This window comes from Flavobacterium sp. DG1-102-2 (assembly GCF_033042555.1).
Lineage (GTDB): Bacteria > Bacteroidota > Bacteroidia > Flavobacteriales > Flavobacteriaceae > Flavobacterium.
The window spans coordinates 1-114,648 of sequence record NZ_JAWLIK010000010.1; the positions used below are offsets into that span (position 1 = coordinate 1).

The window sequence follows — 114,648 nt, forward strand, 5'->3', positions numbered from 1 at the left end:
TAATTACTTTTACCCTAACATCATGTTTTTCCATATCGTTGACATTTATTAGTCAACTTTTTTCAGGACGAGACAGACTTATAAAAAATCCCGCCACACGGCGGGATCCTTTCCTCAAAAAATTAAATCTTAAAAAAGCCTCAGCTCTTTCAAGAGCATGCATCGGCCAATATATTCAGCAAGCTGAATATTATACAGCCTTTGCGCCGGTAACAATTTTAGTAGTTTATGTACAGTTTAATTTAAGTTGGGAAATAGATATATTTCCTGAATGTTACAGCATACAGGAATCTAATGATAAATCCGGGATGCATAACATCCCGGATTTTTGTTATCGTTTGATTATTTTGTAGTTGGCACTTCCTGTATTAGTAGTAACCTTTACAAAGTAAATGCCGCCTGTTAATGCATCTGTGTCTATAACATTTGCATTTGCCGAAAGGCACAACCTGCCGTTAACGTCGTTTATGGTAACCGATTTTAATTCGCCATTTACAACATCAATCATAAGCTGGTCTTTAACCGGGTTAGGGTACAGCCTTGCTACAGCAATTTTATTATCATTAAGTCCGGCAAGGGCAATAACCTTAGTCGTTGCAGTATTAGTTACAATGGCCGGATTAAAGTCAAAATAAATTTCGGCAGTATTAGATATAATATCGTTCAACCCGAAACCTGCTTTAGGTTTTATTTTATACGTAATGTATCCATGGCTTGCAGGCTCGTTTGAGGTACTGTCCGGCAAATGAATTTTATCGTATTCAAATTCAAGAAAATCATCAGTCCTTTTTACTGTATAGTTATGGCTTGACACCAATGGTTTAAACGTTTCCCAGTCTAAAAGAGCATCCAGTGTATTTTCAAGTTTTATATCTATGGCTTCTGCAGTACCTGTGTTTTGGAAACGAATAGTATAAGTCAGATAATCATCAGCCTGGTCTTCAAAAATTTCTGCACCTTCATGAACAGTGATATCGTTAGGGTCATACGAATTTACAATAGTCTGGTTTAGCACAGATGTATTATTCTCTGGAGTAACATCATCTGTAACTTCAGTAAGTACTGCATCAAAATGCAATACCTCACCGCCTATGTTAACAGGAGGCATCATGACATTAAATGTAATATCGCCGTTCTTTACAGAGAAAGGCTGGATAGTACCAAGGTTTATAGCCAGGGTTGCTTCGGCTGCTACGGTATTAGCATATTCTGAAGCTGCATACGTTATCCTTGTATCATCAAAAGAAAGGTTAAGCATTACATTATCCTGAACGGTACTTCCGGCATTGTGTGCAATAATGCGATATATGGCAGGCAGTCCCGGCCTTGCAGAACCAACAGGCACAATAAGTACTGAAAGATCGCTAGCTGCAGATGGCTGCGTTAAGCAATGGGTAATAGTTACAGCATCTATATCTACACTAAAGGTTACATCCTGCACTAAAGGGGCTGCAGGTGTAAAATACTGTGGGGCAACTACCTGAAGGCTTAGATTAGTAACTCCATCTTCAATGTTAAATAATTTGTATTCGCCCTCGTCATTAGTATAAACCGAATACGGAGTACCTCCATTTGCCGTTACCTGAACTTCCACATACGGAATTCCGGCCGCACCTTCATCGCACACCCCGTCGCCATTTGTATCATATGTAACCTTACCTGTTAAGATATTATTATCTATCGGAGCAGGTATTTCAGGATAAGAAGCAGACCATGGACTTATACCCCCATCGACACAATGAGACCTTACATAAAAATAGTAGTCAACGCCCGGCTGGAGGTTTACCAAGGTTGCCGTATTTGATGCCGTATTACCTGTTGGTATATTACCTGGCGGAAGGGTAGAAGTGGTTAAAAGATAATCATAAGAGACTGCTTCCATATCATCCCAAGTGTAGGTAACACTGTTTAAGCCCGACTCAGAAATTGTAATACCTGTAGGTACAGGACAAGTGCTGTTGCTAAAGTAGAGAGGACCCACCCATGGACTTTGCCCGCCATCCTGGCATATTGCCCTCACATAGTATTTATAAGATGTGTTAGGGGCAAAAGGGCTGCCGTTTGTTGTAGTAGTTACAGTTACCGGCAAAGTGCCGTTATGTATAAATCCTATGCCCGTAGGCACAGAAGTTTCAGATACAATATCAATTTCCCAGCTGGTGGCATCGCCAGTTTCGGTCCAGTTCAGGGTAGCCGATGTAGCAGTTATATTTGTTGCTGTAAGATTAGCTGGTGCCTGACAGGCGTTTATCATAGAAACATCATCTATAAGCCACCTGTCGGCATCGTCGCCCTCCATTACAAATGCAATGTGTACGCTTGTACCGGCATAAGTAGCAGGAATACCTACCAATTTCTCGGTATATTCTGTTTGTACCGGGTTAATTTCTAATTCGGTAGCAGAATATAACTCTGTAAAGCTGCTAAGATTTGCCGAATCAGATCCAATCATGACCTTGTAAATACCGCCCTGGTCTCCTGCTATGGTAAGCCTTGAGTAAAACCTTACTGAAAAATTTTGTGCATTAACCGGCACATTTACAGCGGGCGAAATAAGCCAGTCTTTTGGTGTGGCATTGCCCGAAGGAACATTTTCTTTGTTCATGAAAGCAGCATGATTGCCCCCATACGGTGGAGAACCGGGATCTGTACTCTGAACCCACGTATATGCAGGGCCGTGTTCGTTGACAACAACCCATCCCGGAGGAGCGGCAGGCGTACCTGTCCAGGGAGATTCAAATCCTTCTACTGGAATCTGTGCGTAACCGCACAACGATACCATTGCCATCGCGGCAAGTAAAGTTTTTTTCATAGTTTATAAATGTTTAAGTTTAAGTGATTTAAAGTTAACTAATTTTTGCATCCGTTAACAAAATAAGTAATCACTTACAGTAATTTTTGCCAATTTTTCGACTAAACGCCAAATTTGTCATACGAATTACCTTCCAGTGCACTATCAATTTTAAAAATTTCGTAAACTTGTAGTATGAGCAGAACATTAGTTATAGGCGATATACATGGCAGTTACAAAGCTGTACTACAAATTATAGAACGTGCAAAGGTTACAGTAAACGATACACTCATTTTTTTAGGCGATTATGTGGATGGCTGGGGTCAGTCGCCGGAAGTAATAGAGCTTCTTATTGCATTAAAAAAAACACACAAATGCATTTTTATAAGGGGCAACCACGATGACTTGTTGCTGGACTGGCTTAAAACAGGTGAATATACCGAAGAGTGGTTTATTCATGGCGGAAGGATTACCGCTGATACTTATAACGCACTTACCGCCGAAAAAAAGCAGGAACATATAGATTTCTTTGACAGCCTAAGGGAATACTATCTTGACGACAAGAACCGGCTGTTTGTTCACGCAGGATTTTCGAGCCTTAATGGCGTAAAACACGAATATTTTACCAGAATGTTCTTTTGGGACCGTACACTTTGGGAAACCGCTATGGCTATGGATAAGACCCTGAAGGAAACTGACAAATATTTCCCTAAGCGCTTAACACTGTACAAAGAGATTTTTATTGGGCATACACCTGTAACACGCATAGGACATACAACCCCGGTTAATATGGCCAACGTTTGGAATGTGGATACCGGGGCTGCCTTTAAGGGGCCGCTTACCATAATGGACATTATAAGTAAAGAATACTGGCAAAGCGATCCTGTTTATACCTTATATCCTGAGGAAAACGGCAGAAATTAAGATAGCAACGCATTGACAACAAAACATAAAAAAAGCTGTACGGTTAGTACAGCTTTTTTTATGTTTTACAGTTCTTTGTGGGGGCAAATTACTGTTTGTGTTTGTCTCGCTGTGGGGGGCAGCAGCAGACGTATAAGCCAATCAATCAATCTTAAATCTGTAGCAAATATACGGCGGGTTTCAATGCCGGGAAAATTTTTGAGGTTAGTACAGTAATTGTGTCGGTAAAGCCCTAATTCCGATACGTTACTGCATAAAAAAAGCTGTACAGTTAGTACAGCTTTTTTTATGTTTTACAGCTCTTTGTGGGGGCAAATTACTGTTTGTGTTTGTCTCGCTGTGGGGGCAGCAGCAGACGTATAAACCAATCAACCAATCTTAAATCTGAAGCAAACATACGGCGGGTTTTAATGGCGTAAAAATTTTTGAGGTTAGTGCTGTAATTGTGTCGGTAAACGGTGTTTGAATAGAAGTATATGAACACAGGGGGTATGAATTAAAAAACCGGGGCAAGTAAGGGCCCCGGTCTTAAAGTAGTAGTAGTGTAATCTTTTGGCATTACGACCATTTTGCCTGATGAACAGGACTTAAAACAAACCAACCAACCAATCTATTTATCAATCAAAATCTTAATTCCTGAGACAAATATATAACGGTAAATACCGCTAAAATAATTTTTGAGGTTAATGCTGACAATGTGTAGGTTAACCCTGCTTTTATCGATGAACTGCACAGCCTTTGCAATAACGCGGAATAACTTTTTAAATTCAGGCAGCCGGGGTAAGGGATCACGGACTGCCATGAATTGTTTAGTATAAGCACCGGTGCTGCCGTTTTCCTCACAACAGGAAGCATCGTGTTGTATAATAGCAAACGCAAAACTTTTGCCGGTATTTAAAAATTGAGGTAAACGGGCATGATGTGCAGGTAAACCGTAACACATCTGCCTTTAAGCATAAAATTATACTATGGTATTGATAGCACAACAAATTTAAAATACCTAAATTTGCACCACTTTACAGAATAACAATGATAGATAAGATTAAAGGATATATTGCAGAGGCAGAAGCCTTTACTACTCAAAATAAAGAAGAACTTGAAGCGTTCAGGATTAAATTCCTTGGCAAAAAAGGACTTTTGAATGATTTTTTTGCCGAATTTAAAGCTGTACCTAACGAACAGAAGAAAGAATTTGGACAGGTAGTTAACCTTCTTAAAAAAACTGCCGAAGATAAAGTGGCATCTATTCAGGATGCGCTGGAAAGCAAAGAAGAATCAAAGGGAATCTATGGCGACCTTACGCGTCCGGGAGAGCCGTTCAGCATAGGTTCGCGCCACCCTATATCTATCGTTAAGAACCAGATCATAGACATTTTCTCTAATATAGGCTTTAACGTGAGTGAAGGCCCTGAGATTGAAGATGACTGGCACAACTTTACCGCGCTTAACCTGCCCGAGTACCACCCGGCACGCGATATGCAGGATACGTTCTTTATACAAACCAACCCTGATGTACTGCTTAGAACGCATACCTCATCAGTTCAGGTGCGCTATATGGAAGAGAACAAACCGCCTATACGTACCATTTCTCCGGGAAGGGTTTTCAGAAACGAGGCCATATCGTCGCGCTCGCACTGTATCTTTCACCAGATAGAAGGGCTGTATATAGACAAAGACGTTTCGTTTGCCGACCTTAAGCAAACGCTTTTATATTTTACGAAAGAGATGTTTGGCAAAAGCAAGATACGCCTTCGCCCGTCTTACTTTCCGTTTACCGAGCCAAGTGCCGAGATAGACATTTACTGGGGCCTTAAGACCGAAACTGATTACAGGATTACCAAAGGTACAGGATGGCTTGAAATAGGCGGCTGCGGTATGGTAGACCCGCACGTACTTACAAACTGCGGTATAGATGCTACAAAATACAATGGTTTTGCCTTTGGTATGGGTGTAGAGCGCATCGCAATGCTGCAATACCAAATAGGCGATATACGTATGTTCTATGAGAACGATGTGCGTTTCCTTGAGCAGTTTAAATCCAGTATATAATACAATTATTTATAACATCACACATCCCGCGCCCCACAGCGCGGGATTTTTGTTGCCTGCATTTCATCGTTAAAAAACGAATCTTATAAGTTTTAACGTATATTTAGCGAATTAATGAGGCCGTAAAAAATGTGAGTTATTTGTTTTTACTATTGTTTTGAAAAACAAACTCCTGCAGGTTTGCTGTTTTTAAATTAACCAATATAATTATTAACGTTATTTACGAAAACACATATAAATAAGCTACGGCCGTTGCTGTTGCTTACATTGCTATTTATGCTCACTAATTGCCAGGAGGAATTTAACGAGAATCAAAACAAAGCAAAAATCAATGAAGTAGGGTTTACTTCTCAGCCTTTTGCAAATTTTAAAGAGTTGCCTGGATTAATCAAGGAGACTATTGAAAGAAATTTTAAAAACTCAAGGGATTCAATCTACGATTTCACGATAGATAGTACTGAAGTCATGGTGTTTACTAATGAAATGGGTAGTTTTTACACGACGTCTATCCATCGAAATTATGAATATGCTGATAACAGATTTGAAAATCTTGTGATATGTGATAAAAGAGCGGAAAAGCAAGCGTACATTATAAATTATAAACCAGATCCTGAATATTATATTCGTAAAGATCAAACATATCATGCAGCATTTATAGGTAATATGGAAGTGTCCCGTATAGACTACAGGGCAATGCAGAAAGGAGCAATTACAACCTGCACAGATGTAACTGTCGCTTATTGTGGTAATAATCCTGGTACTGTAGCGGGAGCTGGATGTTATCATAATAAAGATGGAGGTAAGCATATATCTACAGTCACTTATACTAACTGCAAGACTTGGATAACAGATGACCCTGTTTTCTATGGTTTTGGCAAAGTCTATAATTCATTTGTGGATCTGAATCCGAGTGGAGTTAGTAGTCCTATTGGAAGTGGTTATTTGGGATCATCAGGATGGGGTGGTTACTATGATTCAAATATAATTCCAAGGCAAAATGGCCCTATTACGGGGCCTGTAAATTTTCTTCAGGAAGCTCACAATGATAATTGTAATTCTCTGAAAAAAATGATTTTGAATCAAAAAATAAAAAGCAAAATAAAAACTCTGCAAACTTTAACAGATCAGCCAAGAGAATTTGGATATAGTGACACTGCTGATCCTATTGAACTGCAACTTAATCAAGGTTCCTTGACATCAGTCAAATTAAAAGTTGGAGGGACATATTACGGGGGGTCTCATACACATCCTTTAGTCACAGCCCCAATGTTTTCGATTTCTGATATAATAGGCCTGGCAATATTAAAACAACGATATTTTAATCCAGAAGATCTAACTCAAGATTCAAAGTTTTTTTTCACATTAACGGCACAACATAAAAATGATCCAGCGACTGATACATTCTCGCTAAAAATTGACAATTATGCTCAATTTAAAGTGTTTTTAGATTCCTATATAAGTATGACTGATTTAGAAAGAGAAAAAATGGGATTAAATCTGAGAGATAAATATTCTGTAGTAGATAGCACTGATCCTGATGCAAGTAATAATTATCTTCTTGCACTACTTAAATACATGAATTCAGTTAACCTTAAAGGAGTTAGCGTATACAAAGCAACTGATGAAAATCTGACAAATTGGGAAAGGGTTGACTATGATTCTAAAAATAATTATGTTAAAAAAATACCCTGTAAATAATATGAAAAAATATATATCAGTATTAGGTTTGGTTTTGTTAATCTCCTTGAATGGTTTTTCGCAAAATGTAATTCCATTATATGGCAGTGATTTTGAACAGATAGATGTTCATTACAAAGATACCCATAACGATTTTGATAACTACACGGGCATCTGGAAATATACCAGCGGCTCCACTTCGTTGACAATAACACTGCAAAAAAAATTACAGCAAACAGTCTATAACTTTGACGGAAGCCAGTATCAAATGGATTTTATTGTTGGCGGATACAAATATGTTGAGAACGGTATAGAAAAAATAAATACACTAAGTCAGTTATCTCAAAATTTAGATATAATACAATATAGGATTTACGGTTCGTCAATAATCGCACCACATTCGATTTATTGTATGGATTGTGGACCAAATGACAGAAAGCTTTTATTAGGTTTCTCAGAACCTAACCGTCATATTGATGGCTATGAGCCTGAAATGCTATTCCAGAGAGCAGATAGCGGCGGTGTGCAAAAGCTAAAACTTATTTTTAGGACTACTTCCGGTGGATGGGAAGAAGAAGGTGTAACGCCTCAATACACAAGCTATACCATTCCTTTTGGGGAGTATGTTTTAGTAAAGCAGTAGCCTTCCAGCTTTAAAACAAAAAACCCTCCTTTGCCTGGGCAAGGGAGGGTTTGTATTTCTATAAGAGATAGTTTAGACCACGCCTTGAGCCAGCATGGCATCGGCTACTTTTACAAAGCCGGCAATGTTAGCGCCTTTTACATAGTCGGTATAACCGCTGTCATCGCTGCCGTAAGTAAGGCATGCCGAGTGTATTGCGGTCATGATATCTTTGAGCTTTTGGTCTACTTCTTCGCGTGTCCAGCTAAGGCGCAGCGAGTTTTGAGACATTTCAAGCCCCGATGTGGCAACGCCGCCCGCGTTTGATGCCTTGCCAGGGGCAAACAATACTTTTGCCTTCTGGAACGCTATAACAGCTTCAGGAGTGCATGGCATGTTAGCACCTTCTGCGATACAGATGCATCCGCTGTCTAAAAGCTGTTTTGCCTCGTCGCCGTTAAGTTCGTTTTGTGTAGCGCATGGCAGTGCGATATCGCATTTTATTTCCCATGGCTTGCCGTCGGCTACATATTTCGCCGAAGGATATTGCTTTACATACTCGCTAATCCTTCCGTATTTTTCATTCTTAAGCTCCATAACAAAAGCGAGCTTATCTTTATCAATTCCTGCTTCATCATAGATATATCCGGCAGAATCAGAAAAAGTAACTACTTTACCGCCAAGTTCCATGGCTTTCTCGGCAGCATATTGCGCTACGTTGCCCGACCCTGATACTACCACAGTTTTACCCTCAAAGCTTTCGCTTTTGGTCTCCAGCATGCTTTGTGCAAAATATACGCAGCCGTAGCCTGTAGCTTCGGGGCGTATAAGCGATCCTCCAAAGCTGATGCCTTTTCCGGTAAGCACGCCTGTAAATTCGTTCCTTATTCTTTTGTACTGGCCAAATAAATAACCCACCTCACGGCCGCCTACGCCTATGTCTCCCGCAGGCACATCGGTATCGGCACCTATGTGTTTGCAAAGTTCTGTCATAAAACTTTGGCAGAAACGCATGATCTCATTGTCTGATTTTCCTTTAGGGTCAAAGTCAGATCCTCCCTTTCCACCACCCATTGGCAATGTGGTAAGGCTGTTCTTGAACGTTTGCTCAAAAGCAAGAAACTTAAGGATGCTAAGGTTTACCGATGGGTGAAAACGAAGTCCGCCTTTGTATGGCCCTATCGCCGAATTCATCTGGATCCTGTAACCCCTGTTTACTTGTGTATTGCCTTTGTCATCAAACCAGGTAATACGAAACATGATTATCCTTTCGGCCTCTACCATTCGTTCTAAAAGCATTTTGCCTTTGTACTTTGGGTTGTTTTCTATAAAAGGGAGTACGGTTTCGGCAACTTCGTGAACTGCCTGTAAAAACTCGGTTTCATTAGCGTTTCTAAGCGAAACGGTGTCCATAAATGACTGTAAGCTATTGCTCATGTTTTGAGTGTGTTAGATTTTAAGAAAACGTTTTCGTAAATTTCGGCAAATATACATTTTTCTTAAAATCCTGTACAGTTGCTGCTCACAATTACATTCTCTGTATCGTTTTACCGCTAATGTATGGAATAAGTTTAACGAAAACTTTATCTAACTGTTGTTACTGCTGTGTTTTAACAAATATTTCTCATTGATTTAGCTATTTCACAACAATTTCATCAATAAATATAAAGGCATCACCGCCTGCCCCCTGATGCCATTCAGGCAGTTTGCCAAAGTTATACGCCTTCACTTTTATATAACGGGCTTTGGCATCCGCTAAATTTCCGTCAAACGATTGTATAACTACATCGCGCTCCTGAGGATTGACGGTATTGTCTACCGTTTTTGCAAGGATAAAGTTTATGTTATCAGCAGAAGTATAGTACTCTACTTTTGTTGGCATCAGTATCCATGCACCGCTATCCTGAAGAAAATTTGCCGAAACGTTGTTTAAAAGCATTACTTTTTGCAGATCGACAACCGCTTCAAAATCCTGCCCCTGATAACCCTGCCAGTCGCCTTTGCGCCAATTTTCGCTTCCCGTAATGCCGTCAAGCAGGGCATCATTGCCCCCGGCATGGTAACTTGGGTTATATTTTGACGCCAGGCTTATGGTGTAGTTATTTGGTTTCTTGATAAAATGAGCCGTAACAGGTTTGCTCATCATGCCCATATTGTCTATATGTGCCGTGATTTGAGAACTTTTATCAATATAAAATGCGCCTGAATATTTAGTCATTTCGGCTTTAAACAAGTCTTCAGGCTTTTCATGTATCTGATAAAATATCTCGCTTCCCGGTTCAGATGCCGTGATCTCAATCTTTAGTTTATCCGGAAACGAGCGGCTCTCTGCCTCAATAGACGGTACGGGAACAATAGGTCTCATGGTTTCGTTAGCAACAGATGTGTACAGGTTAGGAAAACCAAACAGATGCAAATGGTCTGATGTATCATTTTTTGTAATACTGTCTGATTTCCCGTTCTCAAAGTTCACTTTTACAAAGTCAAAGTAAGGTTCGGTAACCGTCCATCCCGGTTTTCCGGGTGTTACGGCATAAATACCCATGCTGCTAAGTACATACCAGGCACTCATCTGTCCGCAGTCTTCGTTGCCTATAAGTCCGTCTGGCGCATTTTTATAAAAGTTATCCAGTATGTAATGCACTTTCTCTTTTGTCTTTTCCGGCTGCCCTGCAAACGTGTACAGATAGGCCATGTGGTGGCTCGGCTCATTGCCATGGGCATACTGGCCTATAAGCCCTGTAACATCGGCCTGCTCGCGGCCTGTGGTAATGCTTGGCGCATTAAACATTTCGTCCAGTTTTGCTGCAAAGGCATCCTGCCCGCCAAAACCCTCTTCAATTAAGCCTGCAATATCCTGCGGAACAAAAAAGGTATACTGCCAGCTGTTGCCTTCGGTGTAATTGTTATTTATCTCTCGCGGATCAAAAGGTTTGTCCCATCCTCCATTTTTGCGTGGGCGCATATTTTTGGTTTGTGGGTCAAACAGGTTTTTCCAGCTTTGTGAGCGGGTCATAAAATAGTTATAATCGTCGGGCTTGTTCAGCAGTTTGGCCATTTGGGCAATGCACCAGTCGTCATAAGCATATTCAAGGGTTTTAGAAACGCTTTCATGCTCATCGTCTATGCTTATGTAGCCGTTTGCCTTGTAGGCATCAAGTCCTAAATGATCGAGCATAGCGCTATGCCTGGCGGCTTCAAAGGCTTTGTTATAATCAAACCCCTTAATATCTTTCGCCATGGCGTCGGCTATTACAGATGCCGAATGGTAGCCTATCATACAATCGGTCTCATTGCTTGCCAGTTCCCACACAGGAAGCCTTCCGCCTTGTTCATATTGTTTCAGGAATGTATTAATGAAATCGGTGGTGCGCTTCTGGTCAATAAGCGTATACAGTGGGTGCGCAGCCCTAAAAGTATCCCATAGCGAGAATACCGAATAGTAATCGAAACCGTCAGCTTTATGTATTTCATTGTCACGCCCGCGATACATGCCATCTATATCCATGGCAATATTGGGCTGCATCATGGTGTGGTATAATGCGGTGTAGAATATTGTAAGCTTATCAATGTTTTTTTCGCTGATCTCAATTTTATGCAGCTCTTTGTTCCAGAGTTTTTCGGCGGATGCCTTCACCTTGTTAAAATTAAATTTAGGCATTTCGGCCTTCATATTCTTGGCTGCACCTTCGTATCCGGTAGGAGAAAGGGCTACTTTAACCAATAATTTTTCGCCGGCTTTCACGTCTTTGCTGAAGCTTATAGCCAATAATGAACCTGCAAAGAACGTATCGGTAACCTTTGCCGGGGCAAAAGCGTTGTTATTCACTTTAGTGGTCTTTACAGGGCTGCTGAATTCTATACGGGCAAATACATACTGGTCTTTTGCCCAGGCCGTGCTTCGGCGCATTACCTCGATGGTTGTGCTGTTTATTACGCGTACCTCGCCCATAATAAGCTTGTCGCGGTGGTTCAGGTCAAGGATTATGTTGGCCTGCCCTTTTTTAGTAAATGTATATTGATGGAGCCCTACGCGGGGGGTAGCAGTAAATTCGGCAATAATAGCATCGTCGTTAAGCTTTACGCTATAAAAGCCTGCGGTGGCTTTTTCGTTAGGGTGCGAAAAAGCAGACGAGTAGTCTGCCTTATCAAGGCTTGGTTCGCCCATGGTAGGCATAAGCATGATGTCGCCATAGTCTGTACAGCCAGTTCCATTAAGGTGGGTGTGCGAAAAGCCGTAGATAATGCCGTCAGAATAATGGTAGCCGCTGCAGCCATCCCAACTGCCGTCTACACGGGTATCGGGGCTTAGCTGTACCATTCCGAAGGGCACTGTCGCACCTGGAAACGTATGCCCATGGCCGCCTGTGCCAATAAACGGATTTATATAACCGGCAAGGTTATCGGATTGCGAATATGCTAATAACGAGAAGAATAAGAATGCTATGAGTAATGACTTTTTCATTTCTAAACCTAAAATTTTGATAAAGATGTAAAATATTACCGACTTTACAAAGTTTCAGGTATAGCCAAACTACTCAATCATGATACCGTCCTTGAAAATGAGGGGCACCTCAGAAACATAATCTTCATGTATAGAATGGGCTTTAAAAGTATATGTCTTGTCGTATAGCACATTGTCTATAAAAAAGGTAACCATAAACTGATTGTCAAGCACTAATACGCTGTCTTCTATAAGCTCGATCTTAACGAAAGATACAGGGGCTATTTCTACAAATGCATGACGAAGCATAGATGTTTTGCGTGGCTCGCCATCTATAATACCAGATGCGCTTGATACTACCATAGCACCTTCAAGCGTAAAATCACTGTCGTTTATAAGATAGGCATACCAGGTTTTTTGCATAAAATCGTCATTCCATTCCTGTACGGCTGCTATATATACATTTTCTACCTGCGGGATTGTTATATCTTTTTTCATCTTGATTGTTGCTTAAGGGGCACAAAGATAATGCAAATACCTTATTCTTAAAACAGGGCAGATAGCTATAAATTTGTGCTTTTTTTGGGATTACAGGGCTTTCACTTTTTATAACTTTAAGTTACTAAAAATAATTGTATGAAACGATTGCAAATAATATGCCTTATCACGATAATAATGAGTTTTGCGGTAAGCTGTAAAGAAACTCCAAAAGAAAAAGAAGGGCAGCAGGATCAGGAAGTAGTGCCCGAAATGGTAACTAGTCCTGTAACACCATCTGTAGATTCAATGGCTTCATATACCGATTCAACTTCATGGACAGGTGCTTACAGCGGTGTGTCGCCCTGTGCCGATTGTCCAGGAATTAAAACCGATATTACCCTGAACCATGATAAAACGTATGTATTGCAGGAGCAATATCTTGAAAAAGAAAAAAATCCCCGTAGTTTTAAAGGTTCGTTTACGATTGACGAGACAAAAAAAGTTATTACCCTTGATGCTGAAGGCGACCATCATAAATTTAAAGTAATGGATGGCAAACTACGGTTACTGGATAAATTTGGCGATGAAAAACAGGGCGGCAAACCCGAAGATTTTGTTTTAGCTAAAATCAAATAGGCGTCTGCAGAATTAAATTATCAAACCTGAGGAATACTCAGGTTTTTTTATGCGTATTGCATTTGGCAGGTCTTATTTTTTCAGGCAATTATACAAAAAACACAATAAGCGCGTTTTACCTTATATTTGCGCAAATAATTGCTTTGATGAAAAAAGTTTTCTGTCTCTATATTTTTCTTATTTCGTTTACCTTTTTTGGGCAGACAAGTTCGCCCTGGAGGAGTTATTTTTCTTATAATGACATTGTAGATGTATCGCAATCGCCAAGCCGCGTGTTTGGCGCGGCAAGCAGTGCCATGTTTGAAAAAAACCTGGGTACAAACGATCTAAAGACGATTACCTCTGTAGATGGACTTAAAGCAGAGACTATAACTGCGGTGCATTACAGTACAGAGTATAACAGAACGCTTGTGGGCAATCAAAACGGGTTGCTTATCGTTATTAATGGCGATGGTACGGTTATAAACAGGATAGGGATCGTTCAGGAAAGTACCGTTATTGCCGCTAAGAAAAAAATAAACAATATTTACGAATATGAAGGTAAAGCTTATATAGCGACCGATTTCGGTATTGTGGTTTTTAATATTGCAACATTAGAATTTGTGGATACATATTACCTTGGTCCTAACGGTGCAGAAATTCCGATTTTACAATGTGCCATACACGAAGGAATAATATATGCGGCCACGCCATTTAACGGCTTATATGTAGCGCCAATGGGAAGTCAATTCCTTAATGATTACAACCAATGGTATACCGTTGACAATGGTCAATTTACCGGTGTGGTGTCTTACAACGGCAGTTTGTATGCATCTTACAGCTCTGGTGCCGTAAGCAGGTTTGTAAATGGAAGCGCTGTTCCCTTTACAGTTTTACCCTCCCAGGTTGTAGATATGAGAGTTGCAAACGGGTACATGATAATTACTTGTACAAATCGTGTTGTCGTTTATAATGAGCAGTTAACAACAGTATCGCAAATCAATGTGATTCCGCTGCCCGAAGCGCAGGGAGCCGTCTTTAGCTGTGCAACTGTTGCTGCCGAAACAATCTTTGTGGGTACTCGTGATCATGGTATGTTCTCGGCAGGATTTAATAATTTGAATTTTGAAAACATTACACCAAACGGGCCGCAGCGAAGTAAAATATTCAGGGTTAAAAAAGCACCGTCAGCCTTATGGGCAGTGTATGGAGATTATGATTATTATTACAATCCTTATCCCCTTGAAAATTATGGAGTGAGCAAATACAATAATGAAAACGGATGGACAACAATTACAAACGATAAATTGTTTAATGCGGCATCTATATCAGATATTGCCGTGAGTCCCACGAATGAGAACCTTGTATATGTGTCTTCTTATATCAACGGGCTAATCAAGATCCAGGACGATCAGCCGGTTATACTTTATAATAACCAAAACACAAATGGCAATCTTGAGCCGCTGCCCGGGACTTCATCTGACGTTAGAATCAACAGCCTTGCGTTTGATAAAGCCGGAGATCTATGGATGACTAACGCAAGGGTTGAAAAATCTGTTAAACAGCTTAGAGCATCGGGTAATGGTGCATCATTTAGCTCTTATACAGTAAAGGGAACGATACTGAATCCGGCAAATAATGACTATGCGAAGATGGTAATAGATAAAAATGGTACCAAATGGATACCTACCTCTTACAGTGGTGTTTTGGCATTTAATGAAACGCTTGACAAGAAAATAATAATTACCGAAGGTGCAAACGGCAATTTGCCATCTTTTTCTTCAACCTGCGTGGCTATAGATAATAATAATCGTTTATGGATAGGCACTAACAAAGGACTGCGCGTTTTACCGGGTGTTGACCGTTTTACAACGGAAACATCACTTACAACTAATCCTATAATTATTCTTGAAGATGGCCTGGCCCAGGAGCTTATGTACGAACAGGGAATTACAGATATTGTTGTGGACGGGAGCAATAACAAATGGATCGCTACAGGTGGAGCGGGAGCTTTTTTGGTATCGCCTGATGGACAGCAAACCCTGTTTCATTTTACAAAAGAAAATTCGCCACTTCCAAGTGATATAATAAATGATATTGAGATTGATAATGTAACCGGGGAAGTATACTTTGTTACAGAAAGAGGAATGGTTTCCTATAGAGGGACTTCTACAGAGGCGGCTGAAGACCTTAGTAAGGTATACGTATTTCCAAATCCCGTACGACCTGATTTTGATGGTAATGTAAATATTAGCGCTTTACTGGATAAAGCAAATGTTAAAATTACAGATATAGAAGGTAATCTTGTATATGAGGCTACATCAGAAGGGGGAACGGTACTTTGGGATACCCGGGCCTTTGGAAAATACAAGGTGGCATCAGGGGTATACATGATATTCATATCGTCGGAAGATGGCACGCAGACGAAGGTTAAGAAGGTAATGATAATAAGGTAGCTGAATTTATTTGACAACCACTAAAAAATGCTTGTAAAAACAAAGGCGATAGTATTGAGCGCTTTACGCTATCAGGAAAAAAGCCTGATAGTGAAATGTTTTACGGAGTCTGACGGCCTTAAGTCCTATTACGTTCGCGACGCTTTTTCATCAAAAAAAAACAGTCAAAAAACGGTTTACTTCCGTCCGTTAACCATTCTTGAACTAGAAGCCTCTCACAAAAATAAAGGTACACTTGAATATTTTAAAGAGGTTAGAATTGCGCATCCGTATTTTACATTGAATACAGACATCGTCAAAACCTCTATTTCAATATTTGTTGCAGAGATGCTGCATCACTGCATAAAAGAAGAAGAAAAGAATGATGCCCTATATTCATTTCTTGAAACCGCATTGCTTTGGCTTGACAGTCATGGTGAAGTGGCTAATTTTCACTTGATATTGCTGTTAGAAGTAAGCAAGTTTTTAGGATTCTATCCAGACAGTTCAGAGACCAATCACGCATTTTTTGAAATGACCGAAGGGATTTTTGTGCCTTATGCTTCTGTAAGCTGCCTTTCCGTCGAGGAAACCCAATTACTTCGAAGGCTTATGCCCTTAAAGTTTGATAATAGCACCAAAGCCTTTCATGTTACTGAAAGGCAGGCACTGCTAAAAATATTGTTAGATTATTATGCCATACATCTGGATGGATTTAAAAGGCCAAAATCGTTAGAAATTTTAAAAGAAGTTTTTAGTTAGCGGGAAATTAATAGTCCGCTTGCCAGCCCACACGCCAACCATAGATACCATTTTTTATAAAAAGGATCTGGATTTATAACTTCTACAGATTTGATGTCTTTGATTGACATGTAGGGATTTGAATTACTAATCTCGGTTACAATTGTCTCGCGCCCCAAAAGCCATTTTCGTTTTATTCCAGTAATCACAGTACTTTGGTTAGGAATGAATAGCGAATCAACTTTAAAACCTTTTTGATCAGAAGTGTAATTAAATCTAAACCATTTGTCTTTTATCTTTCCATGTTTTTCAAATGTATATTTAATTGAGTCAAGGTAGTTAATGGCTATAGTGTCAATTTTTAAAACGGATTTGTAGTGTATAATGGATTTAGTCTTAAAAAAATGTGTTGATAATAGAGCTAATTCTGCGTCTTTCTGAATTACAAGTTTTTTCATTTGGGTATTTGTAACTTGTAAAGCTTTTATCGAAGCAGTTGTTGTGCCAATTTGATTAATATAGTAACGAATGGTATCTTTATTTGCTATTGAGTTTTCTATGGCGTTACGTTTATAAAAATTACATTTTTGGATAGATCCGATAGAAAAAAGCACTAAAAATAATATGATGATTTTCCAAATCCTAGTCATACATCTAATATATTTGGGTGTACAAATAAAACATTTGCAGCTTTTCTTGCACGTTTCATTACCTGGCCGCCATTACTCTGATTAGTTAATGAAGTATTACCCTCTATGGTATAGAATTCCTTAAACGGAATTTTCCAATCATAAAAGAGACCTACATGGTCATAGTTCCCGTCTGCATTCCAGTCAAAAAATACAAGATCTCCCGGTTTGGGGGACAATGTAATAGTATGATATTTTTTAAAATAGCTTACTGCTGTGGCACATCCGGCGAATCCTTTTGCGAAGCCAATTTTTGGTAGTTGAAAACCGGCTTTGCTGTAAACCCAGCTGCAAAAAATGCCACACCATGCCACACCATTTAGCCCAAACCATTCTCCGTATTTAGTTTTATTGCTATTTGCCGGATTTTCTGAATATCCAATTTCTGCGAGAGCTATGTTTATAATATTTTGAATATTACTCATTTTCTTTTTCACCTTTAAGAATCTTGTAGAGTTTCCAAGCTTGAGTGATGATTTCCTTAATTTTTAATATTATATCGAACCCCATGCGCTTAATGTTTTCAAAGAAGATAGAATATATTTCTATTGCGCAGCAAAATGAGATAACAATAGTGGTAAACGTTACTTTCTGAATTAGGTGATGAGGTTTAAATTCGCCTATCATAAAAATATATTCGATAAAGAAAGCTATAAGTATAGCAAGGCCGTAAGTTATAAACTTTAAAATTGATAGTCTTAATTTTGAAGATTGTAAAAAATATCGATCTACATAAAGTTTCGACTGTTTCCTTTTAGACTCGTTATAATTTGCAACTATTCCTGTTATGAAATCAAGGAGGATTCTGGCTACAATGCCGCTGCCTATGGTGGTAACGGGCTTGCCAAGCGATTTTAGGTAATGGTAAATGTCGAAACCCACATCTACCAGTCCGCCTTCGCTATTAATGTGCACGTTGTAGGCGGTAGCTTTGGGCTGCTTTTTTACCTGGCCTATCACGTCAATAAGCTCTACGCCCGTAACACCGTCAAAAGTGCCTATCTGGCCGGAGATATAAATGTTTCCTGTCATTCATTAGATTTGAGATTGAAAAATTGAATGATTGAAAAATTAAAAGATTGAGGAAGGATTTGAAAATTTGAAGATGAAAGCTTTGGTGAGAACAAAAATTGATTTTCCGGAAATCAATGATTGAAGAATTGTTCTGAATTAAAAGGCTAACTGCTGAATTTTTAAATGTTTCAATCTTTAAATCCTTTCAATTAATTACAGTACAAAGGTACGGCGGGTTTTTAAGTGTTTACTGCAATGGGTTTTGCAGTAGATTCTAAGTTAGCTATAACAATCGTTTAAATTTATTCTTTACAATACATGAATTCTTAAAACATTCTCTGACAGAATCTAATTCATTCGAATCTAAAGTGCCCATAATTTCATAATGAATATTTTCGACTGAATATTTTTGAAAAAAGGCTGTTTTATCAATGCTGTGTAACCAACAACCATGAAGATAGGTGTCTTTATTGAAAGAAAAAGAAGTATTCGAAGCAATTATGGTATGTGCTTTAAAGCAATAGGTTGTTTGCTGAGCTTTGTCTAATTCAATGCATCCGTGTACAACTTTTGTGTCTGTCGGGAAATACTCAATACTAGACGGTAATGACACCATGAGCTGTATGTTATCAATTTCTTTTATTACGAGAAAAAATTTATTCTTTCTCTCCCCATTCTCAAATTCATAATTAGGGATATGTAGTATGGTGCCTTCATCCATAAGATATAACCTTATTGATTTTTGAACTGTTTTAAACTGCTTTCTAAATTTAAGTGATGTAAATACTTGGAAAGTTTAATAGGGTCTTCCTTTATTAGTTCTGTAAAATCTAATTGAATATTTGAACTGTTTGTAAAACCTGAATTAAAACCATCAAGCAAATTGTTTTTTAAAGCGGCATTGTACCACAAAGAATCCTTTTTGTGAGTAAAATCAACAAGAACATAAGCAGGATGTTTTTTTACAGCTTCAGTTATTTTCTCTAAAAACGTAATTTCTTTAGATGAAAACTCATCGTCACAAAAATCCTTTTTTGCTTTGACATAAGTTTTGTTTTCATGTCTTTCTAAAGAAATATAATCTTTTAAAATAGCTGGCTCATCTGATAAATCAATAAATATGTCTTGTGCCACAGGGCCATACTGCCAAACCTCATATTTAAGATTCAAGAATGGAATACCAGTTTCTGTAATTGAAAATTCATCTAATATGTAAAGAATTTTTAAAAGCTTAGTCTTAGATAAATCTTCAATTCTTTCAGCTAAGAAAATAATGGTATTGGCTAATTTGTCTATATCTTCTTTTAAATACATATTTAAAAATTATAGGGTTTAATGGCTTATAAAGGTAATTAAGGCTTGAAAATTTGTGCAAATATACGGATAAAGATAATTAATAGATATGTAATATTGCACATTTTAACAAAAAATGTAATTTAATTGTTCTATTAACTGCTTTGTTTTTAGATTGTTGCTCCCTTTCAAACGAATGCTGGGTAAGCAAAACACTTAAAGATAATATTAGTATGGGCGAAAAGCAAATTGAAAAATATGTATAAAAATTGAAAATGATTAAAATTAGCACCATGTTGAAATCGGTAATAATTTAAATTACCTCCCCTCCATAAAAGCAATCACATTAAAAACAGTGCGTTCGCTCACTTTATAGTCTTCGGCAACCATGCCGGCGGCCCAGGTTTTTTTAGGTTTGCCATATTCTTTGAGCAGCAGTTCGGTTTGTTTCAGGTAGGCTTCGTAATATACTTTCCAGTCCAGTATATGCACCGGGATAATGCCTTTGCCCATAAGTTTTATAAGGTCGTCGCCAAGGCTTGAAATAGTTTCATAACGGGTCATTGCCATTTATTTTCAGGACAAATATCGGTAGAGCGCACCTTAGCGCTAAGGGGGCAGCTGCAAACAGCGCAGTAAAAGCCTTCAACCTCTTTAATACTGTCTTTTACAAAGGCAAGCAGTTTTCCGTGTTTGGCATATGGGCAGGCAGCACACACTGTAGAACGCTGTTTTGCAATGTTTTCGGTAACTTCGCTCTTGTCGAGGTAGTTTTTCCAGCCGTTAAGTATATGATTTAAAGTATTCAATAAGTTTTTACGTAAGAAATATTGTCGGATTGTATTTTTTATATATTTGCGGTATTATAAATCATTTAAATTTTTACACGCCATGAAAAAAATCATGTTATTATTTGCCTTATTGTTAAGCATCAACAGTTTTGCGCAAAATTATCCGGGTGAGAAGGTAGAACTATTGGTTGGCAAAACTATCAGGGTTATTCCTAAAGATGAATCACTTCAAAAATATGGTTACACTGATTTCTTTAAAGATCCGGACTTTCAAAAAAACTACAAGAAGTCAGGTACAAGTACTCCTTATGCTGAATTAGCCGGTAAAGAATTTAAAGTAGTTTCATTTGAAAACTTTATTGCCGGACGTTCTACAAAAAAAACCAGACTTGTACTGGAGAACCCAGAAACAGGAACCTTGTATTTTAATTATAATTCAATTTCTCCCAATACCTTTCCGTTTGAAGTTATAGGGGGACTTGAATATCCTGAAGGTCATTTTTGCAGTAATATAGAGCCGGTTAAGGCCGAGCCTTACGAACCGGGCGGCAAATTTTATGCTACAAAAAAAAGAACTGATGGAGTTTTATTATATGGTTATAAAGGCCAACATGAAAATATAACATTTAAGATAAATTATAGTACAGGTGAAGAACGGTTCAAAACGGTAAAACAGAAAGGTATTACCCTGACATTTGATAACGGTGAAATCATTTCAAGACCGGATGATGAAGTGTTGCCGGATAGTGATGGAAATAATGTTTTGTCTGCTTCGATTATGGTTTTAGAAGCTCATAAACTCAAGCTGATAAAAGAGCACAGCGTTGTGTCAATCAAAGTGGGGAAATACGAAATAAAATATAAAGAAGGATTTGCACTAAAAGAATATATTAAGTGTATGCTTAAATAATTATATTTAATACCCTGCACTTTGCAGGGTATTTTATTTTAAAAATTAGCCGCATCCCTTACCCTTACATAGCTGTTGCCCTCAGTAACAATATCCTGTACTGAAACTACAGGAGGAGGCAGCATCCTGTTTGCCTGTGCAATTCTCAGGGCTAATTCATCAGTATTAAGTGTTTGCTGCGCAATTTCGCGCGACACGATGCCTCCGCCTGCAAAATAATTTGGTGCCGATGTTCCACCTGCCGGAAACGCATTGTTGAATGCCGTAAAATGGCGTGCTGCATTACGGTTCATAACGCCTATGAGTTCGCCCTGTTCGGCTTCAAACTGTGTGCCGTCTGCTCCTGTAAACATAGTACCTCCCGCACTGTGCCTGTTACCGCCTACCGAAACCAGACCTCCCTGCTCAAATTTTGGGCTCTTAGGTTTTTTGGCACTTTGTATGTCTTTAATCTGCTTTGCGGTTTTAACAGCGGTATTAGCCGTTAAAACCCCCTTTAACACTGTATCGATTAATGGATTGCCTGTAATGGAACCTGACCAGATAGATAGTATTGCCTGCCCGGCATTCATGGTAGCCTGCGCTATTGCCAGCTCTCTAGATTGCCCAAAAGCCTCTGTTAAAGCATTGGCAACGTTTTGCATATTGCCTAATTGTACCTGCGCATTTTCTATTGCTAATTTTTTCTTATTCTCTGCGGTCTCTTCATCAATGGCCTTAATGTAATCTTTTTGCTGCTGCTCGCTTATAATGCCATCATCGCGCCATTGCTGGTACTTTGCTACTTCTGCATCGTGCCGTGCATCCTCAAGATCCAATTTCTTTTGATACTCCGTTGTATTATTTTGATACTCCATTGCTGCCTGGTCGGCTGCCTCCTGAGTTTTCCTCGCTTTTTCAGTTTCTTCCTGCGTATGAAATTTGTCGATATTCGACTGATTTTCGGCGGCATATTGCTGCTCAATTTTCAATTTTTCAGTATAAAAGCTGATAGCATTTGTACCTCCTTTTACAGCCTCTTCTTCAGACATGTTTATTTTTTCCTTAGAAATGCCTTTTTCCAGTGCAAGCTGCTCTAATTTAAGTTGCTTTTGTTTGTCCAGCCTGTCTTTTTCATCATCTATAAGTTGCTGTGTAAGTACTTTATTTCCTTCCAGTACGCTTTTAGACTTTGATGTTTCAAGATCGAGTAATGCTTTGCTGTTTTCTATATTTAACTGTGTGATATTTTTTAATTTTTCATTTTCAATGTTTTTAATTTCAGTGCTATATTCAATCCAGCTTATTTTCTTTTGCTTAAGTTCTTTCTTAGCAATTTCCACTGCTTTTTTAGCATGTTCATTTTCATAAGCTATAGCCTCCTGAAGCGTTTTAGAATTACTGTCGTTTTCAGCTTCATATAATTTAAGCATTTGTTTTTGCTTATCAAGAGCATCATCCAGTAGTTTCTGGCGGCGTTTTATTTCCTTATCTGCGGCGTCCTTCCTTATACCATCAAGCGAGTCCTGCAATTCCTTTTCGGAAGATTTGTAAGTATTTGCAGCTTCGTCACGGGCCTTTTTCATTTCTGCCAGTTCCTGTCGTTCAGCATTTGTATATCCGTTTTCACTCATCTTTAAATCGTTGAGCTTAATTTCGGTATCCATACGATCCAGTGCCAGCTTGTTTTGTTCTTTAGCAATTTCTATAGCTTTAAGAGTTGCTTTTTCCCTTTCGGCATGAGTCAGGTTAGTGTCGTTTGCAATTTCTTTTTGGGCGTCAAGCTGGCTGCTGAGTTCGCTCATTTTAGATGTATAATTTGCCTGGCTGCGATCCAGTTGTTTTTGAAGACTGTCTATTTGCTGCCCGCGTTTTATGGCTTCATCGAAGAACTGTCCGGTAGCTTTTGCTGCGTTCTGGGTTTTGCCTATTACATCTTCCACACCGGTTGCGGCCTGCAAAACCCCATTGCTTATTTTTTTAAAATCAAGATCCATTATACCTTCCAGTATGGTGCCAAAGGCTGTAAAACGGTTAATGAGGTTTTGCTTTACAAACTCATACAGGTCTTCCATACTCTTTTTAGGATTGGTAAACGCCTCAAAAAGGAACTTGCCTATTTGCTGAAATACACCTGAAAGTGCCTGAAAAACTGATTGCAACGGACGTGTTACTCCTGTTACGGCATCTATTCCCTCCTCGGTATTGGTAAGGTAATCTATAATAGGGCTTAACAGACCGGTAATAACCGTTAGTGCGGCTCCAAGCGGAGTAGCCATAAAGGCAATGGCCGATTTTGTCATGCCCATTATTCCTGTGCTCATGCCCTCAAAAGCGCCTTTTACCAGCGGACCCACACCTCCGGCTTCCTGCGCACGACTTATGAGCCCGCTAAGGCCTCCGTTAAAAATATTGATTTCATTAAAAGAATCTGCCACCTGCTGCTTGTAGTCGTTCATAGTGGTAACGAGTTTAGCATGTGCCGATCCGTTTTCCTGCAACCAGGTGTTGTTTTCCTGCAGCTTGCCGTTTATGGCGGCCAGCCTTTTTTCGTAATCATCGTCATTGCTGTTAAGCTGCTTTTTAAGGGCGAGCAGCCTTTGGTTATTGGCCATATAATCGTTCTCGCTGTTGTTAACCTCGTTTACGGCATCTTTTACAGCTTTTTTTACCGATACCAGCTTACCGTCTTCTGTTATTTGTGCCGAAAGCGCTGCCGTTTGTGCGCGCTGTGCGGTTGTTAATAATTTAAGGGCGGCTTCGTTTGCCTGAAACTGTTCTGTGCCTTCTTTACCCTTTTGGGAAAGTTTTTCCTGTTTGTCTTTCAGGTCTTCTATCTGCTTTGCTGTTTTTTGCATGCTGTCTACCAGCGACTGCGTATCAATATCAAGTTTTGCAATGGTTATATTTTTTGCCATTTTTTGTTGTGAAGCCAAATCTTGGTTAACAAGGTTTTAGATACTATTAATTGTCCTCACGTCAGGAATATTGATAGTTACGTTGTTAGAAAGCTTTCCTTTTGCCCTTAGCTGAAGCTTGTAGCTGCCCCGTTCAAGATTGAATGTAACCGGTGAGGTTCCTGCAAATGGCAGCGATATCCACGCGTTATTGCCGGGGTCATATTCTACGATAACGCCTGTTATCGTATCTGTAGTTTCATAATATATAGTGACCTGATAAGACGAAATGACAACCCTGTTTATTTTTACTGTAAAGGGTTCAAACATATTGTCAGGCACTTTTATCAACTCACATTTTACAGGCTTACCGGGAATGTAATTAATTATCTTGTTCATTATAAAGTTAGCTCCAAGCTGTTCTATGTAATAGCGTTTCTTAAAATCAAAGTTTATAATGTCAGTGTCTTTAAGCAGCAGCTCTGCCGTAACGATGCAGGCTTTGTCAAGCACGTCTTCCAGAGGAGTATAGTATTTCGCCCTTATGTCGGCAAAAGGCAGCCCGGTAAATGTTTCAAACGGTATGTTTGCAAAAGCGGCCCAATCCTGCATAAGGTCTGAGGCGATAAGATGTGCACCCGGCATTACTTCAGGCCTTAAAAAATAGAATCGTTTGTCAAGGGGTTTTATGTCAGGGCTGCTTCGCCCGGCTGGGGGTCTTCTACCACTTCCTTGTCCCACAACCGGTAAACATTAGTAGGCCTGCCAAGAAGTGTCACGGTTCTTTGGTTAGGACTATAGAGTTTAGATTTGATAACATCACGCTTCTCGGGCAGGTTTGTATTCGCAACAGTTAAAAAACCATCATTATAACTGCTTTCTTTGTCATGGTAGTTATAGCGAAACCAGTTTTGCTGTGCATAGCTGCCATACAGATAATTTTCTGAAACCTTTTTTACATATTTGTCACTCAGGTCTATTACTACCGATTCCCTAAACAATTCCTGAAGTGTTACAAACGTAAGGGTTTTGCTGTACTTGTCCTTATACATTGTAAGGCCGTAGCGGCAAACTATTTCGTTAAGAAAATCACGAACGGTAAATTCTGAAAAAGCATCATTAAAGTCAAATACCCCCGGTTCAATCTTAGTAAGTTTAACCTTTAACGCACTGCCAGATGCTATTGTAAACATCCTGTATGATTCCTCTTCAACAGCACCAATGCCCAGGCAAATACTTTCGCCTTGATTAAGGGTGATGAACAAGGTTTTAGAAAATTCGGTACTGGATGGAGTATACATCGAAATTACCTCTGAGGGTATGACTGTTAAAGCAGTGCTGTTTATTGCATTTTTGCCTAATATAATCCTGCATGGTGCAGGTATGGAAATATCCTGCGGGTTGTTTTGCAGGTTATAGAGCTGCTTTCTTGTATTTAACCGTCCTGATATCTCCAGCTTGTATTTACCCGTTTGCGGTGCTATAAGATGAATCTGCCCATTATTATTCATCGTCTCGTTGTATGTTGCTGTGTTATTGTAACGGGCAAAATATTTACGCACGTACGGGGCGCTTTTTGTAGTTTCTCCAATAAAAGAATAACTGCTGCTTTCAAACAGCAGTTCCTCGTTTTCTATCGATAAGATACCTTTAGGATACGTCATCCACAGGTTATTGAAATCGGGAGAATCAAAAATTGAACCGTTGCAGTAAAATTCATTTTTAGTAAAGATCTGTTCCCAAAGCCATGCAACTTTAACCGATGGTACAAGGTAATCTATATTTATGGCGGGAGCAGGAGGCTGGGTCACAGGAGCCGTGGTCATTGTCATGCCGTTATAGTCGGCTACGATGTATTTATATTTTAAAATATCATCTCCTATCCAGCTTGATGTAACAGTAGTAAGGTTTTTTTCGTGTGTAAGCTTGTCCAGGTCAAGGCTGGCGAGGGTTTGGCCTTCAATTTTTTTATAGAAATCTATAATACCGTCATAAATTACGGCTTCATAATCGTCTCCGCCATCGGTAATTACTGCCCAGCCGTTATACACAAAACACTCGCCGGTATCGCTGTAGAGGCTGCATTCATTTTTTTGGTACGGTACGGCAGAATCATTCCCTGTAACAGTCAGGAAATTCATTATCCTTAAGTTGTTTGCCGTTTTAGGCAGTTTAAATTTATTGGTATAGCCGGCCTGCCGGTTTTCAAGACTGTTCAGGTCGTTTACCTGTTTTGTCTGGGCTATAACCTGCCCGGCAGAAAGGTCTGCCTGCTGCCCGTTTATGTAGAGTAACAATGCCATTGTTTTTAGTTACACAAGTATCGTTAAAAATTAATGTTGGAGCCTGTAATATCAAGCAATTGTAAACAATTGGTTACTATGCCAGCAGGCTGTTTTTTTGAGATATAAATTGCATAATATTGAATCAGAAAACACAAATACATCTAACGTTTTGAAAAAAATTATCCTACTACTTACTGCCCTTATTGCACTTGCCTGCTCTAATGACGAAACCGAAACAGTTGCCGTAAACCAAAACACCTTTAACCCGCCTGCATGGATTCAGGGTACATGGGCTAAGGAAAATGCTGCCGCTGCCGACTATAATTTTGTAATTAATGCCGATAACATCTGCAGTACTGCAGCCAACACAAATTCGGCCTGCTGGAAAGAGGGCATTGCCGAACTGAAAAAGAAAAATGCCAACTACGTGATAAGCGAAGAGGCTACCGATACTTTTTACAGCGTGAGCTATACGGTAAATGGTAAGGTAACATCTGTAATGTTCACAAAAATGGACGATAACAAAATTGACGTTTTTGTTCCTGAAGGCGCCGACCCAAAAGGTGCAGGGGAATACTTATGAAAGTTGTAAAGTCATAAAGTTTCAGAGAGGCATAGTTTCAAGGTCTAGGGTCGTAAAGTAAACTTGTAGTAAAGACTTTATGACTTTAGGCTTTAAAAACACTTAACTATAATGTCTGCGTAAACCTTATTGGCAGTTCAATATCAAAAGTAAAATTGGTTAGCGGCTGCTTAGGGTTTTTTAGCCGTGCCGATCCTGTTTTGAGTGTAACTTCTATCCAGCTCCTGTAGCTGTTTTGCGATAGGGGCTTTCCTGTAAACAGGTATATCTTTGGGCTGTCTAAGATGCCCTCAACAATGCGGCGTTCGTCTTCGGTAAGCAGTTCAGCAATAATTTTAAGTGTATCGCGGCTTTCCTTGCCGGTTTGCACTGTTCTCCCAAAAGAGTTTTCAAGGTTGTCGTTATTGCGGTCTATCTCGTCGTTGTATTTTGTGCTTCGGTCTATGGCATAGGTGTCTTCAAACAGCCAGTAGCTATAACCGCCCATGGCGTTGAGCCATTTTAAATACACTCCCTCACAATACGGTACCTTTTCTATGTGCACCCATCTTTGCCTTGTGGCAGATGTACTTACCTTCAGCTTGTTTGTGCCTTCGGCCAATGGCAAAAGTGTTTCCGGCGTTTCATCGGTACGCCCGTCAGAAAAAGTGATCCTTGTAATATTGCCTTTCGGCGAAAGGGTGGTGGTAAGGGCATTGGTTTGGTTTACAACAGTAAAGTTTCGGCGTGCAATAAGCGAAGCGTTGTAATCTAGCACGCTTATATCAAACGGATAGCCTTGCCAGTATTTAAGGTAATACTCGTTTACAGTGTTTTTTTTTGTTGGAGACAGCATTAAAAGATCTGATGTGGCAAGCCTTGAATAATCGCCAAACTGCTGTGTCCCACCCAGCCACACCAGCGTATTGGTAACCGAATCTGCCTCAGCAGTTTTGTGGGTTACGTTGATTTTTAAAACTCCGTTTAATAGAGTCCCGTTGCTAAAGGCATAGGTAAATGAACTGCTGTTGCCCGCCGCCAGCGATGTTTGCAGGGTATCTTCAAAATTGCGTGTGTTAAGGGTTGCCGCCACATAGGGCTGAAGATTAAGATAAAACTGTCCCTGCGGATTTGGGTATAACCTGATTGTAAAATAGGTTTTAGGTTCTGTACCTACCATCAAAATTGCAGATGTTTCGCTAAGGGTAACATCGGCGTAAAGTGCAGGATCGGTACTGTCGCTGTAAAATCGCAGTATATCGTTGTTGTAGGCCATGCGCAGCTTGCCGGCATCTATAGGGGTTACAAATTGTATCATGCCTGTAGAGTATTTAGGTAATCAGAAATCTTGGTTGTAAATTCGGTAAGCTGGCTTTCGCCAATCTTGTCAATGATGAACTGAATACGTTCGGGAGTTACCACACTGCTTATTAGTTTTGTGCCGTCGTGATTGTTCCTGTTCCAGCCCTCACGGCCTATCTTTCGGGCAATAAGAAACGCGAGGCTGCTAACCGACATGCCTTTCTCCAGCCGGTTTGCAATGCCTTTGTCTTTAAGCCATTGTTCTATCGCTTCGCTTGGCGGTTGTGCGCCTGGCCTTCGTCCATTTTCCAGCTGCTTGCCGTAGCTTTCCTGATGTATAGCTGCACTGTTTCCCGATACCGATACGCTCAGGCTCTCTGCCCATTGCCCTGACGCCCGCATGCCGAGATCGTCATACCGTGCGATAAGCTCGTTTTTAAGGGCTTCAAATTCGGTAAGCAGTAGTTGGGCAGTGCTACTCATAATTTGCCGGTATGCGAAGTTTATAGCTGCACAGGAGTCCGTCCATATTTGCATCGAGCGCATCAGTAACGTCTATGTTGTCCCATTGGTTCACTTCTATGCTTAGGCAGGCAAGGCTGTTGCCAACGTTTTTAAATACCCGGAGCAGCGGTTCTATGTGCTGTGTGTATTTTGAGGTTTCGGCATCGCCTGCTTCGGCAAAATAGTTCTGGTCAAGGTCACTCTGCTTTACAAGGAAGAATTTCCCCTCATAATTGGCAGCGATAATCATGGTTCCGCTGTCGTTGTATTCGCTTTTGCGGTTGGTAAACTCGTGAAGCAGATAGGTGGTGGCTGCTTCGGCAGAACCGTCTAAAAGGTTCAGCGCGGCTTTCTTGCCGTAGTGGTAAACGAGGTTGTTGTTAAGGGCTATGTCCTGGAGTATGCGTACTATGTCTTTCATGAGAATGTGGATTTGTTTGATTTGTGGATTTGGTTAATAGTCCTCACCCCTCCCGATAGCTATTGAGACTCTCCGAAGGAGAGGGGAGTGAGCCTGGGGTGTTTTATATTGGTTTAATGTTTGTCATTTCGACCGAAGCGCAGCGTAGTGGAGAAATCTCAACAATTTTATGGGATTATAAGAGATTCTTCAATTCCGCTTCGCTGCATTCAGAATGACAGTAGCGATGAATCTGCGCTGTTGTCATTTCGACCGAAGCGTAGCGTAGTGGAGAAATCTCAACAAGTTTTATGGGATTATAAGAGATTCTTCAATTCCGCTTCGCTGCATTCAGAATGACAGTAGCCATGAAATCTGCGATGATCCGCCAAAATCCGCGTCATCCGCGTTCAATACTGAAAACTACTTCGAAGCAAGCTTCCTGTACTCCGTTTCCACCTCATTTTGTGTTTTGGTTTGTGCCAAAAGGCTGAATATTTCGCCGTAGGGCTTACGGCCAAGGTCAAACGGGTATTGCCCAAAGAGCTTGCCCAGTTGCAGCAGCGGAAGCGTGTCGCCATAAGGTTTGAGCTTATCGGCGCCTGCCATTTGCCAAAGGTGGCTATCGGTGCTCAGGGTGGTAAGCAGCTTATTTTCGGTGGCTATGGTGCGCTCAAATTCGGCTACCACAAACTTCCGTGCAGCGAAGAATTCGGTTACAGGGGCTTTCCAAAAGGCTTTTTCGTCAATGTCAAAGCATATCTCAAAGAGCTGGCGTACATCATTCCAGTCGACAATCTTTGGCAGCAGCCTGATGCAGTATTTTACATTGGCATAGGGCATGGCACTTATGTTCATTTGCCTGTTGCCAAAGCTGTTCTTCGGGTTGAGGTGTTCCAATAGGAGGTCGTAATGTAAAGTATCCCGCAGGCGGGTGTATTGTTTCATGGAAATGTTTTTCACTCTTCCATTTTAAGAAATATTGTCATAATGACTTAGAATAAATTTTCTTCATTTTCATTATCAACAATTGCAATTGCGTTTATAATTTTTAATTGCAATTCTTCTGAGAATTCATTATCATAAACAATTGAAATAATTATTTCATATAGAAGTTCTTTTGAGATTTTATTATCAGCAACATGAACTGCGACATTTTCCATTTCCTTTATAAAATAGTCGACCTTGTAATCAAGGCCATTAATTTCCATAAAATATGAGGAGAGAACAATTGATGATCTTTTGTTACCATCATTGAATGCATGATTTTTATTTATCGAATAAAATAAATGACAAATTTTGTCCTCAATTAAAGGGTAATACAAATCATTTTTTACATGTTCTAAGACACTATCAATAAGACCTTTGTTCAATACACCTTTTCTTCCGCCACTATTTTCGATTATAAAATCTTGTACCCGGAGAGCATGTGCTATGTCGAAATATAAATAGCTCATTATCGATCTTTTAAACGTCTAAAAACATCTATATTTTCTTTGAGTCGGTCTTCTAAAGATTGACTTTTTTCACCTAAAAATTTATCAAAATCCTCCGCACTAACAGTATTAACATATTCTTTTAATTTCTCATGTAATGCATCTCTAAATGCCATGTCTCGGCTTGCCATTAATCCTCTGGCCTTTTCTCTTAGGGGTTCATATAATTTATCTGAAAATTTCTCGAATTTTCTGAAAATTTCATGTGCTTCGGAAAGTGAAAATTGATTTTCTTGATTAAGTTCAAATTGTTCTTTAAGATATGCTGCAAATCCGTTCTCATAGCTGCTGATTAGGTCTAAAACCTCAGTGTACATTGTAGATCTCACACTTTCTTTTGCCTTTAAATCTAAAACCTTTCTATATTCTTTGGAATTTTCCTTAAAAACGCTTTTGTAAATTTTATCAGTCAATTGACTATATTTAAATTGATTTTTCTTTATATATAAATCTATGGCATTTGTAAATTCTTTTCTATAGTTTATTTCTCTTAAAGCAGCAGGTAGAAATTCCTCTTCTCTTTGATTTATATATTTTGTCGATCCACCTAATTTTTTGTTAAGTACATCAATTACAATATTTAATACAAAGCTTCTAACTTCTCTTGCTTTTTCAGAAGTTTGTAATAGCATGCCTAAATTAAGTAGAGATTTGAAAGTGAAGACTGCTAAGCTCGCTGCTCTTTTTCCAACAAGCTCTTTGTCATCGTCTTGCATCAACTGACCGACATGGATGTCGGTCAGTTCATTTACTTTTTCTTTGAATAATTTTAACCTAAAACCTTTGAAAATTTCATATCCTGAAGCACTTAATTCTTCGGTGTGGTCTTCTAAAAGTCTTTCAATAGTTCTATTATCGACCTCATAAAATCTAGCAAGTTGATTTAAAGTATATCTGAATTTATTTTCAAAGAATATGCCTTCGAACCCAAGTTGACTATATATTTCTTTTATAGCAGTATTGTTGTTTAGAATATTGCGCCTGTCAACTTTTGAACTGGTTAAATCTTTTTCCATAATTGAAGTGTTGTAACAAAAATATACAAATAAAAATTATAATTTATTGATTTGGTATTAATCTGACACTAACCAACCCTCACTCTCGCACTATAATCTTTTCGCAGTGCAAACCAATAGCGCATCATGATGCTGTCCCATTCATCGGGGGATCGGCCTATAAGTTCCTTGATTCGGTCTTTGGCAATGATGCCTTTGCGTCCGTCTTTGTCAATGTCCTTTAGTTTTACCTGTTCCATTTCTTCGGCGGTGGTCTGGCGCACCAGATCGTCATCGCATATTTCGCCCACAAGGCGGTTGGTTATCATTTCGGCCATTTTTATGGAGCACTGGCTCTTCAGGTTATCAAAGTTGGGTTTCACGTAGGTATTGCCCTCTCGCATTTCGAGGGGGATGAGTTGTTTACAAATCCCTTGCATTTCAGGAAGTCTACCACGCCGCCGCCCACGCCGTCTTCATCGGCAATTGTGTTGGATAAGGCGATTCCGAATTTCGACTGTAGTACCCGCGCCCTGCCTACCACTTCATCAAGACCACTTTTGGCAATCGATTCCCGTTTTATGCATACCCACCCATGCCAGATACGGAACACCGTTTTGTCCTTCCCTTTTCGGGCAACATCTATGGTCATGTATTTTACGCCATTCGGCAAAAGATGGGTAGGAGAGAAGTAATCGGCAATGCTGTCATGGTCTATCAGGGTTGCCGGGTCGTCGTCGTATTCCCAGTTGCCAAAGTAAAGGCGTTCGCGGCTGTTCTTATCGAGCCGCAGCAGCGATTGCAGGTAGCTTGGGTGCAGGTGCGGATTGTCGGTTGGCAGCGACTGGATAAACCGGCGGTAGGGGGCAAGCCTGCCTTCGCGGGTGGTCTTGTAGAATTCTTTGTACGTCCAGTTCTTGGCGGGGTTACAGCTACCCAGCATCTTGGGGATGAGGTTAAACTCACTGAGCTTGTAGCGTATCCTCGACTTGACTATCTGCCATGCGGCGTAGGCCACCTGGTTGCATTCGTCTATAAAAGCACCTGTAATTTCGAGCGACCCCAGACTGTCGAAGTTAGGGTCTGAGGGATATAAGAACAGGTCTTTGAGAATGATCTCACTGCCATTTTTCCAGTGTATGATATGCTCCGCCGACTTATAACTGAACTGGCCGCCCAGCTTTAGCAGCGTTGCCAGCTCAAAGAAGGTGTTGAGCGTGGTTTCCTTAAGGGTTTTCAGCTTGCTTCTGCCCATAAGCCAGCGCGTACCGGGGAATTTCTGGCACATTTCCATAAGCCAAAGGCAGCCCAGGGCACTCTTGCCGCCACCGGCAGCGCCGCCGTACAGCACCTCTTCGGTTACATTATCTTTCAGGAAATAAATGGCGTGTTCCTGCTTAATCAGCAGTTTCATGAGGGTCAAGGCCGTAGCCCAGGTTTAAAGTGACGGCTTTATCGTGAATATCATCGTCGTCACTGTATTTGTCACTCCACAGCTTGGGGTTTCGGTTTTTGAGCCAGAACTGCTGGCTGCGGAAGTCGGCCGGAATGTGTTTTTCTACTTCCACGATCTCAACGCGCTCCTTCTCTACGCGTTTGCCGTTGTCGTCATAATAAATTTCTTTGCATTTGATGGCCTGTTTGGTGGTAATCACCCTGTCCAGCGTTGCCTGGTACAAACTCGCCGCCACCTCCATATCAGCCGATTTCTTGCCACGGGTAATGGCTTCGGCAAAGTCGGCGTAAGTGGTTTTCCAGTTCAGTATGGTTTTACGGCATACGCCAAAGAACGCCGCAAGGTCACGGTCCTGCACGCCAAGCAGACACAGCTTATGCGCCTGCGCGCCATACTCGTCACGGTACTCGCTCTTAACGCCTGGTTTTCGGGTGGTTTTTTTAGTGGGTAAATGCAAAGAAGCGTGTGCTTCTGCTTCTGTCATTGGGGTGGGTTGAGGGAAATATTGATACTATCCGATTAATCGGGGTTCGACACCGACTATTTCACCATTTATATCGGTAAGTATATCAGTTGCTATGAAGCTTAAGCTCAGATTTATAATGTTCTCATACTTTAATATCAATATATTACCTTCAATGTCTTTAAAATTCTCTTGATTATATAAACCATTTTCATCAATTGAAACTTCAGGTTTACTTTCTTTAAGTTCAAGAGTTTTTCTCTGCACATTTTTCAGATAAAGCAAATTAATACTTCCATCCTTTGAGAGTTCATAATCTACAAGTGCACCGCTATATAAAACAGGAATATTGCCGATATTAATTAATGCATATACTAACGTTAAATCAATATCTTCAATTTTATCGCTTTCTAATTCAATTTGTGATCTTTTAAATAATATAAATTTAGCAGTAAGTAAATAATGCCAAATATTATCAAATCTTAATGTTGGATATTTAGTGTCAAGCGATTTGTAAGAACAAGATTTTTACATAAAAATCCCGATGTGTAAGCTAGGGAATTTATAAAAATATGAAATGTAATAATTGCATATTTATTTTCTTCGATATTTTTTAAAGAATGCGATAGTAATTCCTTGTCTGAAGATAATAGTCCCAAGAGTTTTTCAAAATCATACGGGTAACCAAATAAAAGAGATATAGGCAAACCAATTACTAGATAAAATAAGAAACTAGGAATCAAAGAGTTTATAAGTAACTCAAAAAAATCTTCTACAATGTATTCTCTTGAAAACTCACCTGATAAATAACTTTTTCTGAAAAGTAATCCAGGAAGTAATAATAGAATTATTACAAATCCCGCTAGAGCTATGTTCATTTATTATAAACTCCTGATAAACTTTTTATAGTAGTATTTGAAATCTTTACTGTTTGAGTTGCTGATCCACTAGCAACCGCTCTAACAGCATCCATAATTTTAGAAGCATCAATACTATTAAGAAGTATTTTGCCTACTTTACTTCCTACTGGAACAACTGATCCTGTAGTTTTTTTAGTAGATATATGATTTATATTAGGATTCTTAACCATTGTTGAGAAAATTATAATCAAATATAAACAATAATTGTTCCATTAATATCTGTAGTAACATCTTTTTAAGATGTTCATATAGTTTAAGCATTATTATTTAGAGTGCAAACGTATAAAATAACATCTTATTTTACAACTATATTATTTTATGGAGTATTACATAATTTATCTATATAAGAATTACAAGAGATTTCTCCCTCTGGTTGAAATGACAAATTGGGCGATATTATTTATAAATACATCTACCTCTTCTCGTCAAAAAAGTCCATCAGTAAACCTATTGCGATAATAGAACCCTGTTTGAAGTTGATATCAGTGCGGCCGTCGGTGTATTTAAACATGGCTTTGAAGCCTGTTTTAGGGATTTCTGCGCCTAATGTTATCGAGTAGTTACCCTGAATCTTTTTGTCGGGGTTGCGGGTCTGGCTCAGGTCGTAAAAGCTTGTGCCTTCAAAAATAATGGCATAATTGTCGAATATGGGAACGTAATAATAACCGTCAATGTGCGGCTGACCCGAAGTGAAGGCATCAACATTGTTCGAATAATCATAATACCCTTTGAACCCCGCTGTGATTACAGGTTTCAGGCGTAACCTGCTGGACTGTGCTGTGGAAAGGTTGACCAGATTTGGCGTGATCAGCGATATGGACGCATCGACTGCGACCCTTTTGCTGATGAAATCCTGTGTTGACTCATGCCCCAGCTTCAGGTTCAATTGGTACGGAATCTTTTTCGAGAAATTCTCCAGCATCAGATTTATGGGGTAGAACTTAATGTAATTCAGCGAGTCCTTAAAATTGGTGCTTACCCTGGCATCGAGGGTCCAATAAATGGGCACCGGTTTTTTATCATCATCGCACTTCAAAAAGTTTTTTCGGTTATAGGCATTCTGTAGCTTTAAGGAAAGCACATAACTTGTTTTTATGGTGTCCTGTGAGGGGTTAACGCCAAAATCGACCTTATTCTGGTAATAATAAAAGTTGTTTAGCGAGGTCATAAAGCCGGTGCGGTCGTCTTCGGTATAGGTCAGCTGCTCGTTGATCATGCTGTTCAGCACATCGGCCTTTATGGCCAGAAAGCGTTGTCCGGCTTGTCCCTCAACAGCCTGAAGCCTGATGGTAACATCCTGCTCAACCACCAGTTTTATCTGGTTGTCATGGTCTTTGTTCAAAAAACGGTCAAACGTCGATTCACTAAAATTTGATACCTTAAAGCCAACCGACTTTGCGCCTACCATTGGCGATACATTAAGAGGGCAGTCTAACTTTTGGTCGCCGTAGATAAGCGCAACTTTAGGTTTTTGCTGCGGGTTCTCAATCCAGTAATCGGGGTCTATGTTGTCGGTTTCGCTAATGTCTAAATTAATATCTATAGCGAGCGAAAATTCGCCTACCGAATTTTGCTTAAGGCTGATGCCCGTAGGCGTTACGTACTCTGTCTGCGAAAAGGCTGTTGCAGAAAAACCAAGCGCGAAGAGTATAAATAATATATGTTTCATGGTGATTTGGCTTATAAATAAACAACTCTTTGGTTTTCTTTTATCCAGTCGATACAGTCGCCCACTGTTGGCCAGTCGTCGGTCGAGTCGGGGGTCAGTGATATGTCATAATAGGCAAGATAGCTCTCGGCTCCGCTGTTCATGTAGTAGGGCAGGGCATTTATCTTTCCCTTCAGGTTAGAGAGGAAAACGTGTTTCTGAAAATCGTTAAAAGCGCTAAAGTCAGATGCTTCGGGGTTTGCAGGCAGGTCGGCCACCGACTGGAGGCTTTCTAAAACTACCTGTTTTATCTGGTCGCGTTGTAAAAGTGCCATAGGTTGATGTTTAAGGGTTAGTGTTGAATTGGTTGTAGGTTACTGCTAAACTGATTGTCTTACGTTCTGCAAATCAGCTATAAAGCTATTTATTATTTACGAAGTAACCTACAGTTTTAGATTATGGGTTGATTAAATCGTTGATTGTACCGCAAGGGCGGATATAGAGGAACCATGAAGGTTTTAATTTTCCTGTGAAAGGAATAGTTTATTTTTACAGTATGTCAAAGAACATTGCTTCTTTTGTCTTGCCACAAAAGAACCAAAAAGGCACGGCTGAACTCCTTAGGCTACAAATTAGCGCTTTCGGCTAAACCATTCGAACTCGGCTTCGCCTCAAACAGCGAATGCTTCTTAACGCCTCTCTTGCTAATTTGCTCACGCCACAGAGTTTAATGCCGCAGCTTCACTCACATGGCTTACTCGTAGCGATAAGAAAATCCGCGGTCATCTGCTAAAATCCGTGTCATCCGCGTTCCAAAACGCGTCAGAATGACAGATCCGACAACCAACAGCCGATAACAAATAACCAAAAATCAGCTTTTTTCACTTGTGCCGTGCCATACCCGCCTGAGGTTTTGGGAATAATTAAAGGTGTCACGGCTGGCAAAGTCGGCGTGGTGGCGTACGGACTCCTGTCCGGCAAGTCGGCAGCGTTCGTTAAAATAGTCCCTGAAGAACGTAAGCACTTTAGATATCGTAAGGCTCTCGTAAAATTCGCCACACTGCCCCGAAATTATCCGGCGGAACAGGAAAGGCCAGGTCGCTCATCTTAAGGCTGTAGAACTCGTTAACGATTTCGGTGGCGCACAGTTCGATCTGGTCTTCGCTCATGTGTTTCCTCAAGTCAAGCAGGTCGTTAAGGTACACCAGCCAGACCATAACCAGGGCATGGGTAAACTCGCGGCTTTTTTCGCGGTGCAATGTGCCCAGTGTGGGGGCAGGGGCATTCATTGCGGCTTCCATCGTTGTGAGCTTACCGGCATGCCTCATGCAGTTAGCCGGACTGTAAACCGCCAACAATCTTTCGTTTGAAAGCGTCGCTATAGCCGCTGCCGCCTTTTCCGGAAGTTTGTTTTGTGCTTCCATTGTGCTTTACTTCAAAAAATCCTTTCCAACCGTTGGCCATGCTCTGGTGCATTATAGCAATTGCAGCGGCTTCATCGTAGTGCGAAAGGTTACCAAGTTCAGATAGCGCGGCCTGTTCGCTCGCAAGCGTTTTATACTTAAAACCGTCTTCGTTTGCCCTGTAGCCTTTCCAGGTCATCCAATGCTGTTCAAAACTTTCGGTATCGAAGGGGTATACGGGTTTTGGTTTTTCTCCCATACCCTCTTTTCCATTATAAACTGTATTATCATTTATACTTTCATTTCCATTTCCATCTCCATCTTCATTTACTAAATGCGTACGCATAGCGTCACGCATAGCGATTGGGTCTTTGTATTGGCTAATCCAGTTTTGATATAACTTTTCATTGTTTAAACCTAATTGACTAATCATGTTTCTTACTTCCTGAATCTCTTTTTTGTTTAAGATTTTAGGTAAGTTTTTGAAAAAATTACCCACCCTGCCATTAATGGATTGTTTTCCTTTAAAAGAATTTCTTTCTTCAGTAAGCACCTGCATTTTTCCATTTTGCCAACCAGCATCGGTTAATATAAATTTGGCTTTAAGGGTAGCTGTAAGGGTAGCTTCATCTATGCCTGAACAATACATCTTTAGCCTTTTTATGTCATTTGGAATACAACCGCCATGCTGATGCTGATATACAAGCAAGTCGATAAGGCATGCCCTTTCTTCAGGAAGCATGGTGCGTGTTCCTTCGTAGAAATCTTTACTATAAAACAAAAAAGCCGGGTCTTTCATTACACTCTCACTAAGCTGTCAATTATCACATTGTTATAAGTTCCTTTTGAGCCCGAGATGTGGAATTCCATTTCGGCCACGTCTCCCGGGAGGAAGTCGGATAATATTTCGATTTTAGTGCCCAGGGCAAATGGGTAGAACATCCTGCCGGTTTCCTGCTCAAAGTGCAGCTGCTGTACTGCAGTGCCTAATTTTGTTGTTTTTATATCGCCTATAGCGGTGATAATGCCTTTTATTTTATACATGATTTCTGATTTTTTAAAATTTAAGGTTGAATACGTTTGTCATTCCGACAAAGGAGGAATCTCTTCTAATTCCAACAGAGATTCTTCGACTCCGTTACACTTCGCTCAGAATGACAAACGATGCTAAAACTAAAGTTCGTTACTCTTTTATATAGGCATTCTGAAAGCACAGCCTGTTGGCGATGTGGTTAAAGTCGAGGGTGCCGATTTCTTTTTCGGTTAGCTTGCCGTATACCACTGTAGGGGCAAGGTTAGCCAGGGCGTGAAAGAAATCGCCTGCGTTGGCGTTATCTTCCAATTCTTTTATATCAATGCGGTTCTCGTTTTCTTCGTTAAAGAGCACCTGTAGCTGGTCTAGTATTTTTATCGTGTATTCTTCCTGTTTAGATTTGTTGTTTTCCATTTTTTTTGATTTAAAATTTAATGATTGAAGGATTGAAAGGGCCCGCTTGATTTCCCCTCCTTTGGAGGGGTGCCCGTAGGGCGGGGTGGTTTATGATAGTGATGAACCACCCCGGCTTTCAGCCACCCCTCCAAAGAAGGGGAAGACTCATGCGGTTATACTATTGAATAACTTCCTGCACCACAAGGTTGTTGTACTGTATGCCGCTGTTTTTAGATACTTTGCCTTCCAGGGTTACGTCTACCTGTATCTCGTCGTTTTCTTTGTAGCCGTGCAGGTCGTCCATCCTTCTGCCCCTAAATTCTACAAACGCCCTCTGCCTGTGGTCCGGCACCAGGGTTACTACTTTTTTCTCGTGGCCTGCGGTGTTGCGGTACTCAATGTTTTCGATGGTTCCTTTGATTGTCATTGTGATTTTTGTTTAATAATTGAAAGATGAAGTCTTGGTGTTGATGGTTTGTTTTTGTTCGGATGTCCGGGTATTTGTCGGTTTCTGCTTCCCCTCCTTTGGAGGGGTGCCCGCAGGGTGGGGTGGTTTAATTTTTATAGCTGAACCACCTGGGCTTTCAGCCACCCCTCCAAAGGAGGGGAAAGCTCACTCTTGCTCTTTTACTACGCCGACAACTGCAAACTGCTACTGGCTTCTGAATACTTTGCCCTGAGCTTTTCCAGTTTTTCCGTTACAGCGGCGATATCTTTTTGCTGTTCGGTTTCCTGTTTAAACAGGCGGTAGTAGGGCAGGGTCTTCAGGTTTTCGAGTTCTTTTTCGTATTTATGGATACTTTTTAAAAGTTTCTTTGGTGATTTAGTCATTGCTGAATTTGGTCTCACCCCAACCCCTCTCCAACGGAGAGGGGCAAACTTCGTGTAGTTTTTCTCAGTCTGACAACCGGCAACCATTAACCGGCAACTATTCTGTAATGGTAAACCTCCTGTCGCGGTTAAAGTGGAGTATTGCATTTTTTTCATCGTTGGTGTGTTTAATGGTTTTTACAGTTGGCTGTCTTTCGGAGGATGCCGTAACGGCTTGTTTTTCTTGTGTTTGCTCTGCATAGAGTGCTTTTAGTGTTTTGTTGATAATTTGTCTATTATGCTGAATCTTAGTGGTATTTTCCACTTCCGTTAAACTCCTGTTTGAAGCCAGGTAGTGGTTATATGCTGATTTTATTTCACTTAGTTCCACAATTTCTTTTATTATGATGTCTAAGTTTCGCATTTTTTATATACCTTTGTTGAATACAGTGCAAAATTATGTGGAATATTCCACATATCAAAATAATTTGAAGTTAAATTTTACACTTTTTGTGTCTGATTTAATTTCGCTTACCCTAAAGTTTTGATTATGGACGGATTAGAGATTAAAAAAAAGCGTGAAGAGCTTGGGCTTACGCAAAAGGAACTGGCTGATCTTATTGGTGCCAGCCGCGAAACGATTATCAACTATGAAAAGGGTAAGCCTATCCCAAAATCAAAAAGTGAAATATTAAACAAAGTATTGCAGCCGGGTGCGGTGTATCATAAAACCGTGAGGCAGGAAGAGGTAGTGCGCCTTGTAGAAGATTTTGAGAACAAGAATGGCAACAAGTTCATAGAGCTGCCTAACGGGCAGTATTACATGCTTATGCCACTGGCCGAATTCAATGTACAGGCAGGCTTCTTGAGCGCTTATCAGGATGCTGATTTTTTAATGGACTTAAGTCAGCATGGTATATTGGTAGATAAGCCGGTACAGGGGCGCTATGTGGCGTTTCGCGTTAACGGCGACAGTATGGACGACGGCTCCAGTAACGCGATTACCCGTAACAGCATCGTGTCTACCCGAGAGCTGCAACGCCATCACTGGAAGGGTAAGCTGCGCTACCGCGATTTTCCGTACTGGGTTATTTATACTACCCAAAGCAAAATGCCGCTGCTCAAGGAGATTATTGAGCATAATATAGACGATGGCACCATTACCTGCCATTCGCTTAACGACAGTCCTGAATTTACCGACTTTACCCTGCACATGAACGACATCCAGGCGCTGTTTTATGTAATTGACGTAAACAGGACGGTAAGCAAGAAGAGTTTTTATTAGGGGGTTGCAGAGTGGCAAAGTGGCAAAGCCATAAAGTATATAATAGTTTCGTATTCTGAAGTAGTTTTTTATGATACTGTCTTTGTTTAAGTAAGGTTTCACTCCTCTTTCGAAAGAGGCAGGCGTGTGAAAGTATTTAGAACTATCAGCAGAAAAAGGCTTTTTACTTAAGGTTAAAATTGGTAAATCCAGTTATTACATAAACGAACCGCTACTAAGCGTATTTACTCAGTAACGTTTATACAAAAGTGCCATTTTGTATAAATGACAACTACAACGTTTATACAAAAGTATATTTTTTTATAAACGACTACGACAACATTTTATAAAACACAAAAACCGCCCCTGATATGAGGCGGTTTTTTTATGGTATCGAGTGAAGTTTCAAATAATCAAATCCACACATTAACAAAACAGAAAAACTATTTCTCGGCATATACCTTTTCCATAGTATCGAGGAAAGCAGCTGTTTCCTGTGCGCCGCTAACGGCATATTTTCTGTCGAATACAAAAAACGGAACTCCCTTTATGCCCAGTTCCTGCGCTTCGGTGATATCCTGCACAACTTCGTCGGCAAATGCGCCGCTGCTCATGGCCTGTGCCAGTTTTGTAGTGTCAAGGCCAAGTTCAAGGGCAATGTCAATAAGGGTTTGGGCATCGTCAATGTTTCGGCCTTCGGTAAAGTAGGCGGCAAAAAGCTTTTCTTCGGCTTCAGTTGCTTTTCCATACTGCGCTGCAAAGTGGATATACCGGTGCGCATTAAAGGTATTCGCCGAAACCGCCTTGTCAAAATTATAAGTCAGCCCTGTATTGGCAGCCATATCGGTTACGTAGTCGTGCATGCCTTTGGCTTCTTCTATGCTTATGCCTTTGTGTTCAGCAAGAAGTTCGTTCATGTTTCTTGACGGGTCTGTTTTAAGCTCCGGAGAAAGCATAAAGCTCTTCCATACTACCTGAACATCGTCTTTGTGGGCAAAGTGCTCTAATGCGGCATCAAAACGCCTCTTGCCGATGTAGCAGAAAGGACACATGATATCGCTCCATATTTCTATTTTCATTTTTTTTAATTGTTGTTTAGTTAGACTGACATACCTCTAACCCCTCTCAAGAGGGGAACCAGCTTCACTCAAACCTTAAGTAATTGGCTGGGTAAGAGTATTCCCCTCTTGATAGTCCCGATAGCTATCGGGAAGGGGTGTATAATATATTAACCACAAAGGTCGCAAAGATTTCGCAAAGGGCACAAAGCTTTGTGAACTTAGTGCACATTTGTGATCTTAGTACTTAGAATTCTCCGGACACGAAAAATATCAATTGTGCCTTGCATAAAAAGTTAAAACGCTATCCATCAATCCATTATTTTTTTAATTTTAATCTGTTAACCAACTAATTAATAATAATATGAAAAAAGCACTCACCCTTTTTGCCCTGCTGTTTGTTGCGGTATCAGTAAATGCACAAACGGCTACAGAGCTTGCAGGTAAATGGAAACTTGTAAAGTGGACCGACAAAAAAGGCACTGAAAAAGACATTAACGATTATTTTAAGACTACCGAAGTGTATCAGGTATTTGATGCCGATGGCAAGTTTCAGAGCCTTGTAGGCGAAAAGGTAACGAAAGGAAAATGGAAGCTGTCTAAAGACAATAAAAAGCTAACGGTAACAGTACTTTTAATTAATGAAATTTTTGACATCAACTATTTTGATGCTAAAAAGCGGGTGATAAGCACTCCTCAATTGGGGACTCTTGAATATGAAAAGCAGTAGTTTGCCTGAATAAAGAACTTAAATCTTCTCAATCAACGAAATCTGCGTTCCATAATCAAACTAAAATGCCACCCGTTAAGGCAGCATTTTTTATTTCCTGTATAGCATGCCTTATTTTGATACACGCTTATCTGCAAGTTTTTCTTTATCGATAAGCGCTGTGATTTCTTTTTTTATGTCTTTATTGCTTATTACGGCATAGGTTTTTCCGTTAAAGGTAAGTTTGCCGTTAACTAAGGTTGCAGAAGGGTTATACTTTTCTTTTATGATTTCGTTAGCCCTGTTTTCTACGATATCACCTGCAATGTTAACCGAATAGTCTTTTGTGTTGCCGGTAGTAGGAGCTAACACCACTATTTTTTTAACGGGATAGCTGTAAAACATCATCATGTTGATTGCCATGCCGCTTTTAGTATCTGTAATATCAAAGGAATCAGAACGTAGTTGTATGGCTGCTTTTATAATCTGTTCTTTTGTAGGTTTTTGAGATACAAAAAACGAAGACTCTTTACCTTCAATGTTATTCTTTAGCGTGTAATAGTCAGCGCTAATGTCTACGCCATTTTTAACAACATCTATACTCACCGGTTCTGAGTGGATCTTTTTAGGAGTGTCTACTTGGGCTGTAGCAATGGCGCTTAAAAGGAACAGCGCTTTAAAAATGTTTTTTATAAGTACTGGTTTGTAGGTTGTAAAATGGTAACGCATTTACTTACAATTTGTTGTCTTTTAAAGTGTTGTTATTTTTCAAGTTCCTTATTGAAACCCATGGTTATATATTCTTCTTCCCTCTTGTTTACCGGGCGCCCTTTAAATTCAGCAAAAACAGCAAGTGCATCGGCGGGAGTGTTTACGCCAAGTGTGTAAGCGGCGCGGACCCAACGATAAAGGGCTACGCCCAATTCGGTACTAAAAACACCGGGTTTTACCTGAACGCTATTGTATTCTTTGCCTTTTATGGGTGTAAAGTAATCAAATTTACCGCCTTCGGCAGTTTCTGTAAGCATTATCTTTTTTATTTCTCCCGATGACAGCATCACCATGTCTGATGCCGGCGTGTCGAGTAATTTTTCCTTATCTATAAGGGCGATTATTTCTTTGTTTATAGCTGTATTGCTTATAACGTTGTAAGTTTTTCCGTTAAAAGTAAGCTTGCCGTTTTTAAGGGTTGCAGCCGGGTCATATCCTTCTTTAATGATTTCGTTTGCCCTGTTTTCGGTAATATCGCCTTTTATGTCTGTTGGAAATTGCCTTACATCGCCAGTGGAAGGATTTACTACCAGTATTTGCGTCACTGGATAGGTGGTAAACATAAGCATTGCAGAAGCCGATGAATTGGCCCTAATAATAAAATAATCTGACGGAAGCCGAGTGGCTGCGGTAATAACCTGCTCCTTTGATGGTTTTTCGTTTACAAATACAGACGAACCTTTATTTTCGATGTTGTTTTTAAGGGTGTAATAATTTATGCTCATTTCTACACCATTTTTTAGCGACCGGCTATTGATGGTTATCGAGTTAAAAACCGGATTTCCGTTTGCATCGGTCTGGGCTGCTGCAATGGTAGCACACAATACAAAAAGCAGGCTTATTATATTTTTCATAAGTATTGGTTTGGTACGGTAAATATAAATGTTTTTACAAAACAAAAATGCCGCCCGTTAAGGCAGCATTTCGTTTCGTGTAATTATATTTTTTCAGGACGTTGGGGCGTCTTACTCAGCGGTAGGCTCTTCAGCAGGGCCTTCAACTACAGCTTCTTCTTCAGCAAGAAGCGTTTCTTCTGCCTGGTTGTAAAGCATTTCGATTTCGTCTTCTGTTAAGAAGCGCACGTCTTTATGTGCCACTTCAACAAGGGTTCCTGTATTTGCGTCTTCTATAAGGGCATAAAATTTTTCGTTTCCTTTTTTGTCGGCGTTAGTGCCCCAAATGTGGAAATACCCTATTGACTTCACTTTTTTAGAAGTCGATTTTTTGCTCTTTTTAGATTTTACTTTGCGTGTTACTGAGTACTGTACCAGTCTTAAGTCTGTCCTGTTCATGGGTGTGCGTATTAATTTACATTAGCGTAACGCAAAATTAACAAGTAAATAGTTCACATAGGCTGTTTCAATGTTAAGTCTTTGATTTTATCGATAAACTTAACATTGGGAACGTCATATTATTATCTGATAGCTGTATAAAATGGAACGCGGATAACACAGATGCAGCAGATTTTCACAGATTGACTATAGTCATGAATCTGCGGTTATCAGCATGATCCGCGTTATCCGCGTTTCAATATGTAATTAGGTATTAAGAGAAAGCCTGCTCGATATCGTTAAGGATGTCCTCAATGTCTTCGATTCCTACACTAAGGCGAACCAGGTCGTCTGTAATGCCTATCTCTTTACGCTTAGGCTCAGGGATAGACGCATGTGTCATAAGGGCAGGGTGGTTAACAAGTGATTCTACGCCACCAAGCGACTCTGCAAGGGTAAATACCCTAACGCTCTCAAGGAATTTGATAGCGTCTGCCTTTTCACCCGACTTAAACGTAAACGAAACCATTCCGCCAAAACCGCCTTTCATCTGCTTAACAGCAATATCGTGGTTAGGGTGGCTTGCAAGTCCCGGGTAATACACGCGTTCTACTTTAGGGTGACTGGCAAGGTATTCGGCAACCTTCTGGCCGTTCTCGCTGTGGCGCTGTACTCGTAAATGAAGGGTTTTTATACCCCTTAGTACAAGGTAAGCATCCTGCGGACCCAATGTAGCTCCTGTAGCAAATTGTAAAAAGTGCATTTTATCGCCAAGCCCGGCATCTTTAATGATAAGCGCACCGGCAATCACATCGCTGTGGCCGCCAAGGTATTTTGTGGCCGAGTGCATTACGATATCCGCGCCTAGATCAATAGGGCGCTGAAGGTAAGGTGTTGCAAAAGTATTATCTACGGCAAAAAGTATGTTTTTTGCCTTTGTTATTTTTCCTATTGCCTCAATATCTACTACTTTCATAAGCGGATTGGTAGGTGTTTCTATCCAAACCAGTTTTGTGTTTTCGTTGATAAGCGACTGGAATTTATCAAGGTCGTTCATATCCACAAAGTGAAACTTGATACCCATATCCTGATAGATACGTGTAAACATACGGTACGTACCTCCGTAAAGGTCGTCCATGGCAATAACCTCGTCGTTTGGCTTAAGCAGTTTCATAACGCAGTCGGTAGCAGCAAGGCCAGACGAAAATGCAAGGCCGCGTGCGCCGTTCTCAATGCTTGCAAGGGCATCTTCAAGAGCAGTACGCGTAGGGTTGGCCCCACGGCTGTATTCGTAGCCGTTTGTAAGCACACCCGGGCTTTTTTGAGCAAAGGTTGATGTCTGGAAAACGGGAGGCATAACGGCACCTGTATGTGGTTCGTGGTGCTGTCCTCCGTGTATGGTTTTAGTGTTAAATTTCATATAATCGTATCTTCGTTGTCATTAATTTTAGGCAAATTTACTGTAATTTAATTTTCCGCAAGTGCGGACAAGCGTGTTTTACACAACAATAACACTTATACTATGAAACAACTGCTCACCCTTGCCCTTGCCTGTGCGGCACTTACCGCCTGCAAAAAGGATACCGAAAAAACTACCGAAACCACTAAAGAGACAACTGTTGAGAAACCGGCAGGGCTTGCTTTTGAGAATAAAGTCTACGAACAAAAGTCGTCACTACTGTGCAAAAACAACCTTTGCACCTATGTAAACATCAGTGTTCCGGAAGCATCGGGAATGGGAGAAGTGAGCGACAGCATCAACAATAAGATATTCCATGTTACGCGTGACATCGTGTATTTTGGCGAAAAGCCAACCAACGGAAAAAGCTATAAAGAGATCATGGCGTCGTTCATAGGTTCCTATGACGAAATTACCAAAGAAGACCCGGGAGAGGCTATTCCGTGGGAAGCAAAAATTAAAGCTACAGTAGATTACCAATCGGATAACATCATCAATGTTAAGCTGAATAACTTTATGTTTACCGGCGGCGCACATGGTTACGAAGGTAACCGCTCGCTTATATTTGACGCCAAAACCGGTAAAAGCCTGTCATATGATCAGGTGTTCAACGACAAAAAAGCATTTACGGCATTAGCCGAAAAGAAATTCCGTGAAAAGTTCAAGATTCCCGCGGGCAAATCCATTAATACAAAAGATGTGCTGTTTGAGAATGATAAATTTATACTTCCGCAAAACATCTTCTTCAAAGAAAACGGACTATTGCTTTATTACAACCCGTACGAAATTGGTTCTTTTGCCGATGGCTCTAAAGAACTTCTAATTCCGTATGCGGAGGCAGATGCTTATTTGAGGGTGAAGTAAAGTTTGGTAGGTTATTTATCAAACTTTTTCAACTCTTCCATTATTAGATTGGCAGTTTCTTCAAATTCTATCTTTGTGATCAGATGAATATAGTGATTGCCATCTTGATCATTAATAATAACAAGTTTGTTTGTAAAACGATTTGTTTTGTCTAATTGAAACATTGCAGAAAAAAGATTACTCCTAAATTCCTGATGGGATAAGTGTATATTCTTCTCTGATTTTTTGATAGGTTTATTGCTGCAGTAAAAATAAAATACAACATCATTTTCGTGTATATATTCTAATACAATATGTAGCAGCCTTTTGATTGTAGAAATGTCGTTGTAAATATTATCATGGGTGGAGTTAGTTTCTATGATAATTTCTACGACCGGTAAAGTAATTTGTTCAGGTAAAACTTCAGCTTTAAAGACAGAAAATTTTATTAGATAGTTTATGCCATCATTAGTAGTATATGGAACTACCCTGTTTAAAGCCATATAGGGGTATGTTATTTTTCTTTAGGAAAATAAGTATCCCATTGACTTTTAAGTTCCTTCTGTGCGGCGTCTTTGTCTGCCTTGATTTCGCGAACAAGTTTAAGAAGTCCTTCGTTTGGTTTTTCTATATGAAGTGAAGTGGTTTTCATATTGCAAAATTACATTAAATTTAATGTGTTGATTTTAATGTATTATTCTTTTTATCTATCATAGTGGTTTGTAATTGATTGTGTTGTCTATGATATGGTGCTGTCTAATCATTAGATCTTCACTATTTTTTTCAGCGTGTGTGGGAGTTTCTTCCGCCATGGCGGAAGGAGCAGAAGTATGTCAACATATTCATCAAAAATAAAATACACAAAAAACACTATCGTTTCATTTTGAAGCATTATATTTGTCCCGACCCAAAAAACGTTTATTATGAAACTGCTACAAATCATGTTTCAGACATTGCTTTGCGCGGCGCATCATTTTCATAAATTCTGAAGATGGTCTTCGTAAGAACAAAAAAAAAGGCTTCCCTCTATTAAGGAAGCCTTTTTGCGTTCTTATATGGTAACAGAATTAGTTTCTGCTTGATAGCTTAGAGAACAGCCTTAAGAATTCAACATAAAGCCATACAAGGGTAATCATAAGGCCCATAGCCCCAAACCACTCCATGTATTTAGGAAGGCGGCGTTCTGCGCTTTTCTCTATCATGTCGAAATCAAGGAAAAGGTTAAGTGCAGCAATAATAATTACAAATACGCTTATACCTATACTCATCCATGAATTGTCGTTAAAACCACGCCCTACCATCTGGAAATTAAAGATCCACGATGCTAAAAAGCTGATTAGGTAATAGGTAGCAATGGCAAGCGTAGCAGCGATTACAACTGATTTAAACTGCTCGGTTACATTTACGATCCTGAAACGATATAGTGCAAAACACACTATAAATGTTACAAACGTAGCGCCTACTGCCTGAAGCGCAACACCCGGGTAAGCCACGTTGATAATAAGTGAAAGTCCGCCGATGAATAGTCCTTCAAATAATGCATAGGCAGGAGCCAGGTAACGTGATGTTTCCGGTTTAAAGCTCGCTACAAGCACCGATATAAATCCTAATATGGCACCGCCAATAGCAATAGGGTAAGGGTTAGAGCTATTTACCGCCATGTACCAAACCGAAAAAGCTCCGGTTAAAAGCAGCAGCAAAAGAATAAAACTTTTATTTACCGCACCGTTTACGGTCATGGTGTTGTTATAATCTACAAGCACATTGCCTTCTGCATCATATACAGAAGTAGTACCTTTAGCAAATGATTTGTTGCTTAGAAAAGGGTTTTTTGATTTAAATTCCATTTGTGGTTATGTTTTTAGTCTTCCAAATATATAAAAATTAATCAAAAGGCGTGCCGAGGATTGTTCTTGTGGATTTGATAATTCGATGATTTGATAGAAACACACCCCTAACCCCTCTCAAGAGTGGAACCAGCTTCACTCAATACTAAAGCAACAGTGGCAGGGTATGAGTGTTCCCCTCTTGAGGTTAGGGGTGTGTTTTAGTAGCTGTAGTTTTAATATCATTTTTGTGAAACAAAAATGAACCTGTACCTTTACGGCATGAAAGCAATATTTTACCTGAAGACCTGCGATACCTGCAGGAAGATACTAAAATCATTACCTACGACCGATGGCTTTACCCTGCGCGAAATAAAGACAGATGCGATTACATTAGCCGAACTGGAGGAGATGCACCGTCTTGCCGGCAGTTACGAAGCGCTTTTTAGCAGAAAAGCAACGCTGTACAAAGAACGCGGACTAAAAGATGCCGTTCTTACTGAAGATGATTACAAAAACCTGATTTTGGAACATTATACGTTTTTAAGCCGTCCTGTTATCGTAGATGGCGAAAGTATATTCGTTGGCAACAGCAAGCCGGTTGTAGAGGCTGCCATTGCACATTTGAGGTAGTAGAAAATGCAGCGATTGCTGTCATCCTGAGATACGAAGGATCTCTTCTGTTGCAATGTAATTAAGTTTTGAAGTCGAGATTCTTCACTCCACATGGTTTCGTTCAGAATGACAAACGTTGCTGTCATTCTGGCTGCTTTTTAAAACAAAAAACCGCCCTTAAGGACGGTTTTTATCTTGTTATCGCTGCATGTTTTTTGCCTCGATGCTCATTGTAGCATGGGGAACCAGCTTTAATCTTTCTTTATTGATAAGTTTACCAGTTACTTTGCAGATACCGTAGGTCTTGTTCTCGATCCTGATAAGTGCATTCTTAAGATCGCGGATAAACTTTTCCTGACGGATCGCCAGTTGCGAGTTTGCTTCTTTAGACATGGTTTCGCTGCCTTCTTCAAACGCTTTGAACGTAGGAGACGTATCGTCTGTTCCGTTGTTAAGGTCGTTCATGTAAGCGCTGCGTATCAGGTCTAAGTCTGCTTTAGCTTTCTCAATTTTTTTGGTAATTAATTCCCTAAACTCTGCAAGGTCAGCATCAGAGTATCGTATTTGCTCATCTACCATTGTCAATCTATTTTGAAATTAATAATAAGGTTTTTATTTCGTCAAATTCTATTTCTACACCTTCTGCTACGTCCTGAGTAAAGATGAGCGCATCGGTAAGTGTTTCACTTTTAATATACTCTTCATTTGCAATAACGGCATCCTGTAAGATTTTATTGTCTTTAAGGGTTACCCTGATTCTGTCGGTCACTTCAAAGCCGCTGTCTTTTCGGATGTTTTGTATCCTGTTAACCAGCTCCCTTGCAATACCTTCTTTCTTAAGGTCGTCCGTTAGTGTTATGTCAAGTGCTACGGTAATACCGCCTGCATTGGCAACCAGCCATCCCGGAATATCCTGCGAAGAAATCTCCACATCTTCAAGTGTTAAATTAACACTTTTTCCTGACACTGCAATTTCTATGCCGTTGCTCTTTTCCAGCTCGCTTATCTGATCCTGGTTAAAGCCCTGTATCTCTTTGGCAATCAGCCCCATGTCTTTGCCAAAACGTGGACCTAATGCTTTAAAATTAGGTTTTATCTGCTTTACAAGCACACCGCTTGCATCGTCCATAAGCACGATCTCTTTCACGTTAACCTCTGCTTTAATAAGCTCAGAAACCGCTTCAATTTCAGCCTTTTGATTAGCGTCAAGTATTGGTATCATTACCTTTTGCAGCGGTTGGCGCACCTTTATCATTTCTTTCTTCCTTAATGAAAGCACAAGCGATGATATGGTCTGCGCTTTCTGCATCCTGCTTTCAAGTGATTTATCAACAAAGTTATCACCATACGCAGGAAAGTCGGCCAAATGTACACTTTCAAAAGCCTCTTGCTGTGAAGCTTGTGTTAAATCTTTGTACAGCCTATCCATGAAGAACGGCGCTATTGGCGCACTTAGCTTAGCCACAGCTAGTAAGCAGGTATACAGCGTTTGGTAAGCAGCAATTTTATCCTGCGCATATTCACCCTTCCAGAAACGGCGGCGGCATAAACGCACATACCAGTTGCTCAGGTTTTCCTGCACAAAGTCAGATATTGCCCTTGCAGCCCTGGTAGGCTCATAATCGGCATAGAAGCTGTCTACGTCTTTTATAAGCGTATTCAGCTCCGATAATATCCATCTGTCAATCTCCGGCCTTTCGTTAAGCGGTACTTCCGGCTCTGCATACGAGAAGCCATCTATATTTGCGTAAAGCGCAAAGAACGAATACGTATTATATAGTGTACCAAAGAACTTACGTCGCACTTCGGCTACACCTTCAATATCAAACTTAAGGTTGTCCCACGGGTTAGCATTGCTAATCATGTACCAGCGCGTAGCGTCAGGTCCATATTCGGCAAGGGTAGTAAACGGGTCTACGGCGTTGCCAAGGCGTTTAGACATTTTCTGTCCGTTCTTGTCCAATACCAGTCCGTTACTAACTACGTTTTTATAAGCCACCTGGTCAAAAACCAAAGTTCCTATAGCGTGCAGTGTATAGAACCATCCGCGTGTCTGGTCAACCCCCTCTGCGATAAAATCAGCAGGGAACGACTCATTGTTGTCAATCAGTTCCTTGTTTTCAAACGGGTAGTGCCATTGTGCATACGGCATAGCGCCACTATCAAACCAAACGTCTATCAGGTCGCTTTCGCGCTGCATTGGTTTGCCATTCGGCGAAAGCAGGGTAATGCTGTCTACCACGTTTTTGTGCAGGTCGATAAGGTCGTAGTTAGCCTCGCTCATATCGCCCGCTTTAAAGCCTGCAAAAGGGTTCGTTTCCTGAACGCCCGCTGCTACAGCTTTTTCAATTTCGGTATAAAGTTGTTCAACCGAACCTATGATTATCTCTTCGGTTTTGTCTTCCGTCCTCCATATAGGAAGCGGGATACCCCAGTAGCGCGAGCGCGACAGGTTCCAGTCGTTAGCATTTTTTAGCCAGTTGCCAAAACGGCCTTCTCCGGTAGATTTTGGCTTCCAGTTGATGGTATCGTTAAGGTCAAACATCCTGTCTTTAACATCGGTCACTTTAATGAACCAGCTGTCAAGAGGGTAATATAATAAAGGCTCATCAGTACGCCATGAGTGCGGGTAGCTGTGAACATATTTTTCTACTTTAAATGCCTTGTTGTTTTCTTTCAGGTAGATAGAGATCTCCACATCGGCAGAACGCTCCGGTGCAGTACCTGCATCGTAATATTCGTTCTTAACATATTTGCCAGCAAGCTCTAATGGTTTTCCGTTAGGGTTGTCAAGGCTGCCCTGGTGCGAAGTAAATTTACCCTGAAGGTCTACCAGCGGAATAAGGTTTCCGTTTTCGTCTTCTACAAGCATAGGCGGAACTTCCGGTTTAGCCTCTTTTGCCACCTTGGCATCATCTGCACCAAAAGTAGGGGCAGTGTGTACGATACCTGTACCGTCTTCGGTAGTAACGAAATCACCTGCAATAACACGGAAAGCATCCTGTGGATTTTGTGCCGGCAATACGAACGGTAATAACTGCTCATAACGGATGCCTACAAGGTCGGCGCCTTTTATTTCTGCTACAATTCGGTACGGTATGGTTTTGTCGCCTGCATTGTAAGCGTCAAAATCGGCTTCATTGCTGGTTTCAACAAAGTTTTTACCAAACTGCTTGCCCACAAGGTTTTTAGCCAATACTACATTGATAGGTTCAAAAGTGTATTGGTTAAAGGTTTGTACCAAAACATAGTCGATGTTTGGGCCAACCGTAAGTGCGGTGTTAGATGGCAATGTCCACGGCGTGGTTGTCCACGCCATAATATCTACAGCGCCAAAGCCTTTAAGAGCTTCAGGAAGCGTATCGGCAATGGTCTTAAACTGCGCTACGATGGTAGTATCGGTCACGTCGCGGTATGCGCCGGGCTGGTTTACCTCATGCGAGCTTAGGCCTGTACCCGCTTTAGGCGAATACGGCTGTATGGTATAGCCTTTGTATAAAAGGCCTTTGTCATAAATTTGCTTTAACAGCCACCAAACCGATTCCATGTATTTTGGCTTGTAGGTAACATACGGGTCTTCCATATCTACCCAGTAGCCCATTTTTTCGGTAAGGTCGTTCCACACGTCAGTGTAGCGCATCACAGTGCGTTTGCAGGCTTCGTTATATTCTTCTATAGATATCGTTTTGCCGATATCCTCTTTGGTGATTCCAAGTTCTTTTTCGGTACCCAGCTCTACCGGAAGGCCGTGGGTATCCCATCCTGCCTTACGTTTTACCTGATAACCTTTTTGCGTTTGGTAACGGCAAAAAATATCTTTAATGGCACGTGCCATTACGTGGTGTATACCCGGCAGCCCGTTTGCCGACGGCGGCCCTTCAAAAAACACATATTGCGGTTTTCCTTCGCGCGTAGTAACGCTTTTCTCAAAAACATTTTCCTTCTTCCAGAAATCAAGTACTTCGCCGGCCACTGTAGGCAGGTCAAGTCCTTTATACTCAGTAAACTTCTTACTCATTATAGTGCATGCTAAAAAATCGATTTGCGAAAGTAACGATTTTTTCTTTGCGAAAGCAGAAATCAAAAAATATACAATGAGAATAACAGTTTCGTGATAGGGTTAACCATAACAGTTGCAGCAAGAAGCCCTGGCCGCAATGCCCACAGAATATTTACCTATAGTGTTTTTACCGGTACTGCTCTCTGTTTATGCCTAATAGTAATCATATTACAGTGGGTAGTTTTATGGCTTGTAAAACTGTAAAATGATATATATGAAAAAAAATCTACTCTTAGTTATACTTGCCTACATCTGTACAACAGGTTTGTTTGCGCAAGGCGGAATGCTCGATGCCTCATTCGGGACTGATGGTATCCTTAACGTGCCGGACACTGCCGGCAATGCAGAAGTTGCCTACGGTGTAACTGTGCAGGATGACGGAAAAATACTTGCCCTCGGCACAAGGCTTGGGCGGGTGTGTGTTAAACGTTATAATGATAGTGGTACACCCGATGTTTCTTTTGGTAACCAGGGAGAGGTTATACAGTTTGTTGGTTTCAACAGCCATAATCCAAAAGAAATAAGAATTCAGAATGATGGTAAAATTTTGGTATGTGGATATTTAGATACCAATCATCTCTTTATTATGCGCTTTAGTAGTAATGGAACACCTGATGATACTTTTGGTACTAACGGTGTTGTTTCATATTATCCTGATTTTACTGCAAATTCCAGGACTCTTTATCCTTATTGCATTACCGTGCTTAACGATGGCAAAATAATGGCAGCAGGGCTGCTGGGAGATGATGGCGATAGCCAATGGGGGATGTTTGCTGTTAAATTTAATGCAGATGGTACACCGGATAGTGCCTACGGTTACAATGGTTATTTTGCAGAGCAGGCATATGGCTACACGGAATCGGCAGTATGTTATCCTGATGGAAAAGTGGCATTTGCCATACTTAAAAGTTTTCCTTCCCTTACAGGCTACTATACAGTAGTTAAAAGATTAGACCAAACGGGTGCAACGGATACTTCTTTTGGTACAGAAGGTATTACGGAGATTACAAATGGGGATAGAGATTATGTGATAAGAGACCTTGCGCTCCAGGCAGACGGGAAGCTTGTAGGTGGCGGCCTGTCATCAACGTCTGATACCACAGGTGCTGAATTTACGGTAATGCGTTTAAATTATGACGGCTCACCTGATGCGTCTTTTGGAATTGATGGAAAAGTCATTCCGTTTAATCCGGGTAATGAGGAAATGCGACACATAGTAGTGCAGCCTGACGGCAGCATAGTAGGCGTAGGGCCGGATACCAACAGCTATAATTTTAACCTGATGCGGTTTAGCAGCAGCGGTATGCAGGATATGAGTTTTGGTACAAATGGTGTAGCTAAAACTTCTTTTGGCAGCTATTACCACCAGACGCATGATATCGCCGTTCAGCCTGACGGGAAAATTATTATAACAGGCATGGTGATGTTTAATAATGGGCAAAATAATAATTTTTTACTGTTGCGTTATTCAGGAGGAGCTCCCGCTTTAGGCCTTAACAACAACGCCCTTAATCAGTTTAGCGTTTACCCTAACCCGACATCTGACATGCTGTATCTGGCGAATGCCGATGAACTGGCTGTAGAAAACATTTCGGTTTATGATATTTCGGGTAAAGCTGTATTATCTCAAAACAGTGCTGCAAACCAAATTGATGTGGAGCAATTACCACAGGGCATGTATTTTTTAAAAATAACTACCGGGAATGGAACTGCAAACCATAAGTTTATAAAAGAGTAATTCTATACTCTTTAAACTAAATAATCCCCGCCATTTGGCGGGGATTACTGTTTTTATTCGGCAGGGTTAAGCATATCAAAAATCGCTTTCAGTCCGTCTGGTCCAGAGGTTGCCATGGCAACGCTCTTGTCGTAAGCAATCTCTGTTTTGCCTTCTTTTATCTGTTCAAGAACACTATCTACAAAGCCGTCTACAGGAGGTGCAAAGTCGTGTATGCCCACACCGCCCAAATCTGTATTAAGTGCCGGTGGAATAAGCTCTATAACCTCTATGCCTTTTGCTTTAAGCAGGTGGCGGGCTGATAGTGTAAACGAGTGAAAGAACGCCTTGGTTGCGCTGTATACCGGAATTTTTGCCGATGGTACAAACGCAAGTCCCGATGTTACATTTACAATAGTTTTAAGGGCAGGCAGCTTAGAAAATAAAGCGATAAGGTGCAGTGGCGCTTCAATATTGGTAACAATCTCTTTGCGCGCAAGGTCTAAGAAATCAGGATTATCAAGGTCCATCCAGTTTTGTATGCCTGCATTGTTTACCAGTGCATTTAGATCAGAATGATTTTCTGCTATCCAGCTGTACAGTTCTGTACGGCCACTTTCGGTGCTTAGATCGGCGGCCTTTGTAATGATACCCGGATTATTTGCAGCAGCCTCATTCAGCACGTCTTCGCGCCTTCCGCAAATGATTACGGTATTGCCCTCGGCTAAAAATCGTTTTGTAAGCCCCAGGCCTATGCCGCTTGCACCGCCTGTAACTAATATTTTACTGTTTTTAAGTTCCATTTTTGTGTAGATTTTTTGTTGGTACAAAGTTCGGATGCAACGGTAGGAAGGTGTTTGCAAAAAGCAATCCATAATTTGCAAAAATCAAATCAGGAAGCTATTCGCGAAAACTTAAGGGCGAGAGCGAAACGTGTTTCTTAAAGAAGTTAGAGAAATGGGCTACCTCCTCAAACCCCAGCGAAAAGGCAATTTCGCTTATGTTCCAGTCGGTTTGGCGCAGCAATATCTTGGCTTCCTGTAATATGCGGTTTTGTATCAGTTCGGTAGTTGTCTTTCCGGTCTGTTCCTTGAGCACTTTGTTGAGGTGGTTAACGTGAACCGAAAGGCGTTCGGCATAATCCTTAGCTGTGCGCAGCATTGTTTTTTGATTGGCAGAGGCTATGGGAAACTGGCGTTCAAGCAGTTCTATGAATAATGAGGTGGTGCGCGATGCCGAAGTATTGGTAACATACAGGCTGGTATCGGGCTGTAGTTTTTGTCCGTAATGGATGAGTTCCAGGAGGTAATTGCGCAACAGGTCATATTTGTAGGCATAACTGCCTTCCAGTTCGGCATGCATTTTTTCAAATAAAGCTTTTATTTCCTGAGCCTGAGCCTCATCGAGTATAAAAACAGGAAAACTGCCAGGCGCAAAGATGGGAAGTTCATCCGGCACCACGCCGCTTTTAGTTTGCACGAGGAATTCAGGAGTAAAAATGCAGAAGATGCCTTCCTGTTTTTCATCCAGCGGAATGTAGTTGTAAGGCACTTTAGGCGAAGCAAACAGCAAGGCATATTTGTCTATATCAATAACCTTGTCGGCATATTCGGCGCGGTTCCTGCCATCTAAAAGGCTTATTTTGTAATACATGCGGCGATTGTAAGGCATAACCTGCCTGAGCTTAAACTGGGTGATGATCTCACTCGACCTGAACACGTTAAAGTGGCCTATCTCTTTACTTATGCCATCAGGCAGCAACGGCCCGCCTGCGCCTGTGTTTTTATAAGGAGTGTTTTCGTAAAAATGTTCTATGGTATTCTTTTCCATAAGGAGGATGTTTGTAAAATTCAAAGGTAGGGAAAGTTTGGAATGTAAAAGATGCAGATGTAATAATGAAAAAGAAATTATTATATTTACTTACTTTATAATCATTGTATAAATGGGTAAAACTGCTACCAGTTCCAAAATTCAGATTCAAACGCTCCGAGATAGGGGGATGGAGTTAGATCTTCCTGAAGAAAAAATAAAAGAAATACTACTGGATATAGGCTATTACAGATTGGGTTTCTATTGGAATCCATTTGAAAAAAACAAGAGCCATGAATTTAATGGAGGGACTAAATTTTCTGATGTAGTTAAACTATATTATTTAGATGTTGACTTAAGAAATATCTTATCAAGATACATCAATAGAATTGAAATAAATTTTAGGACTAAAGTGGTCTACTATGTCTCTAACAAATATAAAACCAGCTCTACATGGTTCATAGACCCAATAGTAATGAATTCAAGATTTATAAGTACTATAAACGACTATTATAATGATAAATTTAAAAACAATAATCGCACAATACAGTTACATCATAAAAAATATCCAAAAGATACATATGCTCCGGCGTGGAAAACTCTTGAATTCTTTACTTTTGGTTCAATAACAAAAATTTTTAAATCTTTAAATGATCAGGATATTCGAAAACGAATTGCTAATGAATATAATGTATTGAATCTGAATAAATTTGTGAATTTAATAGATACTATAGTGTTTGTAAGAAATACGTGTGCCCATGGAGGAGTATTATTTGATTTTCAAATTCCTGAAGGAATCGCAATTTTGCCAGGGATTAACTTTAATAGTAATAACAGACACTCATTAGATTCTTGCATTAAGATAATCTCTTATATATTAAATTCTGTTTCTGAAAGCAGGAGGATAGAAATGGATGAGCTGATAAAAGATTTATTTAAAAATCATAAAGACAACAACGTAATTAGGGGTATTATTGAATCTAAAATCGGATATAAATTTGATTGATTTTGTCTTTATCAGGAATTGTTGTATATTTGCAATGTAAAAAGTGCCCTGCTATTCTTTAAGCTTTAGTGCTGCACTCTAAAAAAATATTTGTAAACCCGGACTTGCTCCGGGTTTTTTATTTCTTATAATATCCATAAACGTGCACCATCTGTACAAAAAATGAACAGCTTTATCCAAAGCGCCGCTTCTCATAATTTGTTACTTTTGTGAGGAGACATTAGATAATAGGAGATAGAAAAAAGACAACCTGTTGGTGTGTTTTACCTCATATCTAACATCTTAATTCTCAATACTAACATCTCAAAACTAAAATATACATGCCATTAATAGCAAAATTTATTGTAGCCAACGAAGAGAACGCTTACAAAGTGTCAGAAATGGCAAAAGATCATTATGCGTTTTCTAACATAAAAGAAAAAGATAAAGAAAATACGGTTGCGTCGTTTTTAGATAAAGCCAACTCATTTACCACCGAATGGCTTATGAGCTTTGATGTGACTGGGGAAGATGAAGACAGGCAGGAAGAGCCATTGGCTTTTGTTGTAATGATTTCGGCAAACATACCACAGGAAGCAGAGGGCGATAAGCCGCTTTACATAGAAAAGGCAATCCCGGCAAAGACAGAAGAAGGTACACACAAAGTACTGAACCGCGTGCTGGAAATAGCTGCACAGCGCAGGCACGATGTAATATGGGCAGAAGTTCCCGCTGCCGATATTGCCGTGAAAAAAGCGTATGAAGCCTTGGGTTTTAAAGAGGCCGGCAGGAGGGGAGAAGCATTGCTTTTCAGTAAAACGATATAAAAAAAGGCCTTGCATTCGCAGGGCTTTTTTATGCCTAAAAGTTAAAAATCTCTTAACAAAACGTGTTGTTCGTCGATGATTATTATTTTTTGCGCGAAAAATTTACTTGTTAAAATTGTTTGGTTTATTTTTATTGCTTTGAGATTGTTAAACAGTCTTGTCAATACTTAATAAACACATTATGGGTTCACGCTCCTGTTTCCTTGTAGAAGACGACGAAGATGACCGCGAGATCTTTACTCTGGCCCTTAAAAAAGCCGAAGCGGATTTTGTGTGCAGTACCGCCAAAAACGGAAAAGAAGCAATAGAAAAAGCACTATCCGGTGATTTTGTGCCCGGATATATTTTTGTAGATATCAATATGCCGTTAGTTTCGGGTAGGGACTGCATTAGGGCTTTTAAAAAGATTGAACGCTTTAAAGGCGTGCCTATTATTGCATATACCACCTCTTCGTTTTCTAAAGATATTCGCGAGATGCGCGATCTGGGTGCTACGCATTATCTTGTTAAACCTACAAGTTTTTCTGCGCTGGTACACATCCTTATCGAATTATTTCACGAAGAAAACCTACCGTTTTTTCTTACTTCGGGTGTAAATGCAGGGCATTAACTAATTTTCAGCGGTTTAATTGGTACTTTGGTAAATTCACTATATTTACTAATGTCCAAAATTAACACTGCAAAATTAGGTTAATGAGTACTTCTCAAAATATTCCAAAAGGTCTTCCCCTGTTTCAAAATTATGTGTACAGCGGGTTTGATAAATCTGTCATGGAAAAACTTCCTATGGCTTTATACACCTGCGATACAGATGGCGCTATTACTTTTTACAATCCTGCTGCCGTAAAGCTGTGGGGTCGTAAGCCTATTGTAGGGGCTGAAAAATGGAATGGCGCTTTTAAAACCTATTCGGTTAGCGGAGAACCTATCGAACGCGGACAAAAACTTGGCGATGCAGATACAGGTTCGCCAAAGGCACCTGCGCCATTAGAACTTATAATAGAACGCCCTGATGGCTGCGTGAGCCTTGTTATGCTGCAAATATTAAATTTGTATGATGCTGAGGGTATTATTCTGGGGACTGTTAATGTGTTAGTGGATACTACAGATGATAGCTGCGGAAACGCCGTCCAGGAGATGCTGCAAAAAAAGGCTGAAGAAAACCGAAAGGCCTTTGTTACCAGCGAGGAGCGCTATCATAAAATGATTGATGAGGTTCAGGATTACGCCATTCTGCTCATTGACCGCAACGGCACAATACTAAACTGGAACAGGGGTGCCGAAACTATAAAAGGATATCGGGAATCGGAGATTGTAGGGAAAAATTTCAGGATTTTTTATCTGGAGACCGACCGTAAGGAAGGCCTGCCGGACAGGCTTCTGGAAGATGCATCGGTAAACGGCCGTGCCGGGCACGAGGGATGGCGTGTACGCAAAGATGGTAGTACGTTTTGGGGGTCGGTGGTCATAACCGCCCTGCACGACAGTAACAACGATATCATCGGGTTCTCTAAAGTTACCCGCGACCTAACCGAAAGGAAACTCGCCGAAGACCGCCTTACCAGTAATGCAAAGGCGATAGAATTCCGCAATAAACAGCTGGAAGAATATGCTTATGTGGCATCGCACGACTTGCAGGAACCGCTGCGAAAAATACAGGTATTCAGCGAGATGCTCCTGGATAGTATAGACGATAAAGATGAGGTATTACGGTACATCAATAAAATTGCTGCCAGCGCAGACAGGATGACCAATCTTATAAAAGACGTACTTAAATATTCGCAGGTAAGTAATACCGAAGAGCTGTTTGAAGTAACACATCTCAATCTTGTACTGCAAAACGTTCTCGATGATTTTGACCTGCTTATAGACCAGCGCAAAGTAAAACTTCATATTGGCGAACTGCCAATTTTAATGGGTGTACCCATTCAGCTGCACCAGCTGTTCTCTAACCTGCTGAGCAACGCGATAAAATTCAGTAACGCTGTTACCGCTCCTGAGATAAGCATAACTGCCCATGAGCCCACAGCCGAAGATATGGAAGGATGCTCTCCTTTAAACAATGGTGTACCCTACACAAAAATAGTTTTTAAAGACAACGGGCAGGGCTTTGAACAGGAATATGCCGACCAGGTATTTAAAATGTTCAAGCGCCTTGATGCCACACAGGGTACGGGCATTGGCCTCGCGCTCTGCAAAAAGATTGCCGAGGGGCACAAAGGCTGCATCAGCGTAAAAAGCAACCCGGGCGATGGGGCAGAGTTTAGCATCTTCCTGCCGCTTATATAAAGCTTACTTCCTGCTAATTTCCTTTATTTTATCTGAACTTACTATTGTATTTTGATAACTGTTGTTGGCTAACCAGAGCATGGCTTTTGCGATGCTGTCTGCGCTTATGCTTTTATATTTTGCAGCGTTGCCAAAAAGCAGCGGATTAAGCAGCCACATAAAACCCTGTGCCGCCTTTTCCATAATGCGTTTGTCTTTGCGCTTTGCAACAATTAAAGAAGGTTGAAGGATATGGGTTTTAGGCAGGTTCTCGTTTAGCACGGCATCCTGCATTTCGCCCTTTGTGCGGTTATAAAAGATTCCGCTTTCGGCGTCTGCCCCAATAGCCGAAATAACAATGTACGTTTTAATGCCGTTTTCTTTTGCAAGTTGTGCTGCAACCACGGGAATGCCATAATCTATTTTGTAATAAGTATCCTTATCAGGTGTTTGCGCTTTTGTAGTGCCAATGCAGCAATACACTTCATCGGCCGTAAAAACAGCTTTATAATCAGATAATCTGAAGAGGTCGATGACGTGCTCTTCCAGTTTTGGATTGGAAACATCACTTTTGCTTCTGGAAAAAAGTTTGATGGTATCATAGCGGGTGTCTGCAAGCAACAGTTTTAAAACTTCGCTGCCAACGGCACCGCTTGCCCCTAACAGTATAGCGGATTTAGACATAATAGCGTGGATTTTTTGTTTGGTGAATTGAAGGTACAAAAAAAAATACAGCCACCATTTTCATTAACGGCTATTTATGCCCGTGCAGGGATACTGCCCAGGCGTTAAATCTGCGTAGATTTGCCCAAATCCGCGTCATCCGCGTTCCATTAATTACCAGTAAGTTGTAATTTTGTATCATGGAATCGCCAAACGAAGAATCTATACGCCAGCGTAAAATAATCCACGTAGATATGGATGCGTTTTATGCATCTGTAGAGCAGCTGGATAACCCCATACTAAGAGGTAAGGCACTTGCTGTGGGCGGTGGCGAGAACAGGGGTGTGGTTTCGGCAGCTAGTTATGAGGCGCGCAAGTTTGGCGTGCGTTCTGCCATGAGCGGATTTTTGGCAAAAAAGAAATGCCCCCACCTTATATTTGTGCATCCCAGGTTTGACCGTTATCGCGAAATTTCCCAGCAGATACGAGCAATCTTCCTTGAATATACAGACCTTGTAGAGCCGCTTTCGCTTGATGAAGCCTACCTCGATGTGACCCAAAACAAAAAGGGAAATCCAAGCGCTACAATGATAGCACGGGAGATACGCCAAAAAATACTCGAAAAGACGGGTTTAACGGCCTCTGCCGGAATTTCCATCAACAAGTTCATTGCTAAGGTAGCGAGCGATTACAATAAGCCTAACGGCCAAAAAACGGTAAATCCTGATGAGGTACTTGAATTTTTGGAGAATCTGGCTATTGGCAAATTTTACGGAGTGGGAAAAGTAACCGAAGAGAAGATGTACCAGCTGGGCATTTTTACGGGCGCGGACCTCAAGCAAAAATCTATAGAATACCTGACTGATCACTTTGGTAAATCGGGTGCTTACTACTACCATGTGGTGCGCGGCATACATAACGGACAGGTGAAGCCCGACAGGCTTGTAAAATCGGTAGGTACAGAGCATACATTTGACGAAAACCTGGTCTCGGAGATATTCATGATGGAAAGACTGGACATCATTGCCGATGAGCTTACACGCCGCCTTAACAAAAAAAAGATAGCGGGTAAAACCATTACACTCAAAATAAAATACAGCGACTTTACGCAGCAAACCCGCAGCAAGACCCTGCCCTATTTTATTTCCGACAAAAGCCTTATCATGGAAACCGTAAAAGAATTGCTATATCAGGAAAAACTAAAGGATTCCGTACGATTGCTCGGGATTTCTTTAGCCAACCTCAATACGGAAGAATCGGGTGTAAAAAAGCCGGTTGCCGTGCAGCTTAAGTTTGATTTTTAAAAGTCCGAAGTCCGTTGCTTTGCAAGTCTGTGTGACAAAAAAATCCCGATAGCGAGCCATCGGGATTCAGTCAAAATATTTGTATTTGTTTGGTGTTTTATTCTTCTGTTGGCTTATTGTTAAGCCTGCTGTTACGCTTACCGTAAGAGAAATATACCAGGATACCTACCACAAGCCATGACAGCGACAGCAGCTGTGCATCTATGCTTAGGTTTATCATAAGGTACGTGTTGATAGCAATACCGCAAACAGCGATTACAGGAAGCGCAGGTACTTTAAACGTACGCTCCAGCTGTGGTTGTTTTACCCTTAATATCCATACGGCAATACAAACCATTGTAAAGGCAAACAGGGTACCAAAGCTGGTCATGTCTGCAAGCTTGCTGATAGGGGTAAAGGCCGCGACGATAGATATGAATCCGCCCAGTATCATAAGGTTTGTTCTTGGAGTACCGGACAACGGGTGAATTTTTGAGAAAACTGATGGGATAAGTCCGTCTTTAGACATTCCAAGGAAAATCCTTGACTGGCCCATTACCATAACCATAAGCACTGATATAAGCCCGATGGTTGCAGCGATAGTAATAATGTATCCTGCCCATGCCTGCCCGGCAATATCAAATGCATACGCAACAGGAGCCTTAATAGCTTCAGGATATTTTCCAAGTGGGTTAAAGTCAGAATAGTTCATCATGCCCGTAAGTACTAATGACACTAATATATAAAGTACAGTACATACTAATAATGACACGATAATAGCAAAAGGCACGTCTTTTTTAGGATTGATGGCCTCACCCGCCTGGGTAGAAACAGCATCGAAACCTACATAAGCAAAGAAGATAGCTGCCGCCCCCGAAACAATACCGCCGTAGCCGTACGCCTCATGAGTAACATCTTTTTCAATGATTTGTGTAGCATCAGGGATAAAAGGAGCCCAGTTTTCAGCGTTAATGAAGAACAAACCTGCAACGATTACAAAAATAACGGCAGACACTTTTAAAACCACAATAAAGTTATTGGCTTTTGCCGCGCTCGATGTTCCTCGTGTAAGTATAGAAATTACAAAGATTACGATTAAGAAAGCAGGAAGGTTCATAGAAAAGCCTTCTCCTGTATAGCTTGCAGGATCTGTAGTAAGATAGTCCGGCAGGTGCACCCCAAACATTTTGAGGAGCTTATTAAAATATCCTGACCAGGATACAGCTACCGTCATAGAGCCCATGGCATATTCCAGGATAAGTCCCCAGCCGATGATCCAGGCAAAAACTTCGCCAATTGTTCCATATGCATAGGCATAAGCAGAACCTTCAACAGGAAGGATAGAAGAAAATTCAGAATAGCATAACGCGGCAAATACACATGCAATACCGGCTATAATAAAAGAAAGTGCAAGGGCAGGGCCTGCGTGATAGTAAGCTCCGGTTCCGGTAAGTACAAATATTCCTCCACCGATGATAGCCCCGATACCTATAGCTGTTAAGCTCCATTTACCTAAAACTCTCTTTAGCTCACTTTTCTTCATATCTGCCTCAAAAGCAGATACGGGTTTAACTCTCCATATAGACATACGTTACATTTTAATTTTGAAGTCCCAAATATAGGGTTTTTATAAAAATTATGAAGTTTTTAACGAAAAATGTCTGTTTAATGTGTTTATAGATGTTTGATGGCGCAGTTATTTGTAAGAAGCGCCCACAAAAATTTGGTTATTCATTTTTATGTTTACTTCAGGATGTAGATTTGTGTAGTTGTGGATTTGGTTATTTAGAACAGCATAAGCGTACCGATTTGATACAGATGAAGCGCCAAATAACCGAAAATTAAAACCAGAACCCTACGCTTACCCACGTATAATGCTCTCCGGTATCAGGACTCCAGCTGTGCTTTACTTCTACAGGGCCGATGATGGTTTCCATACCGTAGCCAAAAGCATAGCCGCTAAAGGTTGGCAGCGAGAACATTTTGCCTTCATCAAAAAGATTATGCCCTACATTAGCATAGTTTGCGGTAAAGTTAAGGTGGTTCTTTTTATAGAATTCCCAGTCTAGCGTAAGCGCGCCCTTTATGTAGCTGTTTCCGGCAATGCTCAGAAAATCATAACCATAAAAATGGCGGAAGTTATTGGTCATGTTATAGCCATAACCACCTAAAATAAAATCGAAAGTAGAGATGCTTTCATCACCCAGGGCAAAGCCCATTTCGGCCTGCGCCTTGGCATTTACATTCTTAAACAGCGTTTTTGCGGTAGAAAGTTCGCCTTTTATGATACTGAAACGGTTAAAACCTCCGGTATAATCAGATGATAAAAGGTATGATTTGCCTTCTCCGGAAAAGAACCATCCTTCTGACGGAAAGTATTTATCATCATACGAATCGAATTTCAGGTAGCCATATACCGAAAGATAGTCGCTGTTGTCAAATATAGGGCTCACATTTGTGGTCTCCGATTTTACCTTTATGTGCTTATACTCAATACCTCCGCCTGCCATGAAGCGCTTTGCAAAGATAGTCTGCACATAGATCTGGTTCGTCCAGTCGGTAAAATCAATATTAGCAGCATCGCCGTCAAAGAGGCGGCTAAGGCTGCTTTGTGCACCATATTCCTGAGAAACATTTCGGTTAAACTGGCTAAAGTAAGAGTGCAGCCCGTAACTCAGGTAAAAGCCGTTGTCTATGTAATAATCAAGGTTGTACCGGAAGTTGTCGCCCAGCATGGCATCAACAGAAGCTACATCGTTGCGGCGCAAAAGGTTTTTATGGGTATAGTTAACTAACAGGGCACTTTTATACAGCCCGTCATAATGAAGCCCGAATTTTATGTAACGGTTTATGGGATTTTCGGTAACGTTTAGTCGTAGCGACTCGCCATCGGTATCTTTCTTAAAATTATACGATATGGCTGTGAAGTTTTGCGTGGCGTTAAGGCTGGTAATACCGTCGTTTAGTTTTGAGTAGCTTATTTTAGAGCCGGGCTTAAAATTAAGCTTACCAATAACATACGAACGCGTATAGTTGTGCAGCCCGCTTATCTTGATCTGATCGATACAAATGGAATCTTTACAGATGATAGCTTCCCGGTGTACAGGATGCCCCACGCCAAGCGGCACCAGCTGCTCTATAATTGCCATTGCAGATTCTTCTCCCTTGTCGATTATCGCCCTGCCTTCATCAAAAGAAATAACCGTAAAGCCTTTAATATCGGGTTTTATGTAAATGTCGGTGGCTTTGCTTTTGGTCTCCATCTTCTGGATCATCTGGTAGTTGTTGATCTGCAACAGCACGCCTGTAGCCCCTTTAATCTGGTCGCGCGTACGCAGCGGATCCTGCACATCTACCCCAATGATGATATCGGCACCCATTGCCTTCACCTCTTCAATGGGGTAATTGTTGGTTACACCGCCGTCAATAAGCAGCCTGTCGTCTATTTCTACAGGAGAGTATAACGATGGGAATGCGCCGCTGGCAAGTATGGCGTCCGGCAGTACGCCTTTGCGCAATACTACCTCTTTACCGGTTTCAATATCGGTAGCGATACATACAAAGGGAATAGGCAGGCTGTCAAATTCACGTACATGGCGCACGTGGTCGGTTAGCCTGTTTATGGTGTTGTAGTTGTATAAACCTTTAGAAAAAGCATTAGGAAAGCCTATCTTAAAATTTTTGAACGGAAGCGACAATGCATAAATTTCATCGTTTCTCCTTTCAAAAAAGTTTTTAGAACCTCTTGGCGTAAAGTCGCGCAGCAGGGCATCGGCATCGAGCGTAGTAAAAATGGAATCCAGCTGTTTAGCAGAATATCCTGAAGCATACAAACCGCCCACGATAGCGCCCATGCTCGTTCCACCTATGTACGAAATCTCAACACCGGCCTCTTCAAGCACCTTTAGCACGCCTATGTGTGCCAGCCCTTTTGCACCGCCTCCGCTCAGCACAACGCCTACTTTAGGCTTATGCTTTTTCTCCTGCCCCGTTACAGAACTAAAAAAGGACAGCGCCAGCAGCAGGAGAACCAGTTTTTTCATGGGTTATTTAGTCTTTTCTTGATAGAATTCAGTAATCTTTTTTGCTTTAGACGGGCCTACTACTTTAGCGATCTCTTCTTCAGGAGCAGCGGCCATGCGCTTAACCGATTTAAAATGCTTAAGCAGCGTTACCATGGTCTTCTCGCCTATACCCGGAATAGTCTCTACAGATGTTTGCAGCGCACTCTTGCTTCGCTTATCGCGGTGGAAGGTGATGCCAAAACGGTGGGCTTCATTACGCAGCTGCTGGATTATTTTCAGGGTTTCTGATTTTTTGTCCAGATACAGCGGCACAGAGTCGCCCGGATAGAAGATTTCCTCCAGTCTTTTTGCAATGCCCAAGATAGTAATTTTACCACGTAACCCCAAGGCATCCAGACTTTTTAATGCTGACGATAGCTGTCCCTTGCCCCCATCTATTATAATAAGCTGCGGTAAGGGTTCATTTTCGTCCAGCAGCCTGCGGTAACGGCGAAAAACAACTTCTTCCATAGAGGCAAAATCGTCAGGGCCAACAACCGTTTTAATGTTAAAGTGGCGATAGTCTTTTTTGCTCGCCTTGCCATCTTTAAACACCACGCAGGCAGAAACCGGATTGGTTCCCTGAATGTTAGAGTTATCAAAGCATTCTATGTGGCGTGGTTCTTCAGGCAGGCGAAGGTCGGCTTTCATCTGTGCCATGATTCGGTTGGTATGGCGATCAGGGTCAACGATCTTGATTTGTTTCAGCTGGTCCATCCTGAAAAAACGCGCGTTTCGTTCAGACAGGTCCAGTATCATTTTCTTATCGCCCAGCTTAGGCACGGTAACCGTTATGTTTTCGCCAACGCTAATAGGGAAGGGTACAAGAATTTCCTTCGACTGAAGGTGGAAACGCTCCCGTAGCTCTACTACGGCAAGTTCCAGTATCTCTTCGTTGGGTTCGTCCAGCTTTTTCTTTATTTCCATCGTATGGCTGCGTATTATGGCGCCATGCGATACCTGGATGTAGTTTACATACGCCATGCTTTCGTCAGAAATTATGGTGAACACATCAAGGTTAGATATTTTAGGGTTGAAAACAGTGCTTTTTGCCTGATAATTCTCCAGTACCCCTATTTTTTCCTTTATTTTTTGGGCTTCTTCAAAACGCATATCCATGGCAAGTTCCTGCATCAGCTTACGGAAATCTTTTAAAGATTCTTTAAAGTTGCCCTTAAGTATCTGCCTGATTGCTTCTACATGGTCCTGGTACACGGCTAACGGTTCGTGGCCTTCACATGGTCCCTTGCAGTTGCCCAAATGATATTCCAGGCACACCTTGTATTTGCCGGTGCGTATATTGGTTTCTGTAAGGTCGTAATTGCACGTGCGCAGCGGGTACAGCTCCTTGATAAGGTCAAGCAGCGTGTGTACTGTCTTAAAGCTGGTGTAGGGCCCAAAGTATTCCGATCCGTCTTTTATCACTTTTCGGGTAGAGAATACTCTTGAAAAAGGTTCGCGCTTAATGCATATCCACGGGTATGTCTTGTCATCCTTCAGCATGATATTATATCGCGGCTGAAGTTTTTTGATGAGGTTGTTTTCAAGCAGTAATGCTTCGCTCTCGGTAGGTACAACGATGTGCTTAACAGATGCTATTTTTTTAACCATCACGTTAGTACGCCCGGTATCGTGCACCTTGTTAAAGTAAGACATTACCCTTTTTTTAAGGTTCTTTGCCTTACCTACATACAGGAGCTTATCGTCTTTGTCAAAATACTGGTAAACACCCGGGTTGTCGGGCAGGGTTTGTATCTGGAGTTCAAGAGGAGTACGCATGTTGCAAAGTTAAAAACAAATCAGTAATGTTTAACGCGAGAAAGGTGTGAGTGTTGTGTTAATTTATATTCTTTTGTCTTGAAACAAAAGAATCAAAAATTCAAGGCTACAACTTCTTAGGCTACAAATTATGTGCAGCTAAACCATTCGAACTCGCTTCGCTCAAACAGCGAACGCTTCTTAACGCTGACGCACATAATTTGCTTAACGCCACAAAGTTTAAGGCCTTAGCTTCACTCATGGGTTTCTTTCCGGCTGGTATAAGCGTTCACTTTAACCTCTCTCCTTTTCTTCGTCAGTTCTCTCCCCTCTCCTTTGGAGAGGGGTTGGGGTGAGGAAAAACTGCAAACTGCCACTGTAAACTGAACACTAATTTTGTTACTTTTATCCTTTCACAATATTCTATGGCGATAAATAAGACAATCACGATACTTGGCGAAGAAGTTTTACCCGGCGAAAGCAAAACCATAACCATGGAAATTGCCCGCCTGCATACCATGACTAAACTTAAGATTCCCATAATCGTAGAGCGTTCAAAGATTCCGGGGCCTACGGTGCTGTTTAGTGCCGGGCTTCACGGAGATGAGATAAACGGCATTGAGATCGTGCGCCAGATCATTGTACGAAAGATAAACAAGCCCAAGCGCGGCACTATCATCTGCATACCTGTCGTGAATATTTTTGGGTTTGTAAACCAGAGCCGCGAGTTTCCGGATGGTCGCGACCTTAACCGCGTTTTTCCCGGTAGTAAGAACGGGTCGCTTGCCAGCAGGTTTGCTTACTATCTCCTTAAAGAGGTGATCCCTAATGTAGACTATTGTGTTGATTTTCATGCCGGGGGAGCCAGCCGCTTTAACGCACCGCAGATACGCATCGTTCCTAATAACGCCGAACTGAAAGAACTGTCAGATGTTTTTAATGCGCCATTTACGCTTTACAGTAAGAACATTCCGGGATCTTTCAGGAATGCCTGTACTAAGCTGGGTGTTAAGATGCTGCTGTTTGAAGGCGGAAAATCGTTAGATATAAACAACGACATTTCTCAGGAGGGCATACAGGGCGCCAAGCGTTTCCTTCAGCATTTTGATATGCTCAATCCGCAGCGAAAAGCACCTGTTGCTAACAACAATTCCATTTACATTGATAAGTCGGGGTGGGTTCGTGCCCGTGTTTCGGGATTATTCCAGCACAGGGCGGCGGCAGGCGATTTTGTGACCAAAGGCGATATAATTGCACTGATAACCGACCCTTTTGGCAAAGTTGAGAATAAAGTAAAAGCGCCTAACAGCGGCTATATCATTAATGCTAACGATGCGCCTATTGTATACCAGGGCGATGCGATTTTTCATATCTCGCAGAGCTACAGGTTTTAATTTAAGGGGATTTGTTGATGTGGATATTCGGTAATTCGTAGCTACACAACCAAATCCACAAATTACCAAATAAACAATGCAAAAAAAAGACCTCCGTTTACATTATAAAAATCTTCGTCAGGGATTGTCTGTAGAAGAGATTGAGGATAAAAGCCTTGCCATTGCCAACAGACTGTTGACGATGGATATCTGGAACAATATTTATTTTCACTTGTTTCTCACTATGGAAGAGCAGCGTGAGGTGCACACCGATTTCATACTGAATATACTTGCAGGAAAAGATAAGGAGGTCATTGTATCGCGCTCTGACTTTGAGACACGCCGAATGATACACTCTCTCCTAACCGATAATACACGGCTTGTAATAAGTCAATACGGTATACCTGAGCCGGTAGATGGAATAGAAGTGCCTTCTGATAAAATGGATGTGGTTTTTATTCCCCTGCTTGCTTTTGATGCCAAAGGACAGCGCGTGGGTTATGGGAAAGGCTTTTACGATCGCTTTTTAAGTGAATGCAAGCCAAATGTTATAAAGATAGGTCTGTCCTTTTTTGAAGTCACAGAAAAACTAATAGATACCAATGACACCGATGTACCATTAGATTACTGCGTAACACCTGAGAAAGTGTATTCGTTTATTTGATTATTTGTTCAATACAAAAGTTCCGAATTACCAAATCAACAAATAGTCAGATTCATTAACTTTTAGCGAATGCCTTTTTATTGAAAACGATAAGGATGCCTACTGCAATAGATATGGCAGCATCGGCTACGTTAAAGATAGCGTTGAAGAATGAGAATTCTTTACCGCCTATACCCGGTATCCATGATGGGAAGTGTGCATTTTTAATGATTGGAAAGTAAAGCATGTCTACTACTTTACCATGAAGCACCGTGCCGTAAGGCTTGTCTGAAAACAGGGTTGCTACCTGCCCGTGGCTGTGGTCAAAGATAAGTCCGTAAAAAACAGAATCGATTATATTCCCAAAGGCTCCTGCAAGTATAAGCGCGATAGACACGATAAGAAATTTAGACTGATGTTTCTTAACGGCATCGTTAAGCCACCATCCAATACCGCAAACCGCTACCAGCCTGAAAAGGGTAAGGAAAAGCTTTCCGTAAGTACCCGGAATCTGCGCTCCCCATGCCATACCTTCGTTCTCTATGAAATAGATCTGGAACCAGCTGAATACGGGCACCTTTTCCTCGAGCATAAAGTGTGTCTTGATGTATATTTTAGATATCTGGTCTACTAACAGTACAAGGATAACTATAAGATAGGCTTTCTTTAAGGACATTCTTTTAAAATTTTACCCGCAAAAATAATGGAAAATAATTACCCCTGCATTTTTAAGGGCATAATTACAGCAATTTTCACATTCTTAAAAATAAACGGCCCTATTTAGGGCCGTTATCAGTTTATTTGCCACAGTTCTTTTCATAGAGTTCTACTATTCTTTTAAGTCCATTCTTTTTGATGTCGTCTTTTACCAAAAGTTCAGCAAGCTGTGGGCAGTCCTGCTCAAAATTAATTTCCACAAATTTTTTAAGAGTCTTGAATGCGCCTATGGTTACACTTAATCCGCTGCTAACGTCTGAGTGAAAGTAAGTGCAATAATCGTTTTCAGGCCTCCAGAAAAAGTATCCATAGCCGGATGATGCTGTACTGGCTACTGCGCCCATTACCGCACCCGAATAAAAATATGCAGCTACAATATTCACCTTACCGGGTACAATCATTCTTACCCACGACTTATCTTTGTCAACCTTGTATTCCTTCTTGAATGTTTTGATATTAGCAAGTTTAAGCGCATAGTAAGTGGCTTCTTCGTTCTTTTTAAGGGTAACGGTAAACATCTTTACATCTTCAATACTGAATTTTTCTGTGCTGCCTTTTTTATCGGCTCTGAATGCAACTTTGTTTTTATCCGCAGTTCCGGGAATTTCTACAAATCCGGTCTTTACAGTTCCGTCGTTCATGGTAATTGTTCCGGGATAAAATTCCGCAAGTGCCGCCAAAGGGCAAAAAAGAAATAATAGTAGTAGTTTTTTCATGGTTAGTGAGGTTGATTATTTCACAATAATAATCAATAAAAAAATACTAGCCAATAGTTTAAAAAGTTATGCAGATATCACAAACTGCTCTCTTTTCGTTTGCTGTAAAATGCCATTCCAGTTTAAGGAAAGTACTTTTTTAAGTACCTTTTTAAGTTCAGGAAAATTGTTTGGCTTAACGATAAAGTGAGTTGCGCCAAGCTTATATACTTTCTCTATATCTTCTTCACTGCCGGTAGTGGTAAGTACTATAACAGGTACGTTATGCTGCTCACCATTTCTTATTTCCTGCAGGCATTCGTAGCCATTTTTTAATGGCATGTTGAGGTCAAGAAAAATAATATCGGGTGGAGGAACAGGCGGCCTGCCTAACAGGTCCATCAGCTGTTTGCCGTTTTCACTTGCGGTTAACCTGACTTCGCTATAAAGTTCTTCGAGTGCCTGCTCAAAGATGTAAGTGTCGTCCTCATCATCTTCGGCAAGAAAAATATTTTTATAAAACAATGTAGCATCCATATCCCCACAAGTTACGAGACCTTCAAAAAAATAGTAGATACTGTTTATAAATCGGCCCGTTTATATTCAATGCAAAAAAAAGGGGGATTTGTAAAGGGTAAAATATCTCTCTGTAAATCAGATTATCATCTGTAAAGATATTGTTTATTTTAAAAGTTTAATTACAAAATACTACAAAAATTATACTAAATTTTGCAATGCTGCGGGATTGCAAAATGCATAAATCCCCAAAGGATATCCTTCGGGGATTTATAATATAAAAGGTCGTTGGATGCTAATTTACAGTAACGTTATCTATGCCCACAACAGTAGAATAGATAGTGTCAGCCACATCTGTTGCAATAAATATTACATAGACAGGGCCTGTTATGTTGCCAAAATTGATCTGTTTGCTTGTCCATCCGGTAAATCCGGCATATTCGTCGCCTTCATCCGGCATGCCAGGGAAGCCATTGCATTGGGTAACATTCTGCCCAATGATATTAACGCTCGTTACAAATTCGGCATGCGCACCATTTTGGCCAACAACTACCGCCATGAACGAGTCGTCATATTCGCTGCCTACATATTCAAGGAATTCGGCAGAAAGAAAATTGTAATTGAATGACAGCGAAGAAGCAGCGCCGTCAAACGGACCCATGATAAGCGCACTCGATGTGCCGCCTATGGCATCATTAGCCGATATAAGCTGATTGCCTGATGTAATTGCGCCAAAAGAATTACCGTCAAACGGACTAAGACATCCCTGAGGGCCAGTAAGTACATTGCCATCGCCTATAAATACCAGGCCGTTAGTGCCATTCTCAAAACCGCTGTTGCCCGTAAGGTCTCCGGCAGGTTCAGCAAAAGTGGTATACTGAAACTCTGCGTCACTCATTAACGACTGGCCGCCGTCATCCTGCAATCCTGTAGTAAGCTTTACCGAAATTTCTGAGCCGCCTTTAAAAACAGTTTTTGGTGTAAAGGTCAGGATAGCATAGCCGTTAGCAGCTTCGTTTACAGATATTGTTCCTGTAACCTGCTTTCCGTTTTCTTTTACCACAAATGTATTTTCGTTTATCGATGATAAAAGGATCTTGTCATTAAAGAAAAACAATACCGGAGTGTAAGCAGGGTATTGCTCTCCCGATACCGACGGTATAGCCTGTGCTATTTCAAGCAGGTCTGCATCATTAGCATCGGTAATTTTAGTAACGCCGCCGTTACCATTGTTTATGATAGTGTAATAGCTGTCGGTGTTAGTATTGTTGTCGCTGTCGTCGTCAGAACAGCCTGTCAGCATAAACGCCGCAAACAGGGCAGAAGCATAAATAATTTTTTTCATAGATTAGATTTTGGTTGGTTGATTATTTAAAATAACTGCTTTGCAGGTAGGTTAATAACAGTCAAAACGCTGGTTACCCTACTTTTAGCAAAACTTTCGCCAAATTTAAATAATTCGGTAACAAGCCTATATACCCACTACTAATGATTATGTTTTTATTAACACAATGTTCCAGCCTCGCCTTTAGCGCAAAAATAAACCCCGAAGATCACTCTACGGGGTTTATGCTATCAACAGAAAACCGTTAACTATTTGCCTAAGAATTTCTCAAGTAAGAAAGTCGTAGAACTGTCGTGTGTTTTTACAGTTTTAGAGTTTATCTCATCAAGGATAGAGTTAGCCAATTGCTTGCCAAGCTCTACACCCCACTGGTCGTAACTGAAGATATTCCAGATAACGCCCTGTACAAATATTTTATGTTCGTATAATGCGATAAGCGATCCTAGTGTCTCAGGAGTTAGCTTTTTGATTAAAAGCGTATTAGTAGGCTTGTTACCTGCAAATACCTTGAACGGACGAAGGTAGTCAGCCTTATCTGCTGCTACGCCCGCTTTGTCAAACTCCGCCTGTACCTGTGCTTCGGTCTTACCGTTAAGTAAAGCCTCTGTTTGCGCAAAAAAGTTAGACATAAGCTTATCATGGTGGTCTTTATTGCCGTGTAGCGGCTCTATAAACCCAATAAAATCGGTTGGGATAAGTTTTGTACCCTGGTGTATCAGCTGGAAGAAAGCGTGCTGTGAGTTTGTTCCCGGCTCACCCCAAATGATAGTTCCTGTTTGGTAATTTACAGGTTTGCCGTCACGGCCTATGCTCTTACCGTTACTCTCCATAATACCCTGTTGCAGGTATGGAGCCAGTTTTTGCAGGTATTGTGTATAAGGGATCAATGCTTCGCTTTCGGCACCAAAAAAGTTGTTGTACCAAATGCTAAGCAATGCCAGTACTACCGGAATGTTTTCTTCATGCGGCGCAGTACGAAAATGGTCGTCCATTTTGTTTGCACCCGTAAGCAGGCTGTCAAAGTTTTCAAAACCTACTGCAAGTGCAATTGTAAGCCCTACAGCACTCCAAAGGGAGAAGCGTCCGCCAACCCAGTCCCACATCGGGAAAATGTTGTCTTCTGCGATACCAAATTCAGTAACCTTCTGGATGTTTGTAGATACGGCCACAAAGTGTTTTGCCACATCTTCCTGCTTAGCGGTTTTAAGGAACCAGTCCCTCGCTGTTTCGGCATTGGTAAGTGTTTCCTGTGTGGTAAATGTTTTAGAGGCAATTACAAACAGCGTAGTTTCAGGGTCAAGCCCTTTAAGGCTTTCCATAACGTGGTCGCCATCTACGTTAGATATAAACCTGACATTAAGCTGGTTCTTGTAAAATTTAAGCGATTCTACGACCATGGCGGGGCCAAGGTCTGACCCGCCGATACCTATGTTTACCACATCGGTAAATGCTTTGCCTGTATATCCCTTTTTGTTTCCGCCGATGATAGCATCACAAAACTGTTTCATCTTATTTTTAACCGAATAGATCTCCGGCAGTACATTAACACCGTCAACTTTTATGTCGGCGTTTTGAGGCGCTCGAAGTGCAGTATGCAATACAGCCCTGCCTTCGGTACGGTTTATGGTATCTCCGCCAAAGTATGCATCAATCGCTCCTTTAAGGCCTGCCTGTTGCGCAAGGTCCTGAAGCAGCTGCAATGTTTTTGCAGATATGATATTCTTGGAATAGTCAACTATAAAATCGTTCCATTGTATGTTGAATTTTGCCGTCCTTTCTTTATCAGCAGCAAACAATGCTGCCATTGATGCGCCCTGCATTTCGTTATAATGCCGGGTAAGTTCTTGCCAGGCGGCAGTACCGGACGGATTGATGTTTTCTAGTGCCATTGTAATGTGAATTTTATTTTGAGAATTTGATGTCTGATATACTGTCCAGCTCTTTTTTAAGCGGAGTGATATACTCCATGTAGCGTGGTTTTTCTTTAGCGTTCATAGGTTCAGAACTTGGCAGCTTCATGCGGAGCGCATCTACCTGAACACCGTTTTTCCAGAAACGGTAACATACGTGCGGCCCTGTAGCGAGGCCGGTACTGCCTACTTTACCTATAACGTCGCCCTGAGATACCCTCTGGCCGTTTCTAACCAATATTTTACTCATGTGCAGGTATTGGGTAGAGTATTGCCCGTTGTGCCTTACTTTAACAAAGTTACCGTTACCAGCGGTGTAACCTGTGCGTTCTACAACACCGTTAGCAGTAGTCATGATGGGTGTGCCTGTAGGCGCAGCATAATCGGTGCCGTTGTGGGCTTTCCATCGGCCTTGCACCGGGTGAAAACGCCTTGGTGAGAACCTTGAACTTATACGGCTGAATTTAAGTGGCGCTTTAAGGAACATGCTCTTAAGCACTTTTCCTTCTTCGTCATAATAATCAACTTTTCGGGCATTTGGATCTTTTTTAAAAGGGAAGGCATAAATACGCTTGCCTTTGTATTCAAAGTAAGACGATTCTATGCTTTCCAGTCCGGCATACTGTGTGCCGTCTATGTATCGTTCATTTACGGCAACAGCAAATTTGTCGCCTTTCTGGATTTTAAAGAAGTCAATAGACCAGGCATACACTTCAGACAGTTCGTGTGCCAGTGCAGGAGTAGCCCCCGCGTTAGATAATGTTTCTGATAATGAACCTTCAATCTCGGCACAAATAAGCCTGCGCTTAATGGTCATTGGCCTTACTTTTTTGTAGGCTTTAGCTATAGAATCGCGAACATCTACCACATAATAGCTGGTAGCATCGGGCTGGTACACAAACACCTGAAGTTTGTTTGGCGCAGCTTTTTGCTTAAGCATTGTAAATGCTTTGCCTACACGGATGTCGCGCAGGTCAAAAGAGTCTTTGATATTTTCGGTAATCTTGTGTATTGCAGCTGCATCATACCCCTCTTCGCTCAGTAATTTTCCAAAGGTGTCACCGTTCTCAATAGTGTCGTTAACCACTTTAAAGTCATTTAGCGTAAAGCCAAATTCTTTTACGATAGGGTCTTTTTTAACGGCAGCTTGTTTGGGTTTTGCGGTATCTTCCTCTTTTTTACAGGCAATTAAGGTAAACAGTAATAGTATGACGGTTAGGTATTTCAATGTGTGTAGTGCTCTTTATTGGTTATACATTCTCGCCCCAGGTTCTCAATTCTTCTTCAGACCATAGTTCCGGGAAAAATATCCTCCTTTGGTATTTAGGGTGCATGTACTTTTTCCAGTCGCTTCCGCCGGTAGCTTCCTGCGGGCCGTCCTGGCTCTCTATGTATTTGCGGGCAGCGTTAAGGTGGCCCATAACCCATGTAACGTTTACAGTATAGTCATAATGGCGCATTGCCTTAATAAGCATTGCATCCTGCTGGCTTTCCTGTGGCAGCTGTTTAAACTTTTGCCAGATGTTAATGGTATTGTATTTTTCCATCCAGCGCAGGAACTCCCCTTTGTATTTGTCTTCAAACGCATTAAGCAGGTACGATTTCTGACCGGTTTTGTGGTCTTTTCCGGCAGCCTGCCAATACAGGTGCTCCAGTGCGTGCTCATAAGGGGTGTTACGGTCTATAGTAGCACGGAAACGGTAATCTATCAGATTGATAAGATCTGTAGAGGCAAACTCAATAAGCCTGTACTGTGCGCTCTGGAAACCACTTGCAGGAGTAAGCGTGTTACGGAACTTCATGTACTGCTCTACCTCCATGCCATCGCCCATAATATCAAACGATGTAGTAAGCATGTCAAAATAGCGGCTTATGCGCATTAATCTTTCGGTAAAGAATGGGGTAGTGGGTGCTTCATTGTGGCAAAGCTGCTCCACTTCCCAAAGTATCATTTTAAACAGCAGTTCGTTAACCTGGTGGTACATGATAAATACCATCTCGTCAGGCAGGGTAGTGCGCTGTATCTGCAGGTTAAGCAGTGCATCAGTTTGTATGTAATCCCAATAGGTTATAGGCTTAGACCATAATAGCCCTTCAAGATGTGTTTCTGTTTTTTGGTTTATGGCAGCAAATTTTTCATTAAGCTGCTCTATTTTTTCCTGTATAGGGGATGTAATCTCCATTTTCTTACTTCGCTTTAATCTTTAACGGACTCGCAAGTCCTTTATATTCTTCAAGGTCGGCTTTAAGCGAGCCTACTGCTAAATTTGCTTTTATTCGCAGCGGAACCCTGTTGTTATCGTCTGAAATCCATACGGTTAAACTCTCTTCTTCCTTAAATACACGGCCGGCTAAAACCAGCGGCCTGAATATCATTGTTGAAATAGTCCCAAATTTAGTTTTTAAATCCTCCCTGCCAATGAATTTCAGCTTAAATTTTAATATTTCATCGTCAAAAAACATATCTACAGTAACTGATTCGCCCACTTTCATTGTTTCAATTTTTGGGTGGTTCCTCAGATAATAAAAGGTAGACATAACGTCCTGAACGTTTTCAGATGTGGTAAGTGTTTTTTCGGTTTTCTTTTTATAATCTTTTACAGTTACCGTGTTCCTGTCCTGGTTAAAGAATGCTTCCTGGTTTTTGGTGTAGCCGCCCTCGTCTATCTTCCTGACAGCCTGATAGGGTTTAATAGTAGCCTTATCAAAATAGCTTTCGTAAGTATCGTTTACCTTAAAAAAGAATTTCGTCATTCCGGTTGTATAACCATTCCCCACAACATGGTACACTTTTTTGTTGTCTTTTGTCCCCTCCTTCACTTCAAGCGTGGCATACCCTGCGTTCACGACACCATAATGTATCCTGAATTTAAAGTTTTCCCCTACGTTAAAGGCGCTTTGCGAAAAAGCATTTGAAGCAGTAAAAAGCAATAAAAATGCAATCAATTTCTTCATAATTAATTTTTTTGTTGGTATTTAGAGCCAATAAATGCAATTTCTGTTCCAAAAGTAAGAAAACAAAAAAACCCAGTCAAACAATGACCGGGTTTTTATGCTATTAACCAACCAAAAAACTATAAATTATGAAAAATTTACTTTGCTAAAAGAGGATGTTGTGAGTCCCCCCTTTTTTGCGAGTGCAAAGGTAGTTAGTTTAAATGCAAATTTGTTTGTTAAATTTTCACTTTAACACATAATCCTTAAAAAACATAGTCTAAATTGGTCTGTTGTTGAAATATCTTTAAAAAATAGGTGTTTTTATAACGTACCCCTTAACTCCTGCTCACGCTCAATAGACTCAAACAATGCTTTAAAGTTACCTGCACCAAAACCTCTTGCACCCATTCTCTGTATAATTTCAAAGAATAGCGTTGGGCGATCCTGAAGCGGTTTGGTAAATATCTGTAGCAAATATCCTTCCTCATCAGCATCAACCATGATAGCGAGTTTCTGTATTTCTTTGATGTCTTCTTTAAAAGCATCTTTGTGAGCACCAAGACGTCCAGGTACTGCATCATAGTACGCTTGTGGCGGTGCAGAAAGGAATTCTACGCCACGCGCTTTAAGGTCAGATACCGTTTTGATGATATCATCTGTAGCAATAGCCACGTGCTGAATACCAGGTCCGCCGTTAAAGTCAAGATATTCTTCAATCTGTGATTTTTTCTTTCCTTCAGCCGGTTCGTTTATAGGGAATTTAATCCTTCCGTTACCGTTACTCATTACTTTACTCATCAATGCAGAGTACTCGGTATTTATCTGTTTGTCATCAAATGAAAGGAAGTTAACAAAGCCCATTACATCTTCATACCATTTAACCCATATATTCATTTCGTTCCAGCCCACGTTACCTACCATGTGGTCTACATATTTAAGGCCTGTTGGTGCCGGATTGTAATCTGATTTCCACTCCCTGAAGCCAGGTAAAAATACACCGTTGTAGTTTTTACGCTCTACAAACATGTGTATTGTTTCACCATAAGTGTAGATACCTGCACGTACTACTTCGCCAAATTCATCAGTCTCAACTGTTGGCTCCATAAATGGTTTAGCACCGCGCTTTGTCGTTTCTTCAAAAGATTTACGTGCATCTTCTACCCAAAGTGCAGCTACCCTTACACCGTCACCATGTGTTGCAAGGTGGTCATTAAGCGGAGAATCTGCTGTAAGCGGAGAAGTTAAAACGATACGAATTTTATCCTGAACAAGAACATAAGACGTTCTGTCTCTTAGTCCTGTTTCTAATCCGGCATACGCCAAAGACTGGAAACCGAAAGCTGTTTTATAAAAATGAGCCGCCTGTTTAGCGTTACCCACTATAAGTTCTACATAGTCTGTACCCATTAACGGGAGGAAATCCTGTGCACCTTCAAATATTTTTTCCAGTCCGTATTCAACGTTTTTTATTTCGTTACTCATGATGTTGTGTATTTTGATTCCGCAGCAGCGGAAAAAGTATTATTTTTTGATTTTTGTTCTAAAAAGTTCTCTAGTAAAGACAAAAGAACATATTACTCAGTCCAGGATTTATAGTACTTGCCATCGTCCAGTCCCATAGCAATTTCAGTAACCATGAGAGGACGGAAGGTATCTACCATTACCGCAAGCTCTTCGGTTATTGTTTTGCCTATGCTACGTTCCATAGCGCCCGGTGCAGGCCCGTGCGGAATTCCCTTAGGGTGCAGCGTTATATGGCCCTGCTCTATGTTGTTACGGCTCATAAAGTCGCCGTCTACATAGTACAATACTTCGTCACTGTCTATATTACTGTGATTGTATGGTGCAGGAATAGCCTTTGGGTGGTAATCGTACAGCCTTGGGCAGAAAGAGCACACTACAAATGTAGATGTCTCAAACGTTTGGTGTACTGGTGGCGGCTGGTGTACCCTGCCTGTTATCGGTTCAAAGTTGTGTATGCTAAAGCCGTACGGGAAGTTATATCCATCCCAGCCTATAACGTCAAATGGGTGCGTAGCATATACAAACTCATGAATCATGCCTTCTTTCTTGATCTTAATAAGGAAGTCGCCCTTCTCATCGTGCGTTTCAAGTTCGGTAGGCAGTTTAAAGTCCCTTTCGCAAAATGGCGAATGCTCTAAGTGCTGCCCGCTGGCATTCTTGTAGCGTTTTGGCGTGTAGAATGGCGCGATAGACTCTACATAAAAAAGGCGGTTGTCTTCGGTATCAAAATCGATCTGATAGATCATGCCGCGCGGAATGATAAGGTAATCGCCGTACTCAAACGGAATGTTACCCATAAACGTGCGAAGCGTGCCTGTTCCTTTATGGATGAAGAGCATCTCATCGGCATCGGCATTTTTATAGAAATACTCGCGAAGCGATTTTCTCGGGGCGGCAAGGCCAATGACACAGTCACGGTTTACCAGCATAGCTTTTCGGCTATCCAGGAAATCGTCTTCAGGCTGTAGTTCAAAACCTTTAAAAAGCAGCGATTTGATATTTTTATCTATCGCAATCTTAGGCTCAACAGAATAAGAGCGTAAAATCTCTTTTACCTGCGTAGGCCTGTGTACATGGTACAGTAAAGATGAATGCCCATGAAAACCCTCTGTACCAAACAACTGCTCGTAGTACAGTCCTCCATCAGGCTTCTCAAACTGAGTATGTCGCTTTTGCGGGATGTTACCCACTTTATGATATATAGGCATAATATAGTTGTTGTTTTATTCTTGAATGATTTTACTCCAATGCAAAGCACCTCACTCAGGATTTCTCTTGATGAGGAATTTTAAATAGCCAAGCAATCCCTGCCATTGTACATTCATTACACAAATATCGGAAAAATTTAATTTTATGGGTGAGTTTTTGCGAAAAAATGAATTCTGAGCTTAAAGTGTTCGGTATTCAGTTGCAGTAAGCAGTTAGTACACGTATTGTCATCCTGACGAACGAAGGATCTCCCGTAGTTCCAATTTGTTTTCTGAGATTTTTCGACTCCATTGCATTTCGCTCAAACTGACAGGCAGCCTATACTTTAAAAGTCCCCGATTTGGTTAAACCAATTTCTTTAACCGTATCACCATGCCCAGGTGCATACCCTCATGCTGGTTATTAAAGGCAATGGCATCTTCAGTGTCAGACAGGTCAAAGCCCATTTCGCTTTTGCGGGCATTGTAGGTAGTGAATATACCATTACGGTAGTCTTCCTCTGTTTTTTGAATGGTAGAGAACAATAGGCTTTTTATCTCATCTACTTCATCCTGCGTTACGTCGCGCTCCGGTTTAGTGCCGCGCATATACATAGCCATAAGTTTGTCGCTTATCTGCATAGGGATGCCCGAACCCTTATAAACCAATGCCTGTTGCGACACCACAATATGGCCAATGTGCCACATAAGATTATTGCTCCATCCGTCAGGTATTTTGTTTAGCTGGTCAAGCGTGAAATCGTTAAGCAGCTTAGCGTATATATCCCTGCTGGTGCGGGTTATCTTAAATTCTTTTTCCATGGTAGTGTGTAGTTGTTTTTTGCGCGATAAAAATAGCTTTTTTACTCAAACCGTTGTTGTTTGCCTATAAAATAATAATGCCGCAGATTGCTGCGGCATTATTATTTATATCGTGTATTGAGCTTCAGCATACTGTAACTGAAAACTAAATAGTACCTTATTTCGCTACTTCAATGGAAACATACATGTGCCCCTTGCTCTTTTTGTCAGCAATTTGTTTGTATGCTTTTTTGGAGAGATCAATATCAAAGCCACCTGAAAATGGCCCGCGGTCGTTTACGGTTACAACAACCGATTTTCCGTTAGCAATATTCGTTACTTTTATTTTTGAGCCAAAAGGCAGTTTCCTGTGGGCGGCAGTAAGTTTGCTGTTGCTGAATTTCTCGCCGCTTGCGGTTTTCTTTCCGTTAAATTTATTAGCATAATAAGACGCTTTTGCACTCTTGTCATACGAGCTGAAAGCCCCTTTAGACGACGAACAGCCCACAAGGGCTGTAAGTAGTAATAGTATAAGTATGCGCTTTATCATTATTCGGCAGCGGCTGTTTCGGTTACAGGCTCAATGATTTCCATTTTTACCTTAAAGCTGCCTGAGCCTTTTTTAGAGGCAATTTCCATGAAGGCTGTCTTGGTTAAATCTATTTCAAGCTTTTTGCTGTACGGCCCGCGGTCATTAACCTTAACGTCTACAAATTTGCCATTGTTTTCGTTAGTTACCCTTACCATTGTTCCAAAAGGCAGTCTCATGTGGGCAGCGGTGTACTTTTTGTTATGAAAACGCTCTCCGCTTGTTGTTTTCCTTCCGTTGAATTTATCAGCGTAATAGGTTGCAAGGACATTATCTTTATAAAGCGTCAGTTTAGGTTCTGCAGCTTTAGCCGGTTTTTTATCGGCTTCTGCCGGTGCAGCAGTTTCGGTTGTATCAGAAACTTTTACGACAGTAATTTTTTGGGTTTCCGGGTTTTCTAAAGCGGTTTCGGTGCTTATGGTCGAAAATCCGGTGATAATAAGCATTACTAATGAAACACTAAAAACGATAATACTATTCTTCATAGATACTCTTTTTTGGTTGTTTTACAAATAATATGCCTTAGACACAAAAAGCCTTTAAAAGGCTTTTAAAATGCGGTTAGCTTAACCATTGACTCCAGGGAATCCTGCTTAAAAGCAGTACTAAACCTATGGCATAAAAATATCCTATATTCTTAAATTTTGTGGTGCTCTCGGCAGCTCTTTTGTGCTTAGACCATCCTATGGTAATAAGAATTATGGCAATAAGATTGATAAGCGGGTGCTCAAAAATCAAAGGCCTTAATTCGCTGTTCTTCATCAATCCACCCATGCCAAGCGCTTTTGCTGCGTCAAACTTAGGACTTGTAAAAAGCAGTACTAATCCAAATACGAATTGCAGGTGCGTAAATATAAGCGCCATCAATGCTATCTGCCTGTCTTTAGGCAAAAAAGCTCTCTTTGATGATAAGCCTATGAACGCGTTAAGCGCTGCGAGAAGCAATAAAACTAATACGGCAAATGCCCAATACGAATGCAGGTCTAAAATACCCTTGTACATAGTAAGTGTTTTGTTTGAGGAAGGCAAATATAAGCAATCATGCCTGATTAATAAATGCAAAATGCCTGTTAATTAGTTGTTAACGCTTGTTTAGAATCTGTCTAAGAAGCAGTTAACGTTGTTAATCCCCCAAGGCTAAAGGGATTAGCGATGCTTTTTTCGTAATGTTAAGTTTAAGTTAAGTGAACGGTTGTTTTTGAAAAACACAGCCGAAGTACCTAAATATTTGTATTATTTGTATTATATTTTTACTTTTAAAAGTCAATTACCTGCAAAAATCGTACTCACTGTATTTTGTACATTCTTTACCCGTTGCAACGATAATATGCGACTGTTGTTTTTCTCCCTTAAGCACGCCGGTCATAAATTCTGCCACAGGTTTAGGGTCTTTGCCAAAAAGCTCGCCGCTGTACTCGTGTCCGCCGCCACAAAAAGTAATCAGTTTTGTATTGCCTTTTAGCCCGATGATGTGATTGTAGATAGAGTAGGACCCGAAAAGCATAAGCCATCCCGAAGAACTTGCCGGGCAGTAATGATGCGCCGCAGTACCATAAGGCACAGTAGTATCACAGCTGCCGTGAAAGAACATTGTAGGCACAAGGTTTTTAGGGGTAATAAAATTAAGGTCCATGATGGCCCCTGCGCCAGATATTACACCTGCGTATCTAAAGTCAGCGGGAAGTTTTTCAGGATACATCGACATCATTTTAGTATCCCAGTATGCAGCGTGCAAAACAGTTTCGGCACCGGCGCTGCTGCCGGATATGAATACTTTTTTAGGATCTATATTATATGTGCTTTGGTTTTTCAGGAAATAAATAACTGCCTGCTGAAGCTGGTTGGCTGCAATTTGTATCGCTTTTACCTTTTCAGGAAGAATGCCGTCGCAGCTAAAATTTTTGCCTTTCATATATAAGGTGTAGCTTATGTTTGCTGCAACAAATCCTTCGGCAGCGGCCTGCCTTGAAACAGGGTAATCCCACTTGCGCTCACCACCCGAAAATCCTCCGCCATGAACATGGATCAGCAATAGGCGCTGTTCTTTGCTTTTTGTCTTTGGTACAAAAATGTCCATCTCCAGCTTGAGCGTATCATTGGCAAAATAGGTAACGGTTCTAAAATCCTGCGCATTGGTAAATGCAGCCGTAATAAGGCTAAGCAGTAGAAAAATATGTTTTTTCATTGGGAAGAATAGTTGTTTTTACAAAATTAGGAAAATTTTTATCAGCAGATTTCAAATTTGAACGCGCACGACACGGATCTGGGCGTATTGTCGCAGATTTTCCTGTTTTGGGTTATTAACTTGATCAATAAATTTTTTAGTTTAGCCGAAATCTTACAAAACAATGGATGATAAAGTACTGCATAAGGAACTTACAGGGCAAATTTTAAGGGTGTTTTTTGATTTTTAATAATGAACTTGGGTATGGTTTTTTAGAGCGTGTATATCAAAATGCATTGTTTTTTGAGTTACGGGCAAGGGGTTTTGAACTTGAAGTACAAAAACGAATAACCGTATATTATAAAGGGATAGAAGTAGGCGATTATTTTGCAGATATTGTAGTAAATCAGGTTGTAATTCTCGAGTTAAAAGCTTGCGATTATATTGTTGATGAATTTGAATATCAGCTTATCAATTATTTAAGAAGCACGCAGTGTGAAGTAGGCCTGCTTCTTAATTTTGGTAAAGAACCTGAATTTGCAAGAAAGGTTTTTAGGAACAGCAATAAAAAGACGCTGCAAAAATAAATCTGCGTTCATCCGCCCAGATCCGCGTCATCCGCGTTCCAAAAAGAGATCCCGATTCTTTTCAATTCAATTAATCCCTGCTCTTTACCCTGAAATTGGGAAAAAAGAACGATCCCGGCTTGCGTTTAAAATGCCTCCATATAGATGCCGCTACAAGGCGCATCTCTGAAATAGGAATATTGCGCGAGCGGAACGCCAGCCCCATTGAAAGGCCAAAGCTTACCAAAAAGTTGACCAGCCCAATAACCCCAATGCCCCCAATACCCCAAACAATGGCATCGGTGGCCACATTCCAGTTGGCACCATATAAGCCAAGGGCAAGGTTTCCGCTGGCAAAGGTAATATGGCGTATGTCAAGGTCAAGCCCTAAGAAGATACCAATGGAAGCTGTACTTCCCATGAATACACCAAACCAAAAGTTTGAGATTACGCCGGCCCATTTCTTTTCATATAATTTAGCGAGTTTCTGGGTACGTATCCTACCCAGGCTGAGTTTAAGCACAGGATGCTCCTGTATTCTGTAGTAAATATGCTGAAATTTATCACGGTTAGCCACTGCTCCTGCAATAATGCCCGAAAGAAAAAGGAATACCCCCGCAATCGCTGCATGCAGTATGGCTAGCGAATGGATAGGGCTAAGGTCGCGTATAAGGTGGTACCACTTGGTAAGCGCAAGATTATAATCAAAAATAATATCAATCAGGTAGATACCCAATAGCGATACAGGGAACGCCATGACAACATTACCCACAAACGCTATGAACTGGCTGCGGAATACCCTCGCAAAGAATTCGGCGAATGCCTGGTGCTTTTTATCGTCAGCCAGGTTTTTGTTCTTACGGTCGGCTTCAAGGGCGCTTATCAGCGCAGATGCAGTCATGGCGGGCTGTTTTGTAGCCAGCGTAAAGCCCATTACATAGATGGCAATAAAGCCGAGCGAATAATTAAGGCTGTAGAAGAAGGCATGGCCAAAGATACTCGTGTCCATTTTAGAAAGGAATACTTTAATGATACACAGTATCCCTACGATTACCCCACCACCCGATGCGCGCCAAAACATGGTGAAATATTCCTTGCGGTCTTTGGTAATATAATGTTCGCCCGTTTTCGCGGTATGCTGGGTTACTTCATACGACAGCAATTGTGTGCTCTCATTGATAAGTTTTCGCACATTGGTCTTGTCGCAGTTGTAGACTACCAGATCTGTAGCGAGTTCTATAGTATTCTTTTTGGCATCGGCGGGTGTTGTTGTTATCAATAGCGGTAACAGGGTTTGCAGTCGCTGCAACTGCTGGCGTATGCGCAGCAGGCTCTGATTTACACGAAGCGAGATACCATATTTCTCACTATTCTTAAATGCAGTATTTACATAATCGGTACACTGGCGGTGCAGGAGCATAAGCTGTTTATAGTCCAGCTCATCAGGATTTGTGTAATTGTCACTTTGGTTAAGCAGCCTTTCGGTTATCTCGCCAAACTCTTGTTCAAAGGCAAGAAACGGACTCTCAAGGTTTTCATATTCAGGAACCATTTTGATCACTTCGGTTTCAAGCGCGCGGCCTACAATACGATGAATGATAACCTTCATGGCAAACAGCAGTTCGGCAAGCGGGCTGCGCGGTTTTGCCGTTATGTAAATAGGGTTGAATTTCAAGAGATCAAACAGCTGTTCTATCTGCTGGTGCGGAATTTTATTTATCCACACAGGATCTGTCTTTAGATAGAACACCTGGTTAAGCAGGTATTCAAGAGTGTCTTTTTCAGGCTGTTCCGGGATAAGTTTTGCAAAAAGACGCTTTTTTACCTCAAATATAAAATCAGCGTCGGTAAGGATACCGGCATCGGTAAGTATTTTACTGAATTTCTTGTTGTTGAGTATCTCCTTAAGATATAGCGAAAGGCCTTTACGGTAATTTTCATTCCCTTTAAGTTCGTGCAAAAGTTCACCAAGGTCTACCGCAACCAGTTTCTTTAGGTTTCGCGGGCGAATGATATTTACAAGGTCGGCCAGCAGGTCGGTGTCCTGCGCTTTGTATTCCCACAGGTTGTGTTCATCAAAATTAGTTTTGAAGAATTGGGCAATAGTAATACGTGCTTTAGTTTTCCTGAACTTCATGGGCATTTATAGGGAGATGAAATGTAAAACTACAAATCATAACCCGAAAAACGGTAAAGATTGGCGATTTTAGGATTTGGTTAAGAGGGTTTGTTCTTTTGTCTTGAAACAAAAGAACCAAAAATCCAAGGGTATAACTTCTTAGGCTACAAATCACAAGAATCAGCTAAACCATTCGAACTCACTTCACTCAAACAGCGAATGCTTCTTAACGCCGATTCTTGTAATTTGCTTGACGCTACAAAGTTTAATGCCTTAGCTTCATTCTAATGTTTCAGCAATAAGTGAAGCTTTTCCCTCTCCTTCGGAAAGGGTTGGGGTGGGGATATCATATATGTCTCCACAATTCCCTACCTTAGCTGTTATTTCCAAAAGAACATGATTGAGATCGAACGCAAATTCCTTGTGCTTAGCGATGCCTATAAAAATGAGGCTGTTACTCAAAAACGCATTGCACAGGGCTACCTGAATTCTAATCCTGAACGTACCGTGCGTGTTCGCACAAAAGGCGATCAGGGCTTTATTACCATAAAAGGCAAAAGCAACGACAGCGGTACCAGCCGTATGGAATGGGAGAAAGAAATTACCGTGGCCGATGCCCAACAGCTGCTTGCCCTTTGCGAAAAAGGCAGTATTGACAAGATACGCCACGAGGTAAAAGTAGGCAGCCATATTTTTGAGGTTGATGAATTCTTTGGCGGCAATGCCGGGCTGACCGTTGCTGAAGTTGAACTTGCTGATGAAAATGAAAGCTTTGAAAAGCCTGCGTGGCTTGGTAAAGAAGTTACAGGCGACGAACGCTACTATAATGCTTACCTGAGCAATAATCCTTACAGCTCATGGAAAAAATAACCTACGATCTTATAATCATTGGCGGTGGGCCAATAGGTCTTGCCTGTGCTATAGAGGCCCAAAATAAAGGGCTGAACTATCTTATCATAGAAAAAGGTGCTCTGGTAAACAGCCTGTTTAACTATCCGCTGTACATGACATTTTTCTCTACTGCCGAAAAACTGGAGATTGGCAATGTGCCTTTTAGCTGTATCGCGCCAAAACCCGGAAGGCAGGAGGCGCTGGAGTATTACCGAAACATCCACAAACACTTTAGTTTCAACATTCATTTGTTTGAGAGGGTGGAAGGAATCCAAAAACAGGAGAATGGATTGTTTAAAGTGACTTCGGCTAAGGCTGTATATTCATCTAAAAATGTGGTAATCGCTACCGGATTTTATGATATCCCCGTGTATATGGAAGTGCCCGGCGAAAACCTGCCGCATGTGCACCACTACTACAAAGAGGCACACGAGTATGCTTTCAGGAAAGTGGTGGTTGTAGGCGCTAACAATTCATCGGTAGATGCCGCGCTGGAATGTTACCGCAAAGGTGCCGATGTAACTATGATTATTAGAAAAGGTGAGATTAACGACCGTGTAAAATACTGGGTCAAGCCCGATATTGAAAACCGTATTGCAGAAGGCAGCATCAAGGCGCATTTTTATTCGGAAATTACAGAGATCACAGCGAACGAGGTAATAATTAATTCGCCGGATGGAGAGGTGCTCATTAAAGCCGACTTTGTTCTGGCGCTTACAGGTTACCGACCCGATCTTGAATTTTTACGCAATGCCGGTATAAGCATTGGCGAGGGTCTTAGCTGTACACCAACATACAACCCCGAAACAATGGAAACTAATGTAACGGGATTATTTTTAGCCGGCGTAGTATGCGGCGGACTGGAAACCCATAAGTGGTTTATAGAGAACAGCAGGGAACATGCTGTGTTAATTGTTTCTCAAATTTTACAAAATAGATAACAGGCCGCTTAGCGGCCTTATTTTTTGATTTGCAGTGCCCTAATATCAAAAGCTCCTATGAAATATTGGCAATGCACTATTTGTTTTGGATAAAAACTATTTCGATTTCGTAATATAACCAGCTTTTTCTTAACAAAAGTTTAACAAAAATATTGGTTCGGTTAGTTCTGTTGTAACCGAACTAAGTTATATCTTTGCGTTAAATTTTATAAATTAGATGTCAGATTTAGAAAAAGACCGTGAAGAATTGGTGGAGCTGTTTGGTGTGTTTTTTGAGACGATACATCACCTTCCGCCGTTAGGCGCCCGCATATTTGCCAATCTCATTGTTGATTCGCAGGGCAAGCCCACTACGTTTGACGAACTTGTAGAGCGCATGGGAGCCAGCAAAAGCTCTGTGTCTACAAATCTTAACCTGCTCCTTAAAATGGGTAAGATAAGCTACTTTACCCTACCGGGCGACCGAAAAAAATATTATAAGCCTACACCTTTTAGCGACCGTTTTGGGAACTACCTTAAAATGATTGAGCTTGAAAAAGAACTTATTGTAAAAATGACTGCCTTCAGGGATAAATCATCATGCCCTAAGTCAAAATCAGATATAGAAATGGTACGGGTGTACGAGCAGCACCTTCTTGAAATGGAAAAGGTAGTGCTTAAGAGTATAAGCGACTTTAAAGAAATAGAAAAGAATAACCCAATATAAACATCTCTCGATAAAACGAACACTAAATCAAGTCCACAAAAATGAAGAACAGATCTTTTATAGGTGCCATAGCTGCCCTATTATTAGTAGCGTCATGCGGTAAGAAAGAAGAGCAGGCTCCTGCTCCCGGGCCAATGCCTTTTCCTGTACAGACAGTAGCAAAACAAGATGCAACGGTTTATGAAGAATATACCGCTAACCTTGAAGGCCAGCAAAATGTAGAGATCCGCCCTAAAGTAAGCGGTTTTATCCAGAAGATATACGTAGATGAAGGCCAGGTAGTACGCAAAGGCCAGCTGCTGTTTAAGCTGGAAACGCAAACACTTAACCAGGATGCGGCAGCTGCAAAAGCTAATGTTACCGCTGCACAGGTAGAGGTAGACAGGCTTAAGCCGCTTGTAGACCGCAAGATTATCTCTAACGTTCAGCTGGAAACGGCTAAGGCAAAACTTGCCCAGGCAAAAGCGTCGTACAGCAGTGTTGCCGCAAATATTAACTATGGTACCATTACCTCTCCGGTAGATGGTGTTATAGGCAGCCTTCCTTATAAAGAAGGTACACTGGCATCGGCTACAAGCGAAATGCCACTTACAACAGTGTCTGACACTAAAGTAATGCGTGCTTATTTTGCCATGAACGAAAAGCAGATGATAAACTTCAGCAGGGAATTTAAAGGTGCTACACTTGCCGAAAAAATCAAAAACACACCAGAGGTTAGCCTTCGCCTTGTTGACGGAAGCACTTATGAAGTAAAAGGAAGGATCGCAACTGTTGCGGGACTTGCTAATGCTGCCACAGGTACAAGCCAGTTAAGGGCAGAATTTAAAAACCCTGAAGCGATATTAAGAAGCGGCGGTAAAGGTACTGTGCTACTTCCTATCAATATTAAAGATGCAATTGAGGTGCCTCAAAATGCAGTGTTTGATATGCAGGGTAAACAAATGATCTACGTTGTAGGTAAAGATAACACTGTAAAATCTAAGATCGTACAGGTTAAAACTACATCAGGCCTTAACTTTATTATAGAAAGCGGTGTTGAAGCCGGAGAAGTTATCGTGGTTGAAGGTACTTCTAAACTTAAAGACGGTATGGCGATAGTGCCGCAACAAGTAAAAGAAGAAGCGCCTGCTGCTGCAGCTCAGGACACAACAGCTACGGCCGAAAAAACATCTACAACCGTTACTAAAAAATAACACAAATGCTAAAGACTTTTATAGAAAGGCCGGTACTGAGTACCGTAATTTCGATACTTATAACCATATTAGGGGTTCTGGGTCTGCTTTCATTGCCTGTGGAGCAGTACCCGGAAATCGCCCCGCCTACCGTTCAGGTTACGGCTACCTACACAGGAGCTAACGCCGAGACGGTACTTAACAGTGTTGTTATTCCGCTTGAGGAAGAGATCAATGGTGTTGAGGGAATGACCTACATGACATCGAGTGCTGCAAACGACGGATCGGCAAACATCAGTGTGTTCTTTGAACTTGGTGTTAACCCCGATATTGCTGCGGTAAACGTGCAAAACAGGGTGTCTCGTGCTACGAGTAAACTGCCTCAGGCAGTTATACAAACGGGTGTTACCACGCTTAAGAGCCAGACGAGTGCGCTTATGTTCCTTGCGCTGTTCTCTAAAAATCCTGAGTACGATGCAACGTTTGTGCAGAACTACGCTAAAATTAACCTTGTACCAAAGTTACAGCGTGTTAAGGGTGTAGGGCAGGTAAACGTGTTTGGTGCAAAAGATTACTCTATGCGTATATGGATAGACCCTGAGAAAATGGCATCTTTTAACCTTGCGCCAAGCGATATTCAGGCTGCACTACAGGAGCAGAATGTTGAGGCTGCACCGGGTAAATTTGGTGAGAATGCAGAAGGCGTATATGAATATGTAATTAAATATAAAGGCCGTTTAAGCAAGGAGCAGGATTATGAGAACATCGTGATCAAGTCTACCGGCGGCGGCAACTTTGTACACCTTAGGGATGTTGCAAAAATTGAGCTGGGTGCGTTTAACTACGGCCAGAAAAACTTTGCAATGGGTAAAGATGGTGTGGCCATCGGGGTATTCCAGACATCGGGATCTAATGCAAACGACATTATTGACCAGGTTAACACAATCCTAACAGAGAGTAAAGCCAACTTCCCTGAAGGGCTTGACTATGTAGTTCCTTTTGATACTAAAATATTCCTTGATGCATCTATCCATAAGGTAATATCTACACTTATAGAGGCATTTATACTGGTATTTATCGTGGTTTTCTTATTCCTTCAGGATTTCAGGTCAACGTTAATTCCGGCAATTGCCGTACCGGTTGCAATTATTGGTACGTTCTTCTTCCTGTCTATCTTTGGGTTCTCTATAAACATGCTTACGCTGTTTGCAATGATCCTTGCGATTGGTATCGTGGTCGATGATGCCATTGTCGTCGTAGAGGCGGTGCACGCCAAGCTTGACGAAGGCGAAAAATCGGCTAAGGTGGCAACACTATCTGCCATGAGCGAGATCCAGGGAGCCATTATATCTATTACGCTGGTAATGGCGGCGGTATTTATCCCGGTATCCTTTCTTAATGGTCCGTCGGGGGTATTCTACAAGCAGTTTGCCATAACCCTTGCGGTATCTATCCTTATCTCTGCGGTAAATGCACTAACACTAAGCCCTGCGCTTTGTGCACTGTTACTTAAGCCGCACGATGATCACGGCGATGGCCACAAAAAGAATCTTAAAGAGCGTTTCTTTACGGCATTCAACACAGGCTTTGATGCCATGAACAATAAATATGTAGGGTCCCTTAAGCGCCTTGCAAAAAGAAAATGGATCACTGTTGGGGCACTGGCACTATTCTGTGGTATTACCTATTACCTTTTTGTAACTACGCCATCAGGATTTATCCCTAATGAAGACCGTGGTATCATCATGGCCGACTTAACGATGCCTCCGGGAACAACCCTTGAAAAAACACAAAAGGCAGTTAACCAGCTTGACTCTATACTACAGTCTATGCCTCTTGTAGATGCAAGGATGAGCGTTGTAGGTTTCAGTTTGCTTAACAGGGTAAATGGTGGTTCTTATGCCTTTACCATTATTAAGCTTAAAGACTGGAAAGAACGTAAAGATCCTAACCAGACTGTAGATGCAATTGTAGGTGAATTATTTGGCCGTACAGCAGGGTTTAAAGATGCAAAAGTGCTGTTCTTTACGCCGCCAAGTGTACAGGGCTTTGGTACTGCCGACGGTTTTGAGCTTAAGATAGAAGATACAGGTGATGATGACTGGGCTACGGTAAGTAAGGTAAGTAATGAGTTTCTTGGTGAACTTATGAAACGCCCTGAAATACAATATGCCATAACCAACTTTAACCCGGGCTTCCCGCAATACCAAATGGATATTAATGTGGAAAGGGCTAAAGATGCAGGCGTATCTGTAAGTGATATCTTTAACACGATGCAGGGTTACTACGGGGGTCTTTATACTACCGACTTTAATAAATTTGGTAAGCAGTACCGTGTAATGATTCAGGCAGAGGCTAACCAGCGTGCCGACGAAAAATCTATAGACAAGATCTATGTGCGTAATGCCAATAGACAGATGGTTGCCATAAGCCAGTTTGTAGATTTCAAGAAAATATATGGTCCTGAGGCGGTTGCCCGTTTTAATATGCTTAAATCGGTAAACGTAAATGGTAAATCTAAACCTGGCTTCAGTTCGGGAGATGCTATTAAGGCAGTTCAGGAAACAGCGGCACAGCATTTACCTAAGAGCTATACCTACGAATTCTCAGGTATGACACGTGAGGAGATTATTGCCGGTAACCAGGCGGCAGGTGTATTCCTGTTAAGCTTAATATTTGTGTACTTCCTTTTGAGTGCGCAGTATGAGAGTTATATTCTTCCGTTAGCGGTATTATTATCGCTGCCTGTGGGTATTGCAGGTGCAATTGGCTTTGTTAAGCTTGCCGGGCTGGAAAACAATATTTATTTCCAGGTAGCGCTTATCATGCTTATAGGGCTTCTCGCCAAGAACGCCATTCTTATCGTGGAGTTTGCCATACAGCGACGAAAACACGGGCTAAGCCTTGTAGATGCAGCGATAGATGGTGCAAAAGCACGTTTACGACCTATCCTTATGACCTCATTTGCCTTTATACTTGGTCTTTTGCCACTGGCACTGGCTAACGGTGTAGGTGCAGTAGGTAATAAATCTATTGGTATGGGTGCAGTAGGAGGTATGTTAATAGGAACCATATTTGGTGTATTCGTAATACCTATCCTGTTTGTAATCTTCCAGGGTCTTCAGGAGCGCATAACCGGCGCACCGGAAGTGGAGGGAAATCACGAAATTAAAGAAGCTTAAAACCGGGACAACACATGAAAATCGCAAAGATAACCTATAGAATAGCGGTAATAGCCGTGGCTGGAGTACTACTCCAGTCATGCTTTGCGGCAAAAGAATACAAAAGGCCCGATATAAAGGCCGAAAACCTGTACAGGACAGAAGTAGCATCTCAGGATACGGTCTCTATGGCCGATATATCGTGGGAAAAAATGTTTACAGATCCTGTTTTGCAGGGGTATATTAAAAAGGGGCTTCAAAATAACTACGACATCAGGAATGCAATCCAGAATGTTGTGGCTGCCGAAGCCAACCTTAAGCAGGGTAAGGCAGGATACTTTCCTACTCTTAGCCTTGGTGCCGACTGGACACACATTGAGCAGAGTAAAAACAGCCAGATAGGACGAATTGTAAGCCAGACAGGCGGTTCTACTAATCTTGACCAATACCAGCTTTTAGGCAATTTTGCATGGGAAGCAGATATTTGGGGAAAGATACGCAGTAACAAACGTGCAGTAAGCGCATCGTATATGCAAACGCTTGCCGCAAACCAATTGGTAAAAACGCAGGTTATCACAAACATCGCGTCATATTACTATCAGCTGCTTTCTCTTGATGCACAGCTTAAAGTTGCAGAGCAGACACTTATAAACCGTAACGAGAGTGTTGAGGCTATTATTTCGCTTAAAGATGCGGGTAATGTGAACGAAGTAGGGGTTAAGCAGACAGAGGCGCAAAAGTATGCTACAGAGCTTATTATAGAAGATACTAAGAATAACATTGTTTTAGTAGAGAACTCACTAAGCCTGCTGCTTGGCGAACCGGCCAAAAAACTGGAGCGCAGTACTTTTGAAGCGCAAAACCTTAACCCGCAGTTACAGCTTGGGGTTTCGGCACAATTGCTTAGAAACCGTCCGGACGTTGTTGCCGCTGAATACGGTTTTATAAATGCCTTTGAACTTACTAATGTTGCAAGAAGCAATTTTTATCCGTCACTTAGAATAACGGCTACGGGTGGTTTGCAGAGTATTGAGCTTAGCGATTGGATTAATACCAACTCATTGTTTGCCAATATCGTTACAGGGCTTACACAGCCATTGTTTAACGGCAGGCAGATAAGAACGCGTTATGAAGTGGCAAAAGCACAGAATGAGCAGGCGCTTGTTAAGTTTGAGCAGGCTCTTATGACCGCCAGCAAAGAGGTTAGCGATGCACTTGCCAACTATAACAACGAAACTAAAAAATTAACGATAAGGGAAAAACAGGCAGATGCGCTTACTAAGGCAGCAGATTATTCTGATGAGCTTTTACAGTATGGCCTTGTAAACTATCTTGAGGTGCTTACTGCAAAAGATAATGCCCTTAACACGCAGCTGAACCTTATAGATAACAAATACCGCCAGTATGTTGCAGTGATCAACTTATACAAAGCCCTTGGGGGCGGATGGCGTTAAAGCATAGTTTGGAAAACTTTTCCAGATTATTTTAGATTAATTGTTTGTTTTATGTTTGCTCCCCGATACATGGCCTGTATCGGGGAGTTTTGCTTTACAGGTAGGGTAAACTACTTTTAAAGTGTTATATAATTGTGTGGAGTTTCTTTCTATTCAAAACGCTTTGTACAGACAGCTGTATTGGGCGTTTTTGTTATTTTTGCCTGAACCATCAATCATAACTTCATGAAAAATTGTATCAGGGCAGTACTTTTCTGCCTGCTGCTTACGCTTACGGGCTGCCAGCAAACGCAGCTTACCATAGCTAACGGTACGGGAGAAGGCTTTTATCTTATAGATGCCAGAACAATACGCAACATTACCGCCGAAAAAATAGAAAAGCTTGATAAGGCAGGCGAAATACGACGTATCTCTCAAAGCACTACCGAATACACGTATGACGACAAAGATAGCGGCAGCACAGCGTTTGAAAAGTACAAGGCAGGTAACAGGTATGTGTTTTGCTTTGTAAGCGACAGCGCGCTTAGAAAGGCCAAAGAAAATGGAACAGAACCAGAATATGTTACAATTCCTACCGATGAAAATATAGATTTCAGCTATATAATAATCAGGATCACCCATCTTAAAGGCAAACCGTCTTTTGAAATTGAAACAATGCAGTAATTCACTTTTTAACCAATTATCAACCACTTGTAATAAATGAAAAACTTTTTTAAACCTGCACTGTTGTGTTTGCTTTTAATGGCCGTTGGCTGTCAGCAGTCTGTACTGAATATCAATAACAAATACAGTGAGGGTTTTTACCTCCTTGACGCTAAAACCGCACGCAATGCATCTGTAAATGAGATGGAGGAGCTCCACAAAAGTGGTGATATAACCTATATTGAAGGCAATGGCAGCTCATTTACCCTTGAAAGCGATAGTAACAGTGAAAACGCTTTCGAAAAATATAAAAAGGGAGATGACTATATTTTTTGCTTTGTAAGTGATAAAGCGCTTGAAAAAGCTAAGGCAGACAAAACTAAGCCTGTTTATGACACTACCGTGATGAACTGGAAAATGCAAAACCTTACTGAAATCAGTATAGAGATCAGGAAAGTGAAAGGAAAACCTGATTATCAGTTATCTGCTACTTCAAAAACAGGGTTCTGACAGGCTGGTTTTAAGCGAAAAAAAATATGACAAGCTCTAATTTGACGTTTTTTAAGTTTCAAATCTTGCAAAATTTTGATTTTGAAGTAACAATAGGTCTTTTTTTAAACCGAAATTTTGTGACTTTCGCGCGCAACCAAAACTATTTTCATGCATCTATAAAAAAAAATTAATTTTTTTTTGAGTGATTAAATTGATTAAAAGTAACTGAATTTTAGTGTTTTTTGTGTGCTAAAATTTTAAGGCCCGGCATAGAAACTATGCCGGGCCTTTTTGTTTTTAATTCATTTTTACCCATACAACACTAGATCATTGTGTCGTTTTCGCCTCACTTTTTTACCCGTTTACCTACACATGTAAATGTAATCTTACAATTATTTATTTTTTAAATAATGACCGTAATATTTTACTATAACGTTTTCGTAAATTTGACTGAAATTAGTTGTTTTTAATCGATGAAATGCATTAAAATTCGTCAAAGTGTAAAAAACTTCAAACCAAGACGTTAATTATTCCGTAAATGGTTTCTATGATATTCAAATAATAGATAATTTTGCATCGGATTGGTCTCCAGATAATTATCAGATTATTATATATCGAAAAAAATGAAATCTCTGAATTAAGATTTTTAATTGATTTAGCAGCCTTTATAACTCAGGTTAAAACGGGCAGAAGTTAATAAAGGTTTTAGCAAAGGGCAAATGCGGAAGATAACCGGTAAGTTGGTTTTGTAAAACGTTCTTTGGGCCTGCACTGTAAGGGGTGTATGCTTTACATTATTAACCGCATTATTTAAATGGCATCCTGCAGCTACATGGAGGTGTAAAGAGTTAGAGCGCTAAGAGTTAGTGCACTTTTACATCAGCTGCATCAAACTAAAATAATGAAACACGCAAATTTTTTGCTGGGCGTAATCTGCTTTTTTGCAGCTACTACTTATGGTCAGCAGGACAACAATTGGAACTTTGGCCGAAAGGCAGGATTAAATTTTAGCACCGGAAGGGCTACAGCAATTACTAACAGTGCCATGACTACCATGGAAGGCAGTGCATCAATATCTGATGAAGACGGCCAGCTTTTATTCTACACAAACGGCATAGACGTTTGGAATAAAAACAATCAAAAAATGCCACACGGCACCGGCTTAAAGGGCGATCAGTCCAGTACACAGGGAACGGTTATTGTTCCTAAACCGGGATCATCTACACGATACTATATTTTTGCTGCCGACAAAGAAGGCGGTGCAAATGGGCTAACCTATTCTGAGGTTGATATGGCGGCAGACAATGGTAAGGGCGATGTTATTGCTTTTAACGCACAGCTTGTTACTCCGGTGTCAGAAAAAGTAGCGGCAGTTTACCATGCTAACGGTAAAGATATTTGGGTTACTACACACCACTGGGGGAGCAATGCTTTTTACAGTTATCTTATTACAGCCTCGGGCGTTAATACAAGTCCGGTTATAAGCAATACAGGCCTTGTTATAGAGGGCGATGCACTATCCGGCCACTATGCAGGATGGATGGCAGTTTCTCCCGATGGAAAACGTCTGGCTTCGGCAAACGGGCTGCTTGCAGTTGAACTTTTTGACTTTGATAATGCAACAGGTATTGTGAGCAATGCTGTTACGGTAAAATCGCCTGCTAGATGCTACGGCGCAGAATTCTCTGCTAACAGTAAGCTGCTGTACGTAACCAGCGACAATGCGCTATACCAATACAAAGCTGATGCTGATAATGTAGCATCAACCGAAACTGAGATTGCAAAACTCGATGTGGCGAGCTCTATTAAGCTGGCGCCGGATTCTAAAATATATGTGGTAAGCAAATATCTTTCTACAAAGATGTCGGTCATCAATAGGCCGGACACCGAAGGTACAGGATGTAATTTTGAAGCAGACGGACTTGATCTTGGCGAAGGGCAGACTTTTGTGGGGCTTCCTAACTTTCTTATTGAGCCCTTTTATCTTTTGAGTATTAAAGCGGTTGTAGATTGCGGCGAAAGCCAGGTTGCCTTTACGGCAACAGGCACGGCACCTTCTGAATCTATTACCTGGGATTTTGGTGATGGGAACCAATCCGATGAGATGAATACCATTCATACCTATGCTGCTACAGGAACATATATTGTTAAGGCAAAGGCTAAAAGCAATAAAGCAGTTCGTTTTTATACTAAACAGGTTACTGTTGTATCTGCTCCTGTAGCAAATAAGCCAGAGGACATGATTACATGCGGTACACCTCAGGCTACAGCAGCATTTAACTTTGCAGAACAAAACAGCGCTATATTAGGTACCCAGCCGGCAGATTTATTTACTGTAACTTACTACACATCGTCTCAGGATGCTAATGCGGGAACAAACGCGCTTTCTGTAAATTATACAAATACCTCTAGCCCGCAAACTATTTATGCTAAGGTAAAGAGCGCTACCGGAGATTGTTTTGCAATCACATCATTTACAATTACTGCTACGCCTTCGCCGGAAGTTATTATGGAAGACACCTATAGCTTTTGTGAAAACAGTTTTGTAGTTATAGAGGCCCCAAAAGGATATGATGGCTATGTATGGCTTTACAATAATAAAGTAATATCTGGCGACTACCGTATCAGCGCTAATAAAGCAGGCGAGTATACGCTTAGGGTAACCCGCGATAATAACGGAATGTTTTGCAATACTACAAAAGTTATTACTGTAAAAGAATCTGAAAAACCAGTGATCAAAAAGATTGAGGTTACAGACTGGACAGACAGGAATAATACTATAGAAATAGTTATGGCATCTGCCGGAGATTATGAATATTCTATAGATGGAACTACATGGCAGGAAAGCCCGCTGTTTGAAAACCTTGAGCCGGGAGAGTACAACATTACAGTTAGAAACAGTTGCGGTACTGCCGAAGGTGATGCGCTTATACTTATGTACCCTAAATACTTTACGCCAAACGGCGACGGATATCATGATAAGTGGCAGGTAGAGAATGCCTGGAAAGACCACAACGTTTCGGTTACGGTTTTTGATAGGTACGGGCAGGTGCTGGCAAACTTTAAAGGCAGCAGCTCCGGCTGGGATGGTACTTACAACGGTGCTACACTACCTGCATCTGACTATTGGTTTGTCATAAACCGAAACAACGGTAAAGAATACAAAGGGCACTTTAGCCTTATGCGATAAGATATAAAAGTAAGATTGGTGGAATTGACTGTGCAGCGATGCATGGTCTTTTTCTTTTTTAGGTCATAAAGATTTGGGCAGTGAAAGGCTTTACTTACTGCCAGGAAATCGAATTTTCCGTAAAGCCCTGCAAACGCTGGGTAATATATTTTTGTTGATAAACTAAGACCTGGTTTAACACACAAAACGATGCTGTTTTCCTAATTTGCCATAGGTAAAAAGCAGGAAGAAAATGGAAAAGAATACGATTAAAGGGCAGGGTGCTGTTACAAATATTCACAATCACTTTATTAAGAATCGCTACGAAACATCTATTTATCAGGATGATTATGAGGAAGATATTGCCAAAACAAAAGTGTTGGAAGTGTTTCCGAAGACCATTGTAAATGCTGTAAAAAGCCCTGATCTTTCTATGGCCTATTCTATGAATCCGTATCAGGGATGCGAACATGGCTGTGCTTATTGCTTTGCTCGCCCCACCCACGAATACTGGGGTTACAGTGCAGGCATAGATTTTGAGCGCATTATCATGGCGAAGAAGAATGCCCCGCAGCTGCTTGAAAAATTCTTTCAGAAGCGCGGTTATAAACCGGAGCCAATTCTTATGTCGGGCAATACAGATTGCTACCAGCCCATCGAACGCAGACTGGAAATTACCCGTGGCTTGCTGCAAACCTGCCTTGATTACAGGCATCCGGTGCATGTGCTTACTAAAAATGCACTGGTTACCCGAGACATGGATATCCTTACCAAATTAGCCGAAAAAAATCTCGTTACCGTCTCATTGAGCATCCCTACGATTAACGAGGATTTAAGGCGTAAACTCGAGCCGCGCACCTCTTCGGTCAATACTAAGCTAAAAGCGCTGGAAACACTCTCTAAAGAGGGAATCCCGACGCATGTGATGATTGCTCCGATGATACCAGGACTGAATACTCCTGAAATTCTGTCGATAGCCAGGACCATTGCCGAAATTGGAGCGCAGGATTTTGGATACACCCTCGTGCGCCTTAACGATACAGTTGAACCTGTTTTCATAGATTGGCTCGAAGAGCATTTCCCTGACCGTAAAGAAAAAGTGCTGCACCAGATAGCCTCGCTGCATGGCGGCAAGCTGGGTGAAAAGCAGGTTTTTAAACGCAGAACCGGCGAAGGCAATATTGCTGACATGATACACACTACCTTTAAAGTCGCGAGGCAGAAGTTCTTTAAGGATAAAATGAGGATGGAGCCGCTGGCAATTCATCACTTTGATGGTACAAAAGGGGAGCAGCTGAGTCTATTTTGAACTGAAAGTCATAAAGCGGCAAAGTTTATGGCTACACGTGTGCCATTATGAGTGCATCACATCGCAGTCGAAGAATCTCCTTTATATTCGTGCATAAACAAAAAAGCCATCCTTTTCAGGACGGCTTTGATCTTCTTTTTTGGAAAGAAAGCTGTTATTCTATTTCAGATACCCTTAACGTGTTAACCATACCTTTATCTACTACAGGCATTGCAGCAAGGTTGATAAGGAAATCGCCTTTTTCAACAAATCCTTTTTCTTTAGCGATCTGGTTAACGTCTTCTACGGTTTCATCTGTACTGGAGAATTTGTCGTAGAAAAATGCATTAACGCCCCAAAGAAGGTTAAGCTGTGTAAGTATCGTTCTGTTTGATGTAAACACAAGGATGTGCGCGCTTGGCCTCCATGCAGAGATCTGGAACGCAGTATACCCACTGTTTGTAAGCGTACAGATACCTTTTGCCTTGATCACGTTTGCCATTTGGGCAGCGTGGTGACAAATAGTTTTTGTAATGAAACGCTTAGTGCGCACCTGTGGTGTGTTTTGCGGTACAGTGATAAGCGGAGAGTCTTCTACAGCTTCAATGATCTGTGTCATTTTCTCGATAACCTGAACCGGATAGTTACCTACAGACGTTTCTCCTGAAAGCATTACGGCATCAGCACCATCCATTACAGAGTTGGCAACGTCGTTTACTTCAGCACGTGTAGGCGTAAGGCTTGTAATCATCGTTTCCATCATTTGTGTAGCAACGATTACAGGTATACGTGCAGTTTTAGCACGGTTGATAAGTTTTTTCTGGATAAGCGGTACTTCCTGTGCAGGGATTTCCACGCCCAGGTCGCCACGCGCTACCATAAGTCCGTCACAAAAAGCAACGATCTTGTCTATGTTCTCAACACCTTCCGGTTTTTCGATCTTAGCGATGATAGGAATTTTGTGTGCCGAATGCTCGCTGATAAGATCCTGAAGCTCCTGAAGATCCTGAGGTGTACGCACAAAAGAAAGAGCGATCCAGTCTACCTTTTCTTTACATGCAAAAATAGCATCCCTGATATCTTTTTCTGTAAGTGCAGGAAGTGATACTTTAGTATTAGGAAGGTTTACACCTTTTTTAGATTTAAGCGGTCCGCCCTGTATAACGATAGTCTTAACCTCGTCACGACGGTTTGTTTCAAGAACCTCAAACATAAGCTTACCGTCGTCAAGAAGAATTTTCTCGCCCGGGTTAACATCGTTAGGGAATTCTTTGTAGTTCATGTAAACTCTTTCTGCAGTACCCGGTACATCTTCAGCAGTCTGGAAAGTGATTACATCACCCCTGTTTACGACTACGTCTTCTTTCATTACCCCAACACGCAGTTTAGGGCCTTGTAAGTCGGCTAATATAGAAGTGTTGTAGCCAAACTCATCATTAAGGCTCCTGATCATGTCTATACGTTCTTTAACGTCAGTATAGTCAGCATGAGAGAAGTTAATCCTAAATACGTTTACACCTGCATCGATCATGTCTTTAAGCACTTCCCTTGTGCTGCATGCAGGTCCTAATGTGGCTACAATTTTAGTTTTTTTCTTTGTCGGCATTCTTTTAAAAAATTAAATTGTTCTTTGATTTCAGTTTCTTGTGATCAACGCTATAGGCTGTGGCAATTTGTTTAATAGAAAGTAGTTTTTCCACTACTTTATCCTGCTCAAAAAGAGTAGGGGTGTTTTCTATTTTCAGCACATAGTCCACAGTCTTAAGTTCGGGCATCAGAAAAACGCTTGTCTCGATGGACAGGCCTGTGTCTTCAAACAAAGAAGTGGTTGTGGTGCTCTGCATGGTTGTTATCCTGTTCCTGTTTTGTATCAGGTTCCATGCACTGTCGTTGCCGGGGTCTTCAAAGATAAATCTTGAAAAACAGCTTTCCCCCTCGTTAATGGTTACCCATATATCGTTTGGGCACTTTTCAAGCAGTATGGCTAATTCCCTGTTTATAAAATAGGCAAGCCTATGGTCTTCAAGGGAAGAGTGAATGGCAATCAATTTATAATCGACTGTAACAAAATCGTCAATCAGTAATTTGTGAATAGCCATAGCGATACTAAAAATAAAGCCCGTAAATATACAATTTAATGTTAAGATAAAATAGCGTAACCTATTAAGTTTGTGCTATTTTCTTCACGAAAACGTTATAGTTTACTGTGAACTTGCTCTATTTTTTGTTAATTTTTTCCTGAAATGCAAAATATGCACGTTGAGAAGCCTTCTCTTCTGCTTTTTTCTTAGAAGTGGCGCGTGCACGTGCTATTATCTTGCCGTCTATTTTGAGTTTTACGGCAAAATGCTTCTGACCCTCAGTGCCATTATCTTCGTAGATCTCATACTGAAAGGTTCTTTTTTCCTTTTGGCACCATTCAATCACGAGGCTTTTGTAGCTTATTACCTTGCCTTCCAGTTTTGCGATATCTACGTAAGGCAGGATAACTTTTTTCTGGATGAATTTCTCGCACCAGTTAAAGCCACGGTCAAGGTAGATAGCACCTATTAAAGCTTCAAAAAGGTTGCCGTGTATGTTTTCGCCAAAATGCGGTGCAGATACTTTGCTTTCTACCCATTTTATGAGGTTAAGGTCGCGGCCAAGCTCGTTAAGGTGCTCGCGGCTCACGATCTTGGAGCGCATTTTGGTAAGGTAGCCTTCGTCTCCGGTGGGTACTTCGTTAAAAAGGTGGGCTGCAATTACAGATCCCAGCATGGCATCGCCTAAAAATTCCAGTCTCTCGTAATTTACGGGATGGCCGTTTTCGTCGAGCTTGTTAGAAGAGCGATGGGTAAAGGCTCTTCGGTAATGGGTAAGGTCTACCGGCTCAAAGCCGAGTATTTTTTTTATTTCATCAAAAAAAATCCCGTCTTCCGGAGAAAGACGGGTATTTTTTGTAAATATTTTTTTAATGATACCCATGGGTATATTAAGCTTCTAGTTTTTTAACCAATACACACGCATTGTGTCCGCCAAACCCAAACGTGTTGCTCATTACCACTTTCATATCCCTTTTTTGGGCTGTGTTAAAGGTAAAGTTCAGTTTAGGGTCTATGTTCTCATCATCTGTAAAGTGGTTGATGGTAGGAGGAACAATACCATGTTTGATAGACAGGATAGAAGCGATAGTTTCTATAGCTCCTGCGGCACCAAGAAGGTGGCCTGTCATAGATTTTGTAGAGTTTAGGTTAAGCGTGTAAGCATGCTCGCCAAAAACCTCCATAATAGCTTTAGATTCTGCAATATCACCAAGAGGTGTAGAAGTACCGTGCATGTTTACACCGTCTACATCTTCAGGTTTTAATCCTGCATCCCTAAGGCAGTTGATCATTACATTGCGTGCGCCAAGCCCTTCAGGGTGTGGAGCTGTAATGTGGTGCGCATCGGCACTCATACCTCCGCCGCCAATCTCGCAATATATTTTTGCGCCCCTTGCCACAGCGTGCTCATACTCTTCAAGTATAAGTGCGCCTGCACCTTCGCCAAGTACAAAACCTTCACGGTCTTTATCCATTGGCCTTGATGCTGTTTTAGGGTCGTCGTTTCTTGTAGAAAGCGCATGCATAGCGTTAAACCCGCCCATTCCGGCAATGGTTACGGCAGCTTCACTACCTCCTGTTACCATAACATCTGCATGGCCGAGGCGTATGTAGTTAAAAGCATCTATCATAGCGTTTGTAGATGATGCACAGGCAGAAACCGTTGTAAAGTTAGGTCCTCTTAAACCATATTTAATAGAGATATGGCCTCCCGCAATATCAGCAATCATCTTAGGGATAAAGAACGGGTTGAATTTAGGAGTGCCGGAGCCTTTAGCCCAGTTGATAACCTCCTCCTGGAAAGTTTCAAGGCCGCCGATACCCGATCCCCAAATAACACCGGCTCTGTCTTTATCTAAAGTGTCAAAGTCGAAATTTGCATCTTTTACTGCTTCATCCGTAGCAACCATGGCGTACTGGGCATATTTGTCCATTTTCCTTGCTTCCTTACGGTCTATAAAATCTTCAACGTTGAAATTTTTTACCTCACAGGCAAATTTAGTCTTGAAGTTAGTCGTGTCAAAATAAGTAATAGGGGCTGCTCCGCTCACACCGTTTATAAGGTTGTTCCAGTATTCTTCTACGGTATTTCCTATTGGTGTAAGTGCACCCAGTCCTGTTACTACAACTCTTCTTAATTTCATAAGGTCAATTTTATAGTTTCAAATTTAAAGAACAATACCCATGCGCTCTGTATCGTAATGTAAGAAAACATGGGTATTTGTGATGTTTTTTTATGAAATCGCCCTGTCTTTAAGGGTATCTCATTTTTTTTGGTGTGTTTTTTGGCCTTAGCGTAATCCAATAAATAATAACATCCATGTAATTTTTATGACTACATGGATGTTGAATATTTATTATTTTTTTGCCTCTTCGATGTAAGAAATAGCCTGACCTACAGTAGAGATGTTTTCTGCCTGATCGTCCGGAATCTGAATGTCAAATTCTTTTTCAAACTCCATGATAAGCTCAACAGTGTCTAATGAATCTGCTCCCAGGTCGTTTGTGAAGCTTGCTTCTGTTACAACTTCGTTTTCGTCAACACCTAATTTGTCTACGATAATCGCTTTTACTCTTGATGCAATGTCTGACATAATCTTTAATTTTAGAATTTAAATTGAATGGCAAAAATAAAAAACTTTATTTTAAAACCGCATCTTCGCTAAAAAATGTGATACTAAATTAGAAAATTAATTTTAGAATATCCTTAAAACACCGTTATTTTGCAGGATATTATTCTTTTTTACGCACCCTAAAATTCTTTCCAAAATATGAAAAAAATCGTACTTTTTGCTTCAGGTGGAGGCTCTAACGCTGAGCAGATAATGCAGTATTTCGACGGGAAAGAGGCATATTCGGTAGTTGGGGTGCTCACAAACAACAAAAATGCAGGTGTGATAGAACGTGCAGAAAAGTTTGATATTCCGGTGCAGGTTTTTACCCGAGAGGAGCTAAATGAAGGAAAAGTACTTCAAATAGTAAACGAATTTGCCCCCGATCTTATTGTGCTTGCGGGGTTTTTACTCAAGTTTCCGTCAGATATCATCGCGGCCTACCCTGGTAAGGTGATAAATATCCACCCTGCGCTGCTTCCAAAATATGGAGGAAAAGGGATGTATGGTATTAATGTGCACCGCGCTGTTTTAGAAAATAAAGAAAAAGAAAGCGGTATCACCATACATTATGTAAATGATAATTATGACGAGGGTAATATTATTTACCAGCACACGGTAGTAATAGAACATTGCACAACACCCGAAGAGGTTGCTTTAAAAGTGTTGGCCCTTGAGCATGAACATTTCCCTAGGGTAATTGAGGAGATATTGAATAAATAGGATTTGAAGATGGGGCAATTTGAGAATTTGAAGATGCTTGCTTTCGCTGTACTTTTACTGTTGTTAGTGAACTGTAGGAAGATAGAGGCTGATCCTGTTAAAATTAATGTTACTGAGGATAAAGCAGATTCTATAATGACGCCTTCAGAAGTGGTGAAAGATTGCGATACGAATTTTGATGTTTTCTTTAAGAAATTTGCTGCAGACAGCGTTTTTCAAAATAAGCATACTAAATTTCCATTGAAAAGCATTCTCTATTATAGTGGAGAAAATCCTGAGTTTGTTACTCATTATCTTGCTTCTAAAGATTACAGGTATTATGATTTTAGGAAAGATAAGGATGGGTATAAGTTAAAAGACAGTCCTTACAAAGTTGTAATTGAAACAGAGGGAGACAGTATTTTTTATCACTGGAGGGGAATTGGATGTGGGATAAATTATGAATTCAAATTTGCCCTTACTGATGGGTGCTGGTATATGGTCGAAATGGGAGATTATTCCGATTAACAAGATAATAAAGATGAAAAACTATATATTGCTCCTGTCCCTTTTTACTTTAAGTGCGTTTGCGCAGGAACGTTTTGAATTGAAAGGCCACGGATTTACGTTTGAAAGGCCTGATGGCTGGCTTACTGCCGAAGACAGGGCTTTTAGAGAGAATATTGAAAAATTTGGGTGGACAGAAAAACAGGCTGAGGAACTCAAAAATCAAAGCAGCACAGCTAATGTGACTGCCTTTTATAAATATGACTCAAAAACATACAGGGGAATAATACCTACGCTTAACCTCACTACGGGGCCAAATCCTACCAAAACATTTGCGCAGTTCAAACAGATGGTTGCTAACAGCCATGCGCAGTTTAAAAAGGTGCTTAATGATTTTAAAGTGGTTTCTGAAGGTAAAGAAATGGTGGTAGATGGCAGAAAAGCGATTATGGAAACTACCAGTTATATGCTTAATGGTCCTGATGGCCCAACAATGATAAAAAGTTGTATGCTGTGCTTTACAAAAGACAAATATTATTACACCTTATCACTGGTTGAAGAGGCTGGCAAGGAAGATAACATGGTTATTTTTGATCAGGTTATAAAAACAATCAGGATTGGAGATAAGTCGGTTTCTAAAAAATAGCTGCATCCACAAGTAACCAAACAAATACTACATGTCCCACACCGTACACATATATACAGATGGCGCAGCAAAAGGCAACCCGGGGCCGGGCGGCTATGGCGTGGTCATGGAACTTGTTGGGCAGCCCTATAAAAAAGAATTTTATGAGGGCTTTCGCCTTACGACCAATAACCGTATGGAACTGCTTGCTGTTATCGTAGGCCTTGAAAAGCTAAAAACACGGGGTACAAGTGTACTTGTAATAAGCGATTCTAAATATGTGGTAGATTCTGTTGCAAAAGGATGGGTCTTTGGCTGGGAGAAAAAAGGGTATAAAGACAAAAAGAATCCCGACCTTTGGAAACGTTTCCTTGTGATCTACCGTCAGCATAAGGTTGACTTTAAATGGATAAAAGGTCACAATAACCACCCGCAAAATGAGCGCTGCGACCAGCTTGCAGTCATGGCATCAACACAGCCAAAGCTGAATGTGGATGCTTACTATGAAAACGAAGGCAGGCACGCCTAATCACTAAATCTAAATGCTACTTTTATGAAAATCATACCATACATATCTGTTGATACTATCAATTTTACCGATTCTTACGAAGAAGTAAAGGCAAAACTTGAATTTGACTTTGAAGAAAGTGAATCGGAGGATATAGATGCTGTTTATCCTATGTTATACGTGGAAGAGACTAATATGCTGATTCAGTTTAGCGAAGAAGGAGAATCGGTGCGCTATGTGGAGCTTTTGTCGCCAAAGTTTGACGCCTTTTGTGGAGACGCACTAATTACTGGCAGCTATATAGATGTGCTTAAGCAAACCAGGGAACTGGATGAAGCCCTAGATGCAGAAGACGGTGGCTTTACCTCGATTAAATTAGGTGTAGCTATCAGCAGGCAGTCAGAAGACGGGCTGTACTCTAACAAGGTAGAAAGCGTGGTGGTGTTCAGCAAGGCGTTTTCTGAGGAGCAGGACGCTGATCCTGATGATTTCCTTACATTCCACCTGGGCTACAACCCTTTTGAGGGAGACGATAAGTAGTTATTCTTCCACCCTTGCTTCAAGCAGGTCTATGATTGCTTTTTTAGATTTTTCGTACTCAAAATAAAAGCCGCCTATACTTAGTGCCAGGCCAAAAATAAGCATCCCGAAAGGGATGAGGGTAAACCCTGAAAATCCTTCTCCCGATGATATTGTGGCATAAAGTATGGCAATGCAGCCAAGGCTCACTCCACCCAGCCAAAATATCATAAAACCAATAACGAGTCCGTGCGGCTTAAAGATCGTTTCTATTGCAGTCCTGCTTTGTTCCGGTAAAAATTTGCCATTTATGTAAGGAATAAAAGAATTCCTGTAACTTATATTTCTTCTTATTTCAAAGCCATTCATGTTTCCGTGGCCTATAAAGAGTGAGCCGCTGCCCCAGGCAGAAAGTCCCGGTTTTCCGGTGTTGTCACGAAGCCTTTCAAAAACTTCTCTTTTTGTAAGTTTTGTGGTTAGGGTAAGCTTTTGGTAGGGTATTAGTTTCATTGCGGTAATGTTTGTGCGTTAAGTAAAAGTTTCAAAATATTGGCAGCCTCATTGCATTCATTCTTAAAGCCGGTCGAGATTGTTAATGCTACAACTGTAAATATTGCAGGAAATAATAATAGAGTAATTTCAAATGTGTTGGCAAAAGCCAAAAAATAAAGTGATAAAAATCCTGTTACTGTCAAAATTATGACCATAAGAAATGCATGGTGATATTGAAGGCGGAATGTTACCAATATGTGTGTGTCGTTAAGGAATGGGATAACTTTTCCTTTTATGCATGGATTAAATGGATTCCGAAAGATTTTATTTTTAATAAGTTTAAAATTATTGCCGTTTATAACTCCTTTAAAAGGTCTGGCTTTTCCGCCGAATCCTGTAAGATAGCTGTTCGAAGCTGAGTTAGTATTGAGTAGTTCCAACACCTCTTCAAAAGTATAGTTTGTTATAAGCATAAGCTTTTGTTGGGGTATTAGTTTCATGGCAGGATTATTTTATTATTTTTTGATTAGCGTTTACCGCTGGGATGTTTTCCAATATTTTTGCTTTAAAAAGTTCAATGAGCTCTTTCTTAATTTTGCTATATTCTGTATAGAATTTCAAGGCAGAAAATCCATATAATAGTAGCGAAAAGAAAATTAAAGCCGGTATAATTCCATCTGCGCTATTAATTCCTGCTGTGTTAATTCCTATAAGCATAATAGTTATTACGGGCATTATGCAGATAAATATGCTTAACATTTTACCATATTTAAAAGTCAAATGAATCTGCGTTTCTTTTGGTTCTAAACTAATATTTCCGGTTATTACTAAAGCAGGGTATTTAATTGTATGTATAAAGCTTCTGTAGGCATTTCTCCGTACTTTAAAATTATAATTTTCTACATAACCAAGAAATAAAGTTCCCGGATTGCCAAAAATAAAACGCGGTGGCTTACCTGTTTGATCCTTGAGGATGTTTGCTGCCTGAACAGGTTTATATTTAGTAATAAAAGTGATTTTTTTAGGCGGAAGAAAATTCATTGGTTTGGTTTAAGTTAGCTCCAGCTTATGTCAATAATTACGGTATTGCCTTCAATTTCTACATTTCCGCGAAAGTGATTAATAGGATAAGTGCTTTTAAGGTCTTTTGTAGCATTAATTGCATGATGTTTTTCTTAATCTTAAAAAATGCACCCCTGCAACAGTAAGTACTACGAGGAAAAAAACTGTAAAAATGCTAAAGCCTATAAGCGAACATGCAAATTTCCAATGCTTATCTGTATTCTGATATTGCAGGCAATTATTAAAAACATTTCCAGAAATAAGCGTTACAATAAAGATAAAGGCAAACTTATAAGAGCTAGTCGCTTAAAATATTTTTCGGTATCCATATTTTTCGAAATAATTGTACTACAAATATATTCAATACTATTATATGAAGGTATTAGCTGTTTGCGGGTTAAAATAAAGAAATATCGATTTAGTAACACAGCCTTCGTAAACTATTGATTTTGTATATGGTAGCATTGATGAATTTGATTGTCAATTTTTTGTATCTAACAAAGTTATGAAGTATCTTTGCGCCTTTAAAATTCATTGCTTTTATGAACAAATTACTGATTGTGGGCTCGGTGGCTTTTGATGCTATAGAATCGCCTTTTGGCAAAACCGGAAAGATACTTGGTGGAGCCGGTATGTATATAGGCTTTTCGGCATCTTTTTTTAAAGTTCAGTCTGCCATAGTTTCAGTAGTGGGCGAGGACTTTCCTCAGGAATATATAGACCTTTTTACCGAAAGGAATATTGATATTTCGGCCCTTGAAGTGGTTAAAGGCGGAAAAACCTTTTTTTGGAGTGGGCGCTACCACAACGACCTTAACTCACGCGACACGCTTGTTACAGAATTAAACACCCTTGCCGATTTTCAGCCTAAAGTGCCTGAAAACTTTAAGGATGCCAATGTAATTATGCTGGGCAACCTGCACCCAATGGTTCAGATAAGCGTTCTTGACCAGCTTACCGAAAAGCCTAAGCTTGTGGTGCTGGACACGATGAACTTCTGGATTGATTCTGCTCTTACAGATCTATTGGAGGTGATTAAACGCGTAGATGTAATTACGGTTAACGACGAAGAGGCACGCCAGCTTACATGCGAATATTCGCTGGTTAAGGCAGCTGCAAAAATTCAGCAGATGGGTCCTAAATATGTAGTCATTAAAAAAGGTGAGCACGGTGCTTTGCTGTTTCATGAAAAGCAGGTATTCTTTGCTCCGGCGCTTCCGCTTGAAGAGGTGTTTGACCCAACAGGGGCAGGCGATACTTTTGCAGGTGGTTTTGCAGGCTATATTACCCAGAGCGAGAATGTTTCATTTGACAATTTAAAGAATGCAATCATATATGGTTCTAACATGGCTTCTTTCTGTGTAGAGAAGTTTGGCCCTGAACGAATGATAAACCTCCAGAAAGAGGAGGTGCTGGAACGATTACAGCAGTTTAAGGCGTTAACGCAGTTTGACATTGCGCTTGAAAACTAACGAATAACTAAGCCCAATTGCGGGCTTTTTTTAATAGGAATACAACAACAACACATACACACAACAAAGACTATGAGTGACGCTTTAAAACATGAATGCGGTATTGCGCTGTTAAGATTATTAAAGCCATTAGAATACTATAAAGAGAAGTATGGCACTGCTTTTTATGGTATACAAAAAATGTACCTGCTTATGGAAAAGCAGCACAACCGCGGACAGGATGGTGCTGGTTTTGCAAGCATTAAGCTGGATGTTAAACCGGGCCAGCGCTACATCAGCAGGGTGCGCTCTAACCAGCAGCAGCCTATACAGGATGTGTTCAAACAAATCAACGAAAGGATAAATGAAGAGCTTACAGAACATCCTGAATATAACGACAGCGTTGCCGCCCAAAAAGAAAACCTGCCTTACATAGGTGAGGTGTATTTAGGGCACGTGCGTTACGGTACCTTCGGTAAAAACAGCATAGAAAGCGTTCACCCGTTCCTTCGCCAGAACAACTGGATGCACCGCAACCTTATTGTTGCCGGTAACTTTAACATGACTAATGTTAAGCAGCTTTTTGACAGCCTTGTAGAACTTGGCCAGCACCCAAAAGAACTTGCCGATACCGTTACCGTGATGGAAAAGATTGGTCATTTTCTTGATGGTGAGGTAGCCGACCTTTACCAGGATTGCAAAGCTGAAGGTTTTACAAAACAGGAAGCTTCTTCTATAATATCTGAACGATTAAATATTGCTAAAATACTTAAACGTGCTTCTAAACAATGGGATGGCGGTTATGCAATGGCAGGCCTTATAGGCCACGGCGACAGTTTTGTTTTCCGTGATCCCGCTGGTATCCGTCCGGCTTATTATTATCAGGATGATGAGATTGCTGTTGTGGCGTCAGAAAGGCCGGTTATCCAGACTGTGTTTAATGTTGCTTTTGAAGACGTTAAAGAGCTTGACCCGGGCCATGCGTTTATCGTTAAGAAAAGCGGAAAGGTTTCGATAGAAGAAATTATTCCTGCATTGCCTAAAAAAGCATGTTCTTTTGAAAGAATATACTTCTCAAGAGGTAGTGATGCCGAAATTTATGAAGAACGTAAAGAACTTGGTCGTTTGGTGCTTCCACAAGTGCTTGAAGCTATAGAAAATGATACAGATAACGCTGTCTTCTCTTATATTCCAAACACAGCAGAAACCTCGTTCTTTGGCCTTGTAGAGGCAGCTCAGGATTTCCTGAACCAGCGTAAGAACAAACATATCCTGGAACACAGGAATACGCTTAATGAAGAAACCCTTGAGGAGCTTCTTAAAGTTAAGATACGTACAGAGAAGATTGCTATTAAAGACGCCAAGCTTCGTACATTTATTACTGAGGACAGCAGCCGTGACGACTTAGTAGCGCACGTATATGATGTTACTTATGGTGTTATTAAGCCAGAAGATAACCTTGTTATTATAGATGACTCTATCGTAAGGGGTACTACCCTTAAAAAGAGCATCCTTAAGATGATGGACAGGCTTAATCCTAAACGTATCGTGGTAGTTTCATCTGCACCACAAATTAGGTATCCTGACTGTTACGGTATAGATATGGCTAAGCTTGAAGGGCTTATTGCATTCCAGGCGGCACATGAGCTGCTTAAAGAAAGAGGGTTAGCTAACATAGTAGATGAGGTATATGCAAAATGTAAAGCACAGGAGAACCTGCCTGACAGCGAAGTGATCAATCACGTGGTCGATTTCTATGCTCCGTTTACTGATCAGGAAATATCAGATAAGATTGCTCAGATGTTAAGCAGCG

Annotated in this window: 117 protein-coding genes (1 of these 117 only partly in view); 40 read left to right on the top strand and 77 right to left on the bottom strand. The window is 40.9% G+C overall.

Translation table 11 applies throughout. The features are described from left to right. Positions 1-353, top strand: a 353-nt coding sequence (locus tag R1T16_RS13895; RefSeq protein WP_317501721.1) for a hypothetical protein, incomplete at its 5' end; no start/stop codon positions are given. Here the strand turns inward: R1T16_RS13895 and R1T16_RS13900 are convergent. Beyond that, positions 332-2,812 carry a T9SS-dependent choice-of-anchor J family protein gene (locus tag R1T16_RS13900; protein WP_317501722.1) on the bottom strand — a complete coding sequence of 827 codons (2,481 nt, stop codon included), beginning with the start codon at positions 2,810-2,812 and terminating at the stop codon, positions 332-334. The two genes, R1T16_RS13895 and R1T16_RS13900, sit on opposite strands and share 22 nt — an antisense overlap. A 174-nt stretch (positions 2,813-2,986) precedes the next feature. On the opposite strand from R1T16_RS13900, the gene R1T16_RS13905 reads away from it, so the two are divergent. Continuing rightward, entirely contained in the window at positions 2,987-3,715 is a 729-nt protein-coding gene (locus tag R1T16_RS13905; protein WP_317501723.1) for a metallophosphoesterase family protein, read from the top strand. Positions 3,716-4,325: 610 nt separating this feature from the next. On the opposite strand, the gene R1T16_RS13910 is transcribed toward R1T16_RS13905, so the two are convergent. After that, positions 4,326-4,658 (bottom strand): hypothetical protein, encoded by a 333-nt coding sequence (locus R1T16_RS13910; RefSeq protein WP_317501724.1) that lies wholly within the window; start codon positions 4,656-4,658, stop codon positions 4,326-4,328. Positions 4,659-4,744: 86 nt separating this feature from the next. On the opposite strand from R1T16_RS13910, the gene pheS reads away from it, so the two are divergent. From pheS to R1T16_RS13925, 3 genes are all read left to right on the top strand, one after another. Next, a complete protein-coding gene (pheS, locus tag R1T16_RS13915) occupies positions 4,745-5,764 on the top strand; it encodes a phenylalanine--tRNA ligase subunit alpha (protein WP_317501725.1) in 1,020 nt (339 codons plus the stop codon). 276 nt (positions 5,765-6,040) lie between these two features. Further along, on the top strand, positions 6,041-7,462 hold the full coding sequence (locus R1T16_RS13920; RefSeq protein ID WP_317501726.1) for a hypothetical protein: 1,422 nt from the start codon (positions 6,041-6,043) through the stop codon (positions 7,460-7,462). Between the two features lies 1 nt (position 7,463). Further along, positions 7,464-8,084 (top strand): DUF6705 family protein, encoded by a 621-nt coding sequence (locus tag R1T16_RS13925; protein WP_317501727.1) that lies wholly within the window; start codon positions 7,464-7,466, stop codon positions 8,082-8,084. A gap of 72 nt (positions 8,085-8,156) precedes the next feature. On the opposite strand, the gene gdhA is transcribed toward R1T16_RS13925, so the two are convergent. From gdhA to R1T16_RS13940, 3 genes are all read right to left on the bottom strand, one after another. Further along, positions 8,157-9,500 carry an NADP-specific glutamate dehydrogenase gene (gene gdhA / locus R1T16_RS13930; RefSeq protein ID WP_317501728.1) on the bottom strand — a complete coding sequence of 448 codons (1,344 nt, stop codon included), beginning with the start codon at positions 9,498-9,500 and terminating at the stop codon, positions 8,157-8,159. 199 nt (positions 9,501-9,699) lie between these two features. After that, the gene (locus R1T16_RS13935) at positions 9,700-12,528 is read right to left on the bottom strand and encodes a GH92 family glycosyl hydrolase (RefSeq protein ID WP_317501729.1); all 2,829 of its coding nucleotides are present in this window, start codon (positions 12,526-12,528) and stop codon (positions 9,700-9,702) included. Positions 12,529-12,597: 69 nt separating this feature from the next. Further along, entirely contained in the window at positions 12,598-13,005 is a 408-nt protein-coding gene (locus tag R1T16_RS13940; RefSeq protein ID WP_317501730.1) for a hypothetical protein, read from the bottom strand. 138 nt (positions 13,006-13,143) lie between these two features. Here R1T16_RS13940 and R1T16_RS13945 point away from each other — a divergent pair, with 138 nt between their 5' ends. The 3 genes from R1T16_RS13945 to recO all read left to right on the top strand — a co-directional run bounded on the left by R1T16_RS13945 (position 13,144) and on the right by recO (position 16,799). After that, positions 13,144-13,623, top strand: a complete 480-nt coding sequence (locus R1T16_RS13945) for a copper resistance protein NlpE (RefSeq protein WP_317501731.1) — start codon at positions 13,144-13,146, stop codon at positions 13,621-13,623. A 146-nt stretch (positions 13,624-13,769) separates the two neighbouring features. Continuing rightward, positions 13,770-16,058 carry a T9SS type A sorting domain-containing protein gene (locus R1T16_RS13950; RefSeq protein ID WP_317501732.1) on the top strand — a complete coding sequence of 763 codons (2,289 nt, stop codon included), beginning with the start codon at positions 13,770-13,772 and terminating at the stop codon, positions 16,056-16,058. A gap of 27 nt (positions 16,059-16,085) precedes the next feature. Further along, positions 16,086-16,799 carry a DNA repair protein RecO gene (recO, locus tag R1T16_RS13955; RefSeq protein ID WP_317501733.1) on the top strand — a complete coding sequence of 238 codons (714 nt, stop codon included), beginning with the start codon at positions 16,086-16,088 and terminating at the stop codon, positions 16,797-16,799. Here recO and R1T16_RS13960 read toward each other — a convergent pair. The 7 genes from R1T16_RS13960 to R1T16_RS13990 form a co-directional block, all read right to left on the bottom strand. Continuing rightward, positions 16,796-17,428, bottom strand: coding sequence for a hypothetical protein (locus R1T16_RS13960; protein ID WP_317501734.1), 633 nt, complete (start codon positions 17,426-17,428; stop codon positions 16,796-16,798). The genes recO and R1T16_RS13960 overlap by 4 nt on opposite strands. Further along, on the bottom strand, positions 17,425-17,892 hold the full coding sequence (locus R1T16_RS13965; RefSeq protein ID WP_317501735.1) for a CHAP domain-containing protein: 468 nt from the start codon (positions 17,890-17,892) through the stop codon (positions 17,425-17,427). Before R1T16_RS13965 ends, R1T16_RS13960 begins: the two co-directional genes overlap by 4 nt. Continuing rightward, positions 17,885-18,499, bottom strand: coding sequence for a phage holin family protein (locus R1T16_RS13970; protein WP_317501736.1), 615 nt, complete (start codon positions 18,497-18,499; stop codon positions 17,885-17,887). Before R1T16_RS13970 ends, R1T16_RS13965 begins: the two co-directional genes overlap by 8 nt. Positions 18,500-18,764: 265 nt before the next feature. Then, entirely contained in the window at positions 18,765-19,202 is a 438-nt protein-coding gene (locus R1T16_RS13975) for a hypothetical protein (protein WP_317501737.1), read from the bottom strand. Positions 19,203-19,213: 11 nt separating this feature from the next. Further along, on the bottom strand, positions 19,214-19,795 hold the full coding sequence (locus R1T16_RS13980; RefSeq protein ID WP_317501738.1) for a Panacea domain-containing protein: 582 nt from the start codon (positions 19,793-19,795) through the stop codon (positions 19,214-19,216). A 297-nt stretch (positions 19,796-20,092) separates the two neighbouring features. Next, a complete protein-coding gene (locus R1T16_RS13985) occupies positions 20,093-20,338 on the bottom strand; it encodes a hypothetical protein (protein WP_317501739.1) in 246 nt (81 codons plus the stop codon). After that, on the bottom strand, positions 20,335-20,583 hold the full coding sequence (locus tag R1T16_RS13990) for a hypothetical protein (protein ID WP_317501740.1): 249 nt from the start codon (positions 20,581-20,583) through the stop codon (positions 20,335-20,337). Before R1T16_RS13990 ends, R1T16_RS13985 begins: the two co-directional genes overlap by 4 nt. An 82-nt stretch (positions 20,584-20,665) precedes the next feature. On the opposite strand from R1T16_RS13990, the gene R1T16_RS13995 reads away from it, so the two are divergent. Beyond that, positions 20,666-21,475: a hypothetical protein gene (locus R1T16_RS13995; RefSeq protein ID WP_317501741.1), complete on the top strand. Its 810-nt coding sequence runs from the start codon at positions 20,666-20,668 to the stop codon at positions 21,473-21,475. A gap of 38 nt (positions 21,476-21,513) precedes the next feature. On the opposite strand, the gene R1T16_RS14000 is transcribed toward R1T16_RS13995, so the two are convergent. From R1T16_RS14000 to R1T16_RS14010, 3 genes are read right to left on the bottom strand one after another with little or no spacing between them, the layout of a single operon-like run. Continuing rightward, complete coding sequence (locus R1T16_RS14000) at positions 21,514-24,372, bottom strand: hypothetical protein (RefSeq protein ID WP_317501742.1); 2,859 nt, start codon at positions 24,370-24,372, stop codon at positions 21,514-21,516. Between the two features lie 36 nt (positions 24,373-24,408). Then, on the bottom strand, positions 24,409-25,092 hold the full coding sequence (locus R1T16_RS14005; protein ID WP_317501743.1) for a hypothetical protein: 684 nt from the start codon (positions 25,090-25,092) through the stop codon (positions 24,409-24,411). Next, complete coding sequence (locus R1T16_RS14010) at positions 25,038-26,654, bottom strand: hypothetical protein (RefSeq protein ID WP_317501744.1); 1,617 nt, start codon at positions 26,652-26,654, stop codon at positions 25,038-25,040. Before R1T16_RS14010 ends, R1T16_RS14005 begins: the two co-directional genes overlap by 55 nt. 151 nt (positions 26,655-26,805) lie before the next feature. Here R1T16_RS14010 and R1T16_RS14015 point away from each other — a divergent pair, with 151 nt between their 5' ends. Next, positions 26,806-27,219 carry a hypothetical protein gene (locus R1T16_RS14015; protein WP_317501745.1) on the top strand — a complete coding sequence of 138 codons (414 nt, stop codon included), beginning with the start codon at positions 26,806-26,808 and terminating at the stop codon, positions 27,217-27,219. A 106-nt stretch (positions 27,220-27,325) separates the two neighbouring features. On the opposite strand, the gene R1T16_RS14020 is transcribed toward R1T16_RS14015, so the two are convergent. From R1T16_RS14020 to R1T16_RS14125, 22 genes are all read right to left on the bottom strand, one after another. Beyond that, the gene (locus R1T16_RS14020) at positions 27,326-28,516 is read right to left on the bottom strand and encodes a hypothetical protein (protein ID WP_317501746.1); all 1,191 of its coding nucleotides are present in this window, start codon (positions 28,514-28,516) and stop codon (positions 27,326-27,328) included. After that, positions 28,513-28,983 (bottom strand): hypothetical protein, encoded by a 471-nt coding sequence (locus R1T16_RS14025; protein ID WP_317501747.1) that lies wholly within the window; start codon positions 28,981-28,983, stop codon positions 28,513-28,515. The genes R1T16_RS14020 and R1T16_RS14025 overlap by 4 nt, the downstream gene beginning before the upstream one ends. After that, on the bottom strand, positions 28,976-29,425 hold the full coding sequence (locus R1T16_RS14030; RefSeq protein WP_317501748.1) for a hypothetical protein: 450 nt from the start codon (positions 29,423-29,425) through the stop codon (positions 28,976-28,978). The genes R1T16_RS14025 and R1T16_RS14030 overlap by 8 nt, the downstream gene beginning before the upstream one ends. Positions 29,426-29,827: 402 nt before the next feature. Next, complete coding sequence (locus R1T16_RS14035) at positions 29,828-30,352, bottom strand: hypothetical protein (protein WP_317501749.1); 525 nt, start codon at positions 30,350-30,352, stop codon at positions 29,828-29,830. Positions 30,353-30,399: 47 nt separating this feature from the next. Continuing rightward, positions 30,400-30,861 (bottom strand): Fic family protein, encoded by a 462-nt coding sequence (locus R1T16_RS14040; RefSeq protein ID WP_317501750.1) that lies wholly within the window; start codon positions 30,859-30,861, stop codon positions 30,400-30,402. Next, complete coding sequence (locus R1T16_RS14045) at positions 30,861-31,916, bottom strand: DNA-binding protein (RefSeq protein WP_317501751.1); 1,056 nt, start codon at positions 31,914-31,916, stop codon at positions 30,861-30,863. Before R1T16_RS14045 ends, R1T16_RS14040 begins: the two co-directional genes overlap by 1 nt. Before the next feature lie 68 nt (positions 31,917-31,984). After that, positions 31,985-32,278, bottom strand: a complete 294-nt coding sequence (locus tag R1T16_RS14050) for a hypothetical protein (protein WP_317501752.1) — start codon at positions 32,276-32,278, stop codon at positions 31,985-31,987. Then, on the bottom strand, positions 32,275-33,309 hold the full coding sequence (locus R1T16_RS14055) for a phage terminase large subunit (protein WP_317501753.1): 1,035 nt from the start codon (positions 33,307-33,309) through the stop codon (positions 32,275-32,277). The genes R1T16_RS14050 and R1T16_RS14055 overlap by 4 nt, the downstream gene beginning before the upstream one ends. Then, the gene (locus R1T16_RS14060) at positions 33,293-33,835 is read right to left on the bottom strand and encodes a terminase (protein WP_317501754.1); all 543 of its coding nucleotides are present in this window, start codon (positions 33,833-33,835) and stop codon (positions 33,293-33,295) included. The genes R1T16_RS14055 and R1T16_RS14060 overlap by 17 nt, the downstream gene beginning before the upstream one ends. Positions 33,836-33,862: 27 nt before the next feature. After that, on the bottom strand, positions 33,863-34,081 hold the full coding sequence (locus R1T16_RS14065) for a hypothetical protein (protein ID WP_317501755.1): 219 nt from the start codon (positions 34,079-34,081) through the stop codon (positions 33,863-33,865). 215 nt (positions 34,082-34,296) lie between these two features. Then, positions 34,297-34,692 carry a hypothetical protein gene (locus R1T16_RS14070; RefSeq protein ID WP_317501756.1) on the bottom strand — a complete coding sequence of 132 codons (396 nt, stop codon included), beginning with the start codon at positions 34,690-34,692 and terminating at the stop codon, positions 34,297-34,299. Next, positions 34,689-34,904 (bottom strand): hypothetical protein, encoded by a 216-nt coding sequence (locus tag R1T16_RS14075; RefSeq protein ID WP_317501757.1) that lies wholly within the window; start codon positions 34,902-34,904, stop codon positions 34,689-34,691. Before R1T16_RS14075 ends, R1T16_RS14070 begins: the two co-directional genes overlap by 4 nt. A 242-nt stretch (positions 34,905-35,146) precedes the next feature. Then, a complete protein-coding gene (locus R1T16_RS14080; protein WP_317501758.1) occupies positions 35,147-36,403 on the bottom strand; it encodes a hypothetical protein in 1,257 nt (418 codons plus the stop codon). Positions 36,404-36,414: 11 nt separating this feature from the next. After that, the gene (locus R1T16_RS14085) at positions 36,415-36,717 is read right to left on the bottom strand and encodes a hypothetical protein (RefSeq protein ID WP_317501759.1); all 303 of its coding nucleotides are present in this window, start codon (positions 36,715-36,717) and stop codon (positions 36,415-36,417) included. A 536-nt stretch (positions 36,718-37,253) separates the two neighbouring features. After that, positions 37,254-37,406 (bottom strand): hypothetical protein, encoded by a 153-nt coding sequence (locus R1T16_RS14090; protein ID WP_317501760.1) that lies wholly within the window; start codon positions 37,404-37,406, stop codon positions 37,254-37,256. 1 nt (position 37,407) lies between these two features. Then, positions 37,408-37,671 (bottom strand): hypothetical protein, encoded by a 264-nt coding sequence (locus R1T16_RS14095; RefSeq protein ID WP_317501761.1) that lies wholly within the window; start codon positions 37,669-37,671, stop codon positions 37,408-37,410. Between the two features lie 43 nt (positions 37,672-37,714). Further along, positions 37,715-38,584 (bottom strand): hypothetical protein, encoded by an 870-nt coding sequence (locus tag R1T16_RS14100; protein WP_317501762.1) that lies wholly within the window; start codon positions 38,582-38,584, stop codon positions 37,715-37,717. Then, a complete protein-coding gene (locus tag R1T16_RS14105; RefSeq protein ID WP_317501763.1) occupies positions 38,584-38,829 on the bottom strand; it encodes a hypothetical protein in 246 nt (81 codons plus the stop codon). Before R1T16_RS14105 ends, R1T16_RS14100 begins: the two co-directional genes overlap by 1 nt. Before the next feature lie 139 nt (positions 38,830-38,968). Beyond that, on the bottom strand, positions 38,969-39,232 hold the full coding sequence (locus tag R1T16_RS14110) for a hypothetical protein (RefSeq protein ID WP_317501764.1): 264 nt from the start codon (positions 39,230-39,232) through the stop codon (positions 38,969-38,971). A 160-nt stretch (positions 39,233-39,392) separates the two neighbouring features. Continuing rightward, positions 39,393-39,641: a hypothetical protein gene (locus R1T16_RS14115; RefSeq protein ID WP_317501765.1), complete on the bottom strand. Its 249-nt coding sequence runs from the start codon at positions 39,639-39,641 to the stop codon at positions 39,393-39,395. A gap of 203 nt (positions 39,642-39,844) precedes the next feature. After that, complete coding sequence (locus tag R1T16_RS14120; RefSeq protein WP_317501766.1) at positions 39,845-40,045, bottom strand: hypothetical protein; 201 nt, start codon at positions 40,043-40,045, stop codon at positions 39,845-39,847. A gap of 97 nt (positions 40,046-40,142) precedes the next feature. Further along, positions 40,143-40,448, bottom strand: a complete 306-nt coding sequence (locus tag R1T16_RS14125) for a hypothetical protein (RefSeq protein ID WP_317501767.1) — start codon at positions 40,446-40,448, stop codon at positions 40,143-40,145. 126 nt (positions 40,449-40,574) lie between these two features. Between R1T16_RS14125 and R1T16_RS14130 the strand changes: the two genes are divergently transcribed. Then, entirely contained in the window at positions 40,575-41,309 is a 735-nt protein-coding gene (locus tag R1T16_RS14130; protein WP_317501768.1) for a helix-turn-helix transcriptional regulator, read from the top strand. A 422-nt stretch (positions 41,310-41,731) separates the two neighbouring features. On the opposite strand, the gene R1T16_RS14135 is transcribed toward R1T16_RS14130, so the two are convergent. Next, positions 41,732-42,367, bottom strand: coding sequence for a DsbA family oxidoreductase (locus R1T16_RS14135; RefSeq protein WP_317501769.1), 636 nt, complete (start codon positions 42,365-42,367; stop codon positions 41,732-41,734). A 343-nt stretch (positions 42,368-42,710) separates the two neighbouring features. Between R1T16_RS14135 and R1T16_RS14140 the strand changes: the two genes are divergently transcribed. Beyond that, on the top strand, positions 42,711-43,076 hold the full coding sequence (locus R1T16_RS14140) for a lipocalin-like domain-containing protein (protein WP_317501770.1): 366 nt from the start codon (positions 42,711-42,713) through the stop codon (positions 43,074-43,076). A gap of 111 nt (positions 43,077-43,187) precedes the next feature. Here the strand turns inward: R1T16_RS14140 and R1T16_RS14145 are convergent, their stop codons facing one another. The 4 genes from R1T16_RS14145 to R1T16_RS14160 form a co-directional block, all read right to left on the bottom strand. Then, positions 43,188-43,784, bottom strand: a complete 597-nt coding sequence (locus R1T16_RS14145) for a hypothetical protein (RefSeq protein ID WP_317501771.1) — start codon at positions 43,782-43,784, stop codon at positions 43,188-43,190. Between the two features lie 32 nt (positions 43,785-43,816). Continuing rightward, the gene (locus tag R1T16_RS14150; protein ID WP_317501772.1) at positions 43,817-44,680 is read right to left on the bottom strand and encodes a hypothetical protein; all 864 of its coding nucleotides are present in this window, start codon (positions 44,678-44,680) and stop codon (positions 43,817-43,819) included. A gap of 111 nt (positions 44,681-44,791) precedes the next feature. Beyond that, positions 44,792-45,118: a hypothetical protein gene (locus R1T16_RS14155; protein ID WP_317501773.1), complete on the bottom strand. Its 327-nt coding sequence runs from the start codon at positions 45,116-45,118 to the stop codon at positions 44,792-44,794. 253 nt (positions 45,119-45,371) lie between these two features. Then, positions 45,372-46,517: a cystathionine gamma-synthase gene (locus tag R1T16_RS14160; protein WP_317501774.1), complete on the bottom strand. Its 1,146-nt coding sequence runs from the start codon at positions 46,515-46,517 to the stop codon at positions 45,372-45,374. A gap of 102 nt (positions 46,518-46,619) precedes the next feature. Here R1T16_RS14160 and R1T16_RS14165 point away from each other — a divergent pair, with 102 nt between their 5' ends. Next, complete coding sequence (locus R1T16_RS14165; protein ID WP_317501775.1) at positions 46,620-47,420, top strand: DUF3298 and DUF4163 domain-containing protein; 801 nt, start codon at positions 46,620-46,622, stop codon at positions 47,418-47,420. Positions 47,421-47,431: 11 nt separating this feature from the next. Here R1T16_RS14165 and R1T16_RS14170 read toward each other — a convergent pair whose 3' ends face one another. The 3 genes from R1T16_RS14170 to R1T16_RS14180 form a co-directional block, all read right to left on the bottom strand. Next, positions 47,432-47,902 (bottom strand): hypothetical protein, encoded by a 471-nt coding sequence (locus R1T16_RS14170; protein ID WP_317501776.1) that lies wholly within the window; start codon positions 47,900-47,902, stop codon positions 47,432-47,434. An 11-nt stretch (positions 47,903-47,913) separates the two neighbouring features. Beyond that, entirely contained in the window at positions 47,914-48,051 is a 138-nt protein-coding gene (locus R1T16_RS14175; protein ID WP_317501777.1) for a hypothetical protein, read from the bottom strand. Positions 48,052-48,466: 415 nt separating this feature from the next. Then, positions 48,467-49,246 carry a Bax inhibitor-1/YccA family protein gene (locus R1T16_RS14180; protein WP_317501778.1) on the bottom strand — a complete coding sequence of 260 codons (780 nt, stop codon included), beginning with the start codon at positions 49,244-49,246 and terminating at the stop codon, positions 48,467-48,469. Between the two features lie 261 nt (positions 49,247-49,507). On the opposite strand from R1T16_RS14180, the gene R1T16_RS14185 reads away from it, so the two are divergent. Beyond that, a complete protein-coding gene (locus R1T16_RS14185; RefSeq protein ID WP_317501779.1) occupies positions 49,508-49,858 on the top strand; it encodes an arsenate reductase family protein in 351 nt (116 codons plus the stop codon). 180 nt (positions 49,859-50,038) lie between these two features. On the opposite strand, the gene R1T16_RS14190 is transcribed toward R1T16_RS14185, so the two are convergent. Next, the gene (locus R1T16_RS14190; protein ID WP_252810358.1) at positions 50,039-50,419 is read right to left on the bottom strand and encodes a TraR/DksA family transcriptional regulator; all 381 of its coding nucleotides are present in this window, start codon (positions 50,417-50,419) and stop codon (positions 50,039-50,041) included. Between the two features lie 7 nt (positions 50,420-50,426). Then, complete coding sequence (gene ileS, locus R1T16_RS14195) at positions 50,427-53,858, bottom strand: isoleucine--tRNA ligase (RefSeq protein WP_317501780.1); 3,432 nt, start codon at positions 53,856-53,858, stop codon at positions 50,427-50,429. Between the two features lie 256 nt (positions 53,859-54,114). Between ileS and R1T16_RS14200 the strand changes: the two genes are divergently transcribed. After that, entirely contained in the window at positions 54,115-55,638 is a 1,524-nt protein-coding gene (locus tag R1T16_RS14200) for a T9SS type A sorting domain-containing protein (protein ID WP_317501781.1), read from the top strand. A 53-nt stretch (positions 55,639-55,691) separates the two neighbouring features. Here R1T16_RS14200 and R1T16_RS14205 read toward each other — a convergent pair whose 3' ends face one another. Together R1T16_RS14205 and R1T16_RS14210 are read right to left on the bottom strand one after the other, a co-directional pair. After that, on the bottom strand, positions 55,692-56,420 hold the full coding sequence (locus R1T16_RS14205; protein ID WP_317501782.1) for an SDR family oxidoreductase: 729 nt from the start codon (positions 56,418-56,420) through the stop codon (positions 55,692-55,694). A gap of 97 nt (positions 56,421-56,517) precedes the next feature. Beyond that, positions 56,518-57,447 (bottom strand): helix-turn-helix transcriptional regulator, encoded by a 930-nt coding sequence (locus R1T16_RS14210; protein WP_317501783.1) that lies wholly within the window; start codon positions 57,445-57,447, stop codon positions 56,518-56,520. Between the two features lie 112 nt (positions 57,448-57,559). Here R1T16_RS14210 and R1T16_RS14215 point away from each other — a divergent pair, with 112 nt between their 5' ends. The 4 genes from R1T16_RS14215 to R1T16_RS14230 all read left to right on the top strand — a co-directional run bounded on the left by R1T16_RS14215 (position 57,560) and on the right by R1T16_RS14230 (position 61,527). Further along, complete coding sequence (locus R1T16_RS14215; RefSeq protein WP_317501784.1) at positions 57,560-58,432, top strand: Abi family protein; 873 nt, start codon at positions 57,560-57,562, stop codon at positions 58,430-58,432. Between the two features lie 320 nt (positions 58,433-58,752). Then, entirely contained in the window at positions 58,753-59,238 is a 486-nt protein-coding gene (locus R1T16_RS14220) for a hypothetical protein (protein WP_317501785.1), read from the top strand. 181 nt (positions 59,239-59,419) lie between these two features. After that, positions 59,420-59,848, top strand: a complete 429-nt coding sequence (locus R1T16_RS14225; RefSeq protein WP_317501786.1) for a response regulator — start codon at positions 59,420-59,422, stop codon at positions 59,846-59,848. Positions 59,849-59,931: 83 nt separating this feature from the next. After that, entirely contained in the window at positions 59,932-61,527 is a 1,596-nt protein-coding gene (locus R1T16_RS14230) for a PAS domain S-box protein (RefSeq protein ID WP_317501787.1), read from the top strand. Positions 61,528-61,530: 3 nt separating this feature from the next. Here the strand turns inward: R1T16_RS14230 and R1T16_RS14235 are convergent, their stop codons facing one another. Beyond that, positions 61,531-62,190, bottom strand: a complete 660-nt coding sequence (locus tag R1T16_RS14235) for an NAD(P)H-binding protein (protein WP_317501788.1) — start codon at positions 62,188-62,190, stop codon at positions 61,531-61,533. Positions 62,191-62,369: 179 nt separating this feature from the next. On the opposite strand from R1T16_RS14235, the gene dinB reads away from it, so the two are divergent. Further along, positions 62,370-63,473 (top strand): DNA polymerase IV, encoded by a 1,104-nt coding sequence (gene dinB, locus R1T16_RS14240; protein ID WP_317501789.1) that lies wholly within the window; start codon positions 62,370-62,372, stop codon positions 63,471-63,473. A 97-nt stretch (positions 63,474-63,570) separates the two neighbouring features. Here the strand turns inward: dinB and R1T16_RS14245 are convergent, their stop codons facing one another. The 3 genes from R1T16_RS14245 to uvrC form a co-directional block, all read right to left on the bottom strand. Continuing rightward, positions 63,571-65,040: an APC family permease gene (locus R1T16_RS14245; RefSeq protein WP_317501790.1), complete on the bottom strand. Its 1,470-nt coding sequence runs from the start codon at positions 65,038-65,040 to the stop codon at positions 63,571-63,573. A gap of 253 nt (positions 65,041-65,293) precedes the next feature. Then, the gene (locus R1T16_RS14250; protein ID WP_317501791.1) at positions 65,294-67,495 is read right to left on the bottom strand and encodes a patatin-like phospholipase family protein; all 2,202 of its coding nucleotides are present in this window, start codon (positions 67,493-67,495) and stop codon (positions 65,294-65,296) included. Positions 67,496-67,498: 3 nt separating this feature from the next. Next, positions 67,499-69,295: an excinuclease ABC subunit UvrC gene (uvrC, locus tag R1T16_RS14255; protein WP_317501792.1), complete on the bottom strand. Its 1,797-nt coding sequence runs from the start codon at positions 69,293-69,295 to the stop codon at positions 67,499-67,501. A gap of 404 nt (positions 69,296-69,699) precedes the next feature. Between uvrC and R1T16_RS14260 the strand changes: the two genes are divergently transcribed. Together R1T16_RS14260 and R1T16_RS14265 are read left to right on the top strand one after the other, a co-directional pair. Next, positions 69,700-70,668: a succinylglutamate desuccinylase/aspartoacylase family protein gene (locus R1T16_RS14260; protein WP_317501793.1), complete on the top strand. Its 969-nt coding sequence runs from the start codon at positions 69,700-69,702 to the stop codon at positions 70,666-70,668. A gap of 76 nt (positions 70,669-70,744) precedes the next feature. Further along, entirely contained in the window at positions 70,745-71,311 is a 567-nt protein-coding gene (locus R1T16_RS14265) for a 5-formyltetrahydrofolate cyclo-ligase (RefSeq protein WP_317501794.1), read from the top strand. Positions 71,312-71,366: 55 nt separating this feature from the next. Here R1T16_RS14265 and R1T16_RS14270 read toward each other — a convergent pair whose 3' ends face one another. From R1T16_RS14270 to R1T16_RS14340, 15 genes are all read right to left on the bottom strand, one after another. Next, positions 71,367-71,966, bottom strand: coding sequence for a lipoprotein signal peptidase (locus tag R1T16_RS14270; protein ID WP_317501795.1), 600 nt, complete (start codon positions 71,964-71,966; stop codon positions 71,367-71,369). Between the two features lie 121 nt (positions 71,967-72,087). Further along, positions 72,088-72,723: a hypothetical protein gene (locus R1T16_RS14275; RefSeq protein WP_317501796.1), complete on the bottom strand. Its 636-nt coding sequence runs from the start codon at positions 72,721-72,723 to the stop codon at positions 72,088-72,090. Between the two features lie 66 nt (positions 72,724-72,789). Further along, positions 72,790-73,239, bottom strand: a complete 450-nt coding sequence (locus R1T16_RS14280; protein ID WP_317501797.1) for a response regulator — start codon at positions 73,237-73,239, stop codon at positions 72,790-72,792. A 274-nt stretch (positions 73,240-73,513) separates the two neighbouring features. Then, a complete protein-coding gene (locus tag R1T16_RS14285) occupies positions 73,514-74,563 on the bottom strand; it encodes an Ig-like domain-containing protein (protein ID WP_317501798.1) in 1,050 nt (349 codons plus the stop codon). Positions 74,564-74,811: 248 nt separating this feature from the next. Beyond that, positions 74,812-76,452 carry a glucose-6-phosphate isomerase gene (gene pgi / locus R1T16_RS14290; RefSeq protein WP_317501799.1) on the bottom strand — a complete coding sequence of 547 codons (1,641 nt, stop codon included), beginning with the start codon at positions 76,450-76,452 and terminating at the stop codon, positions 74,812-74,814. Positions 76,453-76,465: 13 nt separating this feature from the next. Then, positions 76,466-77,701 (bottom strand): peptidoglycan DD-metalloendopeptidase family protein, encoded by a 1,236-nt coding sequence (locus R1T16_RS14295; RefSeq protein ID WP_317501800.1) that lies wholly within the window; start codon positions 77,699-77,701, stop codon positions 76,466-76,468. Positions 77,702-77,723: 22 nt separating this feature from the next. Beyond that, positions 77,724-78,656, bottom strand: coding sequence for a tryptophan 2,3-dioxygenase family protein (locus tag R1T16_RS14300; protein ID WP_317501801.1), 933 nt, complete (start codon positions 78,654-78,656; stop codon positions 77,724-77,726). Positions 78,657-78,660: 4 nt separating this feature from the next. Continuing rightward, positions 78,661-79,428 (bottom strand): DUF3108 domain-containing protein, encoded by a 768-nt coding sequence (locus R1T16_RS14305; protein WP_317501802.1) that lies wholly within the window; start codon positions 79,426-79,428, stop codon positions 78,661-78,663. Positions 79,429-79,731: 303 nt separating this feature from the next. Continuing rightward, positions 79,732-80,892 (bottom strand): 4-hydroxyphenylpyruvate dioxygenase, encoded by a 1,161-nt coding sequence (hppD, locus tag R1T16_RS14310; RefSeq protein WP_317501803.1) that lies wholly within the window; start codon positions 80,890-80,892, stop codon positions 79,732-79,734. Between the two features lie 92 nt (positions 80,893-80,984). Continuing rightward, positions 80,985-82,142: a homogentisate 1,2-dioxygenase gene (locus R1T16_RS14315; protein ID WP_317501804.1), complete on the bottom strand. Its 1,158-nt coding sequence runs from the start codon at positions 82,140-82,142 to the stop codon at positions 80,985-80,987. A 345-nt stretch (positions 82,143-82,487) separates the two neighbouring features. Further along, entirely contained in the window at positions 82,488-82,943 is a 456-nt protein-coding gene (locus tag R1T16_RS14320; protein ID WP_317501805.1) for a DinB family protein, read from the bottom strand. Between the two features lie 157 nt (positions 82,944-83,100). Beyond that, the gene (locus tag R1T16_RS14325) at positions 83,101-83,472 is read right to left on the bottom strand and encodes a septal ring lytic transglycosylase RlpA family protein (RefSeq protein ID WP_317501806.1); all 372 of its coding nucleotides are present in this window, start codon (positions 83,470-83,472) and stop codon (positions 83,101-83,103) included. Further along, a complete protein-coding gene (locus R1T16_RS14330; RefSeq protein ID WP_317501807.1) occupies positions 83,472-83,996 on the bottom strand; it encodes a septal ring lytic transglycosylase RlpA family protein in 525 nt (174 codons plus the stop codon). The genes R1T16_RS14325 and R1T16_RS14330 overlap by 1 nt, the downstream gene beginning before the upstream one ends. 76 nt (positions 83,997-84,072) lie before the next feature. Beyond that, positions 84,073-84,513 (bottom strand): hypothetical protein, encoded by a 441-nt coding sequence (locus R1T16_RS14335; protein ID WP_317501808.1) that lies wholly within the window; start codon positions 84,511-84,513, stop codon positions 84,073-84,075. A 265-nt stretch (positions 84,514-84,778) separates the two neighbouring features. Next, positions 84,779-85,696, bottom strand: a complete 918-nt coding sequence (locus tag R1T16_RS14340) for an alpha/beta hydrolase (RefSeq protein WP_317501809.1) — start codon at positions 85,694-85,696, stop codon at positions 84,779-84,781. 218 nt (positions 85,697-85,914) lie between these two features. On the opposite strand from R1T16_RS14340, the gene R1T16_RS14345 reads away from it, so the two are divergent. Further along, a complete protein-coding gene (locus R1T16_RS14345; protein WP_317501810.1) occupies positions 85,915-86,262 on the top strand; it encodes a GxxExxY protein in 348 nt (115 codons plus the stop codon). A gap of 70 nt (positions 86,263-86,332) precedes the next feature. On the opposite strand, the gene R1T16_RS14350 is transcribed toward R1T16_RS14345, so the two are convergent. Continuing rightward, positions 86,333-88,378, bottom strand: coding sequence for a recombinase (locus R1T16_RS14350; protein ID WP_317501811.1), 2,046 nt, complete (start codon positions 88,376-88,378; stop codon positions 86,333-86,335). 378 nt (positions 88,379-88,756) lie between these two features. Between R1T16_RS14350 and R1T16_RS14355 the strand changes: the two genes are divergently transcribed. The 10 genes from R1T16_RS14355 to R1T16_RS14400 all read left to right on the top strand — a co-directional run bounded on the left by R1T16_RS14355 (position 88,757) and on the right by R1T16_RS14400 (position 102,297). Next, a complete protein-coding gene (locus R1T16_RS14355) occupies positions 88,757-89,230 on the top strand; it encodes a CYTH domain-containing protein (RefSeq protein WP_317501812.1) in 474 nt (157 codons plus the stop codon). After that, positions 89,218-90,192, top strand: coding sequence for a YpdA family putative bacillithiol disulfide reductase (locus R1T16_RS14360; RefSeq protein ID WP_317501813.1), 975 nt, complete (start codon positions 89,218-89,220; stop codon positions 90,190-90,192). Before R1T16_RS14355 ends, R1T16_RS14360 begins: the two co-directional genes overlap by 13 nt. A 217-nt stretch (positions 90,193-90,409) precedes the next feature. Next, a complete protein-coding gene (locus R1T16_RS14365) occupies positions 90,410-90,898 on the top strand; it encodes a hypothetical protein (protein WP_317501814.1) in 489 nt (162 codons plus the stop codon). Between the two features lie 41 nt (positions 90,899-90,939). Continuing rightward, the gene (locus R1T16_RS14370) at positions 90,940-92,091 is read left to right on the top strand and encodes an efflux RND transporter periplasmic adaptor subunit (protein WP_317501815.1); all 1,152 of its coding nucleotides are present in this window, start codon (positions 90,940-90,942) and stop codon (positions 92,089-92,091) included. Between the two features lie 5 nt (positions 92,092-92,096). After that, positions 92,097-95,252: an efflux RND transporter permease subunit gene (locus R1T16_RS14375; RefSeq protein ID WP_317501816.1), complete on the top strand. Its 3,156-nt coding sequence runs from the start codon at positions 92,097-92,099 to the stop codon at positions 95,250-95,252. Between the two features lie 14 nt (positions 95,253-95,266). After that, positions 95,267-96,685, top strand: a complete 1,419-nt coding sequence (locus R1T16_RS14380; RefSeq protein ID WP_317501817.1) for an efflux transporter outer membrane subunit — start codon at positions 95,267-95,269, stop codon at positions 96,683-96,685. A gap of 225 nt (positions 96,686-96,910) precedes the next feature. Further along, positions 96,911-97,348: a hypothetical protein gene (locus tag R1T16_RS14385; RefSeq protein ID WP_317501818.1), complete on the top strand. Its 438-nt coding sequence runs from the start codon at positions 96,911-96,913 to the stop codon at positions 97,346-97,348. Positions 97,349-97,384: 36 nt separating this feature from the next. After that, positions 97,385-97,837, top strand: a complete 453-nt coding sequence (locus R1T16_RS14390) for a hypothetical protein (RefSeq protein WP_317501819.1) — start codon at positions 97,385-97,387, stop codon at positions 97,835-97,837. Between the two features lie 883 nt (positions 97,838-98,720). Then, on the top strand, positions 98,721-101,009 hold the full coding sequence (locus R1T16_RS14395; protein ID WP_317501820.1) for a T9SS type B sorting domain-containing protein: 2,289 nt from the start codon (positions 98,721-98,723) through the stop codon (positions 101,007-101,009). A 232-nt stretch (positions 101,010-101,241) separates the two neighbouring features. Continuing rightward, positions 101,242-102,297: a PA0069 family radical SAM protein gene (locus tag R1T16_RS14400; protein ID WP_317501821.1), complete on the top strand. Its 1,056-nt coding sequence runs from the start codon at positions 101,242-101,244 to the stop codon at positions 102,295-102,297. A gap of 154 nt (positions 102,298-102,451) precedes the next feature. Here R1T16_RS14400 and pyk read toward each other — a convergent pair whose 3' ends face one another. The 5 genes from pyk to R1T16_RS14425 form a co-directional block, all read right to left on the bottom strand. Further along, positions 102,452-103,882 carry a pyruvate kinase gene (gene pyk, locus R1T16_RS14405; protein ID WP_317501822.1) on the bottom strand — a complete coding sequence of 477 codons (1,431 nt, stop codon included), beginning with the start codon at positions 103,880-103,882 and terminating at the stop codon, positions 102,452-102,454. A 4-nt stretch (positions 103,883-103,886) separates the two neighbouring features. Next, complete coding sequence (locus R1T16_RS14410) at positions 103,887-104,375, bottom strand: IPExxxVDY family protein (protein WP_317501823.1); 489 nt, start codon at positions 104,373-104,375, stop codon at positions 103,887-103,889. Between the two features lie 118 nt (positions 104,376-104,493). Then, the gene (gene rnc / locus R1T16_RS14415; protein WP_317501824.1) at positions 104,494-105,240 is read right to left on the bottom strand and encodes a ribonuclease III; all 747 of its coding nucleotides are present in this window, start codon (positions 105,238-105,240) and stop codon (positions 104,494-104,496) included. 7 nt (positions 105,241-105,247) lie between these two features. Beyond that, a complete protein-coding gene (fabF, locus tag R1T16_RS14420; protein WP_317501825.1) occupies positions 105,248-106,501 on the bottom strand; it encodes a beta-ketoacyl-ACP synthase II in 1,254 nt (417 codons plus the stop codon). Between the two features lie 213 nt (positions 106,502-106,714). Next, positions 106,715-106,951: an acyl carrier protein gene (locus R1T16_RS14425; RefSeq protein ID WP_019037482.1), complete on the bottom strand. Its 237-nt coding sequence runs from the start codon at positions 106,949-106,951 to the stop codon at positions 106,715-106,717. 177 nt (positions 106,952-107,128) lie between these two features. Between R1T16_RS14425 and R1T16_RS14430 the strand changes: the two genes are divergently transcribed. The 5 genes from R1T16_RS14430 to R1T16_RS14450 are packed head-to-tail and all read left to right on the top strand — an operon-like array spanning position 107,129 to position 109,851. After that, complete coding sequence (locus tag R1T16_RS14430) at positions 107,129-107,692, top strand: phosphoribosylglycinamide formyltransferase (protein WP_317501826.1); 564 nt, start codon at positions 107,129-107,131, stop codon at positions 107,690-107,692. A 9-nt stretch (positions 107,693-107,701) separates the two neighbouring features. Further along, entirely contained in the window at positions 107,702-108,199 is a 498-nt protein-coding gene (locus tag R1T16_RS14435) for a DUF4348 domain-containing protein (RefSeq protein WP_317501827.1), read from the top strand. Positions 108,200-108,212: 13 nt separating this feature from the next. Beyond that, positions 108,213-108,824: a hypothetical protein gene (locus tag R1T16_RS14440; protein ID WP_317501828.1), complete on the top strand. Its 612-nt coding sequence runs from the start codon at positions 108,213-108,215 to the stop codon at positions 108,822-108,824. A 31-nt stretch (positions 108,825-108,855) separates the two neighbouring features. Then, positions 108,856-109,332: a ribonuclease HI gene (rnhA, locus tag R1T16_RS14445; protein WP_317501829.1), complete on the top strand. Its 477-nt coding sequence runs from the start codon at positions 108,856-108,858 to the stop codon at positions 109,330-109,332. A 24-nt stretch (positions 109,333-109,356) separates the two neighbouring features. Continuing rightward, on the top strand, positions 109,357-109,851 hold the full coding sequence (locus R1T16_RS14450) for a hypothetical protein (protein WP_317501830.1): 495 nt from the start codon (positions 109,357-109,359) through the stop codon (positions 109,849-109,851). Here the strand turns inward: R1T16_RS14450 and R1T16_RS14455 are convergent, their stop codons facing one another. The 3 genes from R1T16_RS14455 to R1T16_RS14465 are packed head-to-tail and all read right to left on the bottom strand — an operon-like array spanning position 109,852 to position 111,363. After that, positions 109,852-110,340, bottom strand: a complete 489-nt coding sequence (locus R1T16_RS14455; protein ID WP_317501831.1) for a hypothetical protein — start codon at positions 110,338-110,340, stop codon at positions 109,852-109,854. After that, complete coding sequence (locus R1T16_RS14460) at positions 110,337-110,822, bottom strand: hypothetical protein (protein ID WP_317501832.1); 486 nt, start codon at positions 110,820-110,822, stop codon at positions 110,337-110,339. Before R1T16_RS14460 ends, R1T16_RS14455 begins: the two co-directional genes overlap by 4 nt. Positions 110,823-110,829: 7 nt before the next feature. Further along, positions 110,830-111,363 (bottom strand): hypothetical protein, encoded by a 534-nt coding sequence (locus R1T16_RS14465; protein WP_317501833.1) that lies wholly within the window; start codon positions 111,361-111,363, stop codon positions 110,830-110,832. A gap of 563 nt (positions 111,364-111,926) precedes the next feature. Here R1T16_RS14465 and R1T16_RS14470 point away from each other — a divergent pair. Further along, complete coding sequence (locus R1T16_RS14470) at positions 111,927-112,856, top strand: PfkB family carbohydrate kinase (RefSeq protein WP_317501834.1); 930 nt, start codon at positions 111,927-111,929, stop codon at positions 112,854-112,856. Between the two features lie 72 nt (positions 112,857-112,928). Continuing rightward, a protein-coding gene (locus R1T16_RS14475) for an amidophosphoribosyltransferase (RefSeq protein ID WP_317501835.1) crosses the window boundary here: on the top strand, positions 112,929-114,648 show its 5' portion. 179 nt of this gene lie beyond the right edge of the window; 1,720 of the gene's 1,899 nt are visible here — the first part of the coding sequence; the start codon lies at positions 112,929-112,931; the stop codon falls past the right edge of the window.

What these genes read in the sequence shown, in the direction of transcription:
- R1T16_RS13900 (WP_317501722.1), bottom strand. Translation starts at nt 2,812, where the DNA reads ATGAAAAAAACTTTACTTGCCGCGATGGCAATGGTATCGTTGTGCGGT.
- R1T16_RS13905 (WP_317501723.1), top strand. Translation starts at nt 2,987, where the DNA reads ATGAGCAGAACATTAGTTATAGGCGATATACATGGCAGTTACAAAGCT.
- R1T16_RS13910 (WP_317501724.1), bottom strand. Translation starts at nt 4,658, where the DNA reads ATGTGTTACGGTTTACCTGCACATCATGCCCGTTTACCTCAATTTTTA.
- pheS (WP_317501725.1), top strand. Translation starts at nt 4,745, where the DNA reads ATGATAGATAAGATTAAAGGATATATTGCAGAGGCAGAAGCCTTTACT.
- R1T16_RS13920 (WP_317501726.1), top strand. Translation starts at nt 6,041, where the DNA reads ATGCTCACTAATTGCCAGGAGGAATTTAACGAGAATCAAAACAAAGCA.
- R1T16_RS13925 (WP_317501727.1), top strand. Translation starts at nt 7,464, where the DNA reads ATGAAAAAATATATATCAGTATTAGGTTTGGTTTTGTTAATCTCCTTG.
- gdhA (WP_317501728.1), bottom strand. Translation starts at nt 9,500, where the DNA reads ATGAGCAATAGCTTACAGTCATTTATGGACACCGTTTCGCTTAGAAAC.
- R1T16_RS13935 (WP_317501729.1), bottom strand. Translation starts at nt 12,528, where the DNA reads ATGAAAAAGTCATTACTCATAGCATTCTTATTCTTCTCGTTATTAGCA.
- R1T16_RS13940 (WP_317501730.1), bottom strand. Translation starts at nt 13,005, where the DNA reads ATGAAAAAAGATATAACAATCCCGCAGGTAGAAAATGTATATATAGCA.
- R1T16_RS13945 (WP_317501731.1), top strand. Translation starts at nt 13,144, where the DNA reads ATGAAACGATTGCAAATAATATGCCTTATCACGATAATAATGAGTTTT.
- R1T16_RS13950 (WP_317501732.1), top strand. Translation starts at nt 13,770, where the DNA reads ATGAAAAAAGTTTTCTGTCTCTATATTTTTCTTATTTCGTTTACCTTT.
- recO (WP_317501733.1), top strand. Translation starts at nt 16,086, where the DNA reads ATGCTTGTAAAAACAAAGGCGATAGTATTGAGCGCTTTACGCTATCAG.
- R1T16_RS13960 (WP_317501734.1), bottom strand. Translation starts at nt 17,428, where the DNA reads ATGACTAGGATTTGGAAAATCATCATATTATTTTTAGTGCTTTTTTCT.
- R1T16_RS13965 (WP_317501735.1), bottom strand. Translation starts at nt 17,892, where the DNA reads ATGAGTAATATTCAAAATATTATAAACATAGCTCTCGCAGAAATTGGA.
- R1T16_RS13970 (WP_317501736.1), bottom strand. Translation starts at nt 18,499, where the DNA reads ATGACAGGAAACATTTATATCTCCGGCCAGATAGGCACTTTTGACGGT.
- R1T16_RS13975 (WP_317501737.1), bottom strand. Translation starts at nt 19,202, where the DNA reads ATGGATGAAGGCACCATACTACATATCCCTAATTATGAATTTGAGAAT.
- R1T16_RS13980 (WP_317501738.1), bottom strand. Translation starts at nt 19,795, where the DNA reads ATGTATTTAAAAGAAGATATAGACAAATTAGCCAATACCATTATTTTC.
- R1T16_RS13985 (WP_317501739.1), bottom strand. Translation starts at nt 20,338, where the DNA reads ATGACCCGTTATGAAACTATTTCAAGCCTTGGCGACGACCTTATAAAA.
- R1T16_RS13995 (WP_317501741.1), top strand. Translation starts at nt 20,666, where the DNA reads ATGAAAAAAATCATGTTATTATTTGCCTTATTGTTAAGCATCAACAGT.
- R1T16_RS14000 (WP_317501742.1), bottom strand. Translation starts at nt 24,372, where the DNA reads ATGGCAAAAAATATAACCATTGCAAAACTTGATATTGATACGCAGTCG.
- R1T16_RS14010 (WP_317501744.1), bottom strand. Translation starts at nt 26,654, where the DNA reads ATGGCATTGTTACTCTACATAAACGGGCAGCAGGCAGACCTTTCTGCC.
- R1T16_RS14020 (WP_317501746.1), bottom strand. Translation starts at nt 28,516, where the DNA reads ATGATACAATTTGTAACCCCTATAGATGCCGGCAAGCTGCGCATGGCC.
- R1T16_RS14025 (WP_317501747.1), bottom strand. Translation starts at nt 28,983, where the DNA reads ATGAGTAGCACTGCCCAACTACTGCTTACCGAATTTGAAGCCCTTAAA.
- R1T16_RS14030 (WP_317501748.1), bottom strand. Translation starts at nt 29,425, where the DNA reads ATGAAAGACATAGTACGCATACTCCAGGACATAGCCCTTAACAACAAC.
- R1T16_RS14035 (WP_317501749.1), bottom strand. Translation starts at nt 30,352, where the DNA reads ATGAAACAATACACCCGCCTGCGGGATACTTTACATTACGACCTCCTA.
- R1T16_RS14040 (WP_317501750.1), bottom strand. Translation starts at nt 30,861, where the DNA reads ATGAGCTATTTATATTTCGACATAGCACATGCTCTCCGGGTACAAGAT.
- R1T16_RS14045 (WP_317501751.1), bottom strand. Translation starts at nt 31,916, where the DNA reads ATGGAAAAAGATTTAACCAGTTCAAAAGTTGACAGGCGCAATATTCTA.
- R1T16_RS14055 (WP_317501753.1), bottom strand. Translation starts at nt 33,309, where the DNA reads ATGAAACTGCTGATTAAGCAGGAACACGCCATTTATTTCCTGAAAGAT.
- R1T16_RS14060 (WP_317501754.1), bottom strand. Translation starts at nt 33,835, where the DNA reads ATGACAGAAGCAGAAGCACACGCTTCTTTGCATTTACCCACTAAAAAA.
- R1T16_RS14070 (WP_317501756.1), bottom strand. Translation starts at nt 34,692, where the DNA reads ATGAACATAGCTCTAGCGGGATTTGTAATAATTCTATTATTACTTCCT.
- R1T16_RS14075 (WP_317501757.1), bottom strand. Translation starts at nt 34,904, where the DNA reads ATGGTTAAGAATCCTAATATAAATCATATATCTACTAAAAAAACTACA.
- R1T16_RS14080 (WP_317501758.1), bottom strand. Translation starts at nt 36,403, where the DNA reads ATGAAACATATATTATTTATACTCTTCGCGCTTGGTTTTTCTGCAACA.
- R1T16_RS14085 (WP_317501759.1), bottom strand. Translation starts at nt 36,717, where the DNA reads ATGGCACTTTTACAACGCGACCAGATAAAACAGGTAGTTTTAGAAAGC.
- R1T16_RS14095 (WP_317501761.1), bottom strand. Translation starts at nt 37,671, where the DNA reads ATGAATGCCCCTGCCCCCACACTGGGCACATTGCACCGCGAAAAAAGC.
- R1T16_RS14100 (WP_317501762.1), bottom strand. Translation starts at nt 38,584, where the DNA reads ATGAAAGACCCGGCTTTTTTGTTTTATAGTAAAGATTTCTACGAAGGA.
- R1T16_RS14105 (WP_317501763.1), bottom strand. Translation starts at nt 38,829, where the DNA reads ATGTATAAAATAAAAGGCATTATCACCGCTATAGGCGATATAAAAACA.
- R1T16_RS14110 (WP_317501764.1), bottom strand. Translation starts at nt 39,232, where the DNA reads ATGGAAAACAACAAATCTAAACAGGAAGAATACACGATAAAAATACTA.
- R1T16_RS14115 (WP_317501765.1), bottom strand. Translation starts at nt 39,641, where the DNA reads ATGACAATCAAAGGAACCATCGAAAACATTGAGTACCGCAACACCGCA.
- R1T16_RS14120 (WP_317501766.1), bottom strand. Translation starts at nt 40,045, where the DNA reads ATGACTAAATCACCAAAGAAACTTTTAAAAAGTATCCATAAATACGAA.
- R1T16_RS14125 (WP_317501767.1), bottom strand. Translation starts at nt 40,448, where the DNA reads ATGCGAAACTTAGACATCATAATAAAAGAAATTGTGGAACTAAGTGAA.
- R1T16_RS14130 (WP_317501768.1), top strand. Translation starts at nt 40,575, where the DNA reads ATGGACGGATTAGAGATTAAAAAAAAGCGTGAAGAGCTTGGGCTTACG.
- R1T16_RS14135 (WP_317501769.1), bottom strand. Translation starts at nt 42,367, where the DNA reads ATGAAAATAGAAATATGGAGCGATATCATGTGTCCTTTCTGCTACATC.
- R1T16_RS14140 (WP_317501770.1), top strand. Translation starts at nt 42,711, where the DNA reads ATGAAAAAAGCACTCACCCTTTTTGCCCTGCTGTTTGTTGCGGTATCA.
- R1T16_RS14145 (WP_317501771.1), bottom strand. Translation starts at nt 43,784, where the DNA reads ATGCGTTACCATTTTACAACCTACAAACCAGTACTTATAAAAAACATT.
- R1T16_RS14150 (WP_317501772.1), bottom strand. Translation starts at nt 44,680, where the DNA reads ATGAAAAATATAATAAGCCTGCTTTTTGTATTGTGTGCTACCATTGCA.
- R1T16_RS14155 (WP_317501773.1), bottom strand. Translation starts at nt 45,118, where the DNA reads ATGAACAGGACAGACTTAAGACTGGTACAGTACTCAGTAACACGCAAA.
- R1T16_RS14160 (WP_317501774.1), bottom strand. Translation starts at nt 46,517, where the DNA reads ATGAAATTTAACACTAAAACCATACACGGAGGACAGCACCACGAACCA.
- R1T16_RS14165 (WP_317501775.1), top strand. Translation starts at nt 46,620, where the DNA reads ATGAAACAACTGCTCACCCTTGCCCTTGCCTGTGCGGCACTTACCGCC.
- R1T16_RS14170 (WP_317501776.1), bottom strand. Translation starts at nt 47,902, where the DNA reads ATGGCTTTAAACAGGGTAGTTCCATATACTACTAATGATGGCATAAAC.
- R1T16_RS14175 (WP_317501777.1), bottom strand. Translation starts at nt 48,051, where the DNA reads ATGAAAACCACTTCACTTCATATAGAAAAACCAAACGAAGGACTTCTT.
- R1T16_RS14180 (WP_317501778.1), bottom strand. Translation starts at nt 49,246, where the DNA reads ATGGAATTTAAATCAAAAAACCCTTTTCTAAGCAACAAATCATTTGCT.
- R1T16_RS14185 (WP_317501779.1), top strand. Translation starts at nt 49,508, where the DNA reads ATGAAAGCAATATTTTACCTGAAGACCTGCGATACCTGCAGGAAGATA.
- R1T16_RS14190 (WP_252810358.1), bottom strand. Translation starts at nt 50,419, where the DNA reads ATGGTAGATGAGCAAATACGATACTCTGATGCTGACCTTGCAGAGTTT.
- ileS (WP_317501780.1), bottom strand. Translation starts at nt 53,858, where the DNA reads ATGAGTAAGAAGTTTACTGAGTATAAAGGACTTGACCTGCCTACAGTG.
- R1T16_RS14200 (WP_317501781.1), top strand. Translation starts at nt 54,115, where the DNA reads ATGAAAAAAAATCTACTCTTAGTTATACTTGCCTACATCTGTACAACA.
- R1T16_RS14205 (WP_317501782.1), bottom strand. Translation starts at nt 56,420, where the DNA reads ATGGAACTTAAAAACAGTAAAATATTAGTTACAGGCGGTGCAAGCGGC.
- R1T16_RS14210 (WP_317501783.1), bottom strand. Translation starts at nt 57,447, where the DNA reads ATGGAAAAGAATACCATAGAACATTTTTACGAAAACACTCCTTATAAA.
- R1T16_RS14215 (WP_317501784.1), top strand. Translation starts at nt 57,560, where the DNA reads ATGGGTAAAACTGCTACCAGTTCCAAAATTCAGATTCAAACGCTCCGA.
- R1T16_RS14220 (WP_317501785.1), top strand. Translation starts at nt 58,753, where the DNA reads ATGCCATTAATAGCAAAATTTATTGTAGCCAACGAAGAGAACGCTTAC.
- R1T16_RS14225 (WP_317501786.1), top strand. Translation starts at nt 59,420, where the DNA reads ATGGGTTCACGCTCCTGTTTCCTTGTAGAAGACGACGAAGATGACCGC.
- R1T16_RS14230 (WP_317501787.1), top strand. Translation starts at nt 59,932, where the DNA reads ATGAGTACTTCTCAAAATATTCCAAAAGGTCTTCCCCTGTTTCAAAAT.
- R1T16_RS14235 (WP_317501788.1), bottom strand. Translation starts at nt 62,190, where the DNA reads ATGTCTAAATCCGCTATACTGTTAGGGGCAAGCGGTGCCGTTGGCAGC.
- dinB (WP_317501789.1), top strand. Translation starts at nt 62,370, where the DNA reads ATGGAATCGCCAAACGAAGAATCTATACGCCAGCGTAAAATAATCCAC.
- R1T16_RS14245 (WP_317501790.1), bottom strand. Translation starts at nt 65,040, where the DNA reads ATGTCTATATGGAGAGTTAAACCCGTATCTGCTTTTGAGGCAGATATG.
- R1T16_RS14250 (WP_317501791.1), bottom strand. Translation starts at nt 67,495, where the DNA reads ATGAAAAAACTGGTTCTCCTGCTGCTGGCGCTGTCCTTTTTTAGTTCT.
- uvrC (WP_317501792.1), bottom strand. Translation starts at nt 69,295, where the DNA reads ATGCGTACTCCTCTTGAACTCCAGATACAAACCCTGCCCGACAACCCG.
- R1T16_RS14260 (WP_317501793.1), top strand. Translation starts at nt 69,700, where the DNA reads ATGGCGATAAATAAGACAATCACGATACTTGGCGAAGAAGTTTTACCC.
- R1T16_RS14265 (WP_317501794.1), top strand. Translation starts at nt 70,745, where the DNA reads ATGCAAAAAAAAGACCTCCGTTTACATTATAAAAATCTTCGTCAGGGA.
- R1T16_RS14270 (WP_317501795.1), bottom strand. Translation starts at nt 71,966, where the DNA reads ATGTCCTTAAAGAAAGCCTATCTTATAGTTATCCTTGTACTGTTAGTA.
- R1T16_RS14275 (WP_317501796.1), bottom strand. Translation starts at nt 72,723, where the DNA reads ATGAAAAAACTACTACTATTATTTCTTTTTTGCCCTTTGGCGGCACTT.
- R1T16_RS14280 (WP_317501797.1), bottom strand. Translation starts at nt 73,239, where the DNA reads ATGGATGCTACATTGTTTTATAAAAATATTTTTCTTGCCGAAGATGAT.
- R1T16_RS14285 (WP_317501798.1), bottom strand. Translation starts at nt 74,563, where the DNA reads ATGAAAAAAATTATTTATGCTTCTGCCCTGTTTGCGGCGTTTATGCTG.
- pgi (WP_317501799.1), bottom strand. Translation starts at nt 76,452, where the DNA reads ATGGCACTAGAAAACATCAATCCGTCCGGTACTGCCGCCTGGCAAGAA.
- R1T16_RS14300 (WP_317501801.1), bottom strand. Translation starts at nt 78,656, where the DNA reads ATGGAGATTACATCCCCTATACAGGAAAAAATAGAGCAGCTTAATGAA.
- R1T16_RS14305 (WP_317501802.1), bottom strand. Translation starts at nt 79,428, where the DNA reads ATGAAGAAATTGATTGCATTTTTATTGCTTTTTACTGCTTCAAATGCT.
- hppD (WP_317501803.1), bottom strand. Translation starts at nt 80,892, where the DNA reads ATGAGTAACGAAATAAAAAACGTTGAATACGGACTGGAAAAAATATTT.
- R1T16_RS14315 (WP_317501804.1), bottom strand. Translation starts at nt 82,142, where the DNA reads ATGCCTATATATCATAAAGTGGGTAACATCCCGCAAAAGCGACATACT.
- R1T16_RS14320 (WP_317501805.1), bottom strand. Translation starts at nt 82,943, where the DNA reads ATGGAAAAAGAATTTAAGATAACCCGCACCAGCAGGGATATATACGCT.
- R1T16_RS14325 (WP_317501806.1), bottom strand. Translation starts at nt 83,472, where the DNA reads ATGATAAAGCGCATACTTATACTATTACTACTTACAGCCCTTGTGGGC.
- R1T16_RS14330 (WP_317501807.1), bottom strand. Translation starts at nt 83,996, where the DNA reads ATGAAGAATAGTATTATCGTTTTTAGTGTTTCATTAGTAATGCTTATT.
- R1T16_RS14335 (WP_317501808.1), bottom strand. Translation starts at nt 84,513, where the DNA reads ATGTACAAGGGTATTTTAGACCTGCATTCGTATTGGGCATTTGCCGTA.
- R1T16_RS14340 (WP_317501809.1), bottom strand. Translation starts at nt 85,696, where the DNA reads ATGAAAAAACATATTTTTCTACTGCTTAGCCTTATTACGGCTGCATTT.
- R1T16_RS14350 (WP_317501811.1), bottom strand. Translation starts at nt 88,378, where the DNA reads ATGAAGTTCAGGAAAACTAAAGCACGTATTACTATTGCCCAATTCTTC.
- R1T16_RS14355 (WP_317501812.1), top strand. Translation starts at nt 88,757, where the DNA reads ATGATTGAGATCGAACGCAAATTCCTTGTGCTTAGCGATGCCTATAAA.
- R1T16_RS14360 (WP_317501813.1), top strand. Translation starts at nt 89,218, where the DNA reads ATGGAAAAAATAACCTACGATCTTATAATCATTGGCGGTGGGCCAATA.
- R1T16_RS14365 (WP_317501814.1), top strand. Translation starts at nt 90,410, where the DNA reads ATGTCAGATTTAGAAAAAGACCGTGAAGAATTGGTGGAGCTGTTTGGT.
- R1T16_RS14370 (WP_317501815.1), top strand. Translation starts at nt 90,940, where the DNA reads ATGAAGAACAGATCTTTTATAGGTGCCATAGCTGCCCTATTATTAGTA.
- R1T16_RS14375 (WP_317501816.1), top strand. Translation starts at nt 92,097, where the DNA reads ATGCTAAAGACTTTTATAGAAAGGCCGGTACTGAGTACCGTAATTTCG.
- R1T16_RS14380 (WP_317501817.1), top strand. Translation starts at nt 95,267, where the DNA reads ATGAAAATCGCAAAGATAACCTATAGAATAGCGGTAATAGCCGTGGCT.
- R1T16_RS14385 (WP_317501818.1), top strand. Translation starts at nt 96,911, where the DNA reads ATGAAAAATTGTATCAGGGCAGTACTTTTCTGCCTGCTGCTTACGCTT.
- R1T16_RS14390 (WP_317501819.1), top strand. Translation starts at nt 97,385, where the DNA reads ATGAAAAACTTTTTTAAACCTGCACTGTTGTGTTTGCTTTTAATGGCC.
- R1T16_RS14395 (WP_317501820.1), top strand. Translation starts at nt 98,721, where the DNA reads ATGAAACACGCAAATTTTTTGCTGGGCGTAATCTGCTTTTTTGCAGCT.
- R1T16_RS14400 (WP_317501821.1), top strand. Translation starts at nt 101,242, where the DNA reads ATGGAAAAGAATACGATTAAAGGGCAGGGTGCTGTTACAAATATTCAC.
- pyk (WP_317501822.1), bottom strand. Translation starts at nt 103,882, where the DNA reads ATGCCGACAAAGAAAAAAACTAAAATTGTAGCCACATTAGGACCTGCA.
- R1T16_RS14410 (WP_317501823.1), bottom strand. Translation starts at nt 104,375, where the DNA reads ATGGCTATTCACAAATTACTGATTGACGATTTTGTTACAGTCGATTAT.
- rnc (WP_317501824.1), bottom strand. Translation starts at nt 105,240, where the DNA reads ATGGGTATCATTAAAAAAATATTTACAAAAAATACCCGTCTTTCTCCG.
- fabF (WP_317501825.1), bottom strand. Translation starts at nt 106,501, where the DNA reads ATGAAATTAAGAAGAGTTGTAGTAACAGGACTGGGTGCACTTACACCA.
- R1T16_RS14425 (WP_019037482.1), bottom strand. Translation starts at nt 106,951, where the DNA reads ATGTCAGACATTGCATCAAGAGTAAAAGCGATTATCGTAGACAAATTA.
- R1T16_RS14430 (WP_317501826.1), top strand. Translation starts at nt 107,129, where the DNA reads ATGAAAAAAATCGTACTTTTTGCTTCAGGTGGAGGCTCTAACGCTGAG.
- R1T16_RS14435 (WP_317501827.1), top strand. Translation starts at nt 107,702, where the DNA reads ATGGGGCAATTTGAGAATTTGAAGATGCTTGCTTTCGCTGTACTTTTA.
- R1T16_RS14440 (WP_317501828.1), top strand. Translation starts at nt 108,213, where the DNA reads ATGAAAAACTATATATTGCTCCTGTCCCTTTTTACTTTAAGTGCGTTT.
- rnhA (WP_317501829.1), top strand. Translation starts at nt 108,856, where the DNA reads ATGTCCCACACCGTACACATATATACAGATGGCGCAGCAAAAGGCAAC.
- R1T16_RS14450 (WP_317501830.1), top strand. Translation starts at nt 109,357, where the DNA reads ATGAAAATCATACCATACATATCTGTTGATACTATCAATTTTACCGAT.
- R1T16_RS14455 (WP_317501831.1), bottom strand. Translation starts at nt 110,340, where the DNA reads ATGAAACTAATACCCTACCAAAAGCTTACCCTAACCACAAAACTTACA.
- R1T16_RS14460 (WP_317501832.1), bottom strand. Translation starts at nt 110,822, where the DNA reads ATGAAACTAATACCCCAACAAAAGCTTATGCTTATAACAAACTATACT.
- R1T16_RS14465 (WP_317501833.1), bottom strand. Translation starts at nt 111,363, where the DNA reads ATGAATTTTCTTCCGCCTAAAAAAATCACTTTTATTACTAAATATAAA.
- R1T16_RS14470 (WP_317501834.1), top strand. Translation starts at nt 111,927, where the DNA reads ATGAACAAATTACTGATTGTGGGCTCGGTGGCTTTTGATGCTATAGAA.